The organism is Rubritalea squalenifaciens DSM 18772 (genome assembly GCF_900141815.1).
GTDB lineage: Bacteria > Verrucomicrobiota > Verrucomicrobiia > Verrucomicrobiales > Akkermansiaceae > Rubritalea > Rubritalea squalenifaciens.
In genome coordinates, this window is record NZ_FQYR01000003.1 from 1 (window position 1) to 115,343 (window position 115,343).

The following is a 115,343-nucleotide window of genomic DNA, read 5'->3' on the forward strand; positions in this document are numbered from 1 at the left end:
CAGCAGCTTTTGCGCAGGAGGCTCGTCGCCGGGTACTACCGGGTATTCATCACGCTCGCGTTTGCGGTTCTGGACCCAGGTGGCGAAGGTCTGGTATTTGACGCCGTGAAGGGCGGCAAACTTCGTTCCTGACAGAGGGCTCTTTTCGAAGGTATCCAGCAGGGCCTCCCGATGTTTCTTGTCCAGACGAACCCGGCCGATGCAGTCGGTCTTAATGAGGGGATTTCCCGGCGAATTCGTAGACGTCATAGTTGTCATGCTATGACGTCTATGAAATCGACGTTACAACGGCGAAGCGCAAACCGAGGGTCGATGATTTAGCGCTTACGTTTCAGGTGGTAACTGCGGTAGAGAGGGTGTGAGAGGCGGTAACAATGAGACCTGCGAAGGGCTGCCCTCCGCCCGAGAGTACCTTGTCCAGGCAACCGTGGGCCCGGCTGGCGTGCCAGTCGTAGAGCACTCCGGCCTGTGGGCTGGTGTAGATCCAGAAGTAGCCCTGGCTGGTGCCGCGTAAGCGCTCAATAGAGGCCCCTTTGATTTAGCTTGGCGCAGATGTTGCAACGTCAGTTTTCATAAGAGTCGTATGTTGGTGACTACGGCACTTATGACTCAGGCTGCCTTGGCTGCCGCAGACCCGGCCTGCAGGAGGGCGATCCAGGCTTTCGGCAGCAGCTCGCGCAGGTTGTCCCGGCTGGTCATGCCGGGTATCGTAAGCGCTAAATCATCGACCCTCGGTGTGAGGGACGCTCAGCCTCCACGTTGGACGCGAAAAGTGACCGCCAGAACCATGATGGAAGTGGGCTTTGATGTTTAAGGCAGGCAAGGACGTAGATCGACTGCATTCCTGTTACCTTCGCCACGATCTCATCGGGGAACTTTGTTGCCTCGACGAAATTCCGTACAGATTGTTCAGGCGCGTCACGGTCTAGATGGAAGGGTACTCCATGCCCTGATTGAACGGGGCCTGAGATGATTTCGTCGAACCAGCTATGTGGAGGTAGCCAGCCCATGAGTTCGATAGCTGTGAAGTCCGCATTCTCGGGTGCGTCTCTGGTGAGCGAGATGATATGCTCCCTCATCAGTTGGCTGCCTTCCTCGGGGGAACTCAAGGAGAGGATCTCCGCCAACATCAGGAGCAAATAGCTTGGTAGCGATTCGGGACGGGCTGGCTCAATATCCACCAGAGATTCAAAAAGTGATTCCCATGAATTCCTGAAATCGATCCAGGGTAGATCACTGATTTTGAACTGCCTAAGTCTGAGTCGGGTGAGGGTCTCTTGCAGCCAATCGTCGATTTCTGTACCTTTGCCGACGGAACCCAAAGCGCGCCACACTAAGAACATCTCGATGTGTTGAATATCCAACATGGGACGACAACAGGCTGGGTTAGCGTTCCTGAATGCCTCTATCCAGTCAGTGCATTCACCGAGGTGTTTTTCGAGCAGTTCTAGCGCTTCCTTGTCGTCTATTTCGGTTAGCAACTCATGAGTCATCATTGAGAGTAGCCCAAGACGGCCCAGATGCCAGAATGCGAGGTATGAGCTGGCGGCATCATTTGCCAGACCGTCTTCGATCATCAGCGAATCTTCCGCCGCCAGATGGTGGGCGTTCTCCTGATAGAAGGTGTGTAGCGTGTCGAAGTAGAACTTGTATGTCACATCCATGACAACATCGCCCGCTTTCTTTTGGTCTTTTTCGGACACGCGCTTGCCAGTTTCCCAGACTGCAAGAACGGCCCATTCTATGAGATCAATCCATCCGATGATAGCTCCGCCCGTGGGTTCATCCTTGGCATCCTTTTTGAGATGATTCTTCAGGATAATCAAAAGGACTGGCACCATCCGCATTGATCGCTCGTCAGATGGCGAGGCGAGAACTGTCGCCAGGAAGGCTTTCCACTCTGGGATCAGTAACTCTCTCCAGTAGGGCGACATCGCATCAAATTCCTCAAGTTGGCCGCAAAGATAGGTGAACTTTCTGAAGAGGTTTTCCGGGAGGAGAGATGGGCTCATCAAGTGTTGTTCGACTAGCCCGGTCAGGGTCGTCAGGTTCCACCGCTCAAAACTCCTAATCGCGTTATCGCCGATTTTGGTGCCCATTCCGGAACAGAGGCGCTCGTAGTCTTCAATTCCTTCCTCGGCGTCATCTTTATTGTAAGCTAGTATCACGATTACCTCTGTTACATCTGCTAGTCGACTGTCCCGTAGATCAGGAAACGATGCTCGCTGGAGGTCTGAGGAAGTTCGTTCGTCGACGAATGTCCTTGATGTTAGCTTCTTCGCCTTGAGGACAAAGATGCGCAGTTTGGTGCGGTCCTCAGATAGGAATGCGAAGTCGATGCCGTGCTCGTTTTCTTTGATTGGTTGGGGTAGCTGATCACGTCCCTCTCGGAAATATGGGATGCGTATTGGTGTATTGCCTGCTTCCAATTCCAGCTGAGATATAACCCTGTCCAGCCCATAGCGGGGGCCTCTCTTTGTTGCCGCAGTCTCCTCACTCAGGCTGTGAAGATAGTTGCTGAGGTAATCTGTGTTGGACGCCGAACTCACGAGGTTTTCTCCTTTCTGCGCAGTGATGCGGCCAACAGATCCTGATGCTGCCTGATCGAGATGTTTTTAAGTTTTCTCCCGTCTGCATCGCTTATATCGAGTCGCGGGAATTCCATGCTGTTTGAAATGCTTTGGAAAGGGGTTGATGGCGTCAAGGCTCCATTGTAAAATGAACTAAAGCCCTCCGACCCGTATATAATCTTGGACGGCTTGAAGAATTTGAGCAGCGAACTTGCCTGTTTCATGCCGTCATTGATTGCCTTCGCTCTACGACGAGTGGTGACCCGTGCGGCTAGTCTGTGTCCCGGCACGATCATCTGACCGATTGGGCTCTTGGCGGCCTCGCGAAGACCGTCAAAGTAAGCGTCCACTTTGGCTATCACCGATTTCACCAAGTTCGAATTTTCCGCAGCTTCATTGAGCAGAGGCGCTGTAGACCCAGGCAGGTTGCATGCTTGATAGACCAATTCACCCGTATAAGCGATCTGGAGATCTTCTGATCCGCTTTCGATGCGCGGCAGAAGAGAAAGTAGGAAACGCATGGTGCCAGCTCCTTCCATGTAGATATGACGGGTCTCGAACATCGCTAAAGCAACGGATTCATCACAAAAGCAGCCAAGCACTTCATCATTAAACTTGTAGTCTGGACAGAGTTTCAGGAGTTGGAATCCGTATTGTCTGGCTGAACGCTCTGGGGAGAATATGTAGTCAGTGACCAACGTAGAGAGCGTGGCGAGGATGCCCCGCGACTCATCGCCCGAGTAGCCCGCTCTATTGGAAAACATCGACTCAAGAGCGTAGGGGTTTCGTTCGATTAGATCACTGCAAAGAGACTTAAATTGTTCCTCATCTGCTCTGTATATCGCCGCAGCTGTTTCTGCAACACGGGCCCAGATCCCTTTGTGTTCATCGGCTATCGGTTGGAGTTCGATTAAAAGGTGACTGAGTGGTAGCAGATTCTCCGGCGTGAAAGCATCGCCTTCGTTTCTCCAGCCTCGTGCGAGTGAGTCAGCTACAATATATTGCTCGACGGGGACAAGAGCTGAGAATTCCAAGCTCTTTAGCCATTCGGAGGCCAGGGATAAGCTGGTTGAATCGCATGGTCTGGAGAAGAGCACGCAGACAAGGCGAAGCCCGTCTTCCCGCTCATTGGCTAATGAGGGGTTTATGTCCCTAAACAACTTGCTGAGGATTGTAGAAGACGGGAGTGACAGGATGATGGTCGTGCGCCACGAGCGAACGAAGAGCGTGCGGTCTTCTGGGCGTCTGGATTGTCGGAATTTGTTGGAAGTGGCTTCGATGAATTCTGGCGCTGAATCCCGCAGAGTTCCCAAAGCCTGTGCTGCCAGTTCGATGCCTTTGTCATCCGCAGAATCACGCCATGCTAGAATCGCCTTAACTGCCCGTTGATGGTCAGCTTCGAACCATTTCTCGAAGTAGTCGAACAATGGACCGTTCGCCAAGTCTCCGCTGGCTTTCTCCAAGAGCCGAGGGAACCAGGATGTGGTGAATGTATCGGTAAGGGTAAGCAGGAGCGCTGTACCAGGAAACAAACGTAAGATCTGAAAGAATGTGCTCTGATCAACAGCTATTAGATTCTCAAGATGTCGGGATCTCTCTTCCTCTTCAAGCTGTGAAAGGTAATGGTTCCACAAGTTGCAAAGGAGTATGGAGGTGTCTGGATTCGCCGCCCCCAGCAGAAAGGTGAACCGGTAGAGCTCCTCGTAGGGTGATTCAGCCGTGAACAATAAAGCCCCGAATTGCTTCAAAAACTTGGGGTCGGATTCGCTCAACCCAAGGCCCTTGCTCGGTAAGTCTTTAGGGATCTGTTGTTGGCTCTTGGGATCCGCTAGATCGGACTCATTGATGAGCTTGATGAAGGCTGTGGTATCCATGGCTTACGGTTCGCCCCGGAAGGCGCGTTGTTGGAGGAAGGCGAAGAGTTCGCCTGATTCATTCTGCTGGTCCGATAATCGATCTGCTACCGTAGTGCATTGTTTTGCGATGCGGGCTCCATGATTAGCAGTATCCTTGATGAAACTCAACCTGTAATCTTTTCCAAACTATCAGTTCGTGAGCGTTTCATGAGAGATATATAGGGTGACACTGATAGTGTGATCCAATGAAAGAAAAACCAAAGAAGGTCTGGATATAGCAAAGCAAGAATTCATGAAGCTATACTTTGAATCAGAGGTGCAGGAAATTATCAGCATTCTTCATGAAGCTAAAAAAATGCCGCACCTCCCCGGAGGGAGGTACGGCATGGTGTCAGGGGGATAGGTTGTTTATTTACTAACACAATGCGTATTTGGCGTCGAACAGGCCTTGGAGGGCTTCTCCTCGTTTCACCTGTAGCTCGGGTGAAATCTTCTTCGTGGCTTCGGTGAAGGCGTTGAAGAGGCTCCAGGCGGTTCGACGTTCAAAACATTCGTGGTCGGGCTTGCGCCACTGGCCGACAACCTCCGGTATCTGTGAGTTGGTAATCGCCCCGGCATCTACGGCACGTACGATCAAGTCGTGTGCCTGTAGGTCGGTTACGCGCGACTGCTTGTAGAGCGATATGCGCTCGTCCATGCTCTGCAGCCTGTCTCCTAACTTTCCGATGGCCCGGTTGGTCAGGTGGCGCAGATCCCGGGCGGCGAAGCGAGTGTGCTTGCGCTGGATCTTCACCATCCCGGAGAACGCGAGATTGTCACAGATCATGACTCTCGTGCCTGCCACCAGGCCAGCCGGGAAGGTCTTGTCGTGCGAGTTCCTGATCCCGATCACCCAGCTGTAGTCCTCGTGGGTCGAGCCGTGCTTCGCCACTTCGATCACGCCGAAGTAACGTGCGCCTTCATGGCTGAGAGCGTGGGTCTCGGATAGGATCTCCAGTCCGCTGTCCCAGAGCTGGCTTTCCACTTCCTCCAGCAGGTGCCGGTGAGGCATGGGATACCAGGTGATGGTCGATGCCGGTGTGGGGATGCGGTAGACGTCACCCCGCTCCACGGTATTGGCTCCGCAGTGCAGCAGGAGGTTCGGGTTGGCGTTACGTCTGTGGTTGTCGATTTCGATAATGTTATTCATCGGTCTTCTTTCTCATGTTGATGGTTTTTGAAATGCGAAGAGCCGCGCTCCTGGGATGGAGTCGCGGCTCTTTCGCGTAGTCTTGTTTGTTATCCAAAAGGAAGGCGTGCTTCCTTGTACGTGGCTCAGCGGTTTCTGCGGTCGATCTTCAGCAGCAGGTAGATGATCGCCAGCAAGGCGAGTACTACCACCCACAGGTCCTTGATGATCCACAGGATGAGCGCGATGTAACAGATACCAGCAAAGGCACTGTATGTGGGCGGCAGGCTGTTTCTCCTGCGGTGCCTTCTATTTCCCATGGCGGTCTCCTTTCTCTTTCATGATGGTGGCGATGCCCCGGATGAGGGCGACCGCGATCAGTGAAATGGCCAGCACCTTGATGCCTTCACCCAGCGGGTTGTAGTCCGGGGCCTGGATGATGACCTCACGCTGTACAGGAGGTTTCTTTTTCTCCTCCTGCTTGCAGCTGGTGAAAGCCAGAGACAGTGCAAGTACGGGTAGTAACAGCTTCATGCCGCCGCTCCTTTCCACGCCTTGCACTCGGCCAGGTACTCACACCCGGCACACATGAAGGAAGGCGAGCAGGTGTAGTCACCCGACTTCACCGCCTCCACATGTCTATGCATCAGTTCGATGGTGTTGGCTATCTCCTCGTCGGAGACTGGATCCATCCGGGTGACGTGCACTTTGGGAACCTTGGTCTTCACCAGATGGTGCAGCTCAAGACCACATTCCTTCTCACCCGTACAGTGACGGTAGAGGATGGCGTAGACTCCAAGCTGCGTACTGTGCACAAGCTTGGCACATCCGTCTGACGGTGACTTGGCCGCCGTCTTGTAGTCGACGATACGGCGGTCCCCATGCACGAGGTCGAGGATTCCCATCAGCGGAGGAAGTTCTTCCAGCTCGGCGTCGAGGCGTACCTCGATACCAGCTATGGAGTCATCCTCATTGATTAGGCTGGAAGAGACGTAGGCATCTATCAGAGCCCATGCCTTGTCCCGGATGTCGAGTGCCACCTCGTCGTCTTCCCAGTCGACCGGGTTCTTCTGCAACTCGCGGTCCCATGCTTCGTCCAGTACCAGTCTGAGTTCCTCGTACTGGTGTTTCTCGTTGCTCCAGCGCCAGTGGTTGAAACGCTGGAGCACGGCATGCACGACCTTGCCCAGGTGAAGGGCTGGCGTGCTCTGCGAGGGGATACGGGCGATGTAGCGAAAGTAGTGCTTCCTCCTGCACTGCTGCCAGCACGACAAGCGTGAGGCGGACAGGTACTCCAGTGCATGGGTTACATCCGGCACACGTTCTTCCACAGGCTTGGCAAGGGCGCTCATCGCGCTCCTCCTTTCCTCGCCTGCTTACGCGGGGCTGGGTATAGCTCGAAGAGCAGGTCGATCAGCCCGGACGCCTCCAGCTTGTTGAGCTGGTGCAGGGACTTGGCGAAGCGCTGGTCAGCCAGAAGCTCCACCTCTCCGGGATCGATGCGACGCTCGTCGATGATCTTGTTGATCAGGTCACGTTGCTTGGGCGAGCACACCCAGCTAGGCTGTTGCATGTTCACCACGTTAGCTGGCTGCTGTGTCTGCTGCTGAACTGGTGCTTGAGGAGTCACAGCGGAAGCAGTGTTGGTCTCCATACCGTAGTCACCCGGCGGGACGAACCCTGGCTGCAGTATCTGTTGGTCGACGTTTTGCTGGAGTGTCGCGTACAAGCGGGCGATCTCCTGCGGTATGTCGGCAGCGGATGAGATCTCCACCTCAATGGAGGCCGAGAACGAATGCGAAGAATAGCCGGGCAGCCCCAGCTTCTTCGAGTAGTTGGTGGTCAGGTTGATGGCCATCGTGTTGTTTCCTTTCTGGTTGGATTAAACGAAAAACACCGCATGACCAGATGGCCAGCGGCGTCGAGTAGAGTAGGAGCTACGCTCCCCCTATCGTTTATTTATAACACGGGGAGGATGGAAATTGCGGAGGCGGCTGATGAAGGTCATCGAGGCCGGCAGTGTGCTAATTTTGGGGTAGAGAGAACGTCGAAGTCCTCTCACATCAGCCCGGTAGCGAGGCTTCGACTGTCAGTTGAAGGTTGAATGGTCATGGCGAATTGAACTAGCGGCGGGGCAGGTGTTGAGAGCAATGTCTTGTTATGCCTTGGTTGTTTGTGGGCGCCGCCTGAGCAACCTGTGGAGCTCCGCAGTCTTGTGCTTCGTAGTGTCAATGGCTCCTCGATCCCCATCAATCCAGTAATCAAGCAGCCAGAACTCAGGTCCGATGTAGCAAAGCTCCTGCCACGCGGCCAAGAAATCAGAGAATGAGGGCGAGATCACGCTACTCTCATCATCGTCGTGAACGAGGTAGACCACCGGCGGATCTTCAGCATCTCTCTCAGGATCTAGACCGAGGCAGTCACCATTGCCGACATGCAGGAACACTGCGCATCTGCACCAAAGCTCCAAGCCTGCCTTGCCGACAACATCCGCCATGTATTCGTCGTCAGCGTCGGCACCCGAGTTGCCCGGATAGATCTGTTCAGCATGCTCGAATCGTGCTCCACCGTAAATATAATCGTTGTCCTCGAACACCTCGTTTAGGCTCGGTAGCTCGTCAGGCGACGGAGTCCAAACGTAGGGACAATTCACTCTAGCAGAGCCCTCACTCCAAAGTTGCCGCAAAGAAGCTGGCAATCCATTCGGCCAGCGGGCAGCCAGCTTATCAATCTGCTGCGACTCGAGTGGCGGATCAATCTCAATGGTGATGTCGATCTCGCCAGGTAGCATCCGGAGTCCTTCCGAAAACGCCCTCGCGCACTCAGTCCAGTCGTGGTAGTTCATAGCGAGGATTTCTTAGCATAACAGTATTAGATCACTTACCCGTTTTTAATATGCACTCGCAGGGATCGGCGGATTTGAGGTGATCGTTTTGGTTAAATTTCTTATGTAGGGTAAGGGATTGCGCAACATGGTGTCGAGTGTGGAATACTCGTTTTTTGGGTTAACATTTATCCCCATTATCATGACCTTTACTGTTGTCCAACAGACTCTGTTTGGAGCAGACAACGCACTTGAGGCTAGGTCATGAATGGGACGTCCGGGGGCATGTCGATGACATTTACCTTGATGGTTCTAGAATCTTGTCAGTCTATTCTTTCGCTGGAACAATGCCACTCTTTCCTCGCCACTTGCCGTGCTCAGAAATGGCGCGGAAGCGGAAGGTGGTGAATTTGTGGTGGAAGTCCTTATGTTTACGTTCGGCCATGGCATGCCGCTCTGCTCCCGGGCAAGAGTTCCTGCCGTGAACCATATCAGTCATCTCCCGCTGGGAACGCCATACAGAGATGGTGCTAAAGGTGCGGGGTGGGCGTACAGCAGCCATAGCCAGAGTCGTGCCAGGGTGGTCACGCACAAGTTCCTCCACAGGCTTCCCCCAATGGATGAAGCGGGAGAGTTGGGTAAGATTCAAGCGTGCCAGCGTAACCGCGACGATTGGCTGCTCCGGATCTGCATCTACCACCGCTGGGGGTAGGTCTTTGAAGTCAGAAAACTCCCCCCATTGGCGGAGAAACTCCAGCCGCACATGCCACCCCTCGGCCAACTTGCGCCCCAGCTTTGTTCCTGTCAGGTAATCATCCAGTGCCTGCTCACTCTCCCAAGAGGCGAATACCGCAAGCTTCCGCATCTGCAGGCGTGCCGGGGAAAGGATGGGCGAGCCCAATCTCATGGCCGCCATGCACTCCGCATGGAGCAGCCCGGCTGTATTCCGCCTGGTGGGAGGGCGCAGCATGACACCGAGCGTGGTCGCAGCTGTAGTCTCCAGAAGGTGTAGGCTAAAGATTTGCATTTCAGAATGAGTGACCTTTCAGGGAGGAGTGTGAAGGCGGACGCCCCCAAGCAAATGCTACAAAACCAAGCCCGACGTGGCCAAGCGCGTTTACGATTCCATGGTAGCGTACCATTTCAGGTATGTCGAAGACCGGTCTTCCCCAGGCCCACGCCAGCGCTGGCACCATCGTCACCAGTGGTACGCTGAGTGCCACGATCACTAGCCGTAACGGCCTGCAGGCGATGCGCACTGGCCGCCCAAATACAACAGCAATCCACTGTACCGTAAAGATCACCGCGTAGCTTGTCGCTGCGATCTCGTCACAGTAGCGATAACCAAGGATTCCGGCCGCTGTCACCAAATATGCCACCGGGTGGGCTAACAAAAGGAAGCGTAGAATGGCCAGTGCCCGCCTGCTGACTACCATGCGGCATGAAAGAGCTGTCACAGTTAGTGCACCGTAGCCTGCAAAGGCAAAGTGAGCTGCTGTTATCCATGTCCACGGCGCCCCAAATCCGAGAAGAGTGGACCCGCTGAGAAATACGCCCAGCCATACCAAACTACCGACAACGAAAATCCAAGCCGACGCTAGCGCCACCTCTTCCGGCAGCACCTTGGATCGCGAGAACGCTCGTCTTAGCAGGACTGAACCAACCGTGATCGCTACTACAGTAGGAATTACGAGTATGAGGAAGACAGCGGAGTAGCTCATGGAATAAACACTTGGACGACGGCTCTATCAGGCGGTTTTTCTACTACGTGCTAGCTTACTTGTGTTCTCAGGGGTTAGCCTTTAGGAATCAAGGATTCAACAGGTTTGGCACCTTTTTGTGTGTTTTCAGATTGCTTAACTAGCTGGGAAATCCACACCCTTAATTGATCAGAAACTTGGTCATCGGGAATGAAAAACATTCGAGTCTGCTGATGTCTTCCAGTTGGTTGTGATCTGCTAAAGGTCATTATCAAATGGCCCTTTGTAATATCGTTGTACCTAATATCTTCATACGACCACTTTTTAAAATCTTTGATTTCATGAGTGCCAGACCAGAGCTTTACAAAATCCTTAATATCTATGGGATTCGTTTTGGGCGGTTTCGTTGTACGGGTTGTTACATTTGCTTGATCCTTCAGCCTAAGGCTCTGAATCCATATATGCTTTTGTCCAACCTTGGTGCGATAGGCAATACAATGGGTGTAGTGATAATTATCCAATTTGGAATCCTCAGCTGAGACCAAGGAAGGGATGTATACCCCCAATAAGAGAAGGATGAAGCGCATATAAGAAATTGTTTGTAACCGCATATTTAGTGAGTGGTCCTACTATGTATACCATGCTCTACTCGTTGCTTTTGTCGAGGATATGGCTTCGCCAGACATCAAAGCTTTTCGTTTCGGTAACATCTAGGGCTACGACTTACTGTGCCTAGCTACCGGGAGGGCCTTGGCGGCAGTCAGCCCTTCATAGAGTTCCGCCACGGAGGTCTTGAGAGCTGCGGCTAACAGGAGCACCTCGGCGTCATTGAGCCGACGGATGCCATACTCGATTTTGGAGAGGGTTGCCCGGCTGATGTCCCAGCCTAGGCGGTTGCATGCACCTGCCAGCTGATCCTGAGTCATGCCAGCTTCGCTACGTATCTTGCTGATGCGTGTTCCTAGCAGGTTCTGGCTGGTGTTGTCGTTGGTCATTGCTCCGGAAATGGAGCTTGACCCTAACGTTTTATCTTGCTGCTATTGCTCCGATATAGGAGCATTTTAATCCCTCTGTAAAAATGAAAGTGATCGTAAGAAGTGTGGTAGTCGTCTTGAGTCTTATTGTGTTTGGAACCCAGATATCGTGTTCCAATGACAAGGAACTCAGGGAGCTAAGAAACGAAAAAGCGCAGCTACAAACAGAGCAGCGTACCTTGCTACAACAGAAGCAGAACCTGCAGTGGGAGTTCCAGCAGGTAGACCGACTCAGACGCCAAGCCTACAATGCTGGGGAGCGAGGTGGTGGTCAGTTTCTAGGAGGACTCGTGAATGATAATGCCGGTCAGGCTCTGGGGGGCCTGATAGATTCTGCCGCTGCAAGCCAGCAACAAGACAAGCATCAGGCACGTTGTTATGCGATACGGCAGCAGATTTTCCAAATCGACCAACGTTCTTATGTCATCAACGTTCAGATTGGTGAGATAGATAGGAAGATAGCCAACTTAAATTAGAAAGAACGGTTATGGCTGATGTTTACTATTACCTGGGGGCTGACAATGAGCCTGTCGGCCCGTTGCCCCTGACGGAGTTGGAGAGATTCACAGATCTCGGTGTGATCACAGGAGAGACACTGGTTGCCTGTGCAGGAGGTGATGATTGGCTGCCTCTTGATGAGGTAGTAGGCCTGAAGGAGCCCATGAAGGATGTACTGCCGTCCTTACCCCGGATGGATCAGACTGAAGGGGTGAAGACCGATCTTCCGGAAAGCCTGAAGCATGCGACCTGGAACTCCGACCCTTCGGCGGAGGCAAGCCGTGAGCAGCTCAAGTCGTTCGTCTCACTGAAATTCTGGAACAGTATCGAGAAATTCACCTTGGCTGGGGTAGCCAGTTTTCTTCTCCTGCATATTGTCTTGATGGGAGAAGGAATAATACCCGATGGGCTGCTGATACTGGGCATGCTGGTGACACTGGCGGTGTTTGGTATTATGGGGCTGATGCACATAGTGGTTTTCTTCAGGTGCTGGAGAAGCATCCCTGCGCAATTCAGGACGATGGGGCCAAGAAAAGCAGTGTACCCGCTTTTTATTCCGCTGTGGCATATATGGTGGTATTTTGTCAGTCTGCGAGGTCTGGTGAAAAGTATCGAGAGCTGGGAGAAGCACTGTGAAATAGAGTCGCAGGATGATTCACTACGACTAGCTACTGTCTGGGCGGCTCTGTGGGGGCTTACCTGCTATGTGTTCAGCTTTCTTCTGCGGTCGGAATGGCTTGCCAGTGCCTTGTACAACGCTGGTTGCATAGCGCTGATCTTTCTGGGATACCGGCTATTCAAGCCGCTGGTGTGGAGAATAAATACCTTGAGGGGAGAACCCATCCTGGAGGGTTCGTGGCTGGGGGCTCTGGTGGCAGGACAGGGTGCTGCCGAGAAAAAACGCACTGGAGTTGTCTCTGCTAGTGTGGTGATCACGCTGGCTGCTTTATTGGGAGTATTCCTGCCTAATTACGTGGAAGAGCCTCAGGCTCACGCGGCAGCTAATCCTCAAGTACAGATGCCGGAATACCAACTGCCAGAACAAGTGGCCGCTCCAGTCATCCCCCGGCAGGACAAGATCACAGAAGCCGATCTGATCCAGATACGCCTCCAGCTGGAACTCATGAGGGAGGAGATGAATGCCGTAAGGGCTAGGCTGGCTCAACTGGGTAGAAATTATTCCTATGCCAGTAGCCAGATAGAGGCCGACTACATCCAGAGGGAGATGAATCTCTGCCGCCAGAGGGAGACGCAGATATCGATGAAAGTGATCGAAGTCATGGCCTTTCTTGCCAAGCACTCCGACGAGCTGGAGTAGTTTTGTGGAGGTCTTTATACAGGCTTTTCAGGGCTGTTTCACTTCTCGGTAAAAAGTGAGACTAAACTTTGTTCTGTACTAGACCCAAAGTGAAACACGTAAGTCATTGTTATATCAACAGATTCGTGTTTTTGGATGTTTCATTTTTCCCGGAATAAGTGAAACATGCGTTAAGGGGTCACAGCGCATCACCCTTAGGGCCGAAATCCCGAGTTGAGGTGTGTATCGAGGCCCCGTACCAGCTCCCGCAGGAGATGATGCCGCGTGATAAATCACGCGGCGACCTCTGCAACATCAGGTACAGCGCCCGCTACACACCACGCCCCCGCCGAAGTCGTCTCCCTCGCCCGCCAGATCCCGGAGGACTACGTGGACTTCTTCCTGAGAAGGGTACTGGACATCGACGAGCCGTTCGGAGGTATCCAGGTCCTGTTCATGGGAGACTTCATGCAGCTTCCCCCGGTATCGTCAGCGGACCACGGATACTTCGACTGGGCGTTCTACTCCCACTCGTGGGTGTCCGCCAACATCAAGTGCGTGGCACTCACCAAGGTATACAGGCAGGCAGACGGCCCCTTTGTGGAGATGCTCAACCGTATCCGCATGGGAGATCCTCCCACACCCGAGCAATGGGAGTTGCTGAGAGGATGCCTGGTGCCTGCAGACGAACTGAGCGAGGCCACCTTCATCACCCCGTACAACAGGAAGGTGGACTCCGTGAACCAGTACCACCTGGCCAAGCTCCCTGGCGACCCCATCCATATCCCGGCCATATTCGACATACGAGACAACCATATAAGGGGGAACATGACACGAGAGGTGGTTCGCAAACAACTGTGCGATACCACGATCATGCGATCCACGTTGTCCCTGAAGATCGGCTGCCGGGTGATGCTGCTGAAGAACGACGTGGCACTGTCCTATGTGAACGGGTCGCAGGGCATACTGGAGAACATCAACTACGACCAGAGCGAAGAGCGCAAGATCGTATCCCTGACCATCTACCTGGACAGATGTCTGGTGCCGATAACCCTGGACCAGATCGAGCGTGGCGAGGACCCGCGCAGGGTGACCGTGCACAGGCACACCTCCACCCGAGGCAACCACGAGCCCGAGGAGGACGTGGCGCACGTGGAGGATCCTGAGACAGGGGAGCTGGTGGGATGGGACGCTGCCATCGAGGAGGTCAAGGACCAGCAGGTGAAGGTGTGTTACTCCGACACCCGCAGCTGCAGAAAGGCCCTGTTCCGTCCGCTACGCTCGATGGTCGCGGTACGGATACCATCCTCCCCGGGTGGAGAGAGGGTGACGCCATCCTGAGTCCAGTCGGTCAGGTTGGTGCTGGTCCACACCTCGTAGGTGATGCCTGGGGTGTCACCCCGGAAGGTTAGTCCAGCTGTGGTCTCGGCCAGCTCGATGCCCGGGAGGTTGTTGCGGTTGCTTGTGTTTGGGTTGAGCTGGAGCGCGTACTCCATCAGCAGGGTGACCCCGTCCCCGTTGGTGTCCGAATTGAGCGAACTGGTGTAGTCGACCCGGTGCTGCAGAAGCCAGCTGGCCGCCGGGTAGGTACTCTGGTCGATTTCCACCTGATTGTACATTACCGTTCCCGGGGCGTCCGGGTATCCAGGTGACTGCGTCCACGGCTCGACATCGAACCCGGTGTTACCGCTGAGATAGTAGATGGTGAAGCCCGGACTGTACGCTGTGAAGAAGACCTGTGTCCCGTAGGCCTCCGGAGCATTCCCGAGGAAGTAGGCGCTCTCCAGGTTTCTACATCCGTCGAAGGTCAGGAACTCGATGCACGTGACCGATGCAGGAAGGACGACACTTTTCAGCGACGAACATAATTTGAAGGCATAGCTGCCGAGTGTCTCCACTCCACCCGGGATGACGATGTGCTGCAGGTTCTGACACCATTCGAAGGTGCGGTCCTGGATCGCGGTGATGCCTTCGGACAGGTGTACGGTTTCGAGACTCCAACAATCTTGGAAGGTGGCGTACCCGAGGGTCGTCACGGTGTCCGGCAGATACACGGTAGTCAGGAGGAAGCACTTGCTGAAGGCATAGGCGCCCACTGTCTGGACTCCTTCGGGAAGCTCTATACTGGTCAGGCCCTCGCATAACTGGAAGGCCCCGTATAGAACGCCCTGCAGTCCTCCGGGGAAAGCTATTGAAGTTAGCTTGTGGCTTGTGACGAATGAATCCGAGCCAATGTAGAGTACTCCGGGAGGTACGTTGTAGTGTCCTGGTCTGCCGGGCGGGTAGCGTACTAGTGTAGTGGCATCCTTGCTGAACAACACTCCGTCCACGCTCGTGTAGGTGTTGTTCGCCGGGTCTGTCTGGATGGACAACAGGCTTGAGCAGTTTGTGAAGGCTGATGGCTCAAGGCTGCTGATACTTGAAGGCAGACTGATGGCGACCAGTGAACTGCAGTCCCGGAAACACCCCGTGAGGATCTCTGTAACGCTCGAAGGGATCGTGATACTAGCCAGGCTGTCGCAGCTGTCGAAGGCGAATTCACCGAGGTAGGACACCGATCCCGGGATGGTGATGCCGGTCAGGTGGGTACAGGAGCTGAAGCTGTGGTCGCTTATGGTCGTAACTCCTGCTGGCACCGTAAAGTTCCCCAGGCTAGCCAAGCCACCGGGAGCGACGACGAGCTTCTTCATGTCTGCCGTGTAGATGACTCCGTCGACACTCGTATAGCTGGTGTTGCCGGGTTCAAGAACGATGGATTGTAAGTTGGGACACCCGGCGAAGGCGGCAGTGGCCAGGGAAGACAGACCGCTCGGCAGTGTTAAGGTCTCCAATAGGGTGCATCCACGGAATGACTCCAAACCGATAGAGGCAAGGCTGTCCGGCAGAGTAATGCTGGTGAGGCTGGAGCAGTGTTGGAAGGCCTGGTTCTCGATCACGTCCAGCCCGGCAGGTAGTGATACGCTCGACAGGCTGGAGCATCCCCGGAAGAGTGATTCGGGGATGGTCGTTATGCCGGATGGGATGGCTATAGAGCTGAGGCTGGTACATCCTGAGAATGCGCTCGTACCCAAGGATGTCAGATTCTGCGGCAGTATCACGTTATCCAGCAGCGTGCAGTTCGAGAAGGCTCCCAGACCGATGGTCTCTACGGTGGAGGGCAGTTCTACACCCGTGAGGGCCGGGCAGTTGGAGAAAGCGGTGATGCCTATCGTGGTCACGCCCTCGGGGATGATTACCGAAGTGAGCTGTGTACATCTGTCGAAGGCCTGATAGCCGATGGTCGTGACAGGGAGCCCCTCGATGTCCGCCGGGATGGTCACCGGACCTGACACATTACGCTCGCACAAGGTGATGGTCACCGAGGTATCATCGACAAGCTCGTAGGTAAGCGGCCCAATGGTGCCAGCGCGTATGCAAGCAGGAGCCATGGCCAAGATAGCCACCCATGCGCAAAGCAGGAAGGTCGCGGCAGAACGTAAGGAGTGTGAAGCGGGATGAGTCATGGAGCCAGTATCTTGAACGTGCCATGAACCGTTGTTGGTGTCCTACGAGCGAGACTACTTCCATATGCGATCTACGACACGCGGATATTCATAGGGAGGCTTCCTCCGGGTGTCGATGAGATAAGGTACGAGGGGCTGGTGACAATATCGCTCGAGGCAGTCTGTATTTTTGGGTAACATGCTGACCATACAGGATGCCGAAATATGCGTATCTACTCATGGGCTTCTCGATACGCTCGCTGGTTGTAAAGTAGCTGCCGGGCACAATCCTGACGATATAGACCCTAGTGACTTCGTGCTTATCTTCGACAAAGAAGAACACCACGAGGTCTACCTCAAGTCCGAGTTTCTCCGGGATAATTGTGGCACTGAAGAATCCGGCGGTGCTAAGCAGCATCTATTAGAGGGTCAATAGGTTACGAGGACGATAAAAAGTATATATGCGTACGCGCGTGCAACTATGATTTTTCTAGTTTGGCGTGCGTGCGTATATAGGAATCTATCGTCCTTGTAACTATCTAAGGTTCTAGAATATCCTGCTTAGCACCGCCACATTTTCTGATTAAGGACACTGTACTCGGTGATATAAGGTTTCACTGGCACCACAAGGTCTACCTCAAGTCCGAGTTTCTCCGGGATAACTGTGGTACCGAAGAAACCGGCGTCGCACAACAGGATCTCTTAGAGGGTCAATAAGTTACAAGGACGATAAAAAGTATATATGCGTACGCGCGTGCAACTATGATTTTTCTAGTTTGGCGTGCGTGCGTATATAGGAATCTATCGTCCTTGTAACTCTCTAAGGGTCTAGGACATCAGGTTGTGCGGCGCCACATTTCCTGATTAAGGACATTGTACCCGGAAAACCATCTGGTACAATAGGATGAAATCTCACCCCCGGTTTCTTTCCAGGCAGATGCCAGGTAGCCGACGAATCACTATTCTCTCGAGCGAACTCCTCTCACCCGGACTCCACGAACTGGAGCTGGAGATCAGGCCTGACCTTGTAGCGTCCCGTATCTGTGTAAGGGCACAGCTAGAGCCCGAGCGGATGACAGTAAGAGGGGACGGGGAGTGGTGGTACTGCGTCGAGCGAGCGTGTCTGGTACCCCACGTGCTGAGCGTGCATATAGCAGAAAAATAATGGCAGCCCCTTCTGTCGTCTGTCTGGGGCTGCCGTGTTGTGCCATCTTTCTCTATGGCTGGTTGTTTGCTAATCCCTCGATGTCTTCTTCCCGGTAGCGTATCGAGCGAACACCTACCAATATGGGCTGGAGTTGTCCACGCTGCTCCATCCTCTTGAGTGTGGAGATGGATACTCCCAGTCGTTGAGAAGCATGCCTGCGAGTGATCAGCTTTGTTTTGTCTTTGTACATGTTTTGTGGTACTAGATAGCGAGCAGATTAAACCTTCAGTCTTCTACTGGTGCTCGTCGTCCAGTGTGAAGCATTCATAGCAGCACATAGGGGATCATGCAAATTATTTTGGAAACAATATTCATATTATGTTTCCATTTGAGATCGAGACAGATATGATCCGGCTGTCATGAGAGCTAGTAAAACAGACGAACAACATGCCTTGATAAAGTTGAGAGAGCTTCTGAAGTTGTCACAGCGTAATCTGGTAGCGGGGTTTTCAGGCCCCTATATCGGGTCGGTCGAGCGAGGAAGAGCGAAGGTTTCTAGAAAACTTTCCGAAGCTATACGGAAAGAGCATGGCGCATGGATTCAGCCCGGCTTTGATGTCACGGATGTGTATGAGGCTTTCGGGCCGGAGTGGGAGCAGGAGCAGCATGTAGTGAAGAAAATGTCCGAAGGTAAGGTATTGTTTACCGGCGATTACAAGTCTGGCGAGGACCTGAGGGCTGCACTGCAGAGGGAGGAGGAGGGGCTAGCAGGTAAGAAAAGTGTGCACGCCGTCCATGTGATGCCCGGCAAGCTCACCTTGAAGAGGTACAGCGAGGACTCCAAAGCCGAATACTTGAGCCATCGCATGCGCCACGAGGAAGATCCAAAGAGGCACAGACTTGAGAAACAAAAACTCAATGTGCTGGTGGAGATGTTGCTGGATATGTCTCCCGACTATGAAAGCGAGCTGAAGATGTACCGCAGCCTGTCGACAGCGATAGAGCAGGTCATAGCCAAGCATGATCTTAAAGACAAGGTGAAGGCGGCATACGAGGCTCGCATCCAGTCCTTGCTGGACCTCTTTCCCGGCTTTGAAGGCGCAAAGAAGGTTAATGTAATAGCGGTTACAAAGCTCATGCATAGGCAGAAAACTCCGATGGATACTCCTCCTAAGAGCGATAGCTTTATCGATGCTCTAGTAACTCCGCAGGACTTCGAGTTATTCAAGGACTGGTCCCGGGAGGCGATGGACAAGGAAACATGGCTAAGAATCTATGACGAGGCTTCAGAGGCTGCGAGAGGAGAGGACTAGAACTCTGGTACAATACGCTTTTTCTTGTCCACGTAGTAGCTCGAAGTGATCTGGATATTACTGTGTCTAAGGAATAGTGAAGCGGCGTGGATGCCGTGCTCAGCCGCGATCACTGATCCGACTTCCTTGCGCAGCTCATGGATTGGCTTCTTGGCGGTGACACCTTGCATCCTGAGCCAGTTTCTCAGGTGGTCGAGTGATTTGCGGCAGCGGTAACGGCGGTGCGTATCGTTGTTTGTAGGGGCTGATTCTGAGTCGATCACAAAAATACCAGAGGATTGTTTCTTGTACTCGGCTAATAAGGTTACTGTGCTATCGGACAAGTCGATGGCTCCCTCAGAATCATCAGATTTTGGCTGATGGTACGCGGTCGCCTGCACATGAAGTGTACAGGAGTCGAGATCGATGGAGGACCACAATAAGTGGTCGATTTCGCTTACCCGGAGACCGCAGCGTAGCGCGAGTTGCAGAATCAGATAGGCGTTCGGGTGAGATGTCCTAAGCTGTCTGTCGGCCAAGTCTAAGATGCGTCGCGCATCGATCTTGCTCCTGTATCGAGTCGTCCCGGCGTTAAGCTGTGAAAGTTCGGCGAAGGGGAGGGGCGTAGGTAGCTCTATCAGGTTTTCTAAAAGAGGGAGTAGCTTACGGCTGAACAAAGCCTTGCTGTTCCTGATACAGCTGTTGGCGGTGGTAATGGCGCTCTTCCTAGCTGAGGCATCTTGGGAGTGACGGCTGATGTAGTCTGCGCGCCAGGCGGATACGCGCTCAGGGGTGATGAGTGATAGCTCTACTTGGTCAACACTGGCTACCCATTTTTTGTGAGCAGGTCCATAAAAGCGTTTGGCGATGGAGAGTCCTTCTAGTTCCGATACGATGCGCCTGAAGGCCCTGACATAGGTGCTGATAGTTTCAGGACGTGCAGTACTCAGCCTGCTGGCGTGCTCTATCAGGTCTCCGACAGTTTTACCTTTGGTGCTGGTGTCCGGTGTCTGCTTGTCAGCCAGATCTGGACGGTGTGTCTCCAGGGCGTGTAACCAACCATAGTCCACGATGTCCTGATAGATGTCCCTGGCCTTGCGTGCAGCCAACTCTTTGTCGGGTGACTCAAGACTGAAGTATTCGCGCCTGCCCTTGTACGAGAAACGAACAGAATAGTTGGGGCATGATGCTCCGCGTGCCTTGGGTTTGTATATCTTCTCCTTCCAGTACGCGATGCTCGTCTTCGATTGTGTGGCCGGGCGGCGGACTGGGGCCGGGTCGCTGATCTGCTTGCCATTTGCTTGCCACTTTTGAAGGGTCTGGTGTGGTATTTTCTGCATACCCCTGACTACACCCGGTGATCATGATTGGTAGTAAAATGTATTGTGCTACAAGGGGTTGTGGGTTCTTGTGAGGTCGTGGGTGATCATGCGAGATCTGGTAACAGTGTAGACTGTAAATCTGCTCACGAAAGTGTACACTGGTTCGAATCCAGTCCTGCCCACCACCTTTCAAAAAAGGACTCATGAGTTGCTCATGAGTCCTTTTTTGTTGTCCCACCCAGTCCAGGCTGTGAGCAGCTCTCGGCGGCGGAGTCTTTCATTGAGTGTATCACTACTGGTCCAAATACCGTCGTGTAATGATTTTGAAGGATGAGGGAATAAAGCTGGGGCGCATTTCTCTCATTGTATGTAGGCAGAATTCTGTTTGCTCTAACGACTATGTTGCTGATTTCAAAACTGCTGTTAGTGCTTAGCATGACCATCTCACTGGTGAATCCAGTGTGTTGTTGCAGTGGTGTTGAGAGTCAGCAGACGGAACAAACCTCGTCCTGTTGTGGGGGTGAGGAACCCGGGGATAATGGGCACGAAAAAGATGGGACGCGCTTCTGTGATTGCCATCAAGATCAGTCGGCTCAGCTAGACAGTCCCGAGCTGCCTGCTCCCAATGAGCAAAGCCTGTTGGCCAAGCACGGTTGGGAGGTCATGCCTAGAACGAGGCTGCTTCCTAACAAGTTATTGCACTTAGCTACCACGGTACAGCCTCCTCCTTTGAATCTTTCTCAAAGTTATTGCGTGTATTTGCTTTGATCGATTTTTGTGAGAATCGGGCACCTTGTGTGTGCCTCAGACACCTTAACGAGAGGTGATGACGGACTAATTTCTATAGATCCGTGTCGCAAGGTTAGGGATTCTATATCCTTGGTTTCTCCGTAACTACCTGATAGATTAGGGTAGTATGTACCAGGTGTCCCTAGATGAAGCTGTGAAGTCAGTAGCACTGTCTGGGCTTCTCTATTTGATCAAGTCTTCGTGTGCCAGCTGCCTTAATGATGCAGCTGGCCACTCAAAAATCATTTTCAATTCAAAGCAATACATCAAAATATGAAATCAATTATCGTCGTCATCCTCAGCGCGCTGAGTTTCCTCCTTGTAGCCTGCAACCAAAGCACGGAAGCCAAGACTGAGGCTCAAACCAAGCCTAGTGAAGTCAGTGCAGAGTATCCACTGGATGTGTGTGTGGTCTCCGGAAAGAAATTAGGCTCGATGGGGGACCCCTATGTAGTTACTTATGAAGGGCAGGAAGTGCGCTTCTGTTGCTCTCACTGCGAGCCCAAATTTCAGAAGGATCCAGCCAGCTACCTGGCCAAGCTCAAGAAGGGAAAGGAGTAATCTGATTTAGATATTTAAATCGTTGTAATCTATTCGGCGGATTGTGGCCGTGCCAAATGAAGGGAGTCCGCAATTCGCCATATCGCACGTCACACAAAATCTTTGATACTCGATCACCATGAAGAAATCAGCGTTCATTCTAACCAGTCTGGGAATCGCGAGTTTATTATCCTCTTGCCAAAATACCTCACCCACGTTGGTTGAACCCATCGGGGGATTGGGAGTCAAGGGGGCTGATACCAGCGAAGCGAGGGCCTATACAGTGTCCTCAAGTGCTAGTGTAGATGACCTGATTGACTTGATGGAAAAGCATCAGCCGGCCTTGATCTCTGCTGCCGCAGAAGTAGAGCGGCTTCGTGCCCAGTCCGTGGTAGATGCATCTCTGCCAGACCCAATGGTTAAATTGACTGCAGGTGATATGGCCGAGACCGCCGCAGGTAAAGTCGAGGCGATGATAGGCGTGGAGCAGAAAATTCCTCATCTGGGTAAGCTCAGTGCACTAAAAGGCCGCACCCTGGAACAGGTGAAAGCGGCGTCAGCCGCACGGCAAACGATATCCTTGAAGCTGGCCTATCAGTTACGTAATGCCTACTGGAGTTACTATCAGGACCATCAGAGCATCGGGATTCACCAGCAGAACAAGGCGCTCCTGAATGACCTCCGCCAGAGTGTGGAGGCCAGGGTTGCCGCTGGTGGAGCAGCTCAAGAGGATCTGTTGAGAATCTCTACGGAGATTGCCAAAGTAGATCGTGAGATTATCCAGCTACGGAGAAATCTGGCAACTTATCGTGCTACACTGAATACCCTGCTGTTCAGGCCTCCGTCTTCGAATCTTCCGGCCCCGAGGTATAGTGGGGCTACGCTGAGTAACCAGGAAATGCACGTGGTAGCGAATAGCCATCCGGAAATTCGCCAGGCACTTGCCCAGATGAGGGCTGCGGAGCAGAGCATTCGCTTGGCAAAGCTCCAGCGATCACCTGATTTTGTGGCTGGTCTGAGCTATGGTGCGGTCTCTTCTTCTGGTTTGGCGCCTTCCGCCAATGGCCGTGATCAAGTCATGGGGACCATTGGAATGAGCATTCCTCTCTGGGAAAAGAAAAACCGGGCTGTGGAGGCTAGTGCACGCTCTGCCTTGGATGCGGCGAAAGCTGGTACCAGTGTGGTCAGGCAAAATTTGCGATCTGAAGCGGCCTCTGCTGCAGCGGACATTTCCGCTCAGCAGGAGCTCATCAGTCTGTTTGACAAGCGGATCATTCCCGACAGCAAGCAGGCCTTTGAATTGTCTACGACGGCTTACTCGAACGGTAAGTCATCCTTCACGGACGTGATCGATACCTGGCGGCAGCTGCTGAACTATGAGCTACAGCAAGTGGCTAACAAAGCTTCTTTGGGGAAAGCGACCGCGCGATTCAAGTACGCAACGAATAGTTAACATACCAAATTTAAAGGAGTAATCATGAAACGATTATTGAAACTAGTACCAATCCTTCTGGTGCTTGGTGTCACCTTTTACGTCGGCTGGTGGATCGGTCATCCTGGATCGGAAAAGGCTGACCAGACGGAGAAGGCGAGTGATACCTGGTGGACATGCTCCATGCATCCTCAAATCAAGCAGCCCAGCCCCGGCTTATGCCCGATCTGCAATATGGACCTTATCCCGATGAGTGGAGGGGGAGAAGAGGATGGACCTACGACACTCACGGTAAGTGAGTCGACCGCGAAGGCCCAGAACATCAGGATTAGCCCCGTAGTAGCTCGTCATGCAGCGCGAAACATCGATTTGGTAGGAACTGTTGCCGCGGACGAGAGAACCTTGTCACGCGTGACTGCCAGGGTATCCGGCCGGATAGATCGCTTGTTTGTAGACTACACAGGCGTGCCAGTGCGTAAGGGCGATCATTTGGCGAGTATCTATTCTCCGTCACTCTTAGTGGCTCAGCAGGAGCTGATACAGGCCAAGAGAAACCTCGATGCAGGATCAGGTGCGAATGCTTCATTGCAAAGTACTCGTCAGGCGCTTTATCGCGCTGCTCGCGAAAAGCTCAGGCTTCTGGAGCTGACAGAGGATCAAATCAATGACATCGAAAAACAAGCTAGCCCGAGTGACCACCTGACCTTGTATGCTCCACAGTCTGGTATCGTGTTAGACCTGAATGTCAGGGAGGGAGACTATATCCAGACTGGACAGGTTCTGTTCTCTCTGGCGGATCTATCGAGCGTGTGGGTGAATTTGGAGGCCTATGAGCAGGATTTGCCATGGCTGCGGTTTGCTCAAGAAGTGAGCTTCACGACTCAGGCTGCTCCAGGAGAGACATTTCAGGGTCGCATCGCTTTTATCGATCCGGTTGTGGATCCGGCAACCCGCACTGCTCGAGTCAGGGTCAATGTCAAAAACCCTGATGGGCTGCTGAAGCCGGGGATGTTTGTCCGCGGTGCGGTGACTTCTACTCTAACAGGTAAAGGTTATCTGCTGGAAGCCTCACTGAAGGGCAAGTGGGTCTCACCAATGCATCCGGAAATCATCAAGGATGGTCCGGGTAAATGCGATATCTGTGGCATGGATTTGGTTCCAGCTGAGCAGCTTGGATTCCGAATGGATGAGGGGGGTGCCAAAGCTCCATTATTGGTGCCAGCATCTGCGGTGCTGCGGACTGGGGGTCGCGCTATTGTCTACAAGAGGCTCAAGCCTGAAGGAGAGTCTCTTAAATTCCAAGGGACTGAAATTATCTTGGGACCAAGAGTGGGGGATTCATACATCGTAGCGGGTGGTCTCAGCGAAGGAGATTTTGTGGTCACGCAAGGAGCCTTCAAGATCGACTCTGAGCTGCAGATCAGAGCTAAGCAGAACATGATGTCCATGCCTGCATCCTATGCAGGACCTCCTGTACCCAGCAAAGCCTTGGATAAGGGCCAGCTCAAGGCTCTCAATGATCTACTGGTGACGTACATGAGTCTGACACGTCATTTAGCCCACGACCGTGAGGCAGAAGCTGCCAAGCTCATCCCGGATTTGATTAAACAAGGTCAGGTCATGAAACAACCAGCCATCCAATCAGCTACCCGGGCTTTTGAGGGAAAGCGTAACAGGGATCAAATCACCCAGGGATTGCCTGCGCTCACAGCTGCGTTGGCGGATGTTGTGCGGAACCGTGCAGCCGACCAGTTAGAGACTCCCGTTTATCTTGTCCATTGCCCGATGGCGATGAATGACAAAGGGGCAGACTGGCTACAAATCAATCAAGAGGTGGAAAATCCTTACTTCGGATCAGAGATGTTCAGCTGTGGCTTGGTGAAGGCTCAGCTCACCGTGAAGGGGGATAAATCGGCACAAGGCCAGGACTCTGAACCCCAGGTTGAACCCAATCGACCAGAAGGGGGACATGAAGGGCACAATCACTAATTTGAATATTCACGAAACCAATTCATGAGTTCATTGATACAGTTCTGCCTGCGGCAAAAGCTTGTCGTCATTCTCTTGTTGGCCTTTTTCGTAGGCTGGGGAATACGTGTGGCTCCGTTTGACTGGGAGACAAAGATCATTCCTCGCGATCCTGTGGCGGTCGACGCCATTCCGAATCTGGGCGATAACCAACAGATCGTCTTTACGCCCTGGTCCGGGCGTTCACCGAAGGATGTAGATGATCAGATTACTTACCCGATGACGGTTGCCTTGATGGGGGTTCCGGGAGTGAAAGAGGTGAGGTCGTATTCCTATTTCGGTTTCTCCTCAATCTACCTGGTCTTTGAGGAGGATATTGATTTCTATTGGTCCCGCTCCCGGGTTCTGGAGAAACTCAATTCCTTGCCCAGCGGAACCTTACCTGAGGGGGCGACCCCGGCACTCGGCCCGGATGCTACCGGACTGGGGCAGATATTCTGGTATACGCTGGAGGGACTGGATCCTGATGGAAATAGAGTGGGAGGCTGGGACCTGGATGAACTGAGAGCCATCCAAGACTGGCAAGTACGGTACGCTCTTCAGGGAACACCGGGAGTCGCGGAAGTTTCCTCCATTGGGGGATATGTGCGGGAGTACCAGGTGGATATAGACCCGGACGCCTTGAGGTCTCAGAAAATCACTTTGGTACAGGTGGCCAATGCAGTGCGAGCCTCGAACAAGGAGACGGGTGCTCGTAACCTCTCGATCAATGGCGTGGAGTATATCATCCGCGGAGTAGGTTATGTCAAAGAGCTTGATGACATCCGCAAGGCGGTCGTGGCCTCTCGCAACGGGACTCCCATCACTGTAGGGGATGTGGCCAGTGTCTCGCTGGGGCCGGCACAGCGCAGAGGCGCTCTGGATAAGAATGGCCAAGAAGCAGTGGGAGGAGTGGTAGTAGCCCGCTTTGGAGAGAACCCACTGGAGGTTATTCAAAAGACGAAAGCGAATATCGAGAATCTGACCAGCGGCTTACCTCAGCGTGCTGTAATCCTGTGGGATAAAACAACACCAATGGAAGTCCGTGAGTTTTTTGCTGAACTGGAGCTTCCTGAGTCTGCGAGTGAGAAGGAAAAGACCACTCAGCTTACGAAGTATCTTCAGAGTCATCCTCGCGATCAATGGCCTGAGTGGGCGACACTTTCCAAGGTGACCCTGGTGCCATTCTATGACCGCACGGGATTGATTGGTGAAACACTGGGGACTCTCAATGATGCTCTCTATCAGCAGATCCTGATTACGATCATTGTGGTGGTTATCATGGTCCTGCATTTGCGCTCGTCCATATTGATCAGTGCCATGCTGCCCTTGGCCGTGCTGATTACATTTATCGCGATGAAGCTCTTTGGAGTGGATGCCAATGTCGTTGCGCTCGCAGGGATTGCGATCGCTATTGGTACCGTGGTGGACATCGGGATTGTGCTCACGGAAAATATTTTGAAGCATCTGAAGGAAGCTGATCCTGATGAATCCAGACTGGAGGTAATCCAACGAGCGTCCACAGAAGTAGCCTCAGCGGTGACAACTTCCGTGGCCACCACGGTGACCTCATTCCTCCCAGTGTTTCTTTTGACTGGAGAAAATGGCAGGTTGTATCGACCTCTGGCGTTTACCAAGACCTTCGCTCTGAGTGCGTCTTTGATTGTAGCCATTACGATTATTCCACCGGTGGCGCACATGCTCATGCGGAGGTGGTCAAAGCAGAAAGAGTCGGAAAAACGGCCAAGCTTGATTGGCAAGATCATGAAGTCCAGATCGACTAATCTAGGGATCTCGATAGCTGTTGCTATGGTCGTAGGGTGGCTCTTGGCTGGCGACTGGGCCCCACTGGGGCTGGACAGGGCACATCTGTCTAATTTCTTCTTTGTATTCCTGATCGTAGGCTCGCTGCTGTTCTTCTTCTGGTTATTCCAGAAGGTCTATGTGCGGGTGCTTCGCTGGTGCTTGGGAAACAAAGTTTTGTTCCTCAGTGTACCGATGGTTCTGCTGATGCTGGCTTTAGTGATCTGGAAAGGCTTTGCTCCTGTGGTGAGCTGGATCCCAGGTGGAACAGCCGTTGCTGAGAGTACTTTTGGGAAAGATCTTCAGAATCATTTCCCGGGGCTGAAGAACGAGAATAGGCCAAGACTGGATGAGGGGTCATTCCTACTTATGCCAACTACCAGTACTCATGCTGATATTGGGGAAGCCATGGATGCCCTGCGCCAGTTGGATGAAGCAGTCTCGAAAATTCCAGAGGTGACTTTAGTTGTCGGCAAGTTGGGGCGGGCTGAATCAGCGCTCGATCCAGCGCCTATATCCATGTTCGAAAACGTGATTCAGTATGCACCTGAGTTCAAACAGGACGAGCATGGGCGGCCGATCAAGTACCGCTACGATGAAGACACCGAATCCTATGTTTATAGTGATCAAGGAGAGTTGATTCCAGATGAGTCAGGTAGACCATTCCGCCAATGGAGGCCACACATCAAGTCGCCTGACGACATCTGGCGTGAGATCGAGAAAGCGGCCTTTGTGCTCGGGACGACTTCCGCGCCTAAGCTCATGCCGATTGAAACGCGTCTAGTCATGCTGCAGACAGGCATGAGGGCTCCAATGGGGCTTAAGATCAAAGGCCCAGATCTGGATACCATCGAGAAAGTGGGAGTTGAGATTGAAACCTTGCTCAAAGACTCGGGTGTCGATGGTCTGAATCCAGCCACGGTGATTGCCGACAGGATTGTTGGTAAGCCTTACCTGGAGGTTATTCCTGATCGCGAAGCTGCCGCCCGTTATGGGCTGAATGTGGCAGACATTCACGATGCCCTGGAGATGGCTGTGGGAGGCAAACCAGTGACGACAACCATCGAGGGGAGAGAGCGTTTCTCTGTCCGGGTCCGCTACATGAGGGAAAAGAGGGACAACATTGAAGATCTCCAACAGGTGCTGCTCACCGCTCAAGATGGAGCTCTCATTCCTCTCTCTCAGATTGCACGTGTGCATTATGTGAGAGGTCCGCAAATGATCAAAAGTGAGGACACCTTCCTGACTGGCTATGTGACCTTTGATAAGATGGACGACGCAGCTCAGCTCGATGTTATCGAGCGGGTGAAGGATTATCTGGAGAAGATGCAGGAAGAGCGACGTTTAATCCTTCCACCGGGAGTGTCCTATCGCTTTGCAGGCTCCTATGAGGAGAAGCAAGAGTTCGACCGGAACATGCGGTTGATCTTACCAGTGACACTTTTTGTGATCTTTGTGATCCTTTATCTGCAGTTCCGTTCGGTACCGACAACATTGACACTGCTGACCGCGATTGCCGTGGCCTGCTCAGGAGGTTTCCTCATGCTTTGGTTGTATGCACAGCCTGGCTTCCTTGATATCAATCTGTTTGGAGCTAACCTGCGTGATCTGTTTCAAGTGAGAGAGGTGGCATTATCCACGGCCGTATGGGTGGGCTTCATCGCATTGTTTGGTATTGCCACGGATGATGGTGTGGTCATCACTACCTATCTGAAGCAGTCTATCGAGAAGCATAGCCCCAGTGACAAAGAGGGGATCAGAAAAGCTGTGGTAGAAGCCGGAGCACGACGTGTAAGGCCTTGTCTGATGACCACCGCGACCACTCTGCTGGCGCTCCTGCCGGTTCTGACCTCAACCGGGCGTGGCTCAGATATCATGCTGCCGATGGCGATTCCGGTATTTGGTGGAATGACTATCGAACTGCTGACAATGTTTGTCGTCCCGACGCTCTACTGCTGGCAGAAAGAGCTGAGATTGAAGCGACAGAAATAACTGAGTTAAGTTAGAAAGACGAATGCATGGGCTGGTAGTCTCTCCAGTCCATGTTGTCGATAGGCTAGATTCTTCTGAGGGCGATGCCTGTAATGAGAATTCTGGAGGAGGGTTGATTACAAAACTGACTCAGTTGAGACATGAAAGTGATCATAGTTTGAATATGGCAATATGGCGGTCGACAGATTTTCCCGGGGCATCTGGGAGAGGACGGGAATGGGGGTTTCGTATGGTATGAACGAGCTTGGCTCCCAATGACTGAATGGCTTGTAGAGCGAGAAAGTGCTCCCGGTCAAAATAGGAAGTAATGATGAGCAGCCCCTCGCTTTTGAGTGAGTGGAGAGCTTGGTCGTAGATTCGATGCCAAGTAAGGTCTCCATTCCAGAAATTCTGGTGGCGCATGAAGGCTACGTCGAACGGCTGACTGAGTTCGTCAACTTGATGGAGCTTTGAGGCGTCCTGAACGAGGAAGGCTGCCTGGGCGCCTTGTAATGATTTCCATCTGAGATTGGCCTCTGCAATCTCTCTGTCTCGGATATCGACTCCGATCATGGTCAGTTCAGCAGCACAGGGGGAGAGGATTCTGTGGAGCACACCTGTTTCGTCAGCCCGGCCGCATGCGAGATTGAGAATCCTGAGATTTGACAGTTCAGACTTCAGGTATGGACGTAAGAGAGAGTCCAGCAGAGTGTGGAGTGTATCGAGATCGCTTTCGGTGTGTTGATTGGAAAAATCTAAGTCCATGTGAATTATGCCCCCAAAACATTGAAATAACTATGTCTGTGGGCTGCTTTCAGGTTTGCCTTGGAGGTATTCCATGCTACGACAGAGGAGTTATTAACTCAACACCAAGTCGCAGTGAACCCTTTCAACTCAGTAAACCAAGACGTGCAGAGCACGATTGAAACCATCAGTAACGAATTCGCGATTGCGGGTGAGTTTGTGGAGGGACACGAGATCAACTCGGGCTTGATTAATACGACCTACATTGCCACCTATGAAATGCCCAGTGGGGAGGTTCAGCGATACATTCTGCAGCGTATCAATGAGAAGGTGTTCAAAGACCCACTAGCAGTTATGCATAATGTGGAATGTGTTACCCGTCATATCAACTGGAAGGTTTTGAGGGTGAAGAAAGATTTGGGTGGTCAAACTCTTAACCTCTACCCAGCTCGTGGTGGTCGCTTTTTCGCAGTAGGCAAGGGCGGCGGCATTTGGCGCTGCTATAACTACATCGAGGGATGTCATACTTATGATATCGTGGAAAATACCCGCCAGGCTTATCAGGCTGCTCGGGCATTTGGTGCGTTCCAGGACCTCGTCTGCGATATTCCCGTCCAGGAAATTCTGGAGACGATCCCTGATTTCCACAATACGCCGAAGCGATACCAGCGACTCATGGAGGTGGTAGAGAAGGACCCATGTGGGAGGCTGAAAAATGTCTCAGCTGAAGTGGACTTTGTCCGTCAGCGTGAAAAGGTGTGCGGTCGTCTGATCGCACTGATGGAGGAGGGCTTGCTGCCTCGTCGTATTACTCACAATGATACGAAGCTGAACAATGTCATGATTGATGCCGAGACAGATGAGGCGGTCTGTGTGATCGACTTGGATACCGTGATGCCTGGTCTCTCACTCTACGATTTTGGTGATTTGGTGAGAACGGCAACCAGCCCGGCGGCAGAGGATGAGACAGATCTCAGCAAGGTGGAGATGAGAATGCCGATGTTCGAAGCATTGGCTGAGGGCTATATGGACGGGTGTGACTGCCTGACCAAAACTGAAATCGACCACCTAGTCTACGGTGGTAAAGTGATCACTCTAGAGACAGGTATTCGTTTCTTGACCGATTACCTTGAGGGGGATGTTTATTTCAAAGCTCAGAGGGAAGGTCACAACTTGGATCGCTGCCGTACCCAGTTAAAACTCGTGGAACGCATCGAGGAAAAAGAAGAAGCCATGAACGCCTTTGTGCGCAGAGTGGCCAAAGGAAGGCGGTAATGAATATGGCCTTGGTAACTTTGCTACCAAGAAATACCCGCAGGTGGGCTATGTTCTAGACTGCTATCTACTGAGCCTACTCCAGAATCATATTCTTGGCAGAAGACCATGACTTCACCATGAGGTAGAATTGTGTTGGCTAGAGTATAGCTTCCTGATGATTGGGGGCATACAGGCATTTTAGGAAGTGCTTTATCGGCACCCACGAGATCTTGCATGGCAAGAGGTGAGCCTATGGATAGCTGGCCTACATTTTGAGTCGAACGAATCGCTTTATGGATTTGATTCAAATTGGTGATGCATGCCGAGCGATTGGAGTGATTGATGTAATATTTTCCAGCCATAATCAAAGTTGAAACCAGTAAAATGATTACAGCGACAATGATGGTTAGCTCGATGATAGTTACACCTCTGCGTGATGCGGAAGCATTCAGGGATTGGGGGGACATGATATACGAGGGGGGTTAGACTAATTTCCCTCTAACATCATCTGTAAATCAAGGTTTATTACTCTTTGTGAAACAATATTAACTTATGTGTTAATCAAAAGATATGTCCAGTTAACGCTCTCCGTAGTCATGCAAAGATCTCAACAACAGGCGATGAGTTATTGCCAATGGTGAATGGCCTCCCTGACGGAGAATGAATTTTTTCATTAGTTGGGATACCCAAAGCGTGTGCAATAGTTGCATTGAGCTGCTTTGGTTCTACCGGCTTATCCTTGACTCTGAGGCCTTTTGAATCTGTTCGGCCGTAGGAGGTGCCTCCTTTGATTCCACCTCCTGCTAGTACACAAGAATAGGCTGCAGGATAGTGGTCTCTGCCGTTCTGATGCTCCGCAACGATCTCTGGCGAACGCCCGAACTCGGTAGCCAGAACGACCAAGGTGTTCTGGAGAAGTCCTCGAGAGTGAAGGTCCTTGATCAAAGTGGCATAGGCTATGTCTAATATCTGGCAGCGTGCTTCCACTGAGGTGAAGTTGTCATAGTGAGTATCCCAGCCTCCCAAGGTGACTTCGACAAAGCGTACCCCGTGTTCGACCAGTCTTCTGGCTAGCAAGCATCCCTGACCAAAGTGATTTTTCCCATAGTCGTTCTTGAGCGTTTCGGGTTCCTTATTGATATCAAATGCTTTGAGGTCTTTAGATTGCATCAATCTTATAGCCTCTTCATAGAGGTTGTCGTACTCCTTGATTGTGGGGTGGGAAAACTGGTCGTGGAAGTTTTTGTTCAAAGTGTCTGCCAGAGCTAGCCGGCGATTGAAATCATCTTCACTACAAGTATGCGCGCGTGTGGAGTTTTTGAGACCTTGGTCTGGACGGCCCAAGGGGACACCAGAGTATCTAGCGCCGAAGAACCCACCAGAGGCTTGATCGGGTGAGCCACCAATCGAGACAAAGCCCGGAATGTCAGGATTTTTCCTGCCTTTAAGCTTGTTTACCCAGGCTCCAAGAGATGGATGGCTAATCGTGCCGCGCATGGCATAGGAACGGTGAAGCATGTACTGACCTTGTTCGTGGGCACCTTGCTTGGATGTCATCGAGTTGATCACACAGGCGTGGTTCATTACTTTGGCAGTCTCAGGGAGGTATTGTGTGATCTGAATGCCATCGGCGGCAGTAGCGATGCTCTCGACAGGTCCTTGGATTTCCTTTTTGTTAGGCTTGGGGTCGAAGGTGTCGATGTGCGACATGCCTCCAGCCATGTTGAGAAAGATGACATGGTCTGCTTTACCTGCACCATTGGCCGTTGACTTGGCAAATGCCGGAGATGCGATGGTAGAGCCTAGCATGGGAAGCACTGTAACGCCCAGGTAGGACTTGGCGGCATTGGTTATAAATCTGCGTCGGGTGATCTCGTTCATGGCTTTAGGCTTATTGGACGAAGAGAAATTCTCTGGTGAGTAACAGGGCTGAAATGATGTTAGGGTAGGCTTTGTCCCCAGTCTGGGCGACTTCCTCTTTCATGATGTCCATCTCCAGAGCGGTTGGAGTGCGGGAGAGAATGGAGAGAAAGATCACTCTGATTTTGTCTTCTGGACTTGAGTAGGAAGATAATCTTTTATTAAGGGCAGCGGATTCGTTTGAGACGACCATAGTTTCCACCTGACCATTGAGGGTATCAAGAATTTGGCCAACGTTTGGTTCGCGGCTGGATGAGTCGACAAGGAGTCGGTCGGATTGTCCGAACTCCCTGAGGAAATGACCAGCAGGTGCCGGGGTGGGGAGTTCCGAGGCTCTGGCTAGCCCTGATGCCGGTCCGGGGCGGGAACCACCGTTCATCATCCTATCTTGTTTGCCCTTGCTGTCTTCGGCTTCAGCGATGAGTTTATCGAGATACTTTTCGAGTTTGTCGGCGCTATCCAGAGAGAGTATTTCCCTGCTTAGCGTAGCCATGTTTTTACCTTCTAGATTAAGCTGCTTGCCATTTAGATAGATGGCTTTGGAGAATGTACGGCTGGGTAGCTGATCCGGGTGCTCGCTCGTGAGAGTGACCAGTGAGTCCCAGACCTGCTCCGCGCTCATACGTTGCAGTTGCCTTCCGTGAAAATCATAGGCCACAGACGGATCTCTAAGGTCTGGGCTAGTGGAGAAAGTGTAGGTGCGCGTGAGCAGAAGGACGTGCTGGAATTTTTGCAAATCGTAATCCAAGTCTTGCATTAACTTGATCAAGAAGCGGGTGAGTTCAGGTGATGCCGTTTTCTCTGGCTCTACATACTCATCGACGGGTTCGTATAGTCCTGTGCCCATGATTCTCTTCCACATGCGATTTACGATCACGGAGGCAAAGCGTGGGTTTTCAGGGGAAACCAGCCACTCGGAAAAGCGTTTTTTGCCATCTTCAGCATCGCGCCGGTCAGACATCCGGATCATTTTTCCAAAGGGTGTGCGAGCACCCACCCATTCACCAGGGTCAGCATCGCGGTATTGATAGTCACTGGGTAATTTGATTCGGCCTGAACCTGGATTTTCGAGTGAGGTATAGTAGATGGAATCTCCCAGTTGACGGAGTAGCTGGTACTTGGGGTTTTTGCGATTATCCTCTTTGTTGAGTGATCGGTAGAGTTCCCTGTAGGATTGCCCGTTGATTTCAGATTGCTTGTTCGAGAATGCGGCTAGTCGGAAATAGTCTCTTCTCTCCCAGTCTTCGTAGGGGTGGTCGTGACACTGAGCGCATTCCATGCGGGTGCCGGTAAAAGTACGCATGGTATTGGCCAAGTTATCCAGAGGCATGCCTTTGTCTCTGATGTAGTAGCCTACTGCTCCGTCCTCCCAGATTGATCCTTCAGCGGTGATGAGTTCGCTCGTGAGCTTGTCCCAGGGCTTGTTGTAGGCAATGGATTCTCTGAGAAAATCGATATAGGCAGCAGCCGAAGCTCCACGTCTGGTGAAATTCTCTTGGACTCTGAGTAAGTCGAATAGCCAGTTCGTCACGGATGAGCGGTATCCGGGGCTTGCCATGTAATAGTTGATGAGCAGTTTGCGCTTGTCTGGTGAGCTGGATTCCAAGAATGCGACAGATTCATCGAAGGTGGGGATACGTCCAGCAACAACAAGTGCGGTGCGACGCAGAAAAATTTCATCTGAAATACCATCGGGCACAGTGAGCTGCTTTCTTTTGAAGAGAGCTGCGACATGCTGGTCGATCTTATGTGCAGCAGCCTCCATGTGCTCCCTGCTGCCTGGACTAATCTTCTTGTTTTGACCGTAGACAGACAGCATTAGGCTGGCTCCAAGCAAAGCTGAGAGTAGGCATTTTACTGGCTGCATGAGTGAGGAGCGTAGCATGGTTATACGTTTCTACGCTATAACTTGCACACGGTTACAACTTTAGGCAAGTAGACTATTCTTGAGCGAAAGAGCTACGTAGTGCCGGCATTTCGGGAAATAAAAAGCGAGAGCCCTATGGTGAGGCTCTCGCTGAATCTTACGAGGAGTAGATGAGTGTGCTCTAGTTATTGGTAGCTCAGTTGAGCAGATGCCGTGGTGGCATCGCCAGCGACTACGCGTACCCAGTGTGCAGCAAAATCCTCAGGAAAAGTGTGTTTAAATGTTTCTCCAGCTTTGACTTCGAAGGTTTGGTAACGGGCAAAGTCACCAGTGCCGAGATAGTCGATTTCAACACCGAAGCGAATAGTCTTGTCAGACTCATGGCTGATCTCGATTTGCTTTTGCTCGTAGCCAAGCATCAGGTAGGGGTCAGATGCCTGGCCTTTGCTTACCTTGGTCTCAAGCCATGGCCCGCCATGGCCCTTCGGTTTGCCGAATTTCCAGAGATCGTCTACTTCGCCCAAGAAAAGAGAGTGCTGGTCGTCCAGTCTCAGGTTGTGCTCTGATGAATTATCTGAGCTGGAGCCTGAGAAAACGAGCATTCCACGCCATGAGCAGAAATCATGGATGTGTTTGCTGTGGCTGCTGATCGGCTTCATTTGCCAGAAGTTGATGAAGTGGCCTGGCTTCGGGCGGGGGAGTTCGTAGAAAGTGCCGTGCAGGTTCATGTGGGTGCGTTCAGTCACGACCTCTCGAATGTGGCGGACTTTGTTCACAGTGGCGTCGAATGCCTTGTGTCCTTTAGGTAAACGCAGCCTAGTTTGCTTGCCATTGGCATCTTTGAAGTCGATGTAGGCGGAAGCTTTGTCTAGGCCGACGCGTTTGTCTGCTTTGATAGAAATAGATGAGTACACCTTTTGCTCAGTAGGGCTTGTTGCTCGAGCTTGGGCATCCAGCTTGCCATCGACTTCGATCAGTTTGCCTCCTTCTAGATAGGCGTCGAGCTTCATCTCAGAACCTTCTGGCAGTTGTAGGGTTGTTCCAGCCGGGGCTTTGGTCGTGATTTCAGCTAGCGCTTCGAACTTGTCGTCCATGGACTGGTTCGGATATTTGCTGGAAAGGTGAAAGTAGGCACTGGCTCGGTCAGTTGCGTCCAAAGGCTTTAGACGAACCCACTGGGTGTCAGGGAGGATCTCCTTGAGTGATACCGCGAGATAGCCTGTGTCCTGATGATGTGCGTTACCGCTATATGTCTCATATTCAGGTTTGTTTTTGGTGAGGATAAGGCAGGGGATGGTGACTGTTTTCCAAGTGGACCAGTTTCCAGTTCCTTCCTTATCCGTTTGAATTTCTACCCGGACATTGTAGCCGCCTTTGTGGCGAAGATGAAGGGTGCCTGACTCAAAGCCACCCGTAAAGAAGGGTTCACTCGTGGTCTCGGCATCAAAGGAGTCATCAATCCAGACGCCGCCAAATCCTGACTTAGGTCCCCATTGGCTGAGCTCGGAGTAGTCACCGATCCACAGATTAGACTGGGCTTGTTTGACGAATGCGTTGTCAAATTTTGAGGCATCGTCCTTGCCCATGACCAGCTTGCCATTGAACATGGCATAGTCCACGGGCATCTTGGTGTAGGTGCCGACGGGCTTGATGCCTCCGTAGTTGGATGAGGAGAATGTCTGTGGGAATTCAAAGAAGAGCCCATGCATGTGGCCTAGGAATTTGCCTTCCTCGATTTCCCGGATGCGTGGCCACTCTGTATTCCAGCCGTGCGCGGCGTCTTGGGTATAAGAGGATTTCGGCATGCGAAATTTACTCCATTTGTCATCATCTAGCAGGAAAAGACGGACTGACTTTTGATCCCAACCGGTGGCCCAGAGGCGGTCCTCGTCTGCAGAGTTTCCTTCTAGGCCGCCAGGACCAGTGACTTCCACGAACTGGTTGCGAGCAATGACGGACCAGTCCTTACCATCCCAAGAGGCAAGGCAGCCGGAGGGGAAAGTTTGTTTTGGTTCTCCATTGTTAGAAATAACGAGTCGGCCATTGGATGTGTAGGCTCCTTTGCCGTGGTAGCCGGGTAAGTGAGTACGGGAAATGGAGATGGGGTCCTTGATGATAGGGGTAACCTTGAGTGTGTTCACATCCACTTCGTATAGGCCGTCCTCCATCGTGAAGTGGTAGATTTTGTTCTCCGGGTCAGTGAGGTGTCTGGCGGTAGCGGTGATACGACCAGGCATGGCCTTTTTCGGGTCGATGGTACGAACCTTGCCGCTCTTATCGATAGCGTGGTGACCGATGAAAAGCTGCTGGCTTTCAGGGTGGATCATCCTGTTGGCGGGAGTGCCGCCCACGGACTCCGGGCGTATGGTAAGATTCCAATCCTTGTCGATCTGGCGAAGTTTATCTGTGGAGCCATAGGGGAGATGGGGGCCGTAGGTATTTGTCCACAGTGATCCAGCCCATGGGACAACAGCTCCAATTCCGACTTCGCCTTCCATATTGGTGTGGGCGAGGTGTGGATAGACTCCGGAAAACGAAGTTGGCTCAGCGTAGGCGATGGAGAATCCTGTTAAAAGTGAAGTAGCGATTAGTTTGTGCATAGGCTATTACATACGGTAGGAGGGCTAGTCTTTTAACTAGATAGAGTAGTCGAAATACGACATTTGTTTGTCCTTGGTGGGGGGTGTTGTGTTAAGGTAGTTTAGAGTGAAAGATAGAAATGAGCTTATTTATGAGGACTGGCTGGGCGTGAAGCCACAGCTTTTATGGGCCTTGGAAAGGAGTATGGATGCGACTTCGGCTCAAAAGATGGGGACGATTATACGCAGCCATGATCATACAGCATGGTACATTATTGAGGGCAGAGCTGTAGTTCAAAATGAACTAGGTGAAGTCATTGCTGGAGCTGGAGAGTGGCTGTTTCCTGCTCAGGGGGAGAGGAGACAGGTGTTTGAAGGGCCGTTGACGTTTTACTCAGTCAATTTTACCGCCAAATGGCGAGACTTCAAACCGCTGTATCCACTTGAAAAATCCCTTGTAATGAAAGGGAGCGTGCTACCCATCCTAGAAGAGAAGGCTAAATCTATTTGTGACGAAGTCTTCGCGAGACTGGGGAGGGAGAGCTGGTATTTAGGAGTGCATGCCTGCAAGCTAGCTGATTGGCTGGCGATCCAGCGAATGAAAGCAGAGTGGCTAGAAGCCTACGCCGAGGCGATGAATGTGCTCGGTGTGGAGCATTATGCTCCATCCAAGATGGATCCCCGATATCAGCAGGCTCAGCAGATCATGGAAAATCATGACTGGAGCCAGAAACTCACGATGGAGGAACTTGCTCAGAAGGTTGGATTGAGCAGGAGGCAGTTAGAGAGAATCTATCAAGAGCAGCTAGGCCGTTCACCAATGTCTGTCTTCGAAGATTTCAAATTGGAGAGATCCAAGTCGCTGCTCTTGACTCCGGGCGTTCTGATGAAGGAGGTAGCGTACGAAATGGGGTTCAATGATATCTCGAATTTCAATCGTTGGTTCTTCCGTCTTACCAAGGTGAAACCGGGTGCGTTTCGAGAGTCATTCCAAATTGGTTTTTAGATCTACCAAGAAGCCCCACTCGGAGGCTTCTTGAAAGGGGGATCTTAGGCGTCGATCTTGCGATAGGCGGCCATGAGCTTTTCCAGACCTTCTTTACCTTTGGCGCTGACTCCGTGCTCCATGCCGATGACACCTTGGTAGCCCTTGTCTCTAAGCCATTTGGTGACCGCTACATAATCAAGCTTGCCTGATCCAGGTTCCTTTCTGCCAGGAACATCACCGTACTGCAAGTAGGCTGCTTGGCTCCATGTTTTCTCGGCATTAGGTATGGGGTCATTGCCGATTTGCCCTTCGTGATAGAAATCTGCGAGTAGCTTGCAGGACTTGCGGTTGACCGCTGAACAGAGTTTGAAGCCGTCTTCGAAACTGCGTAGTATCGGCGCCCCACCCTTGATCCCATGAGAGAGGGGTTCCAGCACCATGATGATGCCGTGCTCCTCCACGATGTCGCAGCAGCGTTTCATCAGATCGGCTGAGGTGGCGATTTGCTTATCCAAGTCTTCGTCTCCCTTGCGGATGCCTGGCACCATGGTCATGTGCGTCTGGCCCGTGCGCTTGGCAGTCTCCACACCCAATCGCATGTCATTGAGGATACTTTCCTGCTCTTCTTTATTAGCTGTAGCAAAATGCACGCCGTTGCCCCCACTGATGACGGTCACCCCGAGGGTGATTCCTTTTTCTTTTGCGAATGCGGCGACTTCTTCTTGAAGCTTGGCTGAGCGCTTGATCAAGCCGTTATCTTCCCAAGCTCTGAAGCCTAGTTCGTAGGCGAATTCCATTCCCTTCACATATCCTCTTGGAGCAGTGGGGAGTAGGCCGGGATGCGGCGCGAAGAGTGATTTGAACGGAGTAGTATTCATATCTTTGGAAAATGCGGATGGGGCTGCGGCTGCTGAGGCGCCGGCGACGAGTAGTTTGGAGAAGTGACGTCTATTCATAATCTTCTATAGGCTATGTACTAGAATGATAGATGCATTTTATCTATGACGAATAAAAAAGCCCTGACTGGAGTAAGCAGACAGGGCTTTAAAATTTAGTTAGGCTGGTTGATTAGCCAAGAAATTTTAGAATCTCTGTCGGGTCCTTGCTCACGAGATGAGATTCTTTTGGGTGATCTGCCAGTGAGGCGAGACGCTCAGGCACCTCGATGTTTCCGGCTCCGAGCTCTTCTTCCATCGTAGGAAGGAACTTGGATGGGTGAGCGGTTTCCAGAATGATGGTCTCAGCATCAGGTACGGCCTGGCGCCAGATCTCTGCAGCCAGAATGCCGACAGCTCCATGTGGGTCGATCATGTAGCCTGTACCTTCTTTAACAGCACGGATCGCTTCACGTGTCTCGTCATCGGAGAAGGCGAGACCGGAGATACTCTCACGCATCGCTTCCCAGGAGTCACCGAAGAGGTTCTTCATGCGGGCGAAGTTTGAGGGGGCTCCCACGTCCATCGCATTAGAGATGGTGGCATGTGATGGCTGAGGATCGTATTCACCTTCGGCCAGATAGCGCGGCACCGTATCGTTGATATTGGTAGCGGCGATCCAGTGAGCCACAGGGAGACCCAGCTTTTCAGCGAGCAAGCCCGCGGTGAGATTGCCGAAGTTTCCAGATGGAATCACGAAAGTCGGAAGCACGCCTTCCGGTAGCTGGCGGGCAGCATGGAAGTAGTAGAACGACTGAGGAATCAGACGCGAAATATTGATCGAGTTAGCGCTGGTCAGATTGTACTTCAGGGAAAGCTCACGATCGAGGAAAGTGGCTTTCACCATCGCTTGGCAGTCATCGAAAGTCCCATCGACTTCCAGAGCGGTAATGTTTCCGCCTAGTGTCGTGAGCTGTTTCTCCTGAAGCGCAGACACGCCGCCTTTAGGGTAGAGGATGATCACACGCGTACCGGGAACGTTGTGGAATGCCGAGGCAACCGCACCACCTGTGTCGCCAGAAGTGGCTACGAGGATGGTGAGGTCTTTGTCGTCCCCTTTGGTGAGGTAAGCCATGGTGCGAGCCATGAAGCGCGCGCCGAAGTCCTTGAATGCTAGGGTGGGGCCGTGGAAGAGCTCCAGGATATGAGTCTGTGGAGCTATGGTTACCAGTGGCGCATCAAAGTTGATCGCCTCTGAAACGATCTCTTTCAGGTCCGTGTCAGGAATGGAATCACCCAGGATCTGCTTGGCCACATGGAAGCCGAGTTCAGCCAGTGGCATCTCACGCCAGTTCTCCCAGAAGGGTTCTGGGAGTGGCTCGATGGACTCAGGCATGTAAAGTCCGTTGTCCGCTGGGAGGGACCGGATCACTGCTTCCTTGAGATCAACGAACTTGTCTGGTGAATTAGTGGAATAGAATTTCACGATAAGATGAGTCTGTTACGGTTGGCTCATAGAGCCAACCTTGTTAGATTACGTGAACGCCGTTCTTGTTGATCGGAGAAACGTGCTGCTGGTTACCCAGGCCGGCATCGGTGAATACCTTGGACACGGCAGCGGCCACCTTCTTGGCTGTATCCTTGCCTTCACAAAGAGCGAAGACGGAGGGGCCGGCACCAGAGATGGAGAAGCCGAGGGCTCCGTTTGCAAGCGCAGAACGCTTGGCTTTGTAGAACTCAGGGATCAGTTTCTGGCGTCGTGGCTCGGCGATCACATCGTGGATAGAACGTGAAATCATACCATAGTCCTCTTGAATGAGGCCGCAAATCAGACCTCCGAGGTTACCGATCTGCTGGGTCGCGTTCTCCAGTGGGATTTCTTTGGGAAGAATTTCACGGGCGACCTTAGTGAGGATTTCGATATCCGGGTGGACCACTGCAGCGTACAGGTTCTTGGGTACGGGTAGCTGGGCGATATCCAGTTCCTGATTGGAGCGGATGAAAACGATGCCCCCAAGCAGGGAAGGGCCTACGTTATCCGCGTGGTAGGCGCCATCTGCAGAGGCTTCACCAGTCATAGCGAATGGTAGGAGCTGCAGCTTGGAGAGAGGCTCGCCGATAAGCTTGTTCACGGCATAGACGCCAGCTACTGCGGAAGCAGCAGAGGAGCCAAGGCCCGAACCAAAAGGCATTTTCTTGTGGATTTCCATCTCGATGCCGCGGTCAGTCATGCCGAGGTGGCGCAGGAGATCCAGAGCGGCAACGCCCGCTGTGTTGCCTTCGACGGTCTTAGGTAGTTTACCGTCGTCACCGGTAATCTTGGTAATTCGAAGGCCAGGTTTGTCAGAGTGTCTTACTACGACTTCGTCACCGGGTTCATTGATGGCGAAGCCCAGAACATCGTAACCGCAGGCCACATTTGCAACAGTGGCTGGCGCGAATACGCGGACTTCTTTAGGCTCTTGTTTTACCATAGTGCGGCGGGTCATAGCAGGGACTGGTAGGATAGCATAGCGAAATTTGAGTCATGGACACGAAAAATGACGCAGATTGGAAAGATCTGCTTTGCTGGCACCTGTTGATTGCTCTTAGAAGAACAGGAAGCGCTTCTTGCGGGGGCGCTTTTTCTCATACTTGCCATCTCCTACGGAGAGGACCTGGACGCGGACTTTCGTGATTCCGTGCTCGTGGAAGCCGAGTTTCTTGGCAGCTCTTGGAGTCAGGTCGATGATGCGTCCGGGGATGAATGGGCCGCGGTCGTTGAGGCGAAGTTTGAGTTCCTTCCCATTGGAGAGATTGGTGACTTTGACACGGCAGGGAAGTGGCAGTGTCTTGTGAGCTCCGGTGACGTGCCAGGCCTGGACTTTCTCTCCTAGTGAGGTGTTGCCGCGCTTGAGTCCAAACCAGGAAGACTCGTTGTACCAGGAGGCCTCACCTGTTTCGTCATAATAGAGGGCTTGGTTGACAGACATCGGGGTATAGTGAACACTGCGGACCGTATAGGGTCTAGTCATGTAGCCGTCATAGCCGGAGGGGGAAGCGCAGGAGGCTAACAGAATAATCGGCAGGAGCAATGCGAGGAAAACGGGCTTCATGGTCTGGATGATGAAGGCTCGCAGCTGAAGTGTTAAGCGAGAAGTTCTGTCGTGGCGAAAATGTTTGGAGTTCGCTATGAGCTTGTTTTTGAATGAAGAGATTGGCTAGAGTGCTGTCATGCGCGTTTTTGCTACCCTTATTCTGCTGTTGTCTACGCTGTGCCAGGCGAAAATAGCTCCGCTATGTGAAAAGTTCATGAATAGCCAAGGGGTGTATCATCTGTCTATCGACAATAGTCAGCAGTTAGGAGTAGCTGTAGTCTATAAAGACAAGGTGGGGATTCCTTGGGATGGTGATGGAGATGGGCCTAGAATGTCTCGTGTGTTTGCTTCACGTCTGGATTGGCCAAAGATAGAGCTTACTGGACCAAAGGAAGCCAAAGTAAAGCCGGGTGGTAAAGAGCCTATCGTTCTAGGTTTCGTAACCTATCATGGACAAGAGAAGGATTGGACGGCTGAGGTCTGGTGGTGCTATGAAGACTATATTTATAAGTACGCGAGTCATCAGGCGAAATGGGTCCAAGTCGGAGTCTACCCGTCGAAAGACATTCTAGTGGATTTGAAATGGCTGGATACCAATCATGAGAATTTGAAGAAGGTGATCATCGGGGAAGGTTGTCCCAGTGATTTTGGGATTAAGAAAGACAAGCTGAAGGCGCTGGTAGAGCAGGGCTTCATGAATTGGTTGCCTGCCATGGTTAAGTTAGGTGAGGGAAAAGTCGCGAACGATGGCGAATTGCTCGCAGTGGCACTAATTCGTGAATTTATGGAGGTCGTGCCCCTAGAGAAGGGAGAGGTGAAGGCGGATGATGAATCGCTGTTGGAGTGCTACGTGAATCTCTTGAGGGCACTTAAGATGGTGGAGGAGGATCAGGAGGTGACTTCCAAGTTGGATCCCAAGCAGCTGGAGGTCTTTTATACTAGTATCGATAAGCTTGTCCGCTCGTTCAGAGAGTCATCGATTACTCCGAGCATGTATTCCCTCTACGAGGACTATAAGGTGCGGCTTTACCAGAGGCTTTTGCAGCAAGATCCAGAAGTTGATTTACTGCAGGAGGTTCAGGTGGCTCTGCATCATTTTGATGCCGAGGGGGCTCCCAGGCTCTACGGTACCTATTTGGCGGGCTTGAAGGGTGAAAAAGGTTACTCGTCTGCAAATCACGAACGGTTGAGCCGGGCGCTGAAACACCTGCAGTCAGTAGAGAGCATAGAGAAGCCAAACGGCTATACCGTGATGCCTGCGATAGAGGCTTTTTATGAGGAGATAGATACCGAGGTGCTTTCCTATCAGCATAAGAAGCTCAGTCCCTCGCAGCAGCTACTCTTCAACGACTACTGCCGACGCGAAAAAGACAAGCTGCTGGAGTCTGGTGAGATGTCCGACATCATTGACTTCATGCGCTTGGTGCTCAGGCAGGAGAAAGCGAAGGAGGTTGAATTTTTGCTGAACCTTTTTTCAGTGCGGAAGCATGTGGGGGATTTGCAGTTGTTGGGGGAGTTGCTGGACTCGGATTATGTGAAAAATCAGGGGGTAGTGGCAGTGAAGCCGGTATTGGAGCACATGGGCAAGCGTAAGGAAAAGGAAGTCGTCTGGTTGGTTTCTAGTTTACTGGAGCACAAGGACGAAAAGGTGCAGAAGATAGCGCATGATTTTCTGGTTGAAAGAGTTGGGGTTGATCACGGTAAGACGGTCAAGGCCTGGAGGGATTGGTACAATCAGGAGTGAGGTGATTTTTTGACCCTTAGGCCTGATTGAGGGGTTGATTGATCGTGGCGATGCGGATTGAATGAGCGCGATGAGCGAGAAGACGATTGGAATCATTGCCGGCAACGGGATCTATCCAGAGACTTTCGTGGCTTCAGCCCGCGAGAAAGTCCCCGGTGTGAAGCTTGTGGTGGCGGGTTTTCATGGAGAGACCAAGGAGGACTTGGCTCAGAAAGTGGATGCCATGGAATGGTTTCGCGTCGGTCAGCTCGGAAAGTTGATCAAGTTTTTCCGGAGTCAGGGAGTCAGTGAGGCGATCATGGTGGGGCAAATTGCACCACGTAATCTCTTTGATCTGAGGCCGGACATGCGCACGCTGATGATGCTCGCCAAGGTGAAGGAGCGTAATGCCGAGTCCCTCTTTGGTGCCGTGGCTGATGAGCTGGAGAAGGATGGTATCCGCCTGCTAAATGCGACTACTTATCTTGAACACCTCTTGCCTGAGCCGGGTCACGTGGCTGGTCCAAAGCTCAAGAAACGTGCGATGGAGGATGCTGAGTTTGGCTTCAGGACGGCCAAGGAGACCAGCCGCATGGACATCGGCCAGAGCGTGGTGGTGCGCCATGGGACGGTTCTCGCAGTAGAAGCTTTTGAAGGCACGAATGCCTGCATCAAGCGTGGTGGTGAGCTGGGTCGTGGGAAAAGCTGTACCCTGGCCAAGGTTTCCAAGCCTAATCAGGATTTCCGTTTTGATGTTCCTGTCATCGGCGCTCTGACCATCGAGGCCTGCAAGGAGGCTGGCGTGGGCGTGATTGCCTGTGAGGCCCGTAAGACGCTTTTGTTGGGCAGAGAGGATGTCGACAGGCTCTGTAATGAGTACGGAATCACCATTGTAGCCTTGGATGGCGATGCTTGATTTGACGCTAGATTAGGTAATCTGGCTTAACGGCTTGCCAGCAGCTATCAGCTTTGCGTAAAAACTGCCCATGAAAATCAAGGCAGGAGTCGCTGGAACAGGTTCGATGGGGAGAAATCACGCTCGCGTGTATTCATTGTTAGAGGGTGCGGAGCTGACAGCGATCTATGATCAGGATATCGAGAGAGCCAAGGCTGTAGCAGATGAGTTCGGTGGCGTGGCAGTCTCCTCCCTTGAAGAGCTTGCGGCAAATGCCCAGGCGATCAGTGTGGCGGTGCCTACTGTGGCGCACCGTGAGGTGGGTACCAAGCTGATGGAACTGGGCTGTGACGTGCTGATGGAAAAGCCGATCGCCAATACTCTGGAAGATGCTACTGCCTTGATCGAGAAATCCCATGAGCTGAACCGTATTTTACAGGTGGGGCACATCGAGCGTTTCAACCCAGTCATGCGTGAGCTTGAGAAGCGTCTGACCGAGCCGAAGTTCATCGAGGCGCACCGACTTTCACCTTTCCCTAATAGAAGCATGGACATCGGCGTTGTACTCGATGTGATGATTCATGATCTCGAAATTATCCTGCACTTGGTCAAAAGCCCGGTGGTGAGCATTGATGCCGTCGGGGTGAATGTTCTGACTCACCGTGAAGACATCGCCAATGCCCGTATTCGTTTTGAAAATGGCTGTGTGGCGAATGTGACCGCCAGCCGCATTTCTCCCGAGAGAATGCGTAAGCTGCGTGTGTTCCAGGGAGATTGCTACCTCTCACTCGATTATCAGGGACAGAGCGGGGAGATGTATTGGAAAGAGGGCATGGAAATCAAGAAGGGCGAGGTGGAGATCGAGAAAGACGAGCCGCTGAAGCTTGAGCTGGATGCCTTTGTGGGCTGTGTGGCGCGTGGCGAGACCCCGGCTGTCACAGGTCAGCATGGGGCTGCAGCCTTGGATGTGGCCTTGGAGATTACTAACAAGATCGCCGCAGGAATCTAAAAGTATAGATTCTGGCGAGGAAAGCGTGTAGAGTATTCATTGGTGGATAATAAAGTGGAAATACCTCGTAAGGCGATTTACCGCCTTTCCATATACAGCCGTTGCTTGAAGCGTTTGCTGGAAAACGGGATTGAGACTGTCAGTTCATCCGCTCTGGCATCCGCCGCCGGGGTGAAGCCAGCCCAGCTGCGCAAGGACTTGGCCTATTTCGGCCAGTTCGGTACCCGGGGGCTCGGATATCCTGTAGAAGTCCTGCTGAATACGATCCGTGAAGTGCTGGGGCGTGCCAAGCTGCAGCCAGTAGTTCTGGTGGGGGCGGGTAACCTGGGACGCGCGCTCTTGCGTTACGATGGTTTCCGCAAGGAAGGTTTTGAAGTGCTGGCAGCTTTCGATGCCAAGCCTGATGAGATCGATGAAAGCCGTATCCCTGTACCTGTCTACAGCGATGATGGGCTGGAAGACTTTATCAAAGAGAACAAGGTGCGCATGGCGATCGTCTGTGTGCCTGCCGAGCATGGGCAGGCAGTGGCCAACAAGCTGGTCGATGCCGGTGTGCAGGCCATCCTGAATTTCTCACCCATCGTGCTTCAGGTGCCTGAGCATGTCGTGGTGACCCGCGTGGATCTCGCGATCGAGCTGGAGAACCTGAGTTTCTTCATTGATCGAGATTAGGGTGTAACGTCACTCTGTATTCTGGTTATTCTGATTTGAATGAATGATTCAAGAGAGCAGCTTATTGTGAGGCTTCGATCTGAAGCTGGTAAATGCTCCGCAATTGAGCTGGTGATTTTATGTCAAAACGATATGGGCGGAGTCATTTCTCCGTCTCAGTTTATCCATCTTTTTTTTGATGCATTTCCTCATATACCCCTCAGGGCTATTATTCGTGCTACAGGGTGGAAATACTTTCGTGACGAAGGCTTCTCTGATGATGTTTTCAGTGAATTGCTAGATCCTTGGATCAATAAGCAGATTCCATTCAAATGAATCTAAAGAGAGTTCAGAAGCCTCGTGATTATATCAGATTATGATCAATTGACAGACCGGGGCTATTCGGGTGAACACTTGCGTGAGTGTATGTGGTTACCCTTGTCGTATGCTCAGGGGGAATAAAAAATGCGCCGCGTGTTAGGCGGCGCATGGGAAAGTCTGGGGCTGCTGGGCAGCTTACATGTTTGGAAGCTCGATGAAGCCTTCCAGTTTGCGGATACGGGTCGGGTGACGCATCTTACGGAGGGCTTTGGCCTCGATCTGACGGATACGCTCACGAGTCACCTGGAACTGGCGGCCTACTTCCTCAAGAGTACGGCTGTAGCCGTCCTTGAGACCGAAGCGCTGCTCGAGAACTTCACGCTCACGCTCGGTGAGGGTGTCGAGAACGTCGACGATCTTCTCCTTGAGCATGGCGAAGCCGGCTTCTTCCATTGGGTTCTCAGCGGCTTTATCCTCGATGAAGTCACCGAATGAGGTGTCATCGGAATCACCGACTGGAGCCTGAAGGGAGATAGGCTGCTGAGCCATCTTGAGAACGGCGCGAACACGCTCGACCGGAAGGTGGATTTCCTCCGCGATTTCATCTGGAGTTGGTTCACGGCCATACTCCTGAACGAGCTGCTTCTGCACGCGCATGAGCTTGTTGATGGTCTCGATCATGTGAACCGGGATACGGATCGTACGGGCCTGGTCCGCGATGGAGCGGGTGATGGCCTGACGGATCCACCAGGTAGCGTAGGTGGAGAACTTGTAACCGCGGCGGTACTCGAACTTCTCAACCGCCTTCATGAGGCCCATGTTACCTTCCTGAATGAGGTCGAGGAAGGAGAGACCACGGTTGGTGTACTTCTTGGCGATGGAGATTACGAGACGAAGGTTGGCTTCCACCATTTCAGTCTTGGCCTTGTAGGCCATCTTCATCCAGTGGCGGAGGTCCTTGTTGTTATCGGCAAAGCCTTCGGCGGTGTGCCAGGAAAGCTGCTGAGTTTCACGAAGTTTGGTTTCGAACTCTTTGTCGTCCGGGTTGGTCTGAAGCTTGCGCTGGTACTTCCAGAATTTCTTCTGATATTCTTCCACTTCCTCACAGAAATCTTCCACGACCTTCTGCTTGTAGTAGAAGCGCTGGTAGAGACGTGCGATGGAGGTAAGTTGCTTCTCAAGCTCTTCTTCGAGCTTGTTCACGCTTCGAGGGTTCTTGGCGTGAAGCTTGCGGAAGACCTTGTCTGTGTCTTCGTGGCACTGGCGGAGTTGATCGCAGAGCTTTGGCAGCGTCTTCATGTAGCGCTCGCGAGACTCAATCTTCTTGTCCAGGATCACACGGTCAAAGCGCTCTTTGCCCTTCATGAGCTTGTCCGCGAGTTCCAGATAAGATTCGGCAACAAAGCCGAAACGGTGCAGGTACTTCTGCACGGTGAGTTCAGCGTCTTCGATACGCTTGGAAATTTCCACTTCCTGCTCACGGGTGAGGAGAGGGACCTGACCCATCTGCTTGAGGTACATGCGTACTGGATCGTCGAGGATGTCGAGCTTCTGCTCGGACTTCGGCTCGTCGTCACTGCTGCTGTCACGCTTGCGGTCCTGGTAACGGTCCACCTCGGAGGCGTCGATGATGTCGAACTCCATGGAGCGGAGACGCTCAAGGATGGCTTCTACGTCTGCCGGCTCGACGAGATCGTTAGGAAGGATCTCGTTGATATCGTCGTAGGTAAGGTAGTCCTGCTCTTTAGCCAGCTTGATAAGCTCACGTACCTTTTCCTGGATCTCAGGAGTGTCGATACGGTTCTTGGGTGCCTTCTTAGCACGCTTGGCTTTTTCCGCTGCTTCAGCTTCGAGCAGGGCTTCGAGTTTGGAAAGTTGCTTCTTCGGCTTTGCCTCTGTTCCCGCGTCCTCGGCCTTTGGTGTGGCTGCTTCCTCTTTGGCAACTTCTTCGGCCTTAGTGGCTTTGGTTGTCTTCTTAGGAGCTTTCTTGGCTGCTTTTTTGGCGGTTGTCTTCTTCGCTACTTTTTTGGCGGCTGTCTTCTTAGTCGCCGTTTTCTTTGCGGTTGTTTTGGTAGCCGCCTTTTTTGCGGCTTTCTTCGCTGCTTTCTTTGCTGCCATAAGAGATTGTTTGTTCAGTGAACTGGTTTGAGCGACGAGGGCACACGTCACCCATAATATGGGCTGCGCAGTCGCGCAGCGGTTCGGAATCTTGTGTACCTATTAGAATTCGTCAAGGCATTTCGTGGTTTAGGCTACATAACTTTTTCGTTACTAACGGATCTTTGACTCTGATGGTTACAGAGGAATACCTGAGTGAAATGAGTGATGAGTTAATGTTGACTAATTTACCTTGAATTAAATTTGACCTGAGGCCTATGTTGAATCCTTAAGAATTAACTCAACATTACCATGTCAGTTTCTGCGCTACACTACCCAGCAAAAATCGTTCCATTCATAGAGTATTTGCAAGGTCTAACGACCAGACCACCGATCGATGATCTGGTGGCAAAGATGAAGAAGTTTGATATCTCCATGCAGGAACTTGGCAGCTTCGTGCAGTTTCATGATCGGGGGTACCGTCGCAACGTGGTTTTCGAGAATGAGCATGTGCAGCTACTGTGTTTGTGCTGGAAGAGCGGTCAGCGCAGTCCTATCCATGATCATGCGCAGTCGATCTGTGCGGTGAAGATCGTCGAGGGGGTAGCTTCTGAGACGCTCTTTGAAATGACACCCAGCGGTTACATCAAGGCGGTGTCCACGGTGGACTATGGTGAAGGGGTGATTGGTTCAGAAGATGATGATACTCATCAGGTGGCAAACCTTCAGGAGGAAGGGCAGGATCTGGTTACTCTGCATTGCTATGCGCCGCCGCTGAGGAAGATGAAGACCTACTCCATCGATTCCAAGTTTTCCCAGATGTACGAGCCTGTGAATGAAATGCATATCTATGGCAGTGGAATCTAACGAATGAGGTGATGGCTCCAGTAAATATCACAGGGCGGCAGGGGATGACTCTGTACGAGCTGATCGAATCCCAAGGATATCTTTCTCTGGATTCGATGGAGGGTAGTCTCGAGGTCCATCGCCCGCCCAGTCTGGAGGGGAGCAAGTGGGCTCTCGCTCCGGGGATTCTTTTGGCCGCACTGCTGACTGTTTCAGCGGCTCTGCTCAGCAAGGCGCCGTTTCCTCCATTCACCATGAAGGGGGCTGCTCTTGAGCATCCACTGGGAGTGTCGGTTCTGGCAATTCTTCTTGGTCTGGTGTTTGGCTCCACGGTTAAGTTGAGCAAGCGTGTGAAGCTGGGCTGCAAGTGGGTGGCCTACTGGCTGATTCCTGTCGCGATTGTCTGTTTGGGTGGAAAAATGGAAATGGCAGCGCTGCAAGGTGTGGCCGGGAAGATGGTTCTTGGTGTTATCGCTATTATGGCTGTCGCCCTAGGTGGTGGCGTGATCTTTGGCCGCTTGTTCGGGTTGGGGAAAAGGACGTCTTACTTGTTAGGCGTCGGCTCCGCGGTGTGCGGAAGCAGTGCCGTGATGGCTGTTGCGCCTGTGACGGAAGCTGATGATGAAGAGGTTGTCCTCGCGGTGGGAGCGGTGAATCTGGTGGGCTTGATTGCCATGATGGCTTGCGTGGTGGCACTCTGGATCGTGCCGTTGGATGCTTCCTTTTATGGAGCCTGGGCAGGATCGACGATTCATGCGGTGCCTCAGGTGATCGCTGCTGGTCAGAGCCACGGGGCGGATGCGGCCTCTATGGCGACACTGGTAAAACTCCTTCGGGTATCCTTGCTGGTGCCGGTCGTGATCGGAACCGCCTTTGTCTTTGGTAGGGCAAAGAATGGTCAAAAGGGTTTTCAGAAAGAGAGGCTGGTAGGGGTGGTTCCCTGGTTTGTCTGGGGCTTCGCTATCGTGGTGGCCATCAAGGCACTGGGCTGGCTGCCTGAGCTTGTCTTTGAAAATGGTAATACGGTGGATGTCAGCCAGGTCATGAGCGATGTCAGCAAGTGGCTGCTTGCTCTGGCGATGGCTGCGATCGGCTTTCAGGTGAATTTGAAATCCATGGCTAAGAGTGGCGGCAAGGCCATGCTGGCTGCCGTATGTACCTGGGGCGTGATGGCTGCGTCGGCGTTCTTGCTGCTTGGCCTTTTGGTGTGAGCTGAGCCAAAGACGCAAAAAAGCCCCGACTCATGCGAGCGGGGCTGATTCAAAAGTATTGATGGAGCCTAGCTTTGCACACGTTCCACGTTAGCGCCGAGCATTAGAAGCTTTTCATCGATGTGCTCGTAGCCTCGGTCGATGTGGTAGAGGCGGTTGATTTCTGTAGAGCCTTTGGCTGTGAGGGCTGAGAGTACCAGTGCTGCGGAAGCTCGGAGGTCGGAAGCCATCACTGGAGCGGCTGACAGCTGCTCGCCGCCTTCGATGACAGCACGGCCATTGTCGACCTTGATATTGGCTCCCATACGGGACATTTCCGCGCAGTGCATGAATCGCTGAGGGAAGATGGTGTCCTCGATCACGGAGATGCCTGGAGTCACTGCGAAGAGGGAAGTGAACTGAGCCTGCATGTCAGTAGGGAAGCCGGGGTGTGGAGCTGTGGTGATCTTGCAGCCCTTCGGGTTCTCACCTGGAGCTACGCGGACAGAGGTGCCGTTCTTGTTGAACTCAACTGTGTGTCCTGCTTCGAGAAGTTTCTCGGTGACAGGCTTGAGATCAGCTTCGCAGACGCGGTGGAGGGTGATGCCCTCTGGTCCGGCAGCCATCGCTCCTGCTACCATGAAGGTACCGGCTTCGATACGGTCAGGAATGATGGTGTGCTCCACTCCGTGAAGTTTCTCCACGCCATGGATGGTGATGCGGCGGGTGCCAGCGCCTTCGATCTTGGCGCCCATGCCGATGAGGAAATTAGCGAGGTCGACCACCTCTGGCTCGGCGGCGGCGGATTCGATGACGGTGGTTCCCTTGGCGAGAACGGCAGCCATCATCAGGTTGTCTGTGCCGAGAACGGTCGGGCCGTGCTTGCCGCTGAGGTCGACTGTGGTGCCGATCAGGCCCTCTGGGGCACGCATGTCCATGTTGCCGCCTTCCATGTCGATCTGGGTGCCGATCGCTTTGAGACCTTTGATGTGAAGATCCACAGGACGGTCGCCGATCACACAGCCGCCTGGCAGGGAGACGCGTGCTTTGCCCAGGCGGGCGAGTAATGGCCCCATCACGCAGATGGAGGCGCGCATCTTGCGTACCAATTCATAAGGAGCGTCATGGGAGATGTTCTTGGCTGAGATGCGGACGGTGCCGCTGGAGCGTTCCACCTCGGCACCGAGAGCCGAGAGAATCTGGATCATGTAGTTGGTGTCGGAAACATCGGGCACGCGGCGGATGATGACATCTTCATCAGTGAGAAGTGATGCCGCGAGAATAGGGAGTGATGCATTTTTAGCACCGGAAATATTAATGGATCCGTTGAGAGTGCTGCCGCCGTGAACGATGAGTTTATCCATGATCGGAAATAGTGATAGATTCTGAGATTGAGCTAAAGGAAGAGTTACGATTTGGAGGCGGTGGGAAAGCGGAGGATTCCTGATAGGTCCGGGTAGGTCTTGATATCGGTGAATCCAGTTGCAGAGAGCAGTTTCTCGACTTCCTCGTTTTGGTGGATCCCTATCTCGAGGGCAATGATACCGCCGGGATTGAGATAAGAAGGTGCTTCTTGAATGAAAGTGCGGATGATGTCCAGCCCGTCTTGCCCACCAAATAGGGCCAAGTCCGGATCGTGAGCCAGTTCAGGGGCCAGGCTCGGCCGATCGGTTTCGGGTACGTAGGGGAGATTGGCCACGATGAGATCATAGCCGCCCTCGATTTGGCTGAAGAGATCGCTGTGGACGAAGCGGATATTCTGCGCGTCCAGAGCTGTGGCGTTTTGTTCAGCTAAGGAGAGCGCGTCCGTGGAGACATCCGCACAGGTGACTGCAGCCGAAGGGATTTCCTTGGCCAGGGTGATGCCCAGCACGCCAGAGCCGGTTCCCATGTCTAGAATCGCTGGTGACTCGGGCAACTTGAAGCGTTTGATCAGGATCTCAGCTAGTTCCTCGGTTTCAGGGCGGGGGATCAGAGCTCGGGCGTCTGTGTGGAAATCACGCAGGTAGAACTCGACTGTGCCGAGAAGGTGCTGGAGTGGGACTCCCTCGCCTCGCTGCTTGAGCATTACCCTCAGCGGCGCCAGCGCGGATTCATCCAGCGGCTCGTCGAAGCGGGTGTAGAGTTGGATCTTGGAGCAATCGAGCTGATGGCAGATCATCAGCTGCATGTTGCGGCGGGCATCCTCGATTCCTTTTTTCTCCAGCCACGTGGTGCCGGCTTCGAGAGTGTCGAGGATGGTTTTCATGAGAACGTGAGATGGTCGATATGGATCAGGCGAATCGGATTAATCCATGTTTGCCTCGGCGAGACGCTGCTCCATCTCAGCTTTCTGGAGGTTGTCGGTGAACTCGTTGAACGCGCCAGACATGATGCCCTCGATGTTGTGGGAGGTGTAGTTGATGCGGTGATCCGTTACACGGGACTGAGGGAAATTGTAGGTGCGGATTTTTTCCGAGCGGTCACCGGAGCCGATCAGGGCGCGGCGCTGGGCGGAGTACTTGGCTTCCTCCTCGCGTACCTTGGCTTCGTAGAGCTTGGTACGCAGAATCTCCATGGCCTTTTCCTTGTTCTGGGTCTGGGAACGGCCGTCCTGGGACTTGACCTGCAGGCCGGTAGGAAGGTGGGTAATCTGTACGGCGGAGTCAGTGGTGTTGACGTGCTGTCCGCCAGGACCACCAGAACGGGTGGCCTGAATGTGGAGATCCTCTGGTCTGATCACGATGTCCACCTCTTCCGCTTCAGGCATCACGGCGACAGTCACGGTGGAGGTGTGGATACGACCTTGGGTCTCTGTGGCTGGGACACGCTGGACGCGGTGCACGCCGGATTCATACTTGAGGAAGCGGAATACCTCTTCACCTGAAACTTTGAGAACGACTTCCTTGAAGCCACCTACTTCAGAGGGGGAGGAGTCGAGGTGCTCGATCTTCCAGCCACGTGTTTCCGCATGGCGCTCGTACATACGCATGAGTTCACCCGCGAAAAGGGAAGCTTCGTCACCGCCGGCGCCGGCACGAATTTCAAGCAGGGCGTCACGGTCTTCGTTAGGATCGGCTGGCAGCAGGGAGTACTGGACCTTCTCTGAGAGAGTCTCGATCTTCTCCTGTAGCTCTGGGATTTCCATTTCCGCCATCTCGGCGATTTCAGGATCGTCCTCTTTGGCCAGTTGCTCATTCTCCTGGAGATTAGTACGCGCGTTCTCGAGCTCATCCCACATTTCCAGCAGTTCCTTGAGACGGCGGTGCTCGCGCATGGTCTCTGAGGCTCTCTTCTGGTCCGAGAAGAGGTCTGGGTCAGTGATGAGTTTTTCTACTTCAGCGAAGCGTTCGCGGCGTTTCTCGATGAGAGAGGCGTAATCCATGGCGGGAGATTCTAGGGAAGGAGCCTCTGGTGCAAGGTTAAATAACACCCGAATAAGAGATTCTGACGGGGCCTAATCTGATAAAGTGCTTTATCAGTACAAAGTAAAAACAAAAGGTGAAATATCCGTGATCCTGTGGCTACTCTTTCGACGTAGAGTTAATCTAAACGGGGCTCGCAAGGGCCTTTTGTTTACATAGTTTAGGTTAAGGTACAAAATGCGGAGAGGGGGAGGATCTATTGGTCCTCCCCCTTTTGCATTGTAGGTCTTGGTGTTACCTCTCAGGCGTGTGGTACCTGAGCAGCCTCGATAGCGAAGGCGGTGTCTAAAAAGGCATTCTTGCCTTTGGTGATGATCCGGGTCTTCTCGAACGGGAACTCGTAGCGGTATTCGCTATTTGCCGGAGGTTCGTGCCTGCGGAGGCAGGCTGCTACGACCCGCTTGCGATAGACGGGTTCCACTTCGGCGGTAGAGATACAGATCTGCTCGTCGGCTTTGAGGAATTGTCTCCACATCAGCCACATCGGGTGATCGTGTATCCACATGCGGATATTGTCGGCGTCTCCGATGTAGAGCAGTCTTCGCATGGCTACGGTTCCAGCGTCTGGATTATAGCGGCATTTGTAGATGCAGTAGATACCCGAATAGGAAGGAATATCGGCTACGCGTTCTTCACGCCAGTAGCCCTCAAAGTTTAGGGTGAATGATTTTTCTGCCATGACGTTGATAATCAGGGGTTTGTGTTATCATTTATTATAAAGTGTTTAGTCTCAATTGGCTAAACATTTTTACGAGTGAAAAACATGCGCCATTTTGGCGTGATGCGCCAAGTGGGGAGGCCTATGGGGCAATGCATGGCAGTGCTTTCGGCGAGTCTAAATTGCCGTCTATTTTGTAATTTCAATTCCTTGGGAACTATGTTCGCCTCTGCCCGACTTCAGGTGACCTGAAGATTCTCGGATACTCGACACGATGGCAGATACGCGCACAGGAGGCAGAGGCTGGATACTCGGCATCATCATTTTCATGATGGGGGGCTGTGGTCTCGCGTACGAATACACCTTTTCCAAGATTGCTGCGGACCTGTTGGGGAACTCCGTGCAGCAATGGGCGATCGTGATCGCCATCATGCTCTTCTGTATGGGGATGGGCGCGGAGATTCAGCGCCTTGTTAGTAATAAGCGGGTGATAAGCTTCTTGTTAGGATCGCAACTTTTGCTGGCTTTGTTAGGGGGCTTTGGTCCCTTGCTGATGCTCTGGTCCTTCGCGCATTTCCCGATGCATTTTGGCTTAGTCTACTATGGACTGGTCAGTGTGATCGGAACCTTGATCGGTTTTGAAATCCCTTTGATCACGAGAATCAATGAGGACTACTCGGAGGATATCCGGGCGAACCTGGCCAGGGTGCTGAAGATGGATTACATCGGGGCTTTGGTTGGCGCACTCTTCTGGATCTTTGTGCTGCCCGTCTTTTTTAGCCTGCATGAGATTTCCTATGTGCTGGCCATGATCACCGTAGCCTCCACCTTGCTCTGCTGGTTTTTCTTTGGGCGTGGGGGTAAGAGCGCGATGCCAGTGCTGGCCTGTCTCGGTCTAACAGCTTCCACGCTCGGTTTCGGGATGTCCCGTTCGGACCGATGGTCCTTTGCCGCGGAGCAGGCCCTGTACATGGACAAGGTGATTTTCTCGACCACCACCAAGTACCAGCACATCGTGCTCACGGAGAGCAGGGCTGGGCACTTGCGCTGCTACATCAATGGCCACATCCAGTTCTCTTCCACGGATGAGGCGATCTATCATGAGAACCTGGTGCATCCGGCCATGCAGCTTGCTGGGAGCAGAAAGCGTATCTTGGTGCTAGGCGGTGGTGATGGCATGGCCGTCAGGGAAATTCTGAAATACCCGGAGGTGCAAGAGATCGTACTGGTAGACTTGGATCCAGAAATGACCCGACTCGCAGCGGAACACCCGATCCTCTCGGAGTTGAATGGTCACAGCCTTAGTAATGCCAAAGTCACCTTGGTGGAGAATCAAGGCAGCGGCGAGGGTGAGCAAACCTATCAGCTTGAGCTGCCCAATCAGCGTAGGATGACGGCGCCGGAGGTGGAGATGCCTCAGTTGACGATCATCAATCTAGACGCCAGTAGCTATGTGAACTCAGCGGCTGGGATGTTCGATGTCATCATTCTGGATTTCCCGGATCCCTCCAGCCCGGATCTGGCTAAACTTTACAGCGCGCATTTCTACGGGGCCTTAAAAGGCAAGCTGGCCGCGGACGGCATCATGGTGCAGCAATCCACCTCACCGTATCGCGCCAAGGAAGCTTTCCTCTGCATCGGTAGAACCATGGAGTCCGTGGGGTATACGGCTGTTCCTTATCACGACCATGTGCCCTCCTTTGGTGAGTGGGGCTGGTGGATCGCTTCTCATTCCTCCCAGATCTCCGCGGATTCGATCAAGCAAGCGATGCGTTCTGTGCAGAAATTGCCCGCAGATACCCGCTATCTAACACCCGCATTAATTTCCAATAGCCTGGACTTCGGGAAAGGAGCCCTGGAGACCGAACATAGGGATGTAACCACCATTTCACACTCGGCAGTTTTAGAATATTACCTGCAAGGGTGGAAGGAGTGATCACGACTTGAATGCAATGAAACACAGAAAAACCACAATTCTAACATCGATCCTCGCCGGCGCCTCGCTGATGCTGGCCGGTTGTGGATCCAATGACAAAACCACCTACGTCACGACGATCGTGCAAAACGCCTCCGAAGGTCTGGACCTGCAGGCGGTGACCGATCTGGCGACCAAGGCGAAGAGCGCGGAAGATTTCGAGCAGAAGCTCAATGCCAAGGACAATGACTACAACAACATGGACCTCGATGCCGATGGCAAGGTGGACTACATCAAGGTCACAGAGATCGCCAAAGACAAGCAGAAGGGTTTTTCTCTCACCACCGAGCTGAGTGCCGAGGAGGGTGAAGAGCAGGAAATCGCGACCATCCAATTCGAGCAGGAAGAGGGCAGTGACGATGTGACCGTCCAGACGCATGGCAACAGCCAGATCTATGGGCATAACCATTACTACCATCACCGCACCTCCATGACCGATGTGCTGATCATGGGCTATCTCTTATCCTCTCACCGTCCCTATGCCTCCCCTTGGGGCTACAACCACTATCCCAGCTACTACAGCAGCTATCGCACTAGACCTTCCTCGGACTACTCCAGGAAGCTACGCAGCAAGCCTGGCTACAGCCGCATCAAGCGTAGCTCAAGTCCGGTAGTCAAGACGCCGATCAAGTCCCCGAACTTCAACAAGACGGCGACCAAGATCAAAGCGCCGCTGAATAACCCCACGAGCAGCCAGCGCAGTTTCCAGAAAAGGAATCCAGCCACTACCAGAGTGGTGAGTAAAGGCTTTGGAGGTAGCTCCAGTTCATCCCGGTTTGGCAGCTCCAGCTCATCCCGTTCTCGCAGTTCCTTTGGAGGAGGCAAGTAGACAGCAACCATTACAGAAAGATGTTTGAACAAGTAACAGATTTATCGGGTATCCAGGAACTCGCCGATTGGAGAGTGCTGGTGTACGTATTGGTGTCCCTGCTGGTCCTGCTGGTGGCCAAGCTCATGTATTCCGTGACGGCTGGCTTCAAGCTCAAGGAGCAGCTCATTGACCATGACAATAAAGCGGTCGGCATCGCTTTTGCCGGCTACATGTTCTCCGTGTGTATCGTCATCACCGGAGTACTTTTCTCTCCCTCCAGTGTCATGCTGGATGGAGAACTGGGCGCCAAGTGGTTGTTAGATCTTGGGGGTACGGTGCTGTGGTCACTGATCGGCTGCGTGATGCTGATTCTGGCCCAGTGGATCAATGACAAGGCGATTTTCCGCAGCTTCTGCAACCGCAAGGAAATGGTGCAGGATGAAAATATGGGACTGGGAACCGCGCTGGCTGGCACCTATCTCGCCACAGCCCTGGTAGTTCGTTCCGCCATGTCTGGCGAGGGTGTGGGCAACTTCTGGCAGGACCTGCTGATCACCCTGATCTGGTTTGCCGTGACCCAGGCCTTACTGATTCTCTTCAGCTTCGTCTATCAGCGCGTTACCAAGTTTGACCTGCATCACGAGGTGGAGCGGGATAACCCGGCAGCGGGTATCGCCTTCGGTGGTGGCATCCTGGCATTCACGATTTTGCTCAGCTTCTACATCCAGCGATACGATGGTCTGTTAGGTCTCTTGATCTGGGCCTTGATCTCGGCGGTGATTCTCATTTTTGCGAGAGCGCTCACCAACAGGCTCATCCTGCCAGGCAAGCGACTCGATGCCGAGATCTGTGAAGACAAGAACTGGGGCGCCGCGCTGATCGAGTTCGGTATCTCTCTCGGGGTGGCCTTCATTGTGGCTGGTTCATTTAATTAAGGAGGAAGGCACATGGTAGCACTGAATACATTCCATCTCGGGGAAGAGCAGCGCCAGCTGTTTGCCGCGACCTTGTTGATCGACAAGATGGAGCGGGAGAAGAAGACTTACGATGTCCTGCTGGACAGTGGCGATGCCGATCTGGAGTGCACGCTGCAATGGCTGCTCATGAAGCAGCTGATCCAGATGAGCAAGGAGCACCGCTACGAGCTGTCTCCACGGGGACACGCCAAGGCCAAGGAATTTGCGACCAGATACCAGACCTTGCTGGCCTACTTTGATGTCTTTGCTCACGTGGACCTTGAGGCAGGTGAGTTTGCCATGGCTTCTCACGGTGACTTCAGTTCGGAGGCCGCCTGGCAGAGTTTTCTGGATCAGGAGCGCTGGCATGACATGCGCATCGCCGCCATCGAGCATCTGGGAGGCAGCGGGGTCGAGCTAGTGTTTGCCCACTTTGTGCGCGAGGACCGCTTTGACATGAGCCACGACCACTGGCAGTTCGAGCTGAAGCACGGAGTGCTCTGGGATGAGATCCCGGAGATCTGTAACTCGGCCATCCGCAAGTCTGAGCTGGCCTATCACGACGGTGAGCAAGAAGTCTCCGGTGATGCCGTAATGGATGACATCGTGGAGCAGGGCTTCGCCGTCCTGCGCGAGCGCTATCCATCAGATCCCACCCTGCATAGCAATCTACAGGCCTGGTACCCGAGAAGGGGCTATGTGAATCACGATTTGCCGGTGCCACTGCCGGGCTGGGAAAAGCCGATCTGGCAAACTCCGTGGACACTCTAGAGGAATGATTATCCAATTACTCAGAAGATGGATTCGGCGTGCCGGAGGTAGCCTGGGAGTTAGAGTCCTCAGGACCTTGCTCGGGGCGCTGGTGCTCAATCTCTTCTTTGGCGTCCTATTCTACCTGGCCGAGTCCGGGGTGCAGCAGGACCTCACGCTGGAGGACTCCATCTGGTGGAGTATGGTCACCATGACTACGGTGGGCTACGGGGACTACTACCCGCAGACCTTCGTGGGGAGGTTCTTCGTGGGCTATCCCTGCTTCCTCATTGGGATTGGCCTCATCGGTTTTTTGCTCGGGACATTAGCCGATAGCCTCATTGATTTTACATCCCGCAAAAGAAAAGGACTGATTAAAATTCGTATGAAACAGCACATCATCATTTGCCACTGCCCTTCGGAAAACAAGGTGCTCCAAATTGTCGACGAGATCAAAGCCTCGCCGGAGCATTGTGATGCGCCCGTCGTCGTGGTGGCGGCCAATCTGGATGAGAGACCGGACTCCTTCCGCGAGAGAAACATCCTCTTCGTCAAGGGCGAGCCGACCAATGAAGAAACCCTCATCAGGGCCAACGTGCAGGAGGCTCAGGGAGTCTTCATTCTAGCCAAGGATCCGGCATCCACATCCAGCGATGCCTGCACCTTTGCCATTGGCACCATGATCGAGCATATCGAGGAAGAGACTGGCAACCCGATCCATACCGTCGCCGAGATGCTGAGCTCCCGCAGTCGCAGAATGGTGAGAAGATCCTCCATCGATAGCATCGTGGTCTCCGAGGGGATTACCGATCGTGTGATGGTGCAGGAGTTCTTGCACCCCGGCATTCACAATGCCTTTGCCCAGCTGCTGACCAATACGGAGGGCAGCCAGCTCTATGTGTGCCCGACCGCGCAGAAGGGCAGACGTCTGATCGATATCCAGTGCGCCGCCTTACAGTACAAGGACCACTTGCAGGTCATCGGCCTGATCCGCGGCGGGGATGCCATGCTGAACCCGGACAAGCAAGTTGCCGTGGAGGAGGGGGACATGCTGGTAGTGCTGGCCGAGTCCAAGAAGCAATTTACTGAATTCGAAAATGAACGCCACGTTCTCGCTGAATCCACAAGCGCCTGATCCGAGCGCACACCACGCCCACGGCTGCCACCTCCTGCTGGAATGCTCCGGCTGCGAGCCGGATTTGCTGACCGATCTTCCCCTGTTAGAGCAGGTGCTGGAAAAGGCGGCTAGCGAAGCCGGTGCCACCGTGGTGAAAACCTTCCTGCATGAGTTCAATCCGCACGGCCTCAGCGGAGTAGTCGTCATCGCCGAGAGCCACATCGCCATCCACACCTGGCCGGAGCACCACTACGCCGCCATCGATATCTTCACCTGCGGCATGCCTGAAGTCGCCGAGCGCATCTACGAAAAGCTCCTCGCCGCTTTCAAGCCCCACAAACACCAGATCAAACGCCTCGAGCGTAAACCGCCGGAGTAGGGGGAGTTTCTTTGGGTGAGTTCTCTATGACCAATTCAACCAGTAGACCAGAAGTTCATGCTCTTGCCGTATGGTAGGTGTGTAGTGTATGACCTTCGCCAGGTAGCCTATGAAACTGTCGCCAATCATTGCCTTAGCTCTCTTCGTGGCCTCTTGTGCGTCACCGAGTATTGAGAATGCCGGTTCATGTGCATGCGCGGATCATTTCAACAGCCTTCAGACATCAGACCAGGGAACCGCTGATGCCAGACGCCATGTGAGAGACAACGGGTTTCGCATTCTGCGCTATGATATGCCCGGAATCAGATCAGGCTACTGGGTGGATTATTACAGACCTTTTCGACATTTCGGCATCGAGGAGTCTAATGAGTATTTCGCCTCACTGGTGATCGGGCTACCTAAAGCTGGAGTACTTCGATGACGACATCGTGTCTGGTTAGTTAATTACTGGTTTCATTGGTTTTGGCAAGCTAGGAAGGCTGTTTCCACGGGCTTGCGTGTATTTCTCGTGGATCATGTCCGGGCTGTCGTAACCGAGGTTGCTGTGCGGATGCACGGCGTTGTAGAGCTTTCTCCATCCCTCTATCACAACCTTCGCTTCCAGTACGCTAAGGAAGACCTCCTGGCTCAGGCATTCATCCCTCAGTCTCTGGTGGAAGCTTTCCACGAACCCGTTCTGCCAAGGGCTGCCCGGGTCTATATAAATGATCTTGATGGGATGGCTTGCCAGTGAGTCCTTCACGGTACGGGCTATAAACTCAGATCCGTTGTCTGAACGGATATATTCCGGAGCCCCGTGTTCGGCGATAGCCTGGTGGAGGACTTCCACGACATCATTGCTCTGGAGCCCCCGGGCAACCCGGATGGCGAGGCAACGCCTCGTGCATTCATCTATCAGAATCATCAGCCTGAGGCTGCCTCCGTCGTCCGTGCGGTCGTGGACGAAGTCCCAGCTCCACACGTGGTTCGGCTTGCTTGCCGTGGTGGGAAGTCCCGTCGATTTCCCCTGCCTCCTGCGTTTCGGTGGCTTCCGGCTCACCTTGAGCCCTTCCTCGCGCCGGATTTTCTGTACAAGCTTCCTGCTGACCTCCCAGCCTTCCCGTGCAAGCAGGGCCCGGATACGGCGGTAGCCGTACCGGGGGAACTCCCAGCTCAGGTGGATTGCTCGCTTCCTGAGCTTGATCTGGTATGGGCTCCTTTGCTTCTCCTTGTAGTAGAAGCTGCTCTCACTGAGTCCCAGGTAGCGGCATGCCCTGCGGCAACTGCACAGCCCGGATTGGGAAACCTCCCGGACCGCCCGTCTCTCACCACTTTTTTGCGTTCACGTGCTCCAGCACCTTGATGTTCAGAAGTTGCTCCGCGACAATCTTCTTCAGCTCGGTGTTCTCCTTCTCTAGTTCCCGCAGACGCTTCGCGTCCGCGACCTCCATCCTGCCATATTTCCGCTTCCATCGGTAGTAGGTCTTGTCGCTGATGTTGTGGTCCTTGCAGACCTGGCGTACCGTCTTGCCGCCATCAGCCTCCCTTAGTATTCCTATGATCTGCTCTTCAGAGTGTGTCTGTTTCTGCATTGTATTCTCTTTCGTTCATACAATGTCTGACATCTTATGCACTCCAGATCTTCGGGGTCAGATCAGAAATCAGTGACTAGCCTCTATATAGAGTGCAAACTTATCGGGATTGCTCGATAGATGCGCAATCCGCATTTCTGAATCCAGAGAAGCTAAGGAGGGGCTTCCATGGCCAAATCGAGTAATTTCTACTCTTCTGAATCCTGCTTGATGAAGACTTTTTTCCAATGTGATGCTGTCATAGGCTGCCTTGTGGCCGATTAGACGTGTTAGCGTGTCTCCTCCACCGAAATAGTCCATGGTTAGCTCGAGGTTGGAAAGGTGAGTCGGCCACTCCTTCCAAATCTTTTTAACTTCTTCAAAGTATGTGCAGTCATCGGTAGCGTAGGCGTATAGCCATTTTTTAGCATCGGGGACAACAATACGAATTTTTCCTTCAGGGAGCAGGCACCGTTTTGCTTGCCTGAGGATGTCCAAGCCTACATCTCTGTCAAAGTGTTCTAACACATGCCCCATGTAGATGTATTGTACCGATTCGCTCTGGAAGGGCCATGGTTGCCTGATATCACAGCGTAGATCCGCATTTGGTGAGACGTCGACGGATGTCCATTCGTTTATTCGGGATGATCCTGCACCGATGTTGAGTTTCAATGGTGAGTGATCCAGATGTGGATTAGCAATAGAAGAAGGAAGACTTTCTTTTAGGTTGGTATCTTCTAATATTAATTGTAACAGTCTAAGAAGAAGTTGATCGAGGTATGTTTCTCCGGGGAGTGAGTTGTGCTGATAGAGTTTTGTTTCCAGAGATTCGAGAATGACGGAAATTAATTGAAGATGTCTGGAAAAGGGGCTGGGGGTAGATCGGGTGGTATCATCATTGACCAAAATTTCAGCATGGATGATTTTCTCTACAAATGCCTCTGTATTTTCTGCTAGCAGAAGGTTTAGTTTTCTAGTGATCTCTTGCTGGGTATTTTCTCCAGACAAACTGGAAATTATCTCTCTGAGTCCATCTATGTCGCTGGTAGCGATCCCCTTTCCTTGCGATCCGTATAACTCTAACAAACCAGCCTCTAGCCTTACACGAAAGTGAGGAGACAGTGTCCAATGCTGAGAGTGGTTTGATGACATGAATCAATCTATGTTTTGAGCAAGTAGGACCGTGCGACTATCGATCCAGCTGGGTTCACCGTTTTCCCATTCAACACCCAGGGCTGTTTGTGCGGAAACTGTAGCGTTACGAAGTATGTCTAGGCAAGCTTTGCCGCGAAGATTGGCATTCGGGCGACTGGATAGACTGCGTTGAATTTGAGTGCTGTGATTAGATTTGACTGTAAATTTGTTAGAATGGAGAAGTTTTTCCCACTGCTCTGGAGTGTAGCTTTGTATGGCTGTTGTTGCTAAGGTTTCCTCTAGTTGATCAAACAGTGCTCTGCCTTGCTCGTTTTCTGGAGGAGATACATCGACGAGCAGTATATAGGCACCTTTCTTACAGACTCTTTTAATTTCCTTAAGAACAGCTAATGTGTCAGTAATTTCGTGCAGGGATAATCGTGCTGCCACCAAGTCAAAAGAATCGTTTTCAAATGGCAGATTGCAAATGTCACCTTCTACCAAAGTATAACGATCATTGTGGCCTAGCCAGTCTAGCATTTCTCCCGCTTTTTTTAGAGATGTGCCGTCTAGGTCTACCAATTTCAATGTGCGACTATGGTCTAATAGTTGGAGGGTAAAACGACCACCGCCTGCTCCCAGATCCAAGCAGTTTTCTACGGACATAGGGGTTAGTAGCTTGGCTACTATGTGGAGATCTGGTGGAAATAGGTCTTTTCTTTTACAAGGATATTCGGAGTATGGATATTCGTATAGAATGAAGTGATCTAGTATATTGTTAGCTTTTAGCAGGCTTTTTGGAAAGGCCAATACGGCCCCCTTGCTTGCGAGAGTGACACTGTGATGTGTGGTGCAAGCTCCAATGACATGGCCAGCAGCCGGAAACGATTGTGACGTAAGATTCCCGGCATCATGTAGCCGGCAGCAGCCTTCTACAATGATGAAAACCATATCCGAATCATGCGATTGTGCTGTTAACAATGAGCCGGCTGGAAGGAGCTGTGCGAAGATGTGTTTATAAATCTTTGCTTTTGTCTCTGGGGAGATCCCGGTCAGAACTGGAATGGAATCCAGATCCCCCATGAATGATTCTCTGGTCTCGGCGGTCATAAGATTGAATTGATCATGACGAAGGTAGAATTTCCAGTAGACCTAGTTTCACCAGTTCTTGTGCGAAAATCAGGCGTTCTTCTAGTGCGAGTAACGGTATTTCATGAATAAGAAAAGACCGTTGCTTCTCAAGAAAGAACCAGACAGGCTTCAAGTCGCCGCTGACTGGAATCAATTGCTTGTGGGCAAGAAACATTAGGCAGCCTTTCCAAGTAATAAGTTTGGGAGAGATGTTTGGGCGCCATTGTAATGCCGAAGTGTCCTTCAGGCTCGCTAGCTGGTTGATAGTTTCCAAGAAACGCCCTGGTGCAGGGATGAGGGACTCTTGGCGTCTAATTTCCATCAGGGTGTGCATTTCGGAATAATCAGAATCACTCAAGCTGATGTGAGATAAAGGTGCGGTTGGCGCGTAGTGTGTTTTTCCATCTGCGTTCTCTAGACTGCTTTTAAATACTGCGAGAGAGTTGATCTCAGCTTGGGATGGGTAAATATATCCCAAGGACAAATGAACTGACGCCTGCTCGCTTGTGCGGCCTTCGTGAGGTACCCCCTTAGGCAGAAAGAGAAATTCTTTGCTTTTTAATAAAGTATGGAGTGCTGGGGGGGCGGTGGATGATTGAGAGTTGTTTGTCCTTTGTGATGTTTTGAAGACTGCTGACTGGATATCCGACATGAGCGTGGTTTCAAGAGGGAGATCTGAGACTTGAGGGTAAGTGTTCCACTGTTTCTCTCCATAGGTCTGAAGTATGAGAACATCATGATTATCTATGTGCCTTTTGAAGCCAGCGGCATTTGGTGGCGTGATGTAGGCGTTCACTCTTATTTCGACCCCTAAATGATTTCCTACAGCGCCTGCCAGCCGAGCTATAGCAGGAATACGACGGTGGAGGGAGCGAAGAATGAGAGTGGATCCATTGGAGAAATCCTTATATGCATCTTCGGCTGTTAGCTTGGTTAGTTCTTTGGCAGGGTTGGGGTGTTTTACGCTTTTTACGCAGTCTTCAGGAAAGGGAGCTGAGGCAAACAGGTATTCTTCCACTTCGTTGAGGCCAAATTCGACCTGTAGGAGCTCTTGGTCAACAGGCTGATGTACAACTTCCATATTAGAAAAAGCTGATTTTAAGGTATCAACGATCATGAGGTTATAACATTATTAATGTGAGAGGTGCAGATGAAGTGATCATTGGCTGGTGAAAGGCCTGCTTGTAACGGTCGACAAATCATCTAGCCTACATCGACAATGGGGTTATCAGGTGCCTCTTGGATTTCGTCAATAGAAACCCAGTTAATTTGTTTTTGAGAGGCGGATAATAAGTTGTTATGGGGTGACAATGTTGACATGCTGAAGTGTACTCCTCTGATTGATCCATGCTAAATCAATTGAAAACCGCTGTTAGTCAAACCATAATACAGAATCGTGATGATCTCCTTTTCCCTTGACTGTTGAGGTGATATTGGCTGTTCTAACGACTGTTTAATAAACGTTGTTTAGTTAGAATATGAAAACAGATTGTAAGAAAATCGTTACGTTGCCGCTGCCATTGGATCAAGCCATGCAGTTGCTGGTTGAGAGTGCTACCGTCGCCACATGGTTCGGTGCTGATAGAGCTGAAGTCGAACCAGAAAAGGGTGGAAGGTATGAAATCTTCTGGCAAACAGACGGTGAATATGATTCTACTGGCGAATGCCGCATTGAGTCCATTGATGAGAACTCTCTTGTCATCCAATGGAGAGGTCCAGACAAGCATGCACATTTTGCAGGTCTTGAGAAGCCAGGCTCTTCTAAAGTTTCTTTCCACTTGGAATGTGATGGTGAAGTAACTGTATTGATCATCACACACTCTGGCCTAAGTGAAAGCCCGGATGCTGAGAAGGCTATAGCTTACTACAATGAGCGCTGGAAAATCTGGGGTCACAATCTGGAGCTGGTAGGAACAATCCGTGCCAAACTTATCTCAGCCCAAGAAATTGCGAAGAAAATAATCAGAGACAAAGACGTGTCTATTGAAGACTTGGACTTCGTGCCAAAACCAGCCGGAGGTTTGCGTAAACGTTTTGATTTCTCAGACATCAGCTTGAATACCGGAGAACTGTTTGGCGACCCGACAGTGATGAAAAACGTAGTGGATCAAGCATAGTTTACTTATAAACAGTTGAGCTATGTTTGTACTGGGACTTTCCTCTTTTTTCCATAATTCGGCAGCGGCCCTTTTCAAAGATGGGGTTCTCATTGCAGCTGCAGAAGAAGAGAGATTCAGCAGGATCAAGTTTGATCCGTCTTTCCCAGATAACGCTATCACATACTGTTTAGAGGCGGCAGGGATATCTCCGAGAGGTCTTGATTGTATTGCGTACTTCGAGCTCCCTGAAGAGAGAACTGCCCGCCTTTATTCAGGAGGTGTGGACGGTGGACCTGTTGCTAGAGATGCTTTGCTGGAGGGACACCATTTCCCTGGGCCTGAAGATTATATCAGGAAACGCCTCTTTTTTGACGGGGACTTCAAATGTTATAGTCACCACCTTAGCCATGCAGCTTACTCTGTGTACGCCAGCGGGTACCCATCGGCAGCCGTTTTAGTTGCTGACTCTGTGGGGACCTGGCACACATCGGCTGTTTTCGATTATCAAAACAATACTTTTAACCTGAAGGATGCAATAGAGTACCCAGATTCTCTGGGGTTATTTTATTCCGCAATTACCTCTTATCTCGGATTTGCGGTCAATTCCGACGAGTATAAGGTTATGGGGCTGGCTCCTTATGGGGAGTATTGTCCTGAGATAGACCGGGCCTTAAGTCGCATGATAAAGTTGGGCAGCGATGGAGCTTTTTCACTGAATCCTTTGTTTTTTGATTTCAGACGCCAACTTTACAGCGAGTCTCTCACAGACTTGTTGAAGATTGAACCTAGGTTGCCCGGGGAAATGCTTACCCAGCAACATAAGAATTTAGCAAAGTGTACGCAGCTTGTCCTTCAGAAAACCATGTTGGCTTTAGCTCGCAAGGCCCGGAGAGTAACATCGCAAGAAAATTTATGCATGGGTGGAGGTGTGGCACTGAATTGTGTATCAAATTCACACATACGGAACGAAGCTGGATTCAAGAATGTTTTTGTGCCTCCGGGTTCAGGTGATGCAGGCTCTGCTATTGGTGCGGCTGCTCTCGCCTCTCTGGAGTATGGGTATGAATGGCCGGAGAATAGAATCCGTTGTGATCTAGGCCCTAGTTACTCGTCTTCGAATATCTCCAAGCTGCTTAAGCAGCAGAATATCAAATTCGAAGTTTATGGGGAAGATGAGTTGCCCAAAGTGGTTAGCCAGTTGCTGGTAGACCATCAAATAGTGGGCTGGTTCCAGGGGGGAATGGAATTTGGGCCCAGAGCTTTGGGCCACCGCAGCATACTAGCCGACCCTCGTACCTCAGAGATGAGAGACAAGCTCAATCTGGCTATTAAAAAAAGAGAGGGTTTTAGACCATTTGCTCCAGTAATGTTAAGTTCCAAGGTGAAAGATTTTTTTGTGGATGATGCTGCCGATCCTTTCATGACTTTCATTACAAGAGTAAAAAAGCCGAAGAGCCTTGGTGCAGTGACTCACTGTGATGGGTCAGCCAGATTACAGACCTTGGACGATACAGAGGAATCTAGGATTGTTAGGTTATTAGAGGAATTCGAAAGGAATACAGGAATCCCATGTTTGCTAAATACCTCGTTTAACTTATCAGGAGAGCCTATAGTGTGTAGCCCTTTAGATGCCTTGTTGTGTTTTAGAGAAAGTGGTATGGATGTACTTGTCTTGGAGAACCATGTGATTGTCAGGAATAGCTGTTCTCCAGATCTTATGTCCAGTGGCAAAGATCACTTGCAGTATTCTAGGGAGCTCAGACCATTCCTCTCTGACACTTACTCGTTCGGATAAAAATCTAAAACGTATGGAAACTCTACCTTCAAGACAGGCGGCTGCTCATTTGTTGAATGTAGCATCAGAGCTAGGGAGCAGTGACGTTCAGCGATTGGTCGATGGTTTAAGGGGCGATGATAAGGAACTTATAGATCGAAGCCTAGCCTTGGGGAGCAGAGTGGGACCATGGCAAATCGGGAAACTGCAAGATGGAACCTTTGAATGGGCGTTGAGAGAGCAAACTCAGCCAGTTGATGATATCAAGTACAGGGCTCGACCATATAAAACCCATCGCAACAAAGCTACAGAAAAACGTCTTTTGCTGATCGGCGAATCGGCGGCAGGGAGTTGGGGGTATTTCGGGGAGTATTCTCTAGCGTCACTGCTTGAAGACCGAATGCAGCATGCCTTAGGCTACCCTTGTGAAGTAGTAGACCTGAGCTGTGTAAACGCGAACTGGCGGGAAAATTGCCTTCCAATGATTAAGGCAGGGATGACTTTGGATCCTGATCTGGTACTTGTATATTGTGGGAACAATGAGGCTAGGTGGTTGATGCCTTTGTTATTAAGTCAGTCTTCAGGTTCTCATATTATTGGTGGTTTTGATCTGAAGTGGAACATGCTGAAAGGGGATGTCAAAGCTATGATGAGAGCTTCCAAAGATGTCTATCTGAAATCATTAGAGAAGAATGTGGCAGATACGGTGACACTGTGCCGAAAATTCTCCAAGCCAGTCATCTTCGTAGTACCTCCATACAATAGCACTTCATGGCAGCCACCCGAGAGAGTGCCTGTGCATTTGACTTCGGTCAAACTGCAGAGCTGGAGTGATTTTATCTCTAAAGCAGAACAGTTCGATGCTGAAAGCGACTATACTAAAGCAATGGCAATGCTTGAGAGGGCTATAGAATTAGATGAAGGCGAGTGCCAAAGATCACAGTTCCTGATGGCCAGCATTCTGCAAAAGTGTGGTAATGAGGATAAAGCTAACAAGCTTTTCGAAAAAGCAGCCTTTTCTGGGATGGGGGCATTTGTAGGTGCTGTGCCTTCTTTTCCGGGTGAAGCTGCGGCTTTACTGAGGGAGACTTGTGATGCTTTTCAGGTGCCATATGTTGATTTGCCGCGAGCTTTCAAAGATAGTCATGCGGGAGAAGATCTGTTTATTGATTACTGTCATTTGTCTGAGGCCGGGTTTGAAGTGGCTGTAGATGAAGTAATTAAAGTGTGTTTAGAGAGTGTTTTTGATATCAGAGTTTCTCCTGATCATAATCAAGTAGAGGGTGAGTTTGCAGCTCCGGTTACCGAGAGAGGTCTGGCGTATCTTTGTGCAGCTCTGCACGGGTATCAAAACGGCCAGAGCGAAGGAGAGGTTTTCAAGTGGGCTGAACGAGGTTTGAATGTCGCTCCTCAGCTAATCCCTCTCTATCAATTTTTAAGAGAGGTATTATGCTCTTATCACCGTGAGTGGATAACCATAGACTACCTGAGATCATACGGTATCTCAGAATCCATACTTCCTAGGCGCTATGCTGTTTTTATTTTAAAATTCATTTATCACGCCCGGTTTGATGTCTCTTTGTATAATATGTTAGGTGACCTGATTGACGGGGTACAATTTGATTCATCTTACAATTCGCAAACGGATGGAGTGATCAGTTACTTGGATGGGAATTTAAAGAATCTATTTTTCTTGGATAGAGGCTTAGGGTTTGGGCTACCACAGAAGGAGATGTCGAGAAGGGGGTGGGAGAGGATTGGGAACGGGTTTGTCGCGAATGAGCCGACAGGGGTGATCTCATTTCCGGCCTGCACGTCTTCACTAGAGTGGAAATACCTCTTTTTACGTATATCTCCTCCAGTTCCATCGGCTGAGGTAAAAGGATCTGTATACTGGAACGGTCAACTGCTTGGGGAGATTCAGGTGAATACTGCATTTGACGAATTTCAGTTAAAGATTCCTGATAGCGTAACGGATGATTCATTGTGTTGTTATGTGGATGAAATCAAGATTGATTGGTCTCACTTGACTGGCCCTTTGGATATTGAAGACAGCACATGGCGAGAGTATTATGTCAAAGAGTATGGACCCTATCCTATTGCTGCGATAATACATGCAGTTAGGCTTATCAAGGAGCCTCTTACCGTCTCGTTATGAGTGATTCTTGTGATGCAAACTATGAGTGGTTTTCGGGGGCGGTCATTCGTTATGCAGCATTATCGGCAGAAGATCTTTTTCCTGATCTCAAAGAAAACGCTGAGAAGGAATTGTATCTAGCAATCGAGAATGCAAGTCCATCACTCATTGAAGCAATAAGGCGTGAAGAAGCTTTTGACAGCTTGAGTCCAAAAGCGGAAAAAGTACGTCTTGCATTTTACAAGTACAGGCTGAGGGCTGCATTTAGATCAATACCTTTCGCTGGCTTTTCAACAGTCAGCAGGATTGCATTCGGTGCTGAAACTCGATTGGATGATTGTATCAGCCCCGGCCAACCAGTTTATAAAACGGACTTTTATAACAGATATCGTCAGCTATGTGACAATGCCCGTGATGAGCCGCAAAAGTTCAGATGGAGGATTAATCCTGACTTCTATCAGATAGGCCCCTACTTCCGGACTATAGAAATGCTGGTGGCGGAGGGGAAAAGCTGGACTGCGTTGAGAGAAGGGGCAGTGAAAGACCTCTTAGAAGATATATCTCTTAGTCGGTTTATCTCATACTCCGGGCTAGTAGTACGCCTGAGAAGCAAAGAAATACCAGAAAGTGAGATCCAGGGCCTCTTGTCTCTACTCATTGGGGGAAATTTTTTAATACCCGAGAGGAACAAAGCTCATGAGAAGGTGGTAGAGGTTTTTTCTCATCAAGAGACTTACAGCAAGTCGGCTCAAATATCCTATTCTGTGGTAGAGCGTGTAGTGAAGGCTGTCGACGTATTGGGAAGCTATTTTGTGAGGGAAAGGGACTCATTGGAATCTCTAAGGTTAGCCATCTTGAGGAAGTGGGGAGAAGGAAGATATCCTTGCCTGAAGGTTTTTGACATCGAATCGGGTTTCACCATTGATGGCCGACCAAGAGAATTGTTAGGCGATTTTTTATCGCAGTACAAATCACAGGACTGCAGCCCATCAATTGTGAGGAATCCAAAAGTTGAAGATATTCTCAATAAATGTGGTGAGCAGAAATCAATAGACTTGTCCCAGTTTGACATTCAGGAGGAAAAACAATCTTCAGTAAGCCTAGCCTGTTTGCCTGAAGATCTGAGTGCCATTTTTAGTCTCGGGTCATGCACGGATAATGACGATGATGAGCGAGAGATATGGCTCCGAACAGTGGCTGGCCCAAATGCTAATAGATTGATTTCTCAGTATGCATTGCATGGTTCTGATATTGAGCATTTAGTTAGAGAAATCAGTGAGGCTACCATGCAGCGGGAGCCTGATGCTCTGCATGCCGAAGTGCTGTTTTTATCTGCATCTTCAGCTGGCTGCACGCTTGAGAGGGAGTGTTGTTACTCTTATCATTTGAGGGTTGATGTGCCTGTTCATGGAGAGCACGAAATGTCCATTTCTGATCTTTCCATCGAGGTGTCAGGAGAGTCGTTGAAACTATGGAATCACAAGCTACACCGTTACATCGTTCCCCACTTTTCACATCCACTTTCAGTAGATAACCAGTTTACGCCAGATCCTTTGCGCTTCTTGGCCAGATATTCCACGGCAGGAAATTTTCAATCTTTTAGATGGCTGTGGAACTATGAGGGTAGTAGGAGGTCTTGGCCAAGAGTGCATTGGAAAAATGTCATTTTATGCCCAGCTCAATGGGTGATTCGTCTGAGTGATTTAGCAGATCCATCTACAAGTTCTCTCCGTGAAATATTAGATCATCTTTCTATACCGAATCATATTTTCATGTGTTGTGGGTTTGATCCATCTGAAACACCTTTGCCTCTTATTCTAGAAGATGATCCATCAATGAAAGTTCTGTTAGATCAGTTGGGCAAGAGTGAAATGGTGCTGCTTTCAGAAAGGGAGGCTGATTACATTCCGGTAGGGGGGCGTGCTAGGAGCCATGATATTATACTTCCTTTAAAAAAGAGAAAATCACCAAGTGGAATAACAAAGGTTAGGCGTTTTGAGTCTTCATTTGTGAATAGCGCTATCAGTGAATCGAAGACTGCCCCTTGTCCAGAGGCGTCTTACCTTTTGACGGGAGGCGACAGAGACTGGATATCCTTTCACATCTATTGCATGCCGCTTTCAGTGGATCGTTTTTTGAGCACTATTATATATGACATGGTGAACCATTTTTTGGGGAAAGGCTGGATTAAAAATTGGCATTTTGTTCGTGAATATGATGGTGACCACCATATACGAATCAGGTTTCAGTATTCGGGTGAAAACAGTATCAGGGACTGTATCTACCTTCACTCCTCCAGTATCTTCCGGCAATGTACTGAGAAACAAAATATATTTGGATGGGAGTTAAAAGAGTATGTTCCGGAGGTGGAAAGATATGGAGGCAGGTTCGGAATAAATACAGTGTATGGATATTTTACACTCGATTCCCAACGATCAATTAAGTTCCTGCGTTCGGCTTCACATAACCTGACTGATAGGCAACGCGTGTTGTATCACTCTATTTTGGCTGCATCTCTCTGGCAGAAAGTATCGTCGGAAACTGGTGAGAAAGGGGAAACTTATGCCCAAAGTATGATGAGCCGGATAACTCCAGAGGCTCATCAAATGGCAATAGGGTTGAGCGGTGATCTCTATCGTGAACAAATGTCTCGTAAGAAAAGCTTAGGGCGTATATTTGTATCTGCCCCTGAGGATCGACTTTTCGTGGGTAGGAGGTTATCTCAAAAAGTGGAAACGTTATTTAATTTGGAGCAGAAAGGAGTTCTAGAAAGAGAGTGGATCGACATTCTAGATTCTCTGATTCATATGACGGCCAACCGTATCTTTCGTTGTTCTCAGAGAAAGCATGAGGCTGTAAGTTATCATTTGGTAGGCAGATTGCTCAGAGCTCGAAGGTACGTGCGGGGTGCAATATAGGAGATCAGGGAAGTAGCTGAAGGGATTGCGCTAGAGTGCGACTATCCTCTTCTGGTAATATCTGCAGACTGGAACCTTCTGTACCATGTGGTGCCAATCCTAGGGTGCCTCATCTCTACGATTGCCACGACGACTGGCGGCGGACAAGCTGTCCATAATCATTTCTATAGTTCCCTTGTTAAGGGATTAAAGGTGTAGCCAGTGATAGCCTGTGGTGTAGCCATTGTCATGGCTGTGCTACTTCTTTGGCAGTGCATTCGTGTATGCCTAGCAAGACCAAACCAAAGTCCTCCCGTAAGGACATCAATGCCGAAATCACCCAGAAGTTCATAGATACCATCGAATCGGGGGTGAGTCCCTTCAAAGTTCCTTGGTCGTCATCCTACGGGATGCCGAGGAACTTTGCAGGAAGACAATACCGGGGAATCAATTTCTTCCTCACGTTGCTGCACTGCGATGAGTTCGGATGGGATATCCCGGTATTCATGACCTTCAAACAGGCCAAGGAACATGGGTTCAAAATCCGGAAGGGAGAGAAGTCGGTACCAGTGATATTCTCAAACGTCAGAGTACCCAAGGAATATCGGGATGACCCGGATTCATGTCCCACTGAGAAAAGGACTGATTAAAATTCGTATGAAACAGCACATCATCATTTGCCACTGCCCTTCGGAAAACAAGGTGCTCCAAATTGTCGACGAGATCAAAGCCTCGCCGGAGCATCGTGATGCGCCCGTCGTCGTGGTGGCTGCCAATCTGGATGAGAGGCCGGACTCCTTCCGCGAGAGAAACATCCTCTTCGTCAAGGGCGAGCCGACCAATGAAGAGACCCTCATCAGGGCCAATGTGCAGGAGGCTCAGGGAGTCTTCATTCTCGCCAAGGATCCGGCATCCACATCCAGCGATGCCTGCACCTTTGCCATTGGCACCATGATCGAGCACATCGAGGAAGAGACTGGCAATCCGATTCATACCGTTGCCGAGATGCTGAGCTCCCGCAGCCGCAGAATGGTGAGAAGATCCTCCATCGATAGCATTGTGGTTTCCGAGGGGATTACCGACCGCGTGATGGTGCAGGAGTTCCTGCATCCGGGCATTCACAATGCCTTTGCCCAGCTGCTGACCAATACGGAGGGCAGCCAGCTCTATGTGTGCCCGACCGCGCAGAAGGGCAGACGCCTGATTGATATCCAGTGTGCCGCCCTGCAGTACAAGGACCACCTGCAGGTCATCGGCCTGAGCCGCGGAGGGGATGCCATGCTGAACCCGGACAAGCAGGTCGCCGTGGAGGAGGGGGACATGCTGGTAGTGCTGGCCGAGTCCAAGAAGCAATTTACTGAATTCGAAAATGTCTGCCTCGCTGAATCCACAAGCGCCTGATTCCAGCGCACACCAGGCCCACGGCTGCCACCTCCTGCTGGAATGCTCCGGCTGCGAGCCGGATTTGCTGACCGATCTTCCCCTGTTAGAGCAGGTGCTGGAAAAGGCGGCTAGCGAAGCCGGTGCCACCGTGGTGAAAACCTTCCTGCATGAGTTCAATCCGCACGGCCTCAGCGGAGTAGTCGTCATCGCCGAGAGCCACATCGCCATCCACACCTGGCCGGAGCACCACTACGCCGCCATCGATATCTTCACCTGCGGCATGCCTGAAGTCGCCGAGCGCATCTACGAAAAGCTCCTCGCCGCTTTCAAGCCCTACAAACACCAGATCAAACGCCTCGAGCGCAAACCGCCTGAGTAGGGGGGGAGTTTCTTTGGGTGAGTGATTACTCCTACGCAGCTTTGTGTTAGCTGTTATCCCTGCCCCTCCAACCTACTTCAAAAGTCCATGATGAATGTCAGTTAGGCGCAACCCAGTCATCCTGTTAGTCTCAAAATCATGAAAAAACTGCTCCCTGTTACGATTCTTCCAATGCTGGTTTTCACCAGCTGCAACGACAAAAACCAAGATGCGAACAGCACACGCTATTCCACGAGTACATTTTCTGTAGCAGGGGGCATGGCCGTGGTGACCCAAATTACGGATCACCAGGAAAATAAGATCTACTACTACAAGTTGAGTGATAAAAAGGGCCTCACCCTACAAAACACGATCGATCTAACGCAGTGTGGCGCCCAGAATATTCCCTTTGATAAAGTCGAGACGGCTGAATAGAATACCGTACAAGGTCAAGCACCCAACCCCTGACCCGTCGTGAGTCGAAGACAAAGAAATAAGTGTGAACCATAACCCCCAGTCATAGCACGCCTCTTGGTTAAGGGGGGGGAGCTAGGATGACCGTTCAGAAAATGAGCGCGACAATAAACCTGCTGAGAATTCTCCCTGCCACACTCAAGATCGCGTGGCTCTTGCTTCTATTGGGTATGCTTGCGCTGGCAGCGGGATACTTTACGCATACGCCGTGGCAGAGCTACTCAGGGCTCGTGTGTTTGATGGGCGGCTACGTGATGGCTATTCTCGATATGGTGAATCGGAAAAGACATAGAGGCGATGCTGCCCGGTTCTATGTCGGGGTTGCCTTGGCGCCACTGATTGCAGTGATTATTCTCGCGTTCGTGGCACTCCTGGCGGCGGTCGTGCTGGCCATTCATTCGTGGATTCACGGCTTTGAGGGTTCCTACGCGATGCGTCTTCTCCATTTCCTCGGGATCGTGTTTGCCTTCCTCCTTGCTTCGGGAATACCCGCCTTGGCGCTACGATCCAGCCCGTCGATCGATTCCTGATGAAAATGAAATCCCGTAGGATTGGAGTGGGATTTCTGAATCGTTAGAGTGGCTGGCTGCTTATGACCACGTCATAGGCAACCAGCCTGTTTTTACCAAGGTCTGGGCCGCTTCAAAAATTTCATGCATTCGGAAGCGCATGTGCTAGAGTCCGAGTCGTGGAGCGAGCCGTGTTACCAGAACTCTTGGATGAACTTGCCGCAGATGATCTGCGGGCGGTGCGTAGTCGGCGTGACTTGGTCTTTCTGAATGCTCTGATGGGCAATGAGCGTTGGATCCTCAGACGCTTGAAGAAACTCCTGCCTGCCCAAGGTGGTCGCGTGATCGAGCTCGGGGCTGGTCAGGGAATGCTGATGCGGAAAATCGCGCGTGCCCACCCGCAGGCGAGGCTTGAAGCGATCGATTTGATGCCTGAGCCGCAGGGGCTGGGCTCGGTCGAATGGAGGCAGGGTGACTTGTTTCAAATGGGGCTGGATTTTGACGGTGCGGTGGTGGTGGCGAATTTGTTCCTGCACCATTTCGAGCAAGCTGAGTTAAGGGTTCTTGGCGAGCTTTTGCAGGGGGCGAAGGTATTGATTGCCTGTGAGCCTGAGAGGCGGTCTTTGCATTTGTGGCAGGGCCGGGTGTTGTCTCCTTTGTTAGGAGAGGTGACCCGGCATGATTTGGCGGTGAGTGTGGGGGCTGGCTTTCGTGGGGATGAGCTGATGGATTTCCTAGGGATGGATGCGGGCTGGCAATGGCAGCTTGAGCGGACTTGGCGGGGTGCTCATCGCGTGGTGGGGGTACGTCAGTGAGTGGGGCCATTTCCAAGCCTATCGAGATTTGTGGCGGAGGCCTCAGTGGGCTGTCCCTGGGGATTGCCTTGCGCAAGCGCGGCATCCCAGTCGTGCTCAGAGAGGCGGGGAGCTACCCGCGGCACAAAGTTTGTGGGGAATTCATCTGCGGCGTCTCCAGAGAGGTGTTAGAAGGATTAGGCATTTCGGAGGCACTGGCAGATGCGCAAGTTCTCTCTAGCTCGGCTTGGTTTCGCAAAGGCCGGCTCATCCTGGAGCGCGAGCTGCCCACTCCGGCACGCGGAATCTCCAGGTTCAGCCTGGATCAGCGGCTGGCCGGGCAATTCGAGGATCTGGGGGGTGAATTGATTACCGGCGAACGCTGCCAATTGGGCAGGGAGTCGGGTGAAGGCGTGGTGTGGGCGGCAGGGCGTCCGCGGAATCAAGGGAGGCGATGGCTCGGGCTTAAGATGCATTGTTCTGATCTGGAGCTGAACGCCGATCTGGAAATGCATCTCGGTGATGGGGCCTACGTGGGCGTCTCCAAAATTGAGGGCGGCAGGGCCAATGTCTGCGGTTTGTTTGCGCTCAGGTCTGGCCTATCCGGGAAGCAAATCTTGTCGCAGTATCTGAGGGCGGCCGGATTGGATCACTTGAACGAGCGACTTCAAGAGGCCCGGTGTCACGAGGAGTCGTTTTGCGCGGTTGCCGGCTTCGAGCTGGGGAAAAGCCAGCGTCCTTCCCAGATGCTTTGTCTCGGTGATGCGTGGGCAATGATTCCACCCTTTACCGGGAACGGCATGTCGATGGCTTTTGAATCTGCCGCCGAAGCCGTTGGGTTGTTAGAGAGCTACGCACTGGGCAAAAGCTCCTGGAGCGAATGCCTGTACCAATACAATTTAAATCTGAGCCAGCGCTTTGATCGCCGGCTGTCTCTCGCTGCGCTCTTGAACCCGGCGATGCTTGGGGCAGTGGGGCAGCACGCTGTTTCAGGTATAGCCAAAGCCAAGCTCTTGCCCTTTGACTGGTTGTTCCAGCGCCTCAGAGACGTCTGATTTCCATTTTCCTTATGTATCTTCATTCCATAGCCAGCCACTTTCCTGCGCATCGATTCACGCAACAGGAGTCCTTCTCAGCTCTGTCACAAACCAAGTCTTTTGCGAACTTGAAGAGGAGTTCCCAAGCCTTGCTGGAAAAAATTCTGACTCAAGGAATTGGCATCGATTCACGGCATTTTTGTGTTTCTGATATTGCGGGTCTGGTCGATGCCGATGCCGGCGAGTTGAATGCCCTGTTTGAGCGGGAGGGGCGGGCCTTGGCGGCTGAAGCGATGCGCAAAGCCCTCAAGGCGGCAGGATTGGAAGCCGATGAACTGGATGCGCTGATCGTGTGCACCTGCACCGGCTACTTGTGTCCCGGTCTGAGCAGTCATGTGGCTGAGTTGTTAGGAATGAGGAGTAATCTCTATCTGCAAGACTTGGTAGGGCTGGGCTGTGGGGCGGCTGTGCCAGCCTTGCGCTCGGCGCATGGTCTCAGCGCTGCCGATCCCGAGGCGAAGATCGGAGTCATCGCCGTCGAGCTCTGTTCCTCCGCGTTTTTCATGGATGACGACCCCGGAGTGCTCATCAGCCTCTGTTTGTTTGGAGATGGCGCAAGTGCCTCGATCTGGTCCGGTGAGAGCCTGAAGAATGCCTGGCGCGCATCGGGCTTCCAAACCCTGCACCTGCCCGAGCACAGGGACATGCTTCGCTTTGAAAACCAGCGCGGCTTTCTCAGAAACCGGCTGGATCGCAAGGTGCCCGAACTGGCAGCTCAGGCCGTCAAGCACCTGATCAGCGAAGCCGGGATGGACCCCGCCTCGGTGGTGGCTCATGGCGGTGGCCGTGATGTCGTTCAGGCCCTGGAAGCAGCTCTGGGGGGAGTGCAGCTGAAAGAGACCCGCGAAGTGCTCAGAGAATATGGCAACTTGAGTAGTCCATCGGTTCTCGTGGCCTTGCAGAGGCTACTCGAAAAGGGAACAGAGCGGGATTCGCTGTGGCTCACTTCATTCGGCGCGGGCTTCGCTGCGCACGCACTGCAGTTGCATCGAAACCACGGCTAATGAAGCCTTGTGGCATTGACTACGTGGATGCTTGGGTGGGATAAGCAGACTTCCTTTCCCTCAGTCATACATGTTGTGATCTCCTGAGATTGAAGGCATGGAGAAATCGGCGGTAACACAAGATTCCACCTCCACACCATCGTCAGGCTGAAACGTGCGGGTGATTTCGCGAGGGGGAAGCTTAGCTTACCATGACTGTTTGATATACAGGGAGAATATGAGATGCTTGGAGAGTTCTGATCATCGGTTCACCTTAATGGGTATTATTGCGTTGAAAGTGATAGACGATTCAGGATGGAGCCCTTAGGCTACCTTGTATGAAGTGTTTATCCTGTCCCGAGCCTCCCGTTCAAAAGTCCATGTCGAATATCGTTTGGGAGTATTCTAATCATACTGTTCGGTGAAGAAAACTAGATGCCAGCGCAGCGAATAGAGCTTTGGGAGCACGTCGGCCTTGGTTTGATTTTAGAATGGCCATCCGGCGTGATCATAACCAATCAGACGGGTGGAACATCATGTCTGGCACCTGAGATCGAGGGCGTATTCATCCCGTTGCGGAACGATTGCACCGCGAAAGAGCGCATTCTGGTTTCGCCGGAGAATGAACTCTACGATTACTTCACCGGTCGCAAGTGGAGGGGGACTGGAGCGACCAATGGAATTGATTTGGAAGATGCCGACTTCATCGACTCGACTATCGGTAAGACCAAGCTATTTCCCACGATCCGAGTGAACAGAGACAAGCTATCCGAGAGCCATGAGGCATGGATTCACGTCGTTGTGACGGGCGACGAGCCTTGCGATCCACCTTTATTCCGTGGCTTTGAGCCTTATCCCAGAGCGGGAATCTTGACATGGCAAAACAGCGACTGAAGCAACAAGCACCGAACAAGGCGTGGGTGGACAACCCGCTACCTCGCCGCGAGTCGGTGATTGAATCCTAATAATAACCCTTTACCCTGAGTCGGAGTGGCGCTCTAGGTAGCGGGTGCCACCACTTGGGCGTTGCTAAAAATATGAAGATCACATTTTTTGTCGCAATTATCGCAATCGTGATAGCCTCAACGCTTAACGCAGAAGAGGGGTGGCGCTTTCAAGTCAACTCTGATGACAAGCCGTCCATGGTTTACGAGCTTGCTGATGGAAAGAAGATTAGCTTCATGAGCTATTACATCAGATTTGACACTATCTCTGATGAAGTTGCATTACAGTTCCAGAAGGATTATCCGAAGTTGTGGAAGGAAGCTCAGAACTCTTCCGGCAACATGCACAACCCGAAGATTCTACCCCTAGCCAACAAATTTTCTGAGGTTCTCCTGAAGACTGCGACTGTACAAAGGCTCAACAAGATGGCGAGCGATTCTGGTTATACGATTTCTGGCGCTGAGTACGAGAAATTTCACTTTGAGAAGGAGGATGGTAAGCAGAAGGTGTTTGCGATCATCTGGCTAACCATTACAAAACAGACCGAACAAGGCGCGGTACCCAAGCCCTGACCCGCCGAGAGTTTAATCCGTCATGGCCATTTCAACCTCAACCCGCAGTCGAAACCGCGCCCCCGGTCAGGGGGCCTGTGTCCTTTGGCGTTCGGCAAAGAATATGAAACTACAATTGCTAGCCTTCCTCACTATGTTAATCACCGCCAATAGCTTAGTGCTTGGCGGTGAAGCAAATATACCAAAATGGGAATACAAAGTTTGGGTTCAGCCTGATGATATTCACGCTATTTCGCGGAGCGCAATGATTGAAAACAAGCTAAATAACCTGGGTGCACAAGGGTGGGAATTGGTTTCAGTCACCTGGAGGAAGCATCATGATCAGACATCCCCGACCGGTAGGATGATCTATTACTTTAAGCGCCCAGCTAAGGCAGTGGCAGCTCCTCCAAAGCCGAGTCACATTCAATATAACGGTAGCAATCTTTCTATTGAACAAGTCTTGGAGAGAAGTAAGGCGAACTGGCATTTGAATCTCAAATCGAAACAAAAGGCCGAACAAGAAGACGCGGCACCCAAGCCCTGACCCGCCGTGAGTCGAACTTTTACAGATGAATATCAACCTTAACCCACAGTCTACGCTCGCCCCATAGTCAGGGGTTGGTGCGCTATGACGTTATGCCTAAAAAAATGTCCTTCGTGAAAGATACAGGGCGAAAGAAGCAAGGCGTCTGTGATTACTGCGGCTTGGATGTTGAGTTGGAGAAATACGAATCGTGGAATCGAGATGGCCACCGGTTCAAGTGGCGCGCTGTCGAGCACCGAGCACCCTGCGGCGCACAGTGTGCTGGCGGCGGATATGAACACGGCGAGACGGACGTTCATATTCCACCGTTTGGATCGTGCCCGCGATGCGGCGCGATTGATTCTGAAATCGCTCAGACTATCGAGAATCAGGATGGTGCGGAGCGAGTGGTTCTTCGTCGGTACGTGATCGGTCATTCCGGGCTTCGGATCGACCACGAGGAGAGAGACGGTGAGCAATGGAAGACAGTCGCACGCTACCCAGCTTCAGACCCGCAATCTCTAGAGATGGCCATCGAGCAAGCCAAGAACTACGTTCCATGGTTGAAGGGGGAATCACCTTGAAGACATAAACGGGCAGAACAAGAAGCCGTCGCTCTCAACATCTGCCCCGCCGCGAGCTCCATTCGTCATGACCATTCTACCCTCAAACCACAGTCGAAGCCTCGCCCCCGGGCAGGTATGAGAGGACTTCGGCGTTCGGTCAAGAATGTGTGCCGCGAATCGGATAGTCGTTTTCGTCGATCCATTCTACGCTTTCCAATAGTTCGGAGAGGTCCGCTCGGTTGAAGGGAGTGTTGGAGAGTTCGATCAGTTGAATTTTTCCATCCCGATTCAAGGCAAATGTTGCTGGCTCGGCAAAGGGACGGTCGGTTTCCTGAGGGCCGCGAGGGTCAGATATGTAAAGACCGAGTTGCCGCATTTGCGGAATGCTCAGGTCGTAGGCTATCGGAAACCTGAGACCGTGATTTTCCTTCATGGATAGAGCTTTCTCCAACGGGTCGCCGGAGACAGCGAGAATCTCCGCAGATGCATTGGTAAAGCCCTCGCGGAGTTCTTCAAGGCGTTTGAGATACTTGTGGCAGATTGGACAATGGAGGCCTCGGTAGACGATGACGATTTGCCATACATTACTTGACTTGCTTTCTCCAAGCGTGGCCTCACCGCCACCTACCAGAGGGAGTGTGATGGCGGGCAGGGTGCCGCCGGATACCAGTTTATTACTCATTTTGGGATGTGGATGGGTTTGTTTGTTGTGCATGGTTTAATCGCGGTCGAGGACGATGCGATAGCGGGCTTTGCCGGATTCGAGGTGGGCGATGGCTTCGTTGGCCTGACTCATCGGAAAGTGCTCGGTTACGGGAGCGATTTGGTGGCGGGCGGCGAATTTGAGCATTTTGCGGATAGTGGCAGGGCTGCCTACTGGGGAGGAGCTGAGTGACAATTGATTGAACATCATGGGAATGAGATTGAGGTCGAGCGGCTCGGTCACTGCCCCGAGCATGTGCATCCGTCCGCGAGGCTTGAGAGCCGCGAGGTAGCTGTTCCAGTCGAGTGGGACATTCACCGTTGATAGAATGAGGTCGAAGGTGCCTTCGGCACTTTTGATAGCCTCGCTATCGCGGGAATTGATCGTGTGGTGGGCTCCAAGTGAGCGAGCCTCTTCGGCCTTGGCGTCACTGGACGTGAAGGCGGTAACTTCACAGCCCCAGGCATTGGCAAATTTCAGAGCCAGATGCCCTAGTCCTCCGATTCCGATGACACCGACATGAGCGTTTGGCGAGATATCGAGCTGGACGAGCGGGTTATAGACAGCCATTCCACCGCAAAGCAGCGGTCCAGCATCGCGGGGATCGAGTTCCTCCGGCAGTTCGGTCACGCTAATAGCTTGGGCACGGACAGTTTCAGCAAACCCTCCGTGGCGACTGACGATTGTGGGTTCCGCCGTGGCACACAGATTGTGATGCCCGTCGAGGCATTCGTCACAAGTCTGGCAGTAGCCGGCATGCCAGCCCAGGCCGACTTTCTGTCCAATTTTCAGATGTGTTACCCCATCACCCACGGCGGAAATGGTTCCGATCACCTCGTGGCCAGGAACAAAGGGGTATTCGGTCATCTTCCACTCGTCATTGAGCATGCTGAGGTCGCTGTGACAGATGCCGCAATGCTCGACAGCGATGTCGACTTCATTGGCCCCGATGCTTGGTAGTTCAAACTCGAAAGGCTCGAGGGCGGATCCAGCGGATATGGCTGCGTAAGATTTGATGGTCATGTCCGGTATCATAGATAACTAGGTTTCTCTTGTCAACTAGTGTACTTTTTGTAACCTTTGGTCATGAGTCAACAGCCAAAGAAAAAAGAACCTCCGGTGTGCCTGCCCCCCTGCGATGAACCGTGCCCGATTGAGCGAGGGATGCGTATCATCGGCGGTAAGTGGAAGGGATCGATTCTGTGGTATCTCCAAGGCGGACCGCTGCGTTTCAATGAGCTCGCCCGTTTACTTGGAGGAGCAAGCCGCAAGATGGTGAACGCAAGATTAAAGGAGATGGAAGCGATGGGGTTGCTGACACGTACGGTGTTGAACGACCGCCCGATTGCGGTCCAGTATGAGATCACGAGTTTCGGGAAATCGGCGCTAGGCGTGCTCGATAAGCTGAAACATTGGGCCGAAGAGAATCACATTTAACTACCGACTGCGGGTCATCGCCCAATGCGGATAAACTAACAAACAATGAATCACAAAATGCCCTGTCCCCAAACTTTGGTGTAGACCCGAATGATCCAGCGTGACTTCAGGGCAAAAAGAAAGCCCGCTGGAGTGCAGCGGGCTTTCAGGAAAGTTGAAGTGGCAGGCCTACTAGGACTCGAACCTAGAATGACGGAATCAAAATCCGGAGTGTTACCATTACACCATAGGCCTGCAGGTTGGGTCTTGCGACCGCGGCGGAGAGGTAAGGCATCTGCCGACGGGATGCAACAAAAAATTCGTATAAATTTGCAGAAAAGTAAAGCGGGGGAAGGGATGCTTACTGTGGCTGGCTGATTTTCAAAGGCTGGCGAAGTTTCGGTAATCCGGGAAAAAATCAGGCTTTGCGGGTACGAAAAAGGCCCGGGCGTGGGTGCCAGGGCCTTGCTCTGAGAAAAAAATCTGCGGAAAGGAGGAAATTAGGCCTTTCTGCGCGCCTGGACTGCCTTGGCGAGCTGCTCGACGACGTCCTCGGTGGACTGCCAGCCGATGCATTGATCAGTGACGGACTGGCCGTAGGTGAGCTGGGATGGGTCGTCTGTGAGCTTCTGGGCGCCTTCGATGAGGTTGGACTCGATCATGACGGAAGCGACGGCCTTGGAGCCGCCAGCGATCTGCTCGCAGAGGTCTGCCACGACGGCAGGCTGGTTGCGGTAGTCTTTCATGGAGTTGCCGTGTGAGCAGTCGACCATGACTTGCTCTGGCAGTCCCTTGGACTTGAGCTGATCCGCGACGGCATCCACGTGTTCCTTGGAGTAGTTCGGGCCGTCTGAGGAGCCACGCAGGATGATGTGGCAGGCCGGGTTACCCGCGGTGGAGACAATGGCGGAGACACCTTGTTTGGTGACGGAGAGGAAGTGGTGGGCGCCAGCGGCGGCCTGGATGGCATCCAGAGCGATCTGGATGGTGCCGCGGGTACCGTTCTTGAAGCCGACCGGCATGGAGAGCCCGGAGGCTAGCTCGCGGTGTACCTGGGACTCGGTGGTGCGTGCGCCGATGGCACCCCAGGAGATGAGGTCGGCGACGTACTGCGGGGAAATGGTATCGAGAAACTCGGTGGCGGCAGGCATACCCATGGTGTTGAGCTCGAGCAGGAGCTCGCGGGCGATGCGGAGGCCACGGTTGATATCGAAGGAGCCGTCGAGGTGTGGATCGTTGATCAGACCTTTCCAGCCGACGGTGGTGCGTGGCTTCTCAAAGTAGACGCGCATGATGATGAGCAGGTCATCGGAAAAACGCTCGGCGAGATCCTTGAGGCGCTCAGCGTACTCGATGGCGGCTGAGGTGTCATGAATGGAGCAAGGACCGACGACGACGAGCACGCGGTCGTCAGAGCCATTGAGGATGCTCTCAGCCTCTGTACGGGCTTTGGAGACGACCTCGGCGGCTTTGTCGGTGATAGGAAGATAGTAAGAGAGGACGGCCGGTGAAATGAGCGGGGAAATCGCGGCGATTCGCAGGTCGTCTGTCTGAAGGTGGTCCATGGCGGAAACTTTGGTGGTGTGGAGGTGAGTTTCAAGTTCCAAGTTCCACGAAGTGACTGGATGAGAGCTTTTTTTGAGGTCTTGACCTTTGCGCAGGGATGGGGGAAGCCATGGGGGTGAGCATTTTTAGCACATTGCGGGTCTGGCATGATCCGGTGGCCCGGACAGGACCGGAGAACATGGCGGTGGATCAGCTGCTGCTGGAGGGTGTCTCTGAGGCTCCTGTGCTGCGTTTCTATGCCTGGTGCCGGCCAGAGGTAAGCTTTGGCTACTTCGAGTCCCTGGCGGAGGCCAGAGAGTCTTTTGAGGGGGGGGATCTGGAGTATGTGCGCCGCTGGACAGGTGGCGGGATCGTGGATCACCGGGTGGATATCACTTATACCCTGGTGGTGCCCCGCGAGCACGCGGTGGCGCAGATGCGCGGGGCGGGAAGCTATGAGGTGATCCACCGGGCGGTGGCTGAGGCGCTGGTGCAGAACGGGGTCTCCTGCAAGGTGATCCAGGTGAATGAGGGCGGCGGTGAGTCCGCGTGCTTCGTGAATCCGGTGGCTTTTGACATCACCGACAACCAGGGGAACAAGCTCGCCGGTGCCGGGCAGAAGCGCACCCGTTATGGTCTGCTCCATCAGGGAAGCGTGCAGGGGGTGAGGGAGCCGGAGAGCTGGAAGCAGGCGCTGGTGCAGGCTCTGTGTGATCATGCAGAGTCCTGGGAGCCAGAGGAAGAGCTGCTGGCTAAAGCTCAGGAAGTGGCGGCCCAGCGCTATGCCCAGCAGGACTGGCTGGAGAAACGCCCTTGAGATTTTTTACCTCATCCTGAAACGAAAAAAACGCGAAGCAGGCAGCCTCGCGTTTTTTGTTTTTGAAATAGTCTCTATGCCGTGCGGAGCTTACTCCGCTGGTTTCTCAGCAGGCTTTGCCGGGGCTTCCGGAGCTGGCTTGGCGAAGAGGAAGGTCTTGGTGTCCTGATAGTGGTGAACCACCAGCCCCAGCACGACCGCTCCAATGCAGAGGATCAGGAAGAGCAAGGTGGCGGCAGGGTTGCTGGTTGGTACCTTGGGCGCTGCTGCAGCGTAGGACGGGGCGGCGGCTGGCGCTGCAGCTACGGGAGCTGGCTGCTTCTTCGGCTGAGCTTTCTTGCGTGGTGCTTCTTCGAAGTCGTCATCATCGTCATCGAGGTCTTCGGCGACTGGCTGCTTTTTCTTGCGCGGGGCTTCTTCGAAATCATCGTCGTCCTCGTCATCCGCTGCAGCGACACTGCTAGGGAACTGGACTTTCTCGTGTGGGGTGAAGTCTTCCTCAGAGAGTTGCTCCAGCTCCTCATCACTGAGAGTGAAGTGAAACTCTACATCATCCCCAATGTGGACGGTGAGATCGTCTTCAAGATCGATCACGGAGAAACGGGTGTCATCGACCTTGAGGCCGTTGGTGGACTTCAGATCCTCCAGGATGAATCCGCCGGAGACTCGCTTCATCACACAGTGGTGGGTGGAGGCGGAGCCAGCTTCGATACGGATGTCATTGTCTGATGCGCGGCCAATGCTTGTGGACTCGCGGTCCAGCTTGAGGCGATAAGGCTGCGGGGATCTACCAGGTTCTGTGATCGTGATTCTTGGCATAGTTTTAGAGCTTTCTGTGAATAACGCTAGGCAAGTTTGTTTGACTTACAAAGCAAAAAAGGTGTCTGTATCATCAACCTACTAAGGGAGTAGGGGAAATAAGTTTCAGTCATGCCTGTTAGTTTTTTTAGAAAGTCACTTTCGTTTCTCGCTTTGTTGGTTTTCAGCCTGCCTCTGATAGGGGGCGAGCTGAGAGTGGTCTCCTATAATATTAAGCATGGCGAGGGCATGGATGGGAAGCTGGATCTGGAGCGAACCGCAGCGGTGCTGAAGAAGCTCAACGCCGATGTCATCGCCCTGCAAGAGGTGGACAAGAATTGCATCCGCAGTGGAGGTGTGGACCAGGCGGCCACTCTGGCCAAGATGCTGGGTATGCATCATTATTTTGGAAAAGCGATCCCTCTCGGCAAGGGGGAGTACGGCAATGCCGTGCTGAGTAAATTCCCTATAGAGGCTACCAAGCTGCACCAGCTCCCGGGCGCAGGTGAGAAGCGGGTGGTAGCGGAAGTCCAGGTTAAGGTGGGCGGGGAGAAAGTTTCCATCTGCAGCAATCACCTAGACCACAAGTCAGAGCAGGTTCGCATGCAGCAGATCGAGGCCTTTGCGGCTGCTGTGGCTGACTACCAGCACCCTTTGTTGCTGACAGGTGATTTCAATGCCCAGCCGGACTCCAAGGTGATGGCTTATTGCCGTAAGCAATGGACGCTTGTGGACAAAGAAGGTGCGAAAAAGACCTGTCCGGCTACGAATCCTCGTGTGGAGATCGATTACTGTGTCCTCCTTAATTGGAAGGTGAAGAAGGCGTTCAGCCGTGTGGTCGACGAATCTGTAGCCTCTGATCACCGCCCAGTCCTTACGGTGCTGCAATGGTGATGACCTGAAGCGGTGAAATCGCTTGTTTTTCTATGATATGCAATATCTGTATCATGTGAATAATATAACCACTAGGTTATGTTTAAATGATATAAATAGTGCTCGCTTGGGATAGATCAGTAAAGGGTGTGTATCTGGCTGAGACTAGGTGGGCTACTGCTCTTTTTTAGGGTGAATAAAATGCCATTTTAGCCATTTGAGGCACCGTTTCACAATGGGGGGTTAATGTTTATTCATGATAAGGTAATTAAGTTATAAATAGATTACTTGTTGTAATAGGTAAACTTATCTTGATGGTGAATTTGTGAGCAGTAGTGTTTTTGTGTAACTGTTGAAAATAAAGTGAGTTGTGAATAATAATTGTGACGTGTCGAGAGCTGTATGTGATGACTTGGCACTTAACATGTAAATCGGTGAAACACTCGACTGTTTCAGAAACCCCCCGCAATTATGAAAGCAAAAACAGCACTAAACGGCATCATTGCTAGTGCGCCTTTGGTCTTTGCCAGCGCCGCATCAGCGGTTGTCGTTAACTTCTCATTCAGTCCGTTTGAGTATGATTATCCGGACGCTTCCGACCTAGATCCCATTGTTATATCTGGTACTTTGGTTGGTGATGAGGATGTTGCCAGTGGTCCTGTATCTATTACAGTTACCAATAATTCAATCCCAGGAGATGACTGGATTACTTCAGATGCTCCTACAATCACACTGATCGCCTTTGATGGTGATATATTACCTGCGCCAGACAGCTGGACAGGATCAGATCCCAGTGTTGATTTCGAATTAGATGGAATGAACCTTCCAGGCGGCAACAATCTCACTCCTGACTTTAACAGTGACTTTGGACTGGGAGCAGCTCCGCCTCCAGCTCATACGGGTCTGGATCCAGGGGAGACCCTGACTATTAACTTTACTGGTAGTTTCGATGATATCTACGAAGCCCTATACAATGGCGATCTTCGCATCGGACTCCATGTTCAGCAAATTGGTGATGATTTTGGCAACTCAGCATCATACATCAATGATACGCCACCACCACCGCCGGATGATGAAATCCCTGAACCTAGTTCTGGTGTGCTAGTACTCCTAACATCGTTAGGTTTCTTGATCCGTCGTCGACGCTAGGGGGTGATTGACAACAACGGAAAATATAAACACACCAACCTCGTCCTTGAGTAATCAAGGGCGAGGACTTTTTTTAGCATCTAGGCAAGTATCTGGAGGAGCCGCTCGGCGATCATCTCATCCTGCCAGCTGAAGATGGTGCGCAGGTCGAGCAGGAAGCTGTCCTCCTGGGTGTAGCCCACGATGGCTGGCGAGCCAATGCGTAGCTCCCGGGAGAGCTTGTTCAGACTGATTCCAGTCGGCTCAATCTTGAGGGCGATGGAGGGAATCTCCGAACGGGGCATGGTGCCACCACCAGTCGTGGCTGTAGCCTCAGTGACAGAGAGGGTGCCCTTGGTGATGGTGGAAAGCTTGGAAGCGATCGCCCCCGCACGAGTGGTGAGTTCATCCAACGGTGCGGCAAGAGCTTTGAGGACGGGCACGTCTGTCTCTTTAGGTGTGGACTGAGTGCGGAGGTATTCGTCGATACTCTCCTGCAGCGCGGCGAGGATGAGTTTATCGCACCTAACAGCGCGGAAGAAGGGCTCTTTTTTGATGCCAGCGATGAAGTCTTTGCGCCCGGCGATGATGCCTGACTGCGGTCCGCCTAACAGCTTGTCTCCGGAGAAGCAGACTAGGTCGATCCCGTTGCGTAGAGCTTCCTGCGGGGTCGGCTCATGGTCGATGGGGGCGAGGTCATCCGTGTGCATGACGGCGCCTGAGCCGAGGTCTTCGATGAGAGGGATGCCGTGTTTTTTGGCCAGTTCGGCGATCTCTGGAACAGGAGGTTCCGCGGTGAAGCCTTCGATGTAGAAGTTGGAGCGGTGGACCTTGAGAATGAGTGCGGTGTTCGGGCCGATGGCTTTCTCGTAGTCACGCAGGTGAGTCTTGTTAGTAGCCCCTACCTCTACGAGCTTGGCTCCGGAGGTCTCCAGGATTTCTGGAACGCGGAAGCCTCCGCCGATTTCCACCAGCTCAGAGCGAGAGACGATCACCTCTTTCTTCTCGCCTGAGGTGAAGTGGCGAAGCATGAGTACCAGCGCCGCCGCGCAGTTGTTCACGGCCGTGGCGGCCTCGGCATCGACCAGGCAGGCGAGGGCGGTTTCCAGATAGCCAGCGCGCTTGCCACGGTTGCCTTCCGGCAGGTTGAACTCCAGGTTCGAATAGCCGGTGGCGATTTCTTCCAGAGCGGAAGCTGCGGTTTTCCCTAGGGGGGAGCGGCCAAGGTTCGTATGGATCAAGACGCCCGTGCCATTGATGACTGGTTGCAGGCGAGACGCAGCGAAGGCCTGCAGCGCCGTAGTGATTGATTCCTCGATCTCTTCCCGGCTGGCTTCCTTGCCACCCAATAGCTGTTTACGCCAGTCGGCTACCTCATGGCGTACAAAGGCCACAACGAGCGGCTTGGGCAGATTGGTTAGCGGAAGCAGGCTTTGGGTGAACTTCTCGACAGATGGTAGAGCGCGGAGTGCTTGAGACATTGGTTAGAAACTAGCCTTTAAAGTTAAGTTGTCGATCCAGAGATTCTTCAGCGGCTTTCTGGTAATCGATGACCCCTTGACCGTAATCGGCATCCTGATAGGTCCAGCCGTGATTGGCCTTCATTTCCTCTAGTTCAGGCTGTTTGGCCTTCGCTTCCGAATACGGCATGGTGGTCATGGTGAAGTAGAAGTCCACAGGCTTGGGTTTTATTCCTTCTTTTTCAGCCTGTATGCAAGACATATCCAAGTAGTGAAACTCAGCTTCGTTGGTATTTGTCTCTAAGCTCCATGCTCCGGCCTGTAGCGTAAAGTTGTTATGAGAGGCTCGAGAGCCATTGAAGTGTAGGTGATTGGCTGACTCGATAAAGCCACTACAGATGAATTCCAGGTTCAGGGGTGCGAAGCTTTTAAACTTCTTATCGTAGGCCAATTGCTCATCGACGGTTAGCAGAGCGTATTTATCAATGACAATCAGGGGCTCCTCGTGAACCTTGCCGTCGGTATGGATGTAGTTGATCATTTTTTTTACCAACTTGCCGTCGTAGAGCATTTTGCACTCTAGGTAGACGACTTCATCTTTGCCCGGTTTGGCCCGGAAGACGTGTTTCTCGATGTTGAGATCACTGGGCGAGAGGTACTCGGCTGAATTGAGAGGCTTCTCCGGATCTGTCTGGTCAGGCCAGATGGAAATGACCAAAGCGGCACACGCGATGCCAAAGGTGGTGAAGTGGAATGCTTTGTTCATGGCTACTTCGGCAAATGCTCAAGGCAGTAGTCGTTGCCGTCATGGGAGACGCGGAATTCCTTTTCCGGGTGGGTGACGTCATTGGCTCCGCACGCAGAGCAGATGTGGAAGGGAGTGCGCTCACGGCTGTAGGCCATGGACTTGAACTTTCGTCTTCTTTTAAAACTGGAGCGTTCTCCTCTGGCCTGCATGAATCTCATCGGGATCGCGACGATCAGGTAGTTGGAGAGTGCCACGATGGTGAAGACGGCTATTTCCGCCGAGCCCAGACAGCTCAGCCCCATTATGAGTCCGGTGAAGGCGGCGATGATCCAGATCGGGCAGGGGATCACGAAGAACAGCATCAAGGTGAAGCGGGGATTGTAGGTGGCGAAGGCAAACAAGATGGAAGCTCCCAAATAGATTCCGCTCATAGGGGGAGAGGACTCAAAGACCAGCGCCATGATCAAGTTGGCAGCCAGCGTGCTGAGGAATCCCCACAGGACAAAGAGATTGGTGCGAAAAACTCCCCATTGGTACTCGAGGGAGTCGCTAAAGATGAAAAGGAGCATCATCCCAAAAAAGGCCCAGATGGCACTGAATGAACCCATGGCCACAGCCTTTGGAGCCAGAATGAAGGAGAAAAGCCTCCAGTATTCTCCAGCTTTGATCTTCTCAAAATCGAAGTCCAGAGCCATGACGATCTCAGGTTTTGCTGCTCCCATGAGAAATGTTCCAAAAAATATGATGGCCAAATATCGGATCAATCCGGGGATTGCCCAGTTGCCGAATTTGCGTTCAAAAGAGTTGAGAATTTGGTCCATATTGAATGGGCATAGCTAAGACATCCATTGAGCCTCTAGCAAGGGAGAATTTCAGATATTAAATTGGTCATACAGCTAGCTATAATACAGCTTGTATCACCTGTATTTTCAATGGTTTTGCAGTGATCAAAAAATGCGGAGGGGTGCTGAATGTGAGTGGTTGACACAGGTAACGCTTGCTATCATGTTCCCGCCCGTGATGAGCGAAACGATCCAAGAGACACCTCTTGCGGCCCTTCATATTGAGTTGGGTGCCAAGATGATTCCGTTCGCCGGCTGGAACATGCCGGTACAGTACACCAGCATCATGGATGAGCACACCGCAGTGCGTGAAGATGTAGGTATTTTTGATATTTCCCACATGGGTCAGTTCTTCCTCAGCGGCGCAGGTGCCGAGGAGTGGCTGAACGGCATGCTGGCGAATGATGTGAACAAGCTCGCCGTCGGCGAAGCCCAGTACACGTTCATGCTGAATGAGCAGGGTGGGGTGATTGATGACCTCATCATCTACCGCTTCGGTGAAGACCAGATCTTCCTCGTGGTGAATGCCTCCATGATCGATGTAGATTTCGCCTGGCTCAACAAGCACCTCAAGGACGGTCTGACACTGACCAACGAGAGTGATGCCTGGGCAGGCATGGCCGTTCAGGGGCCAAACGCAGTAGCCACCTACGCAAAACTTTTCCCTGGCCGCACCCTTCCTAGCCGCAACGGCATCGACAAGTGGGAGGAAGACGGCCAGTCCTTCATCGTCTGCCGCACAGGCTACACCGGTGAAGACGGTTTTGAATTTTTCTGTGGTGCCGCTGAAGGTTCCGCATGGTTCCAGAAGTTCGTGGATGCCGGAGCCAAGCCATGTGGCCTTGGCGCTCGTGACAGCCTCCGCCTCGAGGTGTGCTACCCGCTGAATGGTTCCGACCTCTCTCCTGAGCGCACTCCGCTTCAGGCCGGACTCGGCTTCTTCTGCGCACTCGACACGGACTTCATCGGAGCCGACGTACTGCGCAAGCAGAAAGAAAACGGTCTTGGCGAGCGCCTCGTTGCGATCAAGTACACTGGCAAGGGTGCTCCTCCACGTGCGCATTATGGTGTATTCAGCAAGGAAGGTGAGCAGCTCGGCGAGCTCAGCTCCGGCGTACTTTCCCCAAGCTTGAGAGAAGGGATCGCTATGGCCTATCTCCCAGTTGAGTTTGCCAAAGTAGGTACTCTGATCGATATCGATGTCCGCGGTCGCAAATTTGAGGCCAAAGTCGTTAAAAAACCTTTTTACAAGAAAGACTAAATCTAGTCCAATCACACCAAGTTTCACCAACCTAACTAACTACTATGAGCGTACCAGAAAATCTTCGTTACACAGCCGACCACGAGTGGGTTCTCCTTGAAGGAGACGTTGCTACCGTCGGTATCACAGATCACGCACAGGAAGAACTCACCGACATCGTTTTCGTCGAGCTGCCAGAAATCGGCCGCGAGTGCGAAGAGGAAGAAGGTGTGGCTGTTGTTGAGTCCGTTAAAGCTGCTTCAGACATCTACGCACCACTCGCTGGTGAGATCGTAGGCGCTAACGAAGCTCTCGAAGCTGACCCAGCACTCGTTAACACAGATCCACACGGTGAAGGCTGGATCTTCAAGATCAAGCTCAGCGATCCTTCCCAGGTTGAAGGCCTGATGGATGCCGCTGCTTACACCGCCCACATCGGCGGATAAGTTAAAGCTGAATTTTCTCTATATGGAAACAAGGGCGCGCTGGTCATCAGCTCGCCCTTAGTTCTTCAAAACCGAATAACAAAGAATTAATTAGACGATATGGCTGTATACGCAGACTTTTGTAGCCGCCACGTAGGCGTGCACGGTGAAACCCGTGATGAGATGATCAAGGAGCTCGGCTACGAGCGCATCGTAGATCTCATCGAAGATGCCGTACCTGCTGAGATTCGCGACGGTGCTGAGCTGGACCTTCCAGAGGCACTGAGCGAGACTGATGCTCTTGAGCTTCTTAAGATGATCATGGGTCAGAATGAAGTATTCAAATCCTTCATCGGTCAGGGTTACTACGGTACACACACACCAGCGGTCATCCAGCGTAACGTGCTGGAGAATCCAGGCTGGTACACAGCATATTCCCCATACCAGGCTGAGATCGCTCAGGGCCGTATGGAGGCGCTGGTAAACTTCCAAACCATGATCACAGACCTTACCGGTCTGGATATTGCAAACGCATCATTGCTTGATGAGGGCACTGCAGCAGCAGAAGCTGTAGCTCTTGCTCGTTCTAACAAGCCTAAGGGAACTACAGTATTTGTCTCTGATAAGTGCCTTCCTCAGACAATCGATGTGGTCAAGAACCGCTGTGAGCCACTCAACATCGAAGTGCTCGTTGGCGACTGGAAGTCTTTCGACCCATCAACATGTGAAGGTCTCTTTGCGACTCTGGTTCAGTATCCAAACGTTGAGGGTGCGATCGAAGACTACGCGGAATTCCACGAGAAAGTACATGCTGCCAAGGCAACCACTATCGTAGCCGCAGACATTCTCTCACTTACCGTGCTCCGTGCACCAGGCCAGTTCGGTACAGACATCTGTATCGGCAGCAGCCAGCGCTTCGGTGTTCCTATGGGCTTCGGTGGACCACACGCAGGTTTCATTGCTTGTATCGACAAGCTCAAGCGTAAGCTTCCAGGCCGTATCATCGGTATTTCCATCGATCCTGAAGGTCGCAAAGGTTACCGTATCGCGCTCCAGACACGTGAGCAGCACATCCGCCGTGATAAGGCGACTTCCAACATCTGTACCGCACAGGTGCTTCTTGCGGTGATGGCCTCCATGTATGCTGTTTACCATGGTCCGGACGGACTGCGTAACATTGCTTTCAATGTGCATGAAATGGCTCAAGTGGCAGCAGGATCCATCTGCTCCAAAGGCTACGAGATCGTCAGCGATTCCTTCTTCGACACGATCACCGTCAAGACTCCAGGCCAGGCTGAGGAATTCCACGCCAAGGCTGCGGAAGTGGGTATCAACCTTCGTAGTATCGATGCTGACCACGTAGGTATCAGCTGTGATGAGACTACCTCTATCGATGACATGATGGCGCTTCTGTCCATCTTCGACGTCGAGGAGCCAGTGGTGCCAAACGAAGATGAAGTAGCTTGGGATGAAGTACACGAGCGTACCACAGAGTTCTGTACCGCTTCTGTCTTCAATAGCTATCACTCTGAGACCGAGATGCTCCGCTACTTGGCGCGTCTCGAGAAGCGTGACCTTGCGCTGAATGAGTCTATGATCTCTCTCGGTTCCTGCACCATGAAGCTCAATGCGACTTCTGAGATGATCCCGGTGACCTGGCCTGAAGTGGGTCAGATGCACCCATTCGTTCCAGAAGAGCAGTGCCAAGGCTACCTCGACATGCTCGACAGTCTTTCCGACTGGCTTGCTGAGATCACAGGCTTTGCGGCAGTTTCCCTGCAGCCAAACGCTGGTTCCGCAGGTGAGTACGCAGGTCTACTTGCGATCCGCCGCTACCATGCTGACCGTGGTGACAAGCAGCGTGTTGACTGCCTGATCCCAACTTCTGCTCACGGTACCAACCCAGCCTCTGCTGTCATGGCAGGCATGAAGGTGGTTCCTGTGAAGTGTGATGATCAAGGCAACATTGACGTAGCAGACCTCAAGGCCAAGGCTGAGAAGCACGCAGACACACTTGCCTGTCTCATGGTGACCTACCCATCCACACACGGTGTGTATGAGTCCACCATTAAGGAAATCTGTGAGCTTATCCACGCTAACGGCGGTCAGGTCTACATGGACGGTGCTAACATGAACGCTCAGGTTGGTCTCACCAGCCCAGGCAAGATCGGTGCAGACGTTTGCCACCTGAACCTTCACAAGACCTTCTGTATCCCACACGGTGGTGGTGGTCCTGGTGTAGGCCCAATCGGTGTAGCTGAGCAGCTTGTTCCATATCTTCCTGGTCACATCGGTATGGAGAACAATGAAGGAGCTGTTTCTTCCGCACCTTACGGTTCTGCTTCCATCAACGTCATTTCCTGGATGTACATCGCCATGATGGGCGGAGATGGCCTGACAGAGGCTACCAAGATCGCGATCCTCAATGCGAACTATGTGGCGAAACGCCTCAGTGAGCATTTCCCGATTCTCTACACAGGGAACAAAGGCCTCGTAGCTCACGAATGTATCATTGATGTTCGTGGCCTGACTGAGCAGTCTGACGTGACTGTGGAGGATATCGCCAAGCGTCTCATGGACTATGGCTACCACGGCCCAACCATGTCTTGGCCAGTTGCGGGTACGCTCATGATCGAGCCTACCGAGTCTGAGTCCAAGAAGGAACTCGACCGCTTCTGTGATGCCATGATCAGCATCCGTCAGGAAATCCAAGAGATCATCGACGGTAAGGCAGACAAGGAAAACAACATCCTCAAGCACGCTCCGCACACTGCTCAGGTGGTGACCCGTGATGAGTGGGACCGCCCATACTCCCGCCAGAAGGCTGCTTACCCGATGGAGATTCTCCGCGATCACAAGTTCTGGCCATACATCGGCCGTATCGATAACGTATACGGTGACCGCAACCTCGTCTGCTCCTGCGCAGGCATGGAGGAGTACGGCGAAGCCTAAACGAGAGATCGATCTAACTTCTTTTCAAGCCCGCTGGTCAATCCAGCGGGCTTTTTTCGTCTGGATGGATGACATCCAGCTTGACGGTGAGGGGATCACATCAATGATGCCCGCATGTCTACGGCAACCACTTTTCCAAGAAGCCCGAAGGATGAAATTGATGGTATTCCTTACTTCCCCCGTATGGTCGACAAGATCAGAAAATTCGCCGCAGGGGAGCTCCATGAGGACTACCACAAGAACCTCGGCAAGGCGCTCGATCTCTGGACCTGTCAGCTGCTCAAGATCGAGTACAGTGAGCTGGTAGACTTTGTCCAAGGTGGTGCTACAGATGAAGAAGCACTCGCTTGGTCCTTTGAAAAGGGTGGAAAGCCTGAAGCTACAGTCAAGGAATGGTGGTGCAGCTACGCACGCAACAGGGGATTCCGCGATGATCTCTCCGAGAAACTCGAGCTGCGTAAAGCAGAGGCTGGTATGGCTGACCGCCATGATATCTGCAGTTTCTTTGATTTCATGGATGCAGAGGAAGGACGCTAAGGTTAACATCACATAAAGCTATGGCAGATTCTCTTACACTACGCGCCCCTCTGGACATGCACCTTCACCTCCGTGATGGTGAGATGATGGAGCTGGTAACTCCGCTGACCGCCGAGACATTCTCCGGTGCCGTCATCATGCCCAACCTGGTGCCGCCAGTAGACAACCTCAAGCGCCTGCAGGAATACCGCGAACGAATCTTGGCTGCGAAAGGGGACCACAAGTTTGACCCTTACATGACCCTTTTCTTCCGTGATTACACGGAGCAGGAACTTGCAGAGGCCAGAGACCAAATCATTGGCATCAAGCTCTATCCCGCTGGCGCGACCACCAATAGTGAGGCCGGCGTGAAGGCCATCGACTCCGTGGAGCATGTCTTCAAGATGATGGAAGAGATGGGTATCCCGCTCATGGTCCACGGGGAGACTCATGGATTCGTCATGGACAGGGAGAGGGAATTCCTCACCAGCTATAGGCATTTGGCCGAAAAATTTCCCAAGCTTCAGATTACCATGGAGCACATTACCACGGCAGATGCTGTCAGCGTGCTCGACGAGTTTGAGAATCTCCGTGCTACGGTCACCCTGCAGCACCTCATCATCACTCTGGATGATGTGGCTGGGGGGCTGCTGAATCCACACCTTTTCTGCAAGCCCATTGCCAAGCGCCCGGAAGACCGTGAGGCTCTTCTCAATGCAGCACTGGAGGCCCACCCGAAACTCATGTTTGGCTCGGATTCGGCCCCGCACCCACGTAGCAAGAAGGAATGCTGCGGCTGTGCCGCCGGTGTCTTCACCGCTCCACTGGCCGTGGCCAGACTGGCCCAGCTCTTCGATCAGCATAGCAAGCTGGACAATCTCCAGGCCTTCCTCTCGGACAATGCTCAGAGACTCTATGGCGTGAATCCTCCGGCCAAAGAGGTAACCGTTGAGCGTGGTGCCTTCACCGTGGCATCCGCTTACGAGGGACACGGACAGACTGTCATTCCGATGCACGCCGGAGAAACTTTGGATTGGAAAATTAGTCAAATTGACTAATTATAAATCTAAAATACATTGAAATGTTCAGGCTTCGCGCTTGCATTATTAACATATGTTCATAATTGTAGGGTCTCACCTCCCGACTCCCCCCAACAAACATTCGCTATGATTGACGCAACATTTTACAGAAAGGTTAGAGTACTACTCGACAAGCTGGATCTTGTCTTCGAGCAGGATTGGGCGACCACCAAGCACAATCTTGATCCTTCCGTGATCCAGAATTTTGTCGATCCTGATGCCAGCTTCCTGGAGCCAGAGGGACTGAATACCCATGGCCAATGGGCTAGCCGGGATGAACTACTGACTGCCTACAATAGTGTTGTAGTGGCTCTGATGAAACTGGAGAACAGTGGGAAAATCGCTTCTGCGCCAGTTTCTGCTCAGCCAGCCCAGGGAAGTGCTCCGCAGCAGGCCGCTCCGGCTCAGCCACAGCCTGCCGCCATTCCACCAGCTTCTCAGCATTCCACGCCGATCAGTGTCTATCCGGCTGCTTCCTCACAGGCTGAATTGGCAGACAGAGCTCCAGCTCAACCAGTGCAGCAACCAGTGCCAGCTGCTCAGCAGCCTGCGGCGATGGATGTCCAGGCGCTCGCACAGCAAGCTCTTGCCCAGCAGAGTGCGCCCTCCGCAGCGGCCACACCTGTCGCTCCTTCCAATGGCGCTTCACCAGCTCTGGCGCCGAGTAATAGCCCTAAGCCATCCATCCCGAGCGGCATGCCAATGCCCAAGCCGGGCACGGGTCCTCAAGGTTTTCCAAAGTTTGGTGGCGCCAAGCTCACCGGGCTTCAGCCCATCAAGCCAGTCAAGGCTACTAGCACGCCTGTGAGTGAGCAGGCTGCAGAAGAAAAGGAAAAGGCTGCCCTAGCTGCCAATACCGGCAAAGTTCTCTTCAGCTCAGATGACGGAAAGTCAGCCGAGCAGGAGGTCAGAAAGAAGTTTGCTCACCTCCTTGACGGAGTGAAGAGCGAAACCATCCGTGATTTTGTCCTGGCGGAAGGTACCCACACGGGCACCGGAAAACCGAGTATGATCATCTACATCCCAGACAAGATCTGGCTCGAGTTTGCCTTCGATTTCGCTGAGGGTCAGCGCATTCTGAACAAGTACCCGCAGAGGGACCCTGAGCTCATCGAGTTCATGCGCTCATCCGGCCACAAAACCGAATAGATCCTGATTATCTGCATTGCCAAAAAAATGTGGCAAAAAGGGCAGAAAAACCTTGCGCGATCCTAGGAATGACCCTAGGTTGCGCCCGCACCCGAAAGGGGCCTCACTGGCAAGCAAAGATTTCAATCGCGGGATGGAGCAGCCAGGTAGCTCGTCAGGCTCATAACCTGAAGGTCGTAGGTTCAAATCCTACTCCCGTAACCAATTTAAAACGCTGTAACTCTAAGGGTTACAGCGTTTTTCTTTGCTCGTAAGGGAAGTTCGATCCTAGCAAGAATATGCAATAAAATGCAGCGAAATGAGGCTTCTATTGCATGAAGCGTTACATGAAGAATTGATCTCTATTCTGAGGCCATCCAGCGGCTGACCAACGGGTAGACCGGATCATAGCTGATAAGGCGCGAAGGTGGACTAGGTTTTACCGAGATGTAAATGAGCGGAATGTGTCGCTTAATAGTACTAGTGGACGAGTAGGTGGGCGGGGGCTACTCTGCTTGGAACCTTCGAGGAAAGACACGAATGGTGGTTAGGGGGCTTCTGGAGGATTTCTCTGCAAAAACCTTCATGTCGACAGCTGAAATACGCAGAGAGCGATTGAGGTAAGTGTGAGGCTGTTTTTCATGGAGATTGGGAATGATATGAATATTTGGTGGCGATGTATGGTGTGTAAGGATACCCCACTGCAACTAATTTTGTTAGTTGTGGGTGCTGTGACAGGATATACAATGTCGACTAGGTTAGCTGGAAGGATCAAAAATACGAGCATGGCAACATCAATGGTGATCAGCTAATATAATGAATATTGAGATTTGAGCCCAAATGTTGAGCTTGGAAAGTGTATACAAAATAGATTTTGAATCTGTTAGCCATGGTAGTTGACAGTTGCTTCTACTGAGGTATATAAATCCGCTGTATCTTGGTGTGCGAACCATAGTGTCAGACGAAAGGGCTGATTTACAGTCATGTAGATGTGGCGCAGGATGGGAATAAACTGCAAGCTTTGACTGTGAGCCGCTTCCCAAGGTTAAGCCTCGGCACCGCCTCGGCTTTTCCACAATGATACAAGAATTTCTTGTATTTCTGCAGAGAATTAAAAAAACTAACCGCTACGGCGACCACATCAAGATGCAATCTTTTGAAGACTATTTCAGCAAAAAGGCAATCATTGAGGTGTTGTGTAAACATCGCCTATCTAAAGCTAAGTCACTTCATGACAAGAGATTTCAGCGTAAGATTGTTAAGCATGATAAACGCGAATTTATACCTCAGTTGTATGAGTATTTTCCTCCCAGAAAAGAATGGCATCGGTTTAGACCCAGAAAGGCTCAACGTTCGAGAACGGGGAATCATACACTTATAGCATTGAAGCGAGCAATAGCATGGTATGAAAAAAATGAACCGAGTAAGAGTTGGTTGATAAAGCTTAATAAATTGGTGCATAACGTCCAGAGTAGGGCGTTTTTTGCAGATAGTTTTCAATTTTCTGCCCCAACTGTTAGGCCTGAACTTAAGTCAGGTAATAATTATAGAGCGATTTCTTCATTATCAAATCTTGAAGATAAAATAATTGATAATCTCAATGCAAAATACCTTCGAGAATCACTAGATGTTACGTTTGAATCATCAGCTGTTGCGTTTAGAGGAGGAGAAGGGGTAAAATTTGACAGGAATCATGCCATAGATAAAATTATTGCTTTCAGAGATAAATACCTAGGCAATCCTTTATATGTTACAGAGTGCGATATACGTGGCTTTTTTGACTGTGTTCACCATGCAGTAGCAAAAGATGCACTAGATAGAGCGGTGAAGTTGTTAGGGGCAAGAAACTCCAGTGTTACAATAGATAAAAGATCACGCAAAATTTTTGAAGCCTATCTGAAGTGTTATAGCTTCTCAAATGACGTGAAAAAAGCAGAGTCTACTCTTCAGCGAAAAGAAAAGAATAAAAAGGCAGTCTATAAGTGGCCTCTTGAAAATGATACAGGCAGCGAAGGGCCGTACTACTTGAAATATTTTTATGATAGACCAATGCAGGCTCGCATTGGTATTCCTCAAGGAGGGGCTCATTCCTGTTTGATTGCGAATCTAATTTTAGATCTAGCAGATAAAGAGACGTTACTTGCATTAAGCAGTTTTGATGAGGATAGCTTATATCTTAGATTTTGTGATGACATCATTATACTTACTCAAACTACAGAGGCCGCAGATAAATCGTTTGAAGTGTATACTAGAAGCCTTGAGTTTCTCAGACTACCTCATCATAAAGCTGTAGTATTGGAGGGGTACGGGAAAAAATTCTTTGAGGAGTCTAAAACTAAAGTTGCATTCAAATGGAATCACCAAGTTACAGAGGAGGATTATCCTTGGGTGCAATTTTTAGGGTATCAAATACGATATGATAATTATTTACGTGTTCGCCCGTCTTCGATCCGAAAACATAAAAGGAAGATGGAAAATTTGTATTTTGGTTTGAGAAATTCCCTAAAAGATAAGGATAAGAAGGTTAGTAGTAGAAGGGTGCTATACCGCTTTAACAGCAAAGTCTGGGCTTTTTCTTCGGGACGAGTGAACATTTATCTTCCAAACACCAAACCTCTTCCAATGTGCTGGTGTAGTGGATTCACAAAGTTAGCGAATCACTTGCATGATACGCGGCAAATCAGAAGTTTAGATAAGCATGTCGATAAATATCGTAGACGTATGAAAAAATTCCTTAAGAAGTCTACGGGAGGAGCTGTGGCACAGAAACGCCATAAGCACGCTTTAAGGTTTTATGGATCTCCATTCTCTCATCAAAGACAGTTTAAATTAAGCAATTGAGTTGCTTGTTGTCTATGCCGTGGCTTGAGTGCCGTCGTCGGTTTCCTCGTAGAGGTGTTGTTGGAACGAGTCGAAGAGGGACTTGATTGCGGCGGCGTCGCCTAGCTCGCTCATAGCGTCGTGAACACTGCCGTACTTGATGTTGATGAACGAGGGCAGCTTGGAGGGCTCAAGCTCCTCCGTGCCGTTCTGGATGTACGAGGAAAGGATGTAGTCGATGAAGGCCTGCTGCTTGTCCGTGTAGTGCGAGTGGATGAGGTCGGCGTGATCTTCGACGCGTTGCTCGCGGGTGAGGGGTTCGCGGGCGTAGGCGATGTGGACGAGAACGTCATAGATGTCGCTGTTCTCTGCCTCGATGAGTTTGGCCAGCTCTTTGAGCTGCACGATGCCATAGCCCTTCTCTGCGAGACCTTCTAGCAGCTTCAGGCGGGTGTTAGGGTGGCTCCATAGGGTACGAAGCTCTTGCTCGTCCTTAAAGAACTCAGGAATCTCGCCGTAGAGTTTTATGAGAAATTCCCTCGATGAAAGCGGTTTGCCGTCGGCGTCCCAGAATGAGGTTTGCACGAGGTGTTTGATGCGACGCTCTTTGCCGTCGGCTAGTTTGATTTTGAGAATGGATTGCTTGCCACAGATGCAGTCGAGTTCCCCGCATTCGGAGCATGGCTCCGTAGGTGGCTTCTCGCAGGTGCAAGGGCGGTTGCCGCATGCTTTGCAAGGCTCGCGTGGAGTGACTGGGCGCGGTTCCTCCGGCTCCAGCGGTTCGCCGTCCCACTCAGGGTCGGCGAAGTGGCGGTAGGCCTTCACGAAGTCGTGAATGGTGAAGTAGTCCTTGCCGTCGTAGAGGCGGGTTCCACGTCCGACGATCTGCTTGAACTCGATCATGGAGTTCACTGGGCGCATGAGGACGATGTGGCGGACATTGCGGGCGTCAACTCCCGTGGAGAGCTTCTGGGAGGTCGTCAGGATGGTCGGGATGGTTTTCTCGTTATCCTGGAACTGTTTGAGGTGTTGCTCGCCCAGTGCTCCGTCATCGGCTGTGACGCGGGCGCAGTAGTTGGGCTCCGTACTTGTCTTTAGCTGGTTGATGAGGTCGCGAACGGCGAGTGCGTGGAGTTGGGTGGCACAAAAGACGATGGACTTCTCGCGTTGGTCGATGGAGTTGAGGAAAATCTCGACGCGCTTCTTCTCGCGCTCCTTGATCTCGATAACCCGGTTGAAGTCTGCTTCCTCGTACACCTTGCCGACGGTGACGTCGCCTTCGATGATGTCATCGTCTGAAGTATAGACGTAGTCGTCGAGGGTGGTGGTTATCTGGTGAACTTTGAAGGGGGTGAGGAATCCGTCGTTAATGCCGTCCTTGAGCGCGTAGGTGTAGACTGGCTCGCCGAAGTAGCGGTAGGTGTCGGCATTGTGCTTACGAAGCGGGGTTGCTGTTAGCCCCAGTTGAGTCGCCGCAGAGAAGTATTCCAAGATGTCGCGCCAACTGGATTCGTCCTTGGCTCCGCCACGGTGGCACTCATCAATGATGATGAAGTCGAAGAAATCCTCCGGGTAGTCGCCGAAGTTAGGTTTTGGCTTGTCTGTCTCGTAGTCGAAACCAGCGGTGAAGGTTTGGAAGATGGTAAAGAAGACGCTGCCGTTCTTGGGGACTTTGCCCTTCTTGCGGATAGAGCTAGGGTCGATACGGACTAGGGCGTCTTCCTCGAACGCGTTGAAGGCGTTGAAGGCTTGGTCGGCAAGAATGTTGCGGTCGGCGAGAAAGAGGATGCGAGGGCGGCGTGTGGGCTCGCGGCTGGAGTTCCACTTGGCATGGAAGAGCTTCCAAGCGATTTGGAAGGCGATGGCTGTCTTGCCCGTACCCGTCGCAAGGGTGAGAAGGATACGATCTTTACCACCTGCGACGGCGTCGAGAGCACGTGTGATGGCAATGTCTTGATAGTAGCGGGGCTGCCATGCTCCGCCTTTGTCCTCGAAGGGAATGGAGGCGAAGCGGTCACGCCAATCACATTCCGTGGAGAAGGTGGCCGCCCAGAGTTCTTCAGGGGTAGGGAAGGTGTCGATCTCGCACTCCTGCCCGGTGTGCATGTCGATGCGGTAGATGCCGATCCCGTTGGTGGAGTAGGCGAAGCGGGTCTGGAGCTTGGAGGCGTATTGTTTCGCCTGCCCAACGCCTTGAGTGATTGGTAAGTCGCGCTTCTTTGCCTCGATGACTGCGAGCTTGCGGTTCCGGTGAACGAGGATGTAGTCGGCGATTTCCGGCTTTGCTCGTTTCCCAGCCCCTAGAAGGCGTCCTTGCGAAATTTGGCAGTTACGTTCGCGCAGAATCCGCGAGCGGTCAACGACGCCCCAGCCAGCCTCCTTGAGGGCGGGGTCGATCAGTTCGGCTCGGGTTTCTGCTTCGTTCATTGTTGTCTAACAGGGCTAAGTTGTGCTGTTAGTTTAGTGGAAGGTCTCTCAATGTCGATAAAATCGCTCATTTGATTAATCATTTACCCTGAGGCTGGTGGGTTATATGACACTTTACAGCTTGTATTTGGCACTATCTATGTCACACGAATTTAGCCCCACCGATCTAATCTAGTTTGAACTTCATCCTCTGGGAGCCTTGCTCCGTGTTCAATTATTAGTTTAAGTCCTTCAAATGCCCTCTTGGCAGTTACTTGTTTGGTTGAAACGAGTAAATCAAGAACCCAGAGGATACCTGAAACCTCTATGTTACTATGTTTTGCAGCGATTCTCAGTTTTCTGTCTCCTGTTAAGAGTCTCGCTCCTCTGGAATTTGCCAAGTAAAGGACGCTTCCGTCCTGAATACTTACATTGAATCTTCGTTTAAGGGCGAGAATATGATGTATATCAGTAGCTGGAATATCTTGTGTAACAATCGCTTTACTTGCTATGAGGAGACTAATTTTATTCCATTGTGACCCTCGTTTAAGTTCACTAACGACCATGTCAGTTGTTAGTGTAACTAAGCCGAGTTCAACCCATGGCTCTAATAGGTTTCCGTTAATGAGGTCGATAATTATGTTGGCATCTTTGACGACAACCGTGTTGATAGCTAGCGTCATTATTCTTCAAAGAATGGAGCGTTTAGTTGTTGGTTCGCCTCTTCAATGGAGCAGCCTAGGTAATTGGCGGCTTGAGAAATAGTTATAAGGTCTTCTCCATAAGCGCGGAATACGAGCTGTCGATATCGGACATGGGTTTCAGGAAAAATCCTACCAAGTCTATTATCCCATGGTTCTCTCTTGCGCCAATCTTTACCCGGCCCAAAGCCGAAGAACCTTCTGACATAGTCTTGCGGTAGGATATCGAGCTGTACAGCTCTCATGACGATTCCGCCCATAGAAATACCATAGCGTTTTTTGATTTCTAGGAGTTCCCCTAATGGGATACTCTTGCGTGAATTCCCTAACATGGAATAAAGAGCATTTTTCGGCAGCAGAATTGCTCCAGTGAAACCTTTGACAAACTTCTCTTCCTCTTTTTCATCCATTTGCATAGGCTCACATAAAATATGAGCTAGTTCGTGTAAGGCGGTCATACGCTTGCGTGCCGCAGTTTTTTGTGCTGACACTACAATTACAGGGCCACGGTTAGTTTCCGCAGAAAATCCATCGAACTTCTCGTCGCAATTTTTTGCATACCATACTTTGATGCCTTTTTCCTCCAATAAAGCGTGAACATTGGGGATAGGGTCTTCACCAATGTTCCACTTTTTGCGAAGTAAATCAGCCATGGCTTCGTAATCCTGAGTTAGCGAGCTTTTGATGGGAGATTCAAATTTAGGCCTTGGGTCAACGAGTTCTTCTATTTCGAAATAGCGCTCAAAGAAGTCTCGGGCTTCTTCAATAACTCTATTTTGCTCTTTTTTTGGAAGAGTGCTCATTTTACGGAAACGAATCCTATCAAGATCGACTTCAAAGTCGCGAAAAAGGTAGTCTAGTGAAACATCTAGGGCTTCTGAGAGTGCTACGAGAACTTTTGAAGAGGCCATAGATTGGCCTTTCTCATATTTTGAAAGGGCTGCAATGCTCACGATTTGGCCGATTTGCTCACGTAATTGGGCTAGTGACCAACCACGCATTTTGCGCGCTTGTTTTAGTCGTCTTCCGAAAATAGTTAGGTCGTTGCTCATAGTGGTGTTTGAGTAAATAATTCACATAATATTCACATTAATTCAATCTAAAGTTGAATAAATTGCTAAAAAGTGAATATTTTTCAACTGATTCGTTGACTTTGCGTGTAATGGTATGTAGAAACAAAAACAGGTTCCCCGCAAATTGGGAGAACCTGTTTAGAAATGAGCCTATGCAGCACTTGCGTGGGCATCGGTCAAAGTTTTGTAGCAAGAACTTTATACGACACTGGTGCTCCATGGTCAAGGGCGTAGCAGAGGCTCTCAAAAATAGAATATATTATGAGAACACTGCTGAATAAGCAGCGCGTTCGGGTTGTACCGAAAGCGCTCATGACGTCCGGGGCTGTGGAGACACGGCTCGTAGTTCCCGTGGATTTTGAATCTGACGGGGTGAAAAAATATCATTTGAAAGAGCTAAAGCGAGTAGGTGATAGCATGTTGCCTGCTGCTCATGGCCCAGCAACCAGAAGAAATATCGAAGGTCGAATCATCGTTCACAGAGATCAACCCAAAGAGCCTCATACTTGGACTCAGATTTGGGGTAGACACCAATTCTGTGGTAGAGGTCAGACTGAGTGGGTAGAAGATTATGTGTATCGTACAACCATGCGGTATCCGAGAACTCAGCTACCTGCTGAAGGGGTTGAAGTAGTGCTATTAGAGAATGCCAAAGGGGAGCGTTTTTTCTCTACCGAAGTTATACCAATTGCTGATGAAGAGCGATGGGTTACAGCTGCCAATGTCATGCTTGAGATATTCGGTTATTGCTGGGCTGTCGAAGAAACTGATCTAGAGTTGCCTTTAGTCGCTACTAGGCGGGTGAACTGGACGATATTACCTCAGGGGAGTATGCCTTGGGGGGAGGTGAAACCGAAACTGGATGAAGTGATTTCGACACTTAGAAATCCAGTGCGTCAGAACGTAGCTCAGAGAAACCTGCAACAAATCAATGATTATGAGCCAGATCAGATAGTCATAGGCCGTGGCGGGTTTGCTGGCTATGTAGGTTTCTGTTTTCCAGAAAAAGGATTCACGATTCTTGAGAGTATCCACCACAATAATGCCACCTACATCTTAGGTAGGGATTGGGAGGGGCTTTCACAGTTAAGCAAAGCTGAAATTCTTGATGGCGATCTTGCCGCTGGGCGACTGGTTCATACCTCCACATGGAGTCATGATCTAGCAGCTTGGTTTAAGCGTAACGCGGCATAGGGGACATAGTCATAGCAGGAGAGAGCGTCAGCCGTTTGGTTGACGCTCTCTTTTGATTACGAGTTGCCTGTAAACGCTTTACAGAGATTGTGGTGATATGCCAGTATTCGAGTCTATAAGACGGGAGTGAACCTGATTGGTGATTTCCTAAATATTGGCAAAAGTGAGCAGGATAGTTTTACCGTATGCTAAGGTTTTGAGGGCGCGTGTGGAGGCGATGAGCAAGGTATCTGAGTTTTGGATGCGTATTTCTATGGCAGCTTAACGCTGGGGAAATCAGCGTAATTACATACACTCTGTGTCCGCGAGCCGTCGATGAAGCTCCAGCCAATTTTTTTTGAGGAGGCGATCAGCTAGGCACGAGTTTCCACTTCGTTCAATAATGTCTAACATAAGTTGCTGTATGTCAGCAGAGGTCAAGTAGCGATGTGGATTCACTAACCATCCGATTCTTAGGTGGCTTTTTCCAAGTAAACCGCGAGTATCGAATTTACAGTCTGAAAAAGACCTTGTTGTTCACGTAGTCTGCCAACTTCCTTAGCGCCATGAAATAAATTATTCCGAACTCGGTATGTGACAAAAAGCAGAGAGGTTAAAATAAGTAACTCTTCTTGGGTCTCTTCCTTCAGAACCAAGCTCAGCGCTTCGATTTCGGGCTGCTCTCTTTTCTTAAGATTGCCTGAGTCTGGTAAAAAAGTAGACTCTAGATCGATTGCCGAATTTGAGTTTGAATAGAGGCTCCTCAGGTAGTTCAAATGATCTTGAAAATCATCTACTTCAACTAATCCACGGGTATAACTTTGATGAACATGCTCTTTGAGCTTTTTTAAGTTCACATGATTGCCGCAGGTTCGTTTCTCAAAGATATTCCACATCAGAGTAAACTCCAAAACATGCTGAATTTCCTTGCTGTCGAAGTCGGTGTGCTCGTAGCTGATTTTCTTCAGGCTTTCGTTAAGGTCAAAATCTGGAGGTGTCATTCTAATAGGCTGTGCGGAGTTAAGATAATCAAGTGAATGCTGCGTTATCGAATATTCTTAGGGTCAATAAAACCGAATGCAAAGCCTGAGTTAGATTGTGCGATCATTACAGAGGCTTCCATCCTGACATACGGGCCTTTCTCGTAATCATCTCGCTTGAAATCCTTGAGAGCTTCACGAACTTTACTTTGTTTGCGAAGGACTATACGAACTCTCTTCTCGGAACTCTTCGTTGAGGGTTTGATTCTAACTAGTCTGTGGAAGTTTTGACTGGCGCATGCTCGTATGACGCTTTCGTGCAAGCCTATAAAAAGGATGCTTCCGTCATCTAGGAGAATCACATCTCCCAAGATCGTGTTGTCAGCAGTATGGGAACGAGACACTGACAAAGACTGAAATAAATCTCTCCCTTCGGTACGATCTTTTGATATTGAAGCGCCAACCGAATTAACAAGTGGTATATTGCTGAGAAATTTCGGATATGGATAGTTAGATAACGCTTTAAGACGATTTTGAAGTGCTACCGAAAATATCGACCGAGGGGTTATCAAGCTGATCCAGTGCGCATAAAATGTTAGTCGATTTAGAATCTGTGCCGCTTCTGGAGAAACATTGTATCTGTTCGGTTCAGGATCTACTAGCCAGCATTGAAGAGTCGATTTTGGGTCATCGCTGATTACCGTTATTGTGCCATAACGCACAGCTTTGGTTTTGGATTTGTTCTTTCGATCCTCGGCCTTTTGAGCTGTCTTTTTATCCTTAATATCAGATTTATGATTAGAAACAGAGGAGGTCTTTTTTTGAATATTTTTTGAGAAAGATCCCTTATTTTCAACTTCAATATGACTTTTTCCATCACTGCCCATACAGGTAGTGAAGTCGAGCGTTTTTAGTTTTGTCGTCTCAGGTATTTTATCCCAATCACAAAAGCTCATGTCATGAAGCTTGTTGGCTATTGATAACCCAACAGCTACTCCCAAATCTTCAATTTGATGCTTCCGAAGATCCTCCCCGTCTGGAGAATATAGGGTATTATTTTTATATTCTATCCAATCTTCTAGCTCCGATAAAGATTTGTGAGTTTTTTTCGACAGTTCATCTCTATTAGACCATCCATTTTTGCCCACAATTTTCCTATTAAATAGCCAGTAGACCAGAAACTCAACAGTGGGGATTTCAACTTTTGATCCAGCTAGCTTTTCGATGTCTTCACTATTGGGGTAATTTGCTTCGAATTCGTCTTTTTCTTTTTTGTTATAGTAATCTACTTGAACCTTAATGTTTTGAGGTAAGTTATCGAAAGAGAGGTTCATTTGGAGGAGGTTTGTTGGTTGTTACGGGTGAGGTGTAAAAGCTAGTTGAACCGACGATTCATTTCTGCCACGAGAGTTTCTGATTCTTCGCGTGTTAGGTAAGGGGTTTTGACTGTGCGTGCCCAGAAGAAACCGTGTCCTAAGAGTTTGCGGATTTCTCTGGCGGAGATGTGTTGTGGATTGTCAGGGTTCGGGACTGGAGTTAGCCATTCCAAGTCGCAGTATTTCGTAGTGTCTACCGCATCAAAGTCTGGGTCGTCTTTCACTGCGCTGGTAACTCGGCCAGCGGCTACGATGCCCACGCCTTTGTGGTAGAGAAAAACGGTGTCGTTTTTGTTGAGGCGGTAGACGCATCCGTCTTGCTCATTGTAGGCTGCCACACGGCTGTTTCTGGCCATGTATTCGAGTGACCAGTTGCCGTTCATGAGGCATGTATCAAAAATAACCCCTTTGAGGTGGGCGGGGTTTTGGTGAAGGTCGTAGGGGAGAGAGAAAAACTCGAAGTAGGACTCGTCCGCGATTTCAAAAATGCGGTAAGGCACGAAGTCTATCTTCAGTCCCTTACCTTTCCAGTAGTCTACCTTTTTGGCTAAGTCTGTATTGCCAGCGTAGCCCACTAGAATGAGATGCTGATCTTTGTTGAAGGAAGACTCCGCCAGAGGTTCATCGAGTTCGAAGGTTTCCTGATGGGCTTCGGCAAGGCTACCCGACGGGAGGTTGTCCCGCTGTCCTCGATAGGTCTCGAATTTTTTGGCGATGGTGGAATAGTTCCAGTCTGCGGATTGGTCGGCATAGCGTAGAACTTGATGCACTGCGTCCCCACCAACCGTAGCACGTTTCAGCTCAAAAATAACGATATCACCATTCTTATTCAGGGCGTAGATGTCGGCCTCTTCTTGGCGCGCCCGTTCCTGAAAGAAGGGAAGGAGCTCAAGGCTTTCCATGAGTTGGTCAGCGAGTAGGTTCTCCAAGTCTTTTTCAAGTGGCAGGTGGGTAAATGGTTGGGGTTCGAGTGATTCAAATGAATCTCCGTCTTTGATGATTCGATAAAGCATGGAGGAATTTAGTTAGAAATTTTGCAAAGAGTTGTAGGTCTAGGCTTCTTAGGCGTCGGGGTTTTCGTGGGTGATGCGGTGGAAGTTTTCGGCGACGAAGGGGAGGAACTGGGGTTTGACGTGTTCGGTCTGGTCTTTGGTGCGCTTGCCGTTGAACCAGACGGTACGCTTACCAGAGTTTTTGCCGTTCTTGTTCTGGTTGGCGCGTTCGATGAACTCCTTTGAGGACATGATCCAGAGGGTGTCCATTCTTTCGGAGTAGAAGACGAACCAGTAATTCGGGCGGTACTCGTGGGTGATTGCGGCAAAGAGACCGCTGTTGCCAAATTTGGCGTCCTTAGAGCGAGCCTTGATCTGCACCTCGACGTACTGGCCGTCCGGGCGTTTGACCACGGCATCGACGGCGTCGTCGTCAACCAAGGGGAGGTAGACGTCGAGGCCTTGCTTCAGCATCAAGCCAACGACGTAGAACTCGATCCGTTTGCCAAAGGCTGCGGAGTTACGGAATGAGTTCGTAATTAAGTCACTCATAGCTTGCCGGAGAAGGCTTGGTGGAGGAGGGATTGTTTCAGCTCGGCGTAGGAGTTGAGTTGCTTCTGGTATAGTTGTTCGAGCTGGTGAGTTTCATCAGAGATCATGTCGAGTTTAGCGACGACTAAATTCTGCATATGTAATGATGGTAGATGAATAGGATAAGGATTTAGTGCGTTTTTATTTACACCGCTCTGTCCAGCAGCTCTGGATGAAGCTTTTTCGACGTATGCATACATTGCCGGTGTTCTGAGAAATGCAGCTAAGAAGTCTTTAGATATACGCCTTTCGTCAGGGATAGCCTTGATGAGAGCAACGTTGTACGCACCTTCTAGTCCTCTGAGAATCTGGAAAATTGGAGGTCCATATCTTCCGATCATGACATCATCGGTTGAACAGAACCTTCTAACCTTATCTTTATCCACATATACAATGTGTTTATCGGATTTATAATCACGTATTTGAATGAGGCGAACTCTCTCAGGAGCTGGGTCTTTATGAAATTCTGATTTTGGAGGTTGAGAGCCTCCCGTGAACTTGCAAATCTCTCCTAGGGTTGTCTCTGGCCAGTCCTCTCCTATCTTTTGAAAGGTGGATTGGAGGGTGGACTGGAAGAGTTCGCGGGCGTTATGGAGCTTGCGCTCGGTGTGGGCGATGGCGGTGGCGATGGATTCGAAGGCTTCGTCGAGGATGGCGACGATGCGCTCTTGCTCAGATAGGGGAGGGACGGGGATTTTATATTCTTTTAGTTTCGAGGCGTTAATGTTTGCCTGATTAACGCTTTTTGACATCACTGAAAAACCATGCGCGCGAGTTGTGGCACAATTTAAGAAATAGTTGAGGTATGTAGCGTTGAGTAGTTCTGAGTTAGTTTGTACTCTAATCAGGTAGCCTGCGTGAATGGCGGGTCTGGCTCCATTAAATAAAGCGGCTTTTCCGACGAGCTCGGCGCTATTGGTGCGATTAAAAAGAACATCATTTTTAACGAGCTGATACTTTTTAATTTCATCTAAATCGGAAGAGAATTTGAGATCACCCCAAATTATCTCACCGTCTTGTAAATTCCCCATTCTTAACACAGGGATCTCACCTTTTGATTCCGACTTTGATGAAGAGCCGTATTGAAAGGCGGTGCACACCTCCTTGAGTGTTTTAACAGGCCATTTACTCATTTGATAATCCCTTCAATATTTTCGAGGATGGACTCGGCCTCTTTGTCGAGATGGCGGATTTCGGCGATGATAGCGGCGGGTTCGCGTAGCGGCTCTTCCTCCGGGGTGTGCGGGTTCTTGACTGAGAGGTCGCAGGTGTCCTCAGGGATGTCTGCGCGGTCGAGGCTCCATGAGTATTCCGATGTGGCGAAGGTCTTCTGCTTTTCGATGAAGTCGGCAAGGTCGGTGTCGTTAAGCGGGTTGGTCTTGCCAAGGCGGCGTCCAAGCTTTTCCTCGCTGAGCTGGTAGAACCATGTCTTGCGGGTGGGTGCGCCTTTCTCAAAGAAGAGCACGACGGTCTTGACGCCCGCGCCTTGGAAGGTGCCGCCGGGGCAGTCCAACACGGTGTGGAGGTTGCACGAGTCCAGGAGTTCGCGGCGGAGGGCAACGGAGGCGTTGTCCGAGTTGCTCAGGAAGGTGTTCTTGATGACGACGGCGGCGCGGCCACCGGCACGAAGTGAGCGGATGAAGTGCTGGAGGAAGAGGAAGGCGGTCTCGCCCGTCTTGATCGGGAAGTTCTGCTGGACTTCTTTGCGCTCTTTGCCGCCGAAGGGCGGGTTGGCTAGAATGAGGTCGAAGCGGTCTTTCTCCTGAATGTCTTGGTCGTGGTCGGCAAGGGTATTGCCGTGGATGATGTTAGGGGTTTCCACGCCATGCAGGATGAGGTTCATGATGGCGATGACGTAGGCGAGGGATTTCTTCTCCTTGCCGTAGAGGGTGGAAGTCTGGAGTGTCTGGAGCTGGGAGGCGGTGAGCCCCTTGGTGGCGCGTAGGTGGTCGTAGGCCTCGCAGAGGAAGCCAGCGGAGCCGCAAGCGCCATCGTAGACGCGTTCTCCAATCTTGGGCTGGCATACCTCGATCATGGCGCGGATGAGCGGGCGGGGGGTGTAGTATTCGCCGCCGTTGCGGCCAGCGTTGCCCATGTTCTTGATGCGGGTCTCGTAGAGGTCTGAAAGCTCGTGCTTTTGCTTCTGCGAGCGGAACTGAAGGGAGTCGATGAGGTCAAGCGCCTCGCGGAGGGAATAGCCGGACTGGAACTTATTGGTAATCTCGCCGAAAATCTCACCGATCTTGTACTCGATGGTGTCCGGGGAGGCGGCACGCTGTTTGAAGCCCTTGAGGTAGGGGAAGAGCTGAAGGTTTACGAAGTCGATGAGGTCTGAGCCCGTGAGGGCTGTGTTGTGGTCGATCTCGCCGGAGGCGTTCTTCGGGGCAGCCCATGCAGACCAGCGGAATTTCTCCTCGATAATGGGGGAGTAGTCCCTGCCTTCAAGAATGGCGTGCTGGGCTTTGTCCTGCTCCAAGTCGTCCAAGTATTTGAGGAAGAGGAGCCATGAGGTCTGCTCGGTATAGTCTAGCTCAGATGAGCACCCAGCCTCTTTCCAGAGGACGTCGTCTAGGTTCTTGAAGGTCTGTTCAAACACGGGACGAATCTAGGACGAACAAGGGCGGATGGAGAAGAAGGAATTTCGGGAAAGTGAGGGTGTGGGCTTACTTAATCTTGATGTCCATGCGGTAGGTGCGGAGGAAGCCTAGCTTCTTGTCTAGGACGGCGAAGGCGTCGGTGGTGCTGCCGCGTTTGAAGTCACGGTACGCGCTGGCGGCTTTTCCGAGCGCACTGGGGGTGATAGTGAAGCGCGATGTGCTGGGGCTTACAACGGGGATGGAGGCCTTGCCCCACTCCCCGCAGTCGATGCGCAGGCGGGTCTTGGTAAGGTGGCACTGGATGGCGCGGACGCCACGGCCTCTGATAGCTCGCTTGAGCGAGGTGGTCGCTTTTGAGAACTCTACTTCGTCGAGACTGAATTTGATGAGTGGCATGGTTATTCGGGGGTGAAGAAATAGGCGCGGTTGCCTTTCCTTGGCAAAGGACTGAGCAACTTTTAAAGGCGATCTATATGGACTCCTCTGGCGACGAGGTACTTGTATAGTTGTTTGTCGGCTATCATGGATTTAACCACTAAATTGTATGCAATGTGGTGAGCACTAGCTTTGATCTTCGCCTGTATTAGATGCACGACGATAGTTCCGAGCACCAGAGCTAGAACACCCCAGATTATTGATGAGGTCGTTTCGATAAAACCTATGATGACTCCAAGTGGAAAACTTCCTAGTACTGCTAGGAATCCGAATCCAGCTAAAAGCGACACGAGATCATGCTGCTTATCCAAGAGTTCGACAGCTTCTCTTCCTATGATTCGAGAATCATGTTTCAGTATGTGATATGCGTCTGATTCTTTTAGATCGACAATGGCCTGCTTGCCTTGGATTGCTTTGATGAATTTTTTGTGTCCCAGAGGTTTTGGATCTGCTGTCATCTTATTACTTTCTTAAGAGATGCGTCGCCTTAGGCGGGGAAGTTCATTAACTCGTAAACCGCGAATTGGAGCGCCATCCATACTATGACGGGAACTAGCAGGTTTTCAGAGAACCCGACCAAGAAAGTGTATTTCCTTCTCAGATTTCCAATAGCTGCTATGACACCTGCTGCGAGGTATGGCAGCAACAGAAACTGACCAAACAGAAGGCCTATAGATCTGGTAAAGCCCACTCTGTCTGGGGAAAAGTTGGCGTTGATGCCAGCTCCTACGCATAGGGTGATTATTGATATCAAAATAATCCAGAAGACATGGTCTCCAGTGGTCGTGGCTTTTTTCTCC

General features: G+C 51.6%; 106 protein-coding genes, 3 tRNA genes and 1 pseudogene (1 of these 110 running past the window's edge). 55 read left to right on the forward strand and 55 right to left on the reverse strand.

Annotated elements, in window-relative coordinates; genetic code table 11:
• Positions 1-249, reverse strand: a pseudogene (locus BUB27_RS05380) (hypothetical protein); the annotation flags it as partial.
• A gap of 109 nt (positions 250-358) precedes the next feature.
• Between BUB27_RS05380 and BUB27_RS18870 the strand changes: the two are divergent.
• Positions 359-514 (forward strand): hypothetical protein, encoded by a 156-nt coding sequence (locus BUB27_RS18870; protein ID WP_159434819.1) that lies wholly within the window; start codon positions 359-361, stop codon positions 512-514.
• Between the two features lie 202 nt (positions 515-716).
• On the opposite strand, the gene BUB27_RS05385 is transcribed toward BUB27_RS18870, so the two are convergent.
• The 12 genes from BUB27_RS05385 to BUB27_RS05435 all read right to left on the reverse strand — a co-directional run bounded on the left by BUB27_RS05385 (position 717) and on the right by BUB27_RS05435 (position 11,113).
• Positions 717-2,549, reverse strand: a complete 1,833-nt coding sequence (locus BUB27_RS05385) for a hypothetical protein (RefSeq protein ID WP_143158553.1) — start codon at positions 2,547-2,549, stop codon at positions 717-719.
• Positions 2,546-4,444: a hypothetical protein gene (locus BUB27_RS05390; protein WP_143158554.1), complete on the reverse strand. Its 1,899-nt coding sequence runs from the start codon at positions 4,442-4,444 to the stop codon at positions 2,546-2,548. Before BUB27_RS05390 ends, BUB27_RS05385 begins: the two co-directional genes overlap by 4 nt.
• Positions 4,445-4,841: 397 nt before the next feature.
• Entirely contained in the window at positions 4,842-5,615 is a 774-nt protein-coding gene (locus BUB27_RS05395; protein WP_143158555.1) for a DUF932 domain-containing protein, read from the reverse strand.
• Between the two features lie 125 nt (positions 5,616-5,740).
• The gene (locus tag BUB27_RS18875; RefSeq protein ID WP_159434820.1) at positions 5,741-5,914 is read right to left on the reverse strand and encodes a hypothetical protein; all 174 of its coding nucleotides are present in this window, start codon (positions 5,912-5,914) and stop codon (positions 5,741-5,743) included.
• Positions 5,904-6,128 carry a hypothetical protein gene (locus BUB27_RS05400; protein ID WP_143158556.1) on the reverse strand — a complete coding sequence of 75 codons (225 nt, stop codon included), beginning with the start codon at positions 6,126-6,128 and terminating at the stop codon, positions 5,904-5,906. Before BUB27_RS05400 ends, BUB27_RS18875 begins: the two co-directional genes overlap by 11 nt.
• Entirely contained in the window at positions 6,125-6,946 is an 822-nt protein-coding gene (locus BUB27_RS05405) for a PD-(D/E)XK nuclease family protein (RefSeq protein WP_143158557.1), read from the reverse strand. The genes BUB27_RS05400 and BUB27_RS05405 overlap by 4 nt, the downstream gene beginning before the upstream one ends.
• Positions 6,943-7,452, reverse strand: a complete 510-nt coding sequence (locus BUB27_RS05410) for a hypothetical protein (protein ID WP_143158558.1) — start codon at positions 7,450-7,452, stop codon at positions 6,943-6,945. The genes BUB27_RS05405 and BUB27_RS05410 overlap by 4 nt, the downstream gene beginning before the upstream one ends.
• A 300-nt stretch (positions 7,453-7,752) precedes the next feature.
• Entirely contained in the window at positions 7,753-8,439 is a 687-nt protein-coding gene (locus BUB27_RS05415) for an SMI1/KNR4 family protein (RefSeq protein WP_143158559.1), read from the reverse strand.
• A 307-nt stretch (positions 8,440-8,746) separates the two neighbouring features.
• A complete protein-coding gene (locus BUB27_RS05420) occupies positions 8,747-9,445 on the reverse strand; it encodes a hypothetical protein (protein WP_143158560.1) in 699 nt (232 codons plus the stop codon).
• A gap of 1 nt (position 9,446) precedes the next feature.
• Positions 9,447-10,139: a YndJ family transporter gene (locus tag BUB27_RS05425; protein WP_143158561.1), complete on the reverse strand. Its 693-nt coding sequence runs from the start codon at positions 10,137-10,139 to the stop codon at positions 9,447-9,449.
• A gap of 74 nt (positions 10,140-10,213) precedes the next feature.
• A complete protein-coding gene (locus BUB27_RS05430) occupies positions 10,214-10,705 on the reverse strand; it encodes a hypothetical protein (RefSeq protein ID WP_143158562.1) in 492 nt (163 codons plus the stop codon).
• 129 nt (positions 10,706-10,834) lie between these two features.
• Positions 10,835-11,113, reverse strand: coding sequence for a helix-turn-helix domain-containing protein (locus BUB27_RS05435; RefSeq protein WP_143158563.1), 279 nt, complete (start codon positions 11,111-11,113; stop codon positions 10,835-10,837).
• Positions 11,114-11,196: 83 nt separating this feature from the next.
• Between BUB27_RS05435 and BUB27_RS05440 the strand changes: the two genes are divergently transcribed.
• The 3 genes from BUB27_RS05440 to BUB27_RS05450 all read left to right on the forward strand — a co-directional run bounded on the left by BUB27_RS05440 (position 11,197) and on the right by BUB27_RS05450 (position 14,288).
• Positions 11,197-11,628 (forward strand): hypothetical protein, encoded by a 432-nt coding sequence (locus tag BUB27_RS05440; RefSeq protein ID WP_143158564.1) that lies wholly within the window; start codon positions 11,197-11,199, stop codon positions 11,626-11,628.
• A gap of 11 nt (positions 11,629-11,639) precedes the next feature.
• Positions 11,640-12,968 (forward strand): DUF4339 domain-containing protein, encoded by a 1,329-nt coding sequence (locus BUB27_RS05445; RefSeq protein WP_143158565.1) that lies wholly within the window; start codon positions 11,640-11,642, stop codon positions 12,966-12,968.
• 264 nt (positions 12,969-13,232) lie between these two features.
• Positions 13,233-14,288: a DEAD/DEAH box helicase family protein gene (locus BUB27_RS05450; protein ID WP_143158566.1), complete on the forward strand. Its 1,056-nt coding sequence runs from the start codon at positions 13,233-13,235 to the stop codon at positions 14,286-14,288.
• Here the strand turns inward: BUB27_RS05450 and BUB27_RS05455 are convergent.
• Complete coding sequence (locus BUB27_RS05455) at positions 14,180-16,450, reverse strand: leucine-rich repeat domain-containing protein (protein WP_143158567.1); 2,271 nt, start codon at positions 16,448-16,450, stop codon at positions 14,180-14,182. The genes BUB27_RS05450 and BUB27_RS05455 overlap by 109 nt on opposite strands.
• A gap of 178 nt (positions 16,451-16,628) precedes the next feature.
• Here BUB27_RS05455 and BUB27_RS05460 point away from each other — a divergent pair, with 178 nt between their 5' ends.
• Complete coding sequence (locus tag BUB27_RS05460) at positions 16,629-16,865, forward strand: hypothetical protein (RefSeq protein WP_143158568.1); 237 nt, start codon at positions 16,629-16,631, stop codon at positions 16,863-16,865.
• Positions 16,866-17,646: 781 nt separating this feature from the next.
• Here BUB27_RS05460 and BUB27_RS05465 read toward each other — a convergent pair.
• The gene (locus tag BUB27_RS05465; protein WP_143158569.1) at positions 17,647-17,826 is read right to left on the reverse strand and encodes a helix-turn-helix transcriptional regulator; all 180 of its coding nucleotides are present in this window, start codon (positions 17,824-17,826) and stop codon (positions 17,647-17,649) included.
• A 169-nt stretch (positions 17,827-17,995) separates the two neighbouring features.
• Between BUB27_RS05465 and BUB27_RS05470 the strand changes: the two genes are divergently transcribed.
• Positions 17,996-18,889, forward strand: a complete 894-nt coding sequence (locus BUB27_RS05470) for a hypothetical protein (RefSeq protein ID WP_143158570.1) — start codon at positions 17,996-17,998, stop codon at positions 18,887-18,889.
• On the opposite strand, the gene BUB27_RS05475 is transcribed toward BUB27_RS05470, so the two are convergent.
• Complete coding sequence (locus BUB27_RS05475) at positions 18,886-20,208, reverse strand: site-specific integrase (protein ID WP_143158571.1); 1,323 nt, start codon at positions 20,206-20,208, stop codon at positions 18,886-18,888. The two genes, BUB27_RS05470 and BUB27_RS05475, sit on opposite strands and share 4 nt — an antisense overlap.
• 80 nt (positions 20,209-20,288) lie before the next feature.
• On the opposite strand from BUB27_RS05475, the gene BUB27_RS18880 reads away from it, so the two are divergent.
• The 5 genes from BUB27_RS18880 to BUB27_RS05495 all read left to right on the forward strand — a co-directional run bounded on the left by BUB27_RS18880 (position 20,289) and on the right by BUB27_RS05495 (position 28,753).
• Positions 20,289-20,375: transfer RNA gene (locus BUB27_RS18880), tRNA-Tyr, on the forward strand.
• A gap of 877 nt (positions 20,376-21,252) precedes the next feature.
• Positions 21,253-21,540 (forward strand): YHS domain-containing protein, encoded by a 288-nt coding sequence (locus BUB27_RS05480; RefSeq protein ID WP_143158572.1) that lies wholly within the window; start codon positions 21,253-21,255, stop codon positions 21,538-21,540.
• Positions 21,541-21,658: 118 nt separating this feature from the next.
• A complete protein-coding gene (locus BUB27_RS05485) occupies positions 21,659-22,972 on the forward strand; it encodes a TolC family protein (protein WP_143158573.1) in 1,314 nt (437 codons plus the stop codon).
• Between the two features lie 24 nt (positions 22,973-22,996).
• On the forward strand, positions 22,997-24,940 hold the full coding sequence (locus tag BUB27_RS05490) for an efflux RND transporter periplasmic adaptor subunit (RefSeq protein ID WP_143158574.1): 1,944 nt from the start codon (positions 22,997-22,999) through the stop codon (positions 24,938-24,940).
• Between the two features lie 24 nt (positions 24,941-24,964).
• The gene (locus tag BUB27_RS05495; protein WP_143158575.1) at positions 24,965-28,753 is read left to right on the forward strand and encodes an efflux RND transporter permease subunit; all 3,789 of its coding nucleotides are present in this window, start codon (positions 24,965-24,967) and stop codon (positions 28,751-28,753) included.
• Between the two features lie 150 nt (positions 28,754-28,903).
• On the opposite strand, the gene BUB27_RS05500 is transcribed toward BUB27_RS05495, so the two are convergent.
• Positions 28,904-29,497: a class I SAM-dependent methyltransferase gene (locus BUB27_RS05500; protein ID WP_143158576.1), complete on the reverse strand. Its 594-nt coding sequence runs from the start codon at positions 29,495-29,497 to the stop codon at positions 28,904-28,906.
• 114 nt (positions 29,498-29,611) lie between these two features.
• Here BUB27_RS05500 and BUB27_RS05505 point away from each other — a divergent pair, with 114 nt between their 5' ends.
• Entirely contained in the window at positions 29,612-30,751 is a 1,140-nt protein-coding gene (locus tag BUB27_RS05505; RefSeq protein ID WP_143158577.1) for a phosphotransferase enzyme family protein, read from the forward strand.
• Between the two features lie 23 nt (positions 30,752-30,774).
• On the opposite strand, the gene BUB27_RS05510 is transcribed toward BUB27_RS05505, so the two are convergent.
• The 4 genes from BUB27_RS05510 to BUB27_RS05525 all read right to left on the reverse strand — a co-directional run bounded on the left by BUB27_RS05510 (position 30,775) and on the right by BUB27_RS05525 (position 37,120).
• The gene (locus tag BUB27_RS05510) at positions 30,775-31,200 is read right to left on the reverse strand and encodes a type II secretion system protein (protein WP_143158578.1); all 426 of its coding nucleotides are present in this window, start codon (positions 31,198-31,200) and stop codon (positions 30,775-30,777) included.
• 127 nt (positions 31,201-31,327) lie between these two features.
• The gene (locus tag BUB27_RS05515) at positions 31,328-32,614 is read right to left on the reverse strand and encodes a DUF1501 domain-containing protein (RefSeq protein WP_143158579.1); all 1,287 of its coding nucleotides are present in this window, start codon (positions 32,612-32,614) and stop codon (positions 31,328-31,330) included.
• Between the two features lie 10 nt (positions 32,615-32,624).
• On the reverse strand, positions 32,625-34,538 hold the full coding sequence (locus BUB27_RS05520) for a DUF1549 domain-containing protein (RefSeq protein ID WP_143158580.1): 1,914 nt from the start codon (positions 34,536-34,538) through the stop codon (positions 32,625-32,627).
• 167 nt (positions 34,539-34,705) lie between these two features.
• Positions 34,706-37,120, reverse strand: a complete 2,415-nt coding sequence (locus BUB27_RS05525) for a hypothetical protein (protein WP_143158581.1) — start codon at positions 37,118-37,120, stop codon at positions 34,706-34,708.
• Between the two features lie 106 nt (positions 37,121-37,226).
• Between BUB27_RS05525 and BUB27_RS05530 the strand changes: the two genes are divergently transcribed.
• Entirely contained in the window at positions 37,227-38,105 is an 879-nt protein-coding gene (locus BUB27_RS05530; protein WP_143158582.1) for a helix-turn-helix domain-containing protein, read from the forward strand.
• A gap of 44 nt (positions 38,106-38,149) precedes the next feature.
• On the opposite strand, the gene BUB27_RS05535 is transcribed toward BUB27_RS05530, so the two are convergent.
• From BUB27_RS05535 to BUB27_RS05550, 4 genes are all read right to left on the reverse strand, one after another.
• Entirely contained in the window at positions 38,150-39,043 is an 894-nt protein-coding gene (locus BUB27_RS05535; protein ID WP_143158583.1) for a sugar phosphate isomerase/epimerase family protein, read from the reverse strand.
• Between the two features lie 112 nt (positions 39,044-39,155).
• A complete protein-coding gene (thrC, locus tag BUB27_RS05540; protein WP_143158584.1) occupies positions 39,156-40,448 on the reverse strand; it encodes a threonine synthase in 1,293 nt (430 codons plus the stop codon).
• Positions 40,449-40,491: 43 nt separating this feature from the next.
• A complete protein-coding gene (locus BUB27_RS05545; RefSeq protein ID WP_234991685.1) occupies positions 40,492-41,451 on the reverse strand; it encodes a homoserine kinase in 960 nt (319 codons plus the stop codon).
• Positions 41,452-41,550: 99 nt separating this feature from the next.
• Positions 41,551-42,057 (reverse strand): septal ring lytic transglycosylase RlpA family protein, encoded by a 507-nt coding sequence (locus BUB27_RS05550; RefSeq protein WP_200797075.1) that lies wholly within the window; start codon positions 42,055-42,057, stop codon positions 41,551-41,553.
• A 196-nt stretch (positions 42,058-42,253) separates the two neighbouring features.
• On the opposite strand from BUB27_RS05550, the gene BUB27_RS05555 reads away from it, so the two are divergent.
• The 4 genes from BUB27_RS05555 (at position 42,254) to BUB27_RS05570 (ending at position 46,338) form a co-directional block, all read left to right on the forward strand.
• Complete coding sequence (locus BUB27_RS05555; RefSeq protein ID WP_143158585.1) at positions 42,254-43,783, forward strand: hypothetical protein; 1,530 nt, start codon at positions 42,254-42,256, stop codon at positions 43,781-43,783.
• A 70-nt stretch (positions 43,784-43,853) separates the two neighbouring features.
• On the forward strand, positions 43,854-44,678 hold the full coding sequence (locus BUB27_RS05560; RefSeq protein WP_143158586.1) for an LpxI family protein: 825 nt from the start codon (positions 43,854-43,856) through the stop codon (positions 44,676-44,678).
• 70 nt (positions 44,679-44,748) lie between these two features.
• Positions 44,749-45,666 (forward strand): Gfo/Idh/MocA family protein, encoded by a 918-nt coding sequence (locus tag BUB27_RS05565; RefSeq protein ID WP_143158587.1) that lies wholly within the window; start codon positions 44,749-44,751, stop codon positions 45,664-45,666.
• A 54-nt stretch (positions 45,667-45,720) separates the two neighbouring features.
• Positions 45,721-46,338: a redox-sensing transcriptional repressor Rex gene (locus tag BUB27_RS05570; RefSeq protein ID WP_234991686.1), complete on the forward strand. Its 618-nt coding sequence runs from the start codon at positions 45,721-45,723 to the stop codon at positions 46,336-46,338.
• Between the two features lie 495 nt (positions 46,339-46,833).
• On the opposite strand, the gene rpoD is transcribed toward BUB27_RS05570, so the two are convergent.
• On the reverse strand, positions 46,834-48,756 hold the full coding sequence (gene rpoD, locus BUB27_RS19220; protein WP_143158589.1) for an RNA polymerase sigma factor RpoD: 1,923 nt from the start codon (positions 48,754-48,756) through the stop codon (positions 46,834-46,836).
• A gap of 291 nt (positions 48,757-49,047) precedes the next feature.
• Between rpoD and BUB27_RS05580 the strand changes: the two genes are divergently transcribed.
• Positions 49,048-49,602, forward strand: a complete 555-nt coding sequence (locus BUB27_RS05580) for a cysteine dioxygenase (protein ID WP_143158590.1) — start codon at positions 49,048-49,050, stop codon at positions 49,600-49,602.
• 11 nt (positions 49,603-49,613) lie between these two features.
• On the forward strand, positions 49,614-50,792 hold the full coding sequence (locus BUB27_RS05585; protein WP_143158591.1) for a YeiH family protein: 1,179 nt from the start codon (positions 49,614-49,616) through the stop codon (positions 50,790-50,792).
• A gap of 68 nt (positions 50,793-50,860) precedes the next feature.
• On the opposite strand, the gene murA is transcribed toward BUB27_RS05585, so the two are convergent.
• The 4 genes from murA to BUB27_RS05605 all read right to left on the reverse strand — a co-directional run bounded on the left by murA (position 50,861) and on the right by BUB27_RS05605 (position 54,854).
• Positions 50,861-52,135, reverse strand: coding sequence for a UDP-N-acetylglucosamine 1-carboxyvinyltransferase (murA, locus tag BUB27_RS05590; protein WP_143158592.1), 1,275 nt, complete (start codon positions 52,133-52,135; stop codon positions 50,861-50,863).
• 44 nt (positions 52,136-52,179) lie between these two features.
• On the reverse strand, positions 52,180-53,019 hold the full coding sequence (gene prmC, locus BUB27_RS05595; protein WP_143158593.1) for a peptide chain release factor N(5)-glutamine methyltransferase: 840 nt from the start codon (positions 53,017-53,019) through the stop codon (positions 52,180-52,182).
• Between the two features lie 39 nt (positions 53,020-53,058).
• Positions 53,059-54,135, reverse strand: a complete 1,077-nt coding sequence (prfA, locus tag BUB27_RS05600; protein WP_143158594.1) for a peptide chain release factor 1 — start codon at positions 54,133-54,135, stop codon at positions 53,059-53,061.
• A 281-nt stretch (positions 54,136-54,416) separates the two neighbouring features.
• Positions 54,417-54,854 (reverse strand): GIY-YIG nuclease family protein, encoded by a 438-nt coding sequence (locus BUB27_RS05605; protein ID WP_143158595.1) that lies wholly within the window; start codon positions 54,852-54,854, stop codon positions 54,417-54,419.
• A 253-nt stretch (positions 54,855-55,107) separates the two neighbouring features.
• Here BUB27_RS05605 and BUB27_RS05610 point away from each other — a divergent pair, with 253 nt between their 5' ends.
• From BUB27_RS05610 to BUB27_RS05640, 7 genes are all read left to right on the forward strand, one after another.
• Positions 55,108-56,769: a polyamine aminopropyltransferase gene (locus tag BUB27_RS05610; protein ID WP_143158596.1), complete on the forward strand. Its 1,662-nt coding sequence runs from the start codon at positions 55,108-55,110 to the stop codon at positions 56,767-56,769.
• Positions 56,770-56,785: 16 nt separating this feature from the next.
• Positions 56,786-57,637 (forward strand): hypothetical protein, encoded by an 852-nt coding sequence (locus BUB27_RS05615; RefSeq protein ID WP_143158597.1) that lies wholly within the window; start codon positions 56,786-56,788, stop codon positions 57,635-57,637.
• Positions 57,638-57,657: 20 nt separating this feature from the next.
• Entirely contained in the window at positions 57,658-58,554 is an 897-nt protein-coding gene (locus tag BUB27_RS05620) for a DUF350 domain-containing protein (protein WP_143158598.1), read from the forward strand.
• 12 nt (positions 58,555-58,566) lie between these two features.
• On the forward strand, positions 58,567-59,346 hold the full coding sequence (locus BUB27_RS05625) for a hypothetical protein (RefSeq protein WP_143158599.1): 780 nt from the start codon (positions 58,567-58,569) through the stop codon (positions 59,344-59,346).
• A 4-nt stretch (positions 59,347-59,350) separates the two neighbouring features.
• The gene (locus BUB27_RS05630; RefSeq protein ID WP_143158600.1) at positions 59,351-60,460 is read left to right on the forward strand and encodes an ion channel; all 1,110 of its coding nucleotides are present in this window, start codon (positions 59,351-59,353) and stop codon (positions 60,458-60,460) included.
• A complete protein-coding gene (gene speD / locus BUB27_RS05635; protein WP_143158601.1) occupies positions 60,423-60,821 on the forward strand; it encodes an adenosylmethionine decarboxylase in 399 nt (132 codons plus the stop codon). The genes BUB27_RS05630 and speD (BUB27_RS05635) overlap by 38 nt, the downstream gene beginning before the upstream one ends.
• Positions 60,822-60,930: 109 nt before the next feature.
• Positions 60,931-61,242: a hypothetical protein gene (locus BUB27_RS05640; protein WP_143158602.1), complete on the forward strand. Its 312-nt coding sequence runs from the start codon at positions 60,931-60,933 to the stop codon at positions 61,240-61,242.
• Positions 61,243-61,257: 15 nt separating this feature from the next.
• Here BUB27_RS05640 and BUB27_RS05645 read toward each other — a convergent pair whose 3' ends face one another.
• The 5 genes from BUB27_RS05645 to BUB27_RS05665 all read right to left on the reverse strand — a co-directional run bounded on the left by BUB27_RS05645 (position 61,258) and on the right by BUB27_RS05665 (position 65,753).
• The gene (locus tag BUB27_RS05645; RefSeq protein WP_143158603.1) at positions 61,258-62,091 is read right to left on the reverse strand and encodes an IS3 family transposase; all 834 of its coding nucleotides are present in this window, start codon (positions 62,089-62,091) and stop codon (positions 61,258-61,260) included.
• Between the two features lie 34 nt (positions 62,092-62,125).
• Complete coding sequence (locus tag BUB27_RS05650) at positions 62,126-62,392, reverse strand: transposase (protein ID WP_143158604.1); 267 nt, start codon at positions 62,390-62,392, stop codon at positions 62,126-62,128.
• A gap of 69 nt (positions 62,393-62,461) precedes the next feature.
• The gene (locus tag BUB27_RS05655) at positions 62,462-63,523 is read right to left on the reverse strand and encodes a class I SAM-dependent methyltransferase (RefSeq protein ID WP_143158605.1); all 1,062 of its coding nucleotides are present in this window, start codon (positions 63,521-63,523) and stop codon (positions 62,462-62,464) included.
• A 3-nt stretch (positions 63,524-63,526) separates the two neighbouring features.
• A complete protein-coding gene (locus BUB27_RS05660) occupies positions 63,527-64,615 on the reverse strand; it encodes a class I SAM-dependent methyltransferase (RefSeq protein WP_143158606.1) in 1,089 nt (362 codons plus the stop codon).
• A gap of 13 nt (positions 64,616-64,628) precedes the next feature.
• On the reverse strand, positions 64,629-65,753 hold the full coding sequence (locus BUB27_RS05665; protein ID WP_143158607.1) for a JmjC domain-containing protein: 1,125 nt from the start codon (positions 65,751-65,753) through the stop codon (positions 64,629-64,631).
• Between the two features lie 361 nt (positions 65,754-66,114).
• On the opposite strand from BUB27_RS05665, the gene BUB27_RS05670 reads away from it, so the two are divergent.
• From BUB27_RS05670 to BUB27_RS05745, 16 genes are all read left to right on the forward strand, one after another.
• Positions 66,115-66,753 carry an SRPBCC family protein gene (locus BUB27_RS05670; RefSeq protein WP_143158608.1) on the forward strand — a complete coding sequence of 213 codons (639 nt, stop codon included), beginning with the start codon at positions 66,115-66,117 and terminating at the stop codon, positions 66,751-66,753.
• Positions 66,754-66,775: 22 nt separating this feature from the next.
• The gene (locus BUB27_RS05675) at positions 66,776-68,530 is read left to right on the forward strand and encodes a carbamoyltransferase family protein (protein ID WP_143158609.1); all 1,755 of its coding nucleotides are present in this window, start codon (positions 66,776-66,778) and stop codon (positions 68,528-68,530) included.
• A 13-nt stretch (positions 68,531-68,543) separates the two neighbouring features.
• On the forward strand, positions 68,544-70,667 hold the full coding sequence (locus tag BUB27_RS05680; RefSeq protein WP_143158610.1) for an SGNH/GDSL hydrolase family protein: 2,124 nt from the start codon (positions 68,544-68,546) through the stop codon (positions 70,665-70,667).
• Complete coding sequence (locus tag BUB27_RS05685; RefSeq protein WP_143158611.1) at positions 70,664-73,564, forward strand: lantibiotic dehydratase; 2,901 nt, start codon at positions 70,664-70,666, stop codon at positions 73,562-73,564. Before BUB27_RS05680 ends, BUB27_RS05685 begins: the two co-directional genes overlap by 4 nt.
• Before the next feature lie 263 nt (positions 73,565-73,827).
• Complete coding sequence (locus tag BUB27_RS05690; RefSeq protein ID WP_143158612.1) at positions 73,828-74,193, forward strand: ArdC-like ssDNA-binding domain-containing protein; 366 nt, start codon at positions 73,828-73,830, stop codon at positions 74,191-74,193.
• A gap of 7 nt (positions 74,194-74,200) precedes the next feature.
• A complete protein-coding gene (locus BUB27_RS05695) occupies positions 74,201-74,944 on the forward strand; it encodes a TrkA-related ion transporter (protein ID WP_159434821.1) in 744 nt (247 codons plus the stop codon).
• Positions 74,913-75,305, forward strand: a complete 393-nt coding sequence (speD, locus tag BUB27_RS05700; RefSeq protein WP_143158614.1) for an adenosylmethionine decarboxylase — start codon at positions 74,913-74,915, stop codon at positions 75,303-75,305. Before BUB27_RS05695 ends, speD (BUB27_RS05700) begins: the two co-directional genes overlap by 32 nt.
• A gap of 138 nt (positions 75,306-75,443) precedes the next feature.
• Positions 75,444-75,719 (forward strand): hypothetical protein, encoded by a 276-nt coding sequence (locus BUB27_RS05705; RefSeq protein ID WP_143158615.1) that lies wholly within the window; start codon positions 75,444-75,446, stop codon positions 75,717-75,719.
• 119 nt (positions 75,720-75,838) lie between these two features.
• Positions 75,839-76,288, forward strand: coding sequence for a hypothetical protein (locus BUB27_RS05710; protein ID WP_143158616.1), 450 nt, complete (start codon positions 75,839-75,841; stop codon positions 76,286-76,288).
• Between the two features lie 170 nt (positions 76,289-76,458).
• Complete coding sequence (locus BUB27_RS05715; protein ID WP_143158617.1) at positions 76,459-77,082, forward strand: class I SAM-dependent methyltransferase; 624 nt, start codon at positions 76,459-76,461, stop codon at positions 77,080-77,082.
• Positions 77,079-78,116 (forward strand): NAD(P)/FAD-dependent oxidoreductase, encoded by a 1,038-nt coding sequence (locus BUB27_RS05720; protein ID WP_143158618.1) that lies wholly within the window; start codon positions 77,079-77,081, stop codon positions 78,114-78,116. Before BUB27_RS05715 ends, BUB27_RS05720 begins: the two co-directional genes overlap by 4 nt.
• 14 nt (positions 78,117-78,130) lie before the next feature.
• A complete protein-coding gene (locus BUB27_RS05725; protein WP_143158619.1) occupies positions 78,131-79,162 on the forward strand; it encodes a type III polyketide synthase in 1,032 nt (343 codons plus the stop codon).
• A gap of 414 nt (positions 79,163-79,576) precedes the next feature.
• Positions 79,577-80,035: a DUF6210 family protein gene (locus BUB27_RS05730; protein WP_143158620.1), complete on the forward strand. Its 459-nt coding sequence runs from the start codon at positions 79,577-79,579 to the stop codon at positions 80,033-80,035.
• Between the two features lie 143 nt (positions 80,036-80,178).
• A complete protein-coding gene (locus BUB27_RS05735; RefSeq protein WP_143158621.1) occupies positions 80,179-80,658 on the forward strand; it encodes a hypothetical protein in 480 nt (159 codons plus the stop codon).
• Positions 80,659-80,761: 103 nt separating this feature from the next.
• The gene (locus BUB27_RS05740; protein WP_200797076.1) at positions 80,762-81,184 is read left to right on the forward strand and encodes a DUF4177 domain-containing protein; all 423 of its coding nucleotides are present in this window, start codon (positions 80,762-80,764) and stop codon (positions 81,182-81,184) included.
• 104 nt (positions 81,185-81,288) lie between these two features.
• Positions 81,289-81,747 (forward strand): hypothetical protein, encoded by a 459-nt coding sequence (locus BUB27_RS05745; RefSeq protein ID WP_159434822.1) that lies wholly within the window; start codon positions 81,289-81,291, stop codon positions 81,745-81,747.
• A gap of 139 nt (positions 81,748-81,886) precedes the next feature.
• Here BUB27_RS05745 and BUB27_RS05750 read toward each other — a convergent pair whose 3' ends face one another.
• Positions 81,887-82,411, reverse strand: a complete 525-nt coding sequence (locus BUB27_RS05750; protein WP_143158623.1) for a peroxiredoxin-like family protein — start codon at positions 82,409-82,411, stop codon at positions 81,887-81,889.
• A 36-nt stretch (positions 82,412-82,447) separates the two neighbouring features.
• Positions 82,448-83,455: an NADPH-dependent aldehyde reductase Ahr gene (ahr, locus tag BUB27_RS05755; RefSeq protein WP_143158624.1), complete on the reverse strand. Its 1,008-nt coding sequence runs from the start codon at positions 83,453-83,455 to the stop codon at positions 82,448-82,450.
• A gap of 63 nt (positions 83,456-83,518) precedes the next feature.
• Between ahr and BUB27_RS05760 the strand changes: the two genes are divergently transcribed.
• A complete protein-coding gene (locus BUB27_RS05760; RefSeq protein WP_143158625.1) occupies positions 83,519-83,869 on the forward strand; it encodes a winged helix-turn-helix transcriptional regulator in 351 nt (116 codons plus the stop codon).
• A 160-nt stretch (positions 83,870-84,029) separates the two neighbouring features.
• On the opposite strand, the gene BUB27_RS05765 is transcribed toward BUB27_RS05760, so the two are convergent.
• Both BUB27_RS05765 and BUB27_RS05770 read right to left on the reverse strand, forming a co-directional pair.
• A tRNA-Gln gene (locus BUB27_RS05765) sits at positions 84,030-84,103 on the reverse strand.
• Between the two features lie 245 nt (positions 84,104-84,348).
• Positions 84,349-85,413, reverse strand: a complete 1,065-nt coding sequence (locus BUB27_RS05770) for a 3-deoxy-7-phosphoheptulonate synthase (protein ID WP_143183700.1) — start codon at positions 85,411-85,413, stop codon at positions 84,349-84,351.
• 116 nt (positions 85,414-85,529) lie between these two features.
• Between BUB27_RS05770 and BUB27_RS05775 the strand changes: the two genes are divergently transcribed.
• The gene (locus tag BUB27_RS05775; protein WP_159434823.1) at positions 85,530-86,210 is read left to right on the forward strand and encodes a lipoate--protein ligase family protein; all 681 of its coding nucleotides are present in this window, start codon (positions 85,530-85,532) and stop codon (positions 86,208-86,210) included.
• 90 nt (positions 86,211-86,300) lie between these two features.
• On the opposite strand, the gene BUB27_RS05780 is transcribed toward BUB27_RS05775, so the two are convergent.
• Positions 86,301-87,029, reverse strand: a complete 729-nt coding sequence (locus tag BUB27_RS05780; protein WP_143158627.1) for an FHA domain-containing protein — start codon at positions 87,027-87,029, stop codon at positions 86,301-86,303.
• 111 nt (positions 87,030-87,140) lie between these two features.
• Here BUB27_RS05780 and BUB27_RS05785 point away from each other — a divergent pair, with 111 nt between their 5' ends.
• Entirely contained in the window at positions 87,141-87,902 is a 762-nt protein-coding gene (locus BUB27_RS05785; protein ID WP_143158628.1) for an endonuclease/exonuclease/phosphatase family protein, read from the forward strand.
• Positions 87,903-88,352: 450 nt separating this feature from the next.
• Positions 88,353-89,030 carry a PEP-CTERM sorting domain-containing protein gene (locus BUB27_RS05790; protein ID WP_143158629.1) on the forward strand — a complete coding sequence of 226 codons (678 nt, stop codon included), beginning with the start codon at positions 88,353-88,355 and terminating at the stop codon, positions 89,028-89,030.
• An 80-nt stretch (positions 89,031-89,110) separates the two neighbouring features.
• Here BUB27_RS05790 and selA read toward each other — a convergent pair whose 3' ends face one another.
• Genes selA through BUB27_RS05805 form a run of 3 tightly spaced genes read right to left on the reverse strand, consistent with a single transcriptional unit; the run spans position 89,111 to position 91,939 of the window.
• A complete protein-coding gene (gene selA, locus BUB27_RS05795) occupies positions 89,111-90,490 on the reverse strand; it encodes an L-seryl-tRNA(Sec) selenium transferase (RefSeq protein ID WP_143158630.1) in 1,380 nt (459 codons plus the stop codon).
• 10 nt (positions 90,491-90,500) lie between these two features.
• Entirely contained in the window at positions 90,501-91,235 is a 735-nt protein-coding gene (locus BUB27_RS05800; RefSeq protein WP_143158631.1) for a hypothetical protein, read from the reverse strand.
• A 2-nt stretch (positions 91,236-91,237) separates the two neighbouring features.
• Complete coding sequence (locus BUB27_RS05805; RefSeq protein WP_143158632.1) at positions 91,238-91,939, reverse strand: hypothetical protein; 702 nt, start codon at positions 91,937-91,939, stop codon at positions 91,238-91,240.
• Positions 91,940-92,237: 298 nt separating this feature from the next.
• On the opposite strand from BUB27_RS05805, the gene gcvT reads away from it, so the two are divergent.
• The 8 genes from gcvT (at position 92,238) to BUB27_RS05845 (ending at position 102,240) form a co-directional block, all read left to right on the forward strand.
• Positions 92,238-93,320 carry a glycine cleavage system aminomethyltransferase GcvT gene (gene gcvT, locus BUB27_RS05810; protein ID WP_143158633.1) on the forward strand — a complete coding sequence of 361 codons (1,083 nt, stop codon included), beginning with the start codon at positions 92,238-92,240 and terminating at the stop codon, positions 93,318-93,320.
• Positions 93,321-93,364: 44 nt separating this feature from the next.
• Positions 93,365-93,745 carry a glycine cleavage system protein GcvH gene (gene gcvH / locus BUB27_RS05815; protein WP_143158634.1) on the forward strand — a complete coding sequence of 127 codons (381 nt, stop codon included), beginning with the start codon at positions 93,365-93,367 and terminating at the stop codon, positions 93,743-93,745.
• Between the two features lie 99 nt (positions 93,746-93,844).
• The gene (gene gcvP / locus BUB27_RS05820; protein ID WP_143158635.1) at positions 93,845-96,676 is read left to right on the forward strand and encodes an aminomethyl-transferring glycine dehydrogenase; all 2,832 of its coding nucleotides are present in this window, start codon (positions 93,845-93,847) and stop codon (positions 96,674-96,676) included.
• A gap of 114 nt (positions 96,677-96,790) precedes the next feature.
• Positions 96,791-97,213, forward strand: a complete 423-nt coding sequence (locus tag BUB27_RS05825; protein WP_143158636.1) for a DUF5069 domain-containing protein — start codon at positions 96,791-96,793, stop codon at positions 97,211-97,213.
• A gap of 20 nt (positions 97,214-97,233) precedes the next feature.
• Positions 97,234-98,250 carry a dihydroorotase gene (gene pyrC, locus BUB27_RS05830; protein WP_143158637.1) on the forward strand — a complete coding sequence of 339 codons (1,017 nt, stop codon included), beginning with the start codon at positions 97,234-97,236 and terminating at the stop codon, positions 98,248-98,250.
• A gap of 108 nt (positions 98,251-98,358) precedes the next feature.
• On the forward strand, positions 98,359-99,420 hold the full coding sequence (locus BUB27_RS05835; RefSeq protein ID WP_143158638.1) for a hypothetical protein: 1,062 nt from the start codon (positions 98,359-98,361) through the stop codon (positions 99,418-99,420).
• A 127-nt stretch (positions 99,421-99,547) separates the two neighbouring features.
• Positions 99,548-99,624, forward strand: a tRNA-Met gene (locus tag BUB27_RS05840).
• Positions 99,625-100,545: 921 nt separating this feature from the next.
• On the forward strand, positions 100,546-102,240 hold the full coding sequence (locus BUB27_RS05845; protein ID WP_159434824.1) for a reverse transcriptase family protein: 1,695 nt from the start codon (positions 100,546-100,548) through the stop codon (positions 102,238-102,240).
• 12 nt (positions 102,241-102,252) lie between these two features.
• On the opposite strand, the gene hsdR is transcribed toward BUB27_RS05845, so the two are convergent.
• The 3 genes from hsdR to BUB27_RS05860 all read right to left on the reverse strand — a co-directional run bounded on the left by hsdR (position 102,253) and on the right by BUB27_RS05860 (position 106,378).
• A complete protein-coding gene (gene hsdR, locus BUB27_RS05850) occupies positions 102,253-104,646 on the reverse strand; it encodes an EcoAI/FtnUII family type I restriction enzme subunit R (RefSeq protein ID WP_143158640.1) in 2,394 nt (797 codons plus the stop codon).
• Positions 104,647-104,798: 152 nt separating this feature from the next.
• Positions 104,799-105,308 carry a PIN domain-containing protein gene (locus BUB27_RS05855; RefSeq protein ID WP_143158641.1) on the reverse strand — a complete coding sequence of 170 codons (510 nt, stop codon included), beginning with the start codon at positions 105,306-105,308 and terminating at the stop codon, positions 104,799-104,801.
• Positions 105,308-106,378 carry a helix-turn-helix domain-containing protein gene (locus BUB27_RS05860; RefSeq protein ID WP_143158642.1) on the reverse strand — a complete coding sequence of 357 codons (1,071 nt, stop codon included), beginning with the start codon at positions 106,376-106,378 and terminating at the stop codon, positions 105,308-105,310. Before BUB27_RS05860 ends, BUB27_RS05855 begins: the two co-directional genes overlap by 1 nt.
• A 282-nt stretch (positions 106,379-106,660) precedes the next feature.
• Between BUB27_RS05860 and BUB27_RS05865 the strand changes: the two genes are divergently transcribed.
• A complete protein-coding gene (locus BUB27_RS05865; RefSeq protein WP_143158643.1) occupies positions 106,661-107,593 on the forward strand; it encodes a hypothetical protein in 933 nt (310 codons plus the stop codon).
• Between the two features lie 452 nt (positions 107,594-108,045).
• On the opposite strand, the gene BUB27_RS05870 is transcribed toward BUB27_RS05865, so the two are convergent.
• From BUB27_RS05870 to BUB27_RS05910, 9 genes are all read right to left on the reverse strand, one after another.
• Entirely contained in the window at positions 108,046-108,573 is a 528-nt protein-coding gene (locus tag BUB27_RS05870) for a hypothetical protein (RefSeq protein ID WP_143158644.1), read from the reverse strand.
• Between the two features lie 44 nt (positions 108,574-108,617).
• Complete coding sequence (locus BUB27_RS05875) at positions 108,618-109,886, reverse strand: hypothetical protein (RefSeq protein ID WP_143158645.1); 1,269 nt, start codon at positions 109,884-109,886, stop codon at positions 108,618-108,620.
• A 41-nt stretch (positions 109,887-109,927) separates the two neighbouring features.
• On the reverse strand, positions 109,928-110,941 hold the full coding sequence (locus tag BUB27_RS05880) for a PDDEXK family nuclease (protein ID WP_143158646.1): 1,014 nt from the start codon (positions 110,939-110,941) through the stop codon (positions 109,928-109,930).
• A 48-nt stretch (positions 110,942-110,989) separates the two neighbouring features.
• Positions 110,990-111,472, reverse strand: a complete 483-nt coding sequence (locus BUB27_RS05885; protein WP_200797077.1) for a hypothetical protein — start codon at positions 111,470-111,472, stop codon at positions 110,990-110,992.
• Positions 111,469-112,644, reverse strand: a complete 1,176-nt coding sequence (locus tag BUB27_RS05890) for a restriction endonuclease subunit S (RefSeq protein ID WP_143158647.1) — start codon at positions 112,642-112,644, stop codon at positions 111,469-111,471. Before BUB27_RS05890 ends, BUB27_RS05885 begins: the two co-directional genes overlap by 4 nt.
• Positions 112,641-114,107, reverse strand: a complete 1,467-nt coding sequence (locus BUB27_RS05895; RefSeq protein ID WP_143158648.1) for a class I SAM-dependent DNA methyltransferase — start codon at positions 114,105-114,107, stop codon at positions 112,641-112,643. The genes BUB27_RS05890 and BUB27_RS05895 overlap by 4 nt, the downstream gene beginning before the upstream one ends.
• Before the next feature lie 67 nt (positions 114,108-114,174).
• Positions 114,175-114,504: a hypothetical protein gene (locus BUB27_RS05900; RefSeq protein WP_143158649.1), complete on the reverse strand. Its 330-nt coding sequence runs from the start codon at positions 114,502-114,504 to the stop codon at positions 114,175-114,177.
• Positions 114,505-114,566: 62 nt separating this feature from the next.
• The gene (locus tag BUB27_RS05905; RefSeq protein WP_143158650.1) at positions 114,567-115,001 is read right to left on the reverse strand and encodes a hypothetical protein; all 435 of its coding nucleotides are present in this window, start codon (positions 114,999-115,001) and stop codon (positions 114,567-114,569) included.
• 29 nt (positions 115,002-115,030) lie between these two features.
• Positions 115,031-115,343, reverse strand: partial view of a hypothetical protein gene (locus BUB27_RS05910; RefSeq protein WP_143158651.1) — the 3' portion only. It continues 8 nt past the right edge of the window; the window shows 313 of its 321 coding nt (coding positions 9-321); its start codon lies beyond the right edge, outside the window; the stop codon is at positions 115,031-115,033.

Bases quoted from the DNA above. Each gene is read 5' to 3' on its own strand.
- BUB27_RS05770 (WP_143183700.1), bottom strand. From the start codon at position 85,413: ATGGACCACCTTCAGACAGACGACCTGCGAATCGCCGCGATTTCCCCG.
- BUB27_RS05615 (WP_143158597.1), top strand. From the start codon at position 56,786: ATGAAACACAGAAAAACCACAATTCTAACATCGATCCTCGCCGGCGCC.
- BUB27_RS05705 (WP_143158615.1), top strand. From the start codon at position 75,444: ATGAAAAAACTGCTCCCTGTTACGATTCTTCCAATGCTGGTTTTCACC.
- BUB27_RS05675 (WP_143158609.1), top strand. From the start codon at position 66,776: ATGTTTGTACTGGGACTTTCCTCTTTTTTCCATAATTCGGCAGCGGCC.
- BUB27_RS05525 (WP_143158581.1), bottom strand. From the start codon at position 37,120: ATGCACAAACTAATCGCTACTTCACTTTTAACAGGATTCTCCATCGCC.
- BUB27_RS05670 (WP_143158608.1), top strand. From the start codon at position 66,115: ATGAAAACAGATTGTAAGAAAATCGTTACGTTGCCGCTGCCATTGGAT.
- BUB27_RS05610 (WP_143158596.1), top strand. From the start codon at position 55,108: ATGGCAGATACGCGCACAGGAGGCAGAGGCTGGATACTCGGCATCATC.
- hsdR (WP_143158640.1), bottom strand. From the start codon at position 104,646: ATGAACGAAGCAGAAACCCGAGCCGAACTGATCGACCCCGCCCTCAAG.
- BUB27_RS18875 (WP_159434820.1), bottom strand. From the start codon at position 5,914: ATGGGAAATAGAAGGCACCGCAGGAGAAACAGCCTGCCGCCCACATAC.
- BUB27_RS05800 (WP_143158631.1), bottom strand. From the start codon at position 91,235: ATGAACAAAGCATTCCACTTCACCACCTTTGGCATCGCGTGTGCCGCT.
- BUB27_RS05395 (WP_143158555.1), bottom strand. From the start codon at position 5,615: ATGAATAACATTATCGAAATCGACAACCACAGACGTAACGCCAACCCG.
- BUB27_RS05640 (WP_143158602.1), top strand. From the start codon at position 60,931: ATGAAACTGTCGCCAATCATTGCCTTAGCTCTCTTCGTGGCCTCTTGT.
- BUB27_RS05865 (WP_143158643.1), top strand. From the start codon at position 106,661: ATGAGAACACTGCTGAATAAGCAGCGCGTTCGGGTTGTACCGAAAGCG.
- BUB27_RS05760 (WP_143158625.1), top strand. From the start codon at position 83,519: ATGAGTCAACAGCCAAAGAAAAAAGAACCTCCGGTGTGCCTGCCCCCC.
- BUB27_RS05490 (WP_143158574.1), top strand. From the start codon at position 22,997: ATGAAACGATTATTGAAACTAGTACCAATCCTTCTGGTGCTTGGTGTC.
- BUB27_RS05565 (WP_143158587.1), top strand. From the start codon at position 44,749: ATGAAAATCAAGGCAGGAGTCGCTGGAACAGGTTCGATGGGGAGAAAT.
- BUB27_RS05845 (WP_159434824.1), top strand. From the start codon at position 100,546: ATGCAATCTTTTGAAGACTATTTCAGCAAAAAGGCAATCATTGAGGTG.
- BUB27_RS05710 (WP_143158616.1), top strand. From the start codon at position 75,839: ATGACCGTTCAGAAAATGAGCGCGACAATAAACCTGCTGAGAATTCTC.
- BUB27_RS05805 (WP_143158632.1), bottom strand. From the start codon at position 91,939: ATGGGAGCAGCAAAACCTGAGATCGTCATGGCTCTGGACTTCGATTTT.
- BUB27_RS05510 (WP_143158578.1), bottom strand. From the start codon at position 31,200: ATGTCCCCCCAATCCCTGAATGCTTCCGCATCACGCAGAGGTGTAACT.
- BUB27_RS05390 (WP_143158554.1), bottom strand. From the start codon at position 4,444: ATGGATACCACAGCCTTCATCAAGCTCATCAATGAGTCCGATCTAGCG.
- BUB27_RS05660 (WP_143158606.1), bottom strand. From the start codon at position 64,615: ATGACCGCCGAGACCAGAGAATCATTCATGGGGGATCTGGATTCCATT.
- BUB27_RS05495 (WP_143158575.1), top strand. From the start codon at position 24,965: ATGAGTTCATTGATACAGTTCTGCCTGCGGCAAAAGCTTGTCGTCATT.
- BUB27_RS05605 (WP_143158595.1), bottom strand. From the start codon at position 54,854: ATGGCAGAAAAATCATTCACCCTAAACTTTGAGGGCTACTGGCGTGAA.
- BUB27_RS05420 (WP_143158560.1), bottom strand. From the start codon at position 9,445: ATGCAAATCTTTAGCCTACACCTTCTGGAGACTACAGCTGCGACCACG.
- BUB27_RS05695 (WP_159434821.1), top strand. From the start codon at position 74,201: ATGAAACAGCACATCATCATTTGCCACTGCCCTTCGGAAAACAAGGTG.
- speD (WP_143158601.1), top strand. From the start codon at position 60,423: ATGAACGCCACGTTCTCGCTGAATCCACAAGCGCCTGATCCGAGCGCA.
- BUB27_RS05890 (WP_143158647.1), bottom strand. From the start codon at position 112,644: ATGAGTAAATGGCCTGTTAAAACACTCAAGGAGGTGTGCACCGCCTTT.
- BUB27_RS05550 (WP_200797075.1), bottom strand. From the start codon at position 42,057: ATGAAGCCCGTTTTCCTCGCATTGCTCCTGCCGATTATTCTGTTAGCC.
- BUB27_RS05745 (WP_159434822.1), top strand. From the start codon at position 81,289: ATGTCCTTCGTGAAAGATACAGGGCGAAAGAAGCAAGGCGTCTGTGAT.
- BUB27_RS05650 (WP_143158604.1), bottom strand. From the start codon at position 62,392: ATGCAGAAACAGACACACTCTGAAGAGCAGATCATAGGAATACTAAGG.
- BUB27_RS05555 (WP_143158585.1), top strand. From the start codon at position 42,254: ATGAATAGCCAAGGGGTGTATCATCTGTCTATCGACAATAGTCAGCAG.
- ahr (WP_143158624.1), bottom strand. From the start codon at position 83,455: ATGACCATCAAATCTTACGCAGCCATATCCGCTGGATCCGCCCTCGAG.
- BUB27_RS05485 (WP_143158573.1), top strand. From the start codon at position 21,659: ATGAAGAAATCAGCGTTCATTCTAACCAGTCTGGGAATCGCGAGTTTA.
- BUB27_RS05455 (WP_143158567.1), bottom strand. From the start codon at position 16,450: ATGACTCATCCCGCTTCACACTCCTTACGTTCTGCCGCGACCTTCCTG.
- BUB27_RS05870 (WP_143158644.1), bottom strand. From the start codon at position 108,573: ATGACACCTCCAGATTTTGACCTTAACGAAAGCCTGAAGAAAATCAGC.
- BUB27_RS05500 (WP_143158576.1), bottom strand. From the start codon at position 29,497: ATGGACTTAGATTTTTCCAATCAACACACCGAAAGCGATCTCGATACA.
- BUB27_RS05855 (WP_143158641.1), bottom strand. From the start codon at position 105,308: ATGACGCTAGCTATCAACACGGTTGTCGTCAAAGATGCCAACATAATT.
- BUB27_RS05905 (WP_143158650.1), bottom strand. From the start codon at position 115,001: ATGACAGCAGATCCAAAACCTCTGGGACACAAAAAATTCATCAAAGCA.
- gcvP (WP_143158635.1), top strand. From the start codon at position 93,845: ATGGCTGTATACGCAGACTTTTGTAGCCGCCACGTAGGCGTGCACGGT.
- BUB27_RS05750 (WP_143158623.1), bottom strand. From the start codon at position 82,411: ATGAGTAATAAACTGGTATCCGGCGGCACCCTGCCCGCCATCACACTC.
- prfA (WP_143158594.1), bottom strand. From the start codon at position 54,135: ATGGATTACGCCTCTCTCATCGAGAAACGCCGCGAACGCTTCGCTGAA.
- BUB27_RS05440 (WP_143158564.1), top strand. From the start codon at position 11,197: ATGAAAGTGATCGTAAGAAGTGTGGTAGTCGTCTTGAGTCTTATTGTG.
- BUB27_RS05445 (WP_143158565.1), top strand. From the start codon at position 11,640: ATGGCTGATGTTTACTATTACCTGGGGGCTGACAATGAGCCTGTCGGC.
- BUB27_RS05725 (WP_143158619.1), top strand. From the start codon at position 78,131: ATGTATCTTCATTCCATAGCCAGCCACTTTCCTGCGCATCGATTCACG.
- murA (WP_143158592.1), bottom strand. From the start codon at position 52,135: ATGGATAAACTCATCGTTCACGGCGGCAGCACTCTCAACGGATCCATT.
- BUB27_RS05690 (WP_143158612.1), top strand. From the start codon at position 73,828: ATGCCTAGCAAGACCAAACCAAAGTCCTCCCGTAAGGACATCAATGCC.
- BUB27_RS05415 (WP_143158559.1), bottom strand. From the start codon at position 8,439: ATGAACTACCACGACTGGACTGAGTGCGCGAGGGCGTTTTCGGAAGGA.
- BUB27_RS05835 (WP_143158638.1), top strand. From the start codon at position 98,359: ATGATTGACGCAACATTTTACAGAAAGGTTAGAGTACTACTCGACAAG.
- BUB27_RS05685 (WP_143158611.1), top strand. From the start codon at position 70,664: ATGAGTGATTCTTGTGATGCAAACTATGAGTGGTTTTCGGGGGCGGTC.
- BUB27_RS05560 (WP_143158586.1), top strand. From the start codon at position 43,854: ATGAGCGAGAAGACGATTGGAATCATTGCCGGCAACGGGATCTATCCA.
- BUB27_RS05630 (WP_143158600.1), top strand. From the start codon at position 59,351: ATGATTATCCAATTACTCAGAAGATGGATTCGGCGTGCCGGAGGTAGC.
- BUB27_RS05900 (WP_143158649.1), bottom strand. From the start codon at position 114,504: ATGCCACTCATCAAATTCAGTCTCGACGAAGTAGAGTTCTCAAAAGCG.
- BUB27_RS05875 (WP_143158645.1), bottom strand. From the start codon at position 109,886: ATGAACCTCTCTTTCGATAACTTACCTCAAAACATTAAGGTTCAAGTA.
- BUB27_RS05680 (WP_143158610.1), top strand. From the start codon at position 68,544: ATGGAAACTCTACCTTCAAGACAGGCGGCTGCTCATTTGTTGAATGTA.
- BUB27_RS05400 (WP_143158556.1), bottom strand. From the start codon at position 6,128: ATGAAGCTGTTACTACCCGTACTTGCACTGTCTCTGGCTTTCACCAGC.
- selA (WP_143158630.1), bottom strand. From the start codon at position 90,490: ATGTCTCAAGCACTCCGCGCTCTACCATCTGTCGAGAAGTTCACCCAA.
- BUB27_RS05625 (WP_143158599.1), top strand. From the start codon at position 58,567: ATGGTAGCACTGAATACATTCCATCTCGGGGAAGAGCAGCGCCAGCTG.
- BUB27_RS05480 (WP_143158572.1), top strand. From the start codon at position 21,253: ATGAAATCAATTATCGTCGTCATCCTCAGCGCGCTGAGTTTCCTCCTT.
- BUB27_RS05885 (WP_200797077.1), bottom strand. From the start codon at position 111,472: ATGAGTGACTTAATTACGAACTCATTCCGTAACTCCGCAGCCTTTGGC.
- BUB27_RS05740 (WP_200797076.1), top strand. From the start codon at position 80,762: ATGAAACTACAATTGCTAGCCTTCCTCACTATGTTAATCACCGCCAAT.
- BUB27_RS05780 (WP_143158627.1), bottom strand. From the start codon at position 87,029: ATGCCAAGAATCACGATCACAGAACCTGGTAGATCCCCGCAGCCTTAT.
- prmC (WP_143158593.1), bottom strand. From the start codon at position 53,019: ATGAAAACCATCCTCGACACTCTCGAAGCCGGCACCACGTGGCTGGAG.
- BUB27_RS05435 (WP_143158563.1), bottom strand. From the start codon at position 11,113: ATGACCAACGACAACACCAGCCAGAACCTGCTAGGAACACGCATCAGC.
- BUB27_RS05425 (WP_143158561.1), bottom strand. From the start codon at position 10,139: ATGAGCTACTCCGCTGTCTTCCTCATACTCGTAATTCCTACTGTAGTA.
- BUB27_RS05620 (WP_143158598.1), top strand. From the start codon at position 57,658: ATGTTTGAACAAGTAACAGATTTATCGGGTATCCAGGAACTCGCCGAT.
- BUB27_RS05580 (WP_143158590.1), top strand. From the start codon at position 49,048: ATGTCAGTTTCTGCGCTACACTACCCAGCAAAAATCGTTCCATTCATA.
- BUB27_RS05475 (WP_143158571.1), bottom strand. From the start codon at position 20,208: ATGCAGAAAATACCACACCAGACCCTTCAAAAGTGGCAAGCAAATGGC.
- gcvT (WP_143158633.1), top strand. From the start codon at position 92,238: ATGAGCGAAACGATCCAAGAGACACCTCTTGCGGCCCTTCATATTGAG.
- BUB27_RS05410 (WP_143158558.1), bottom strand. From the start codon at position 7,452: ATGGCCATCAACCTGACCACCAACTACTCGAAGAAGCTGGGGCTGCCC.
- speD (WP_143158614.1), top strand. From the start codon at position 74,913: ATGTCTGCCTCGCTGAATCCACAAGCGCCTGATTCCAGCGCACACCAG.
- BUB27_RS05470 (WP_143158570.1), top strand. From the start codon at position 17,996: ATGAGAGCTAGTAAAACAGACGAACAACATGCCTTGATAAAGTTGAGA.
- BUB27_RS05880 (WP_143158646.1), bottom strand. From the start codon at position 110,941: ATGCTTTATCGAATCATCAAAGACGGAGATTCATTTGAATCACTCGAA.
- rpoD (WP_143158589.1), bottom strand. From the start codon at position 48,756: ATGGCAGCAAAGAAAGCAGCGAAGAAAGCCGCAAAAAAGGCGGCTACC.
- BUB27_RS05860 (WP_143158642.1), bottom strand. From the start codon at position 106,378: ATGAGCAACGACCTAACTATTTTCGGAAGACGACTAAAACAAGCGCGC.
- gcvH (WP_143158634.1), top strand. From the start codon at position 93,365: ATGAGCGTACCAGAAAATCTTCGTTACACAGCCGACCACGAGTGGGTT.
- BUB27_RS05825 (WP_143158636.1), top strand. From the start codon at position 96,791: ATGTCTACGGCAACCACTTTTCCAAGAAGCCCGAAGGATGAAATTGAT.
- BUB27_RS05655 (WP_143158605.1), bottom strand. From the start codon at position 63,523: ATGTCATCAAACCACTCTCAGCATTGGACACTGTCTCCTCACTTTCGT.
- BUB27_RS05785 (WP_143158628.1), top strand. From the start codon at position 87,141: ATGCCTGTTAGTTTTTTTAGAAAGTCACTTTCGTTTCTCGCTTTGTTG.
- BUB27_RS05730 (WP_143158620.1), top strand. From the start codon at position 79,577: ATGCCAGCGCAGCGAATAGAGCTTTGGGAGCACGTCGGCCTTGGTTTG.
- BUB27_RS05515 (WP_143158579.1), bottom strand. From the start codon at position 32,614: ATGAACGAGATCACCCGACGCAGATTTATAACCAATGCCGCCAAGTCC.
- BUB27_RS05665 (WP_143158607.1), bottom strand. From the start codon at position 65,753: ATGATCGTTGATACCTTAAAATCAGCTTTTTCTAATATGGAAGTTGTA.
- BUB27_RS05520 (WP_143158580.1), bottom strand. From the start codon at position 34,538: ATGCTACGCTCCTCACTCATGCAGCCAGTAAAATGCCTACTCTCAGCT.
- pyrC (WP_143158637.1), top strand. From the start codon at position 97,234: ATGGCAGATTCTCTTACACTACGCGCCCCTCTGGACATGCACCTTCAC.
- BUB27_RS05405 (WP_143158557.1), bottom strand. From the start codon at position 6,946: ATGAGCGCCCTTGCCAAGCCTGTGGAAGAACGTGTGCCGGATGTAACC.
- BUB27_RS05460 (WP_143158568.1), top strand. From the start codon at position 16,629: ATGCTGACCATACAGGATGCCGAAATATGCGTATCTACTCATGGGCTT.
- BUB27_RS05735 (WP_143158621.1), top strand. From the start codon at position 80,179: ATGAAGATCACATTTTTTGTCGCAATTATCGCAATCGTGATAGCCTCA.
- BUB27_RS05790 (WP_143158629.1), top strand. From the start codon at position 88,353: ATGAAAGCAAAAACAGCACTAAACGGCATCATTGCTAGTGCGCCTTTG.
- BUB27_RS05465 (WP_143158569.1), bottom strand. From the start codon at position 17,826: ATGTACAAAGACAAAACAAAGCTGATCACTCGCAGGCATGCTTCTCAA.
- BUB27_RS05585 (WP_143158591.1), top strand. From the start codon at position 49,614: ATGGCTCCAGTAAATATCACAGGGCGGCAGGGGATGACTCTGTACGAG.
- BUB27_RS05535 (WP_143158583.1), bottom strand. From the start codon at position 39,043: ATGAATAGACGTCACTTCTCCAAACTACTCGTCGCCGGCGCCTCAGCA.
- BUB27_RS05430 (WP_143158562.1), bottom strand. From the start codon at position 10,705: ATGCGCTTCATCCTTCTCTTATTGGGGGTATACATCCCTTCCTTGGTC.
- BUB27_RS05545 (WP_234991685.1), bottom strand. From the start codon at position 41,451: ATGACCCGCCGCACTATGGTAAAACAAGAGCCTAAAGAAGTCCGCGTA.